General features: G+C 57.4%; 107 protein-coding genes and 2 tRNA genes (2 of these 109 only partly in view). 58 read left to right on the forward strand and 51 right to left on the reverse strand.

Annotation, left to right across the window (positions count from 1 at the left end; genetic code table 11):
* The 4 genes in view from lptB to ACO079_RS10590 are tightly spaced (at most 47 nt apart) and all read right to left on the reverse strand, a layout consistent with a single transcriptional unit that may run on beyond the window.
* Positions 1–374 carry the start of an LPS export ABC transporter ATP-binding protein gene (gene lptB / locus ACO079_RS10575; RefSeq protein ID WP_421792950.1) on the reverse strand. It extends 382 nt beyond the left edge of the window, so the window shows 374 of its 756 coding nt (coding positions 1–374); its start codon is at positions 372–374; its stop codon lies beyond the left edge, outside the window.
* A gap of 14 nt (positions 375–388) precedes the next feature.
* The gene (locus ACO079_RS10580; RefSeq protein ID WP_421789851.1) at positions 389–955 is read right to left on the reverse strand and encodes an LptA/OstA family protein; all 567 of its coding nucleotides are present in this window, start codon (positions 953–955) and stop codon (positions 389–391) included.
* Positions 952–1,635, reverse strand: a complete 684-nt coding sequence (gene lptC / locus ACO079_RS10585; protein ID WP_421789853.1) for an LPS export ABC transporter periplasmic protein LptC — start codon at positions 1,633–1,635, stop codon at positions 952–954. Before lptC ends, ACO079_RS10580 begins: the two co-directional genes overlap by 4 nt.
* 47 nt (positions 1,636–1,682) lie before the next feature.
* Positions 1,683–2,297, reverse strand: a complete 615-nt coding sequence (locus ACO079_RS10590; protein ID WP_421789855.1) for a ribonuclease D — start codon at positions 2,295–2,297, stop codon at positions 1,683–1,685.
* 157 nt (positions 2,298–2,454) lie between these two features.
* Between ACO079_RS10590 and ACO079_RS10595 the strand changes: the two genes are divergently transcribed.
* Positions 2,455–2,853, forward strand: coding sequence for a hypothetical protein (locus ACO079_RS10595; protein WP_421789857.1), 399 nt, complete (start codon positions 2,455–2,457; stop codon positions 2,851–2,853).
* Here the strand turns inward: ACO079_RS10595 and ACO079_RS10600 are convergent.
* The 3 genes from ACO079_RS10600 to ACO079_RS10610 form a co-directional block, all read right to left on the reverse strand.
* Positions 2,850–3,341, reverse strand: coding sequence for a hypothetical protein (locus tag ACO079_RS10600; RefSeq protein WP_421789859.1), 492 nt, complete (start codon positions 3,339–3,341; stop codon positions 2,850–2,852). The genes ACO079_RS10595 and ACO079_RS10600 overlap by 4 nt on opposite strands.
* A gap of 169 nt (positions 3,342–3,510) precedes the next feature.
* Entirely contained in the window at positions 3,511–7,509 is a 3,999-nt protein-coding gene (locus tag ACO079_RS10605; RefSeq protein ID WP_421789861.1) for an Ig-like domain-containing protein, read from the reverse strand.
* Between the two features lie 1,275 nt (positions 7,510–8,784).
* Complete coding sequence (locus ACO079_RS10610; RefSeq protein ID WP_421789862.1) at positions 8,785–9,183, reverse strand: hypothetical protein; 399 nt, start codon at positions 9,181–9,183, stop codon at positions 8,785–8,787.
* 480 nt (positions 9,184–9,663) lie between these two features.
* Here ACO079_RS10610 and ACO079_RS10615 point away from each other — a divergent pair, with 480 nt between their 5' ends.
* Positions 9,664–12,906, forward strand: a complete 3,243-nt coding sequence (locus ACO079_RS10615) for a hypothetical protein (RefSeq protein WP_421789864.1) — start codon at positions 9,664–9,666, stop codon at positions 12,904–12,906.
* 51 nt (positions 12,907–12,957) lie between these two features.
* Here ACO079_RS10615 and ACO079_RS10620 read toward each other — a convergent pair whose 3' ends face one another.
* Positions 12,958–14,121, reverse strand: coding sequence for a tyrosine-type recombinase/integrase (locus ACO079_RS10620; protein WP_421789865.1), 1,164 nt, complete (start codon positions 14,119–14,121; stop codon positions 12,958–12,960).
* A 538-nt stretch (positions 14,122–14,659) separates the two neighbouring features.
* Between ACO079_RS10620 and ACO079_RS10625 the strand changes: the two genes are divergently transcribed.
* Genes ACO079_RS10625 through ACO079_RS10635 form a run of 3 tightly spaced genes read left to right on the forward strand, consistent with a single transcriptional unit; the run spans position 14,660 to position 16,686 of the window.
* Positions 14,660–15,895, forward strand: coding sequence for a tyrosine-type recombinase/integrase (locus ACO079_RS10625; RefSeq protein WP_421789867.1), 1,236 nt, complete (start codon positions 14,660–14,662; stop codon positions 15,893–15,895).
* Positions 15,896–15,898: 3 nt separating this feature from the next.
* Positions 15,899–16,111 carry a helix-turn-helix transcriptional regulator gene (locus ACO079_RS10630; protein ID WP_421789868.1) on the forward strand — a complete coding sequence of 71 codons (213 nt, stop codon included), beginning with the start codon at positions 15,899–15,901 and terminating at the stop codon, positions 16,109–16,111.
* Positions 16,108–16,686 (forward strand): hypothetical protein, encoded by a 579-nt coding sequence (locus tag ACO079_RS10635; RefSeq protein WP_421789870.1) that lies wholly within the window; start codon positions 16,108–16,110, stop codon positions 16,684–16,686. Before ACO079_RS10630 ends, ACO079_RS10635 begins: the two co-directional genes overlap by 4 nt.
* 558 nt (positions 16,687–17,244) lie before the next feature.
* Here ACO079_RS10635 and ACO079_RS10640 read toward each other — a convergent pair.
* The 5 genes from ACO079_RS10640 to ACO079_RS10660 all read right to left on the reverse strand — a co-directional run bounded on the left by ACO079_RS10640 (position 17,245) and on the right by ACO079_RS10660 (position 26,490).
* On the reverse strand, positions 17,245–18,366 hold the full coding sequence (locus tag ACO079_RS10640; RefSeq protein ID WP_421789871.1) for a hypothetical protein: 1,122 nt from the start codon (positions 18,364–18,366) through the stop codon (positions 17,245–17,247).
* A 68-nt stretch (positions 18,367–18,434) separates the two neighbouring features.
* Positions 18,435–21,116, reverse strand: a complete 2,682-nt coding sequence (locus ACO079_RS10645) for a DEAD/DEAH box helicase (protein ID WP_421789873.1) — start codon at positions 21,114–21,116, stop codon at positions 18,435–18,437.
* Entirely contained in the window at positions 21,113–22,762 is a 1,650-nt protein-coding gene (locus ACO079_RS10650) for a site-specific DNA-methyltransferase (RefSeq protein WP_421789875.1), read from the reverse strand. The genes ACO079_RS10645 and ACO079_RS10650 overlap by 4 nt, the downstream gene beginning before the upstream one ends.
* Positions 22,759–24,399 carry a site-specific DNA-methyltransferase gene (locus tag ACO079_RS10655; protein WP_421789877.1) on the reverse strand — a complete coding sequence of 547 codons (1,641 nt, stop codon included), beginning with the start codon at positions 24,397–24,399 and terminating at the stop codon, positions 22,759–22,761. Before ACO079_RS10655 ends, ACO079_RS10650 begins: the two co-directional genes overlap by 4 nt.
* Before the next feature lie 39 nt (positions 24,400–24,438).
* Positions 24,439–26,490, reverse strand: a complete 2,052-nt coding sequence (locus ACO079_RS10660) for a hypothetical protein (RefSeq protein WP_421789879.1) — start codon at positions 26,488–26,490, stop codon at positions 24,439–24,441.
* A gap of 214 nt (positions 26,491–26,704) precedes the next feature.
* Here ACO079_RS10660 and ACO079_RS10665 point away from each other — a divergent pair, with 214 nt between their 5' ends.
* The 5 genes from ACO079_RS10665 (at position 26,705) to ACO079_RS10685 (ending at position 31,833) form a co-directional block, all read left to right on the forward strand.
* Positions 26,705–28,969, forward strand: a complete 2,265-nt coding sequence (locus ACO079_RS10665; RefSeq protein ID WP_421789881.1) for a GmrSD restriction endonuclease domain-containing protein — start codon at positions 26,705–26,707, stop codon at positions 28,967–28,969.
* The gene (locus tag ACO079_RS10670) at positions 28,969–29,655 is read left to right on the forward strand and encodes a DUF6946 family protein (protein ID WP_421789883.1); all 687 of its coding nucleotides are present in this window, start codon (positions 28,969–28,971) and stop codon (positions 29,653–29,655) included. Before ACO079_RS10665 ends, ACO079_RS10670 begins: the two co-directional genes overlap by 1 nt.
* Positions 29,656–30,465, forward strand: coding sequence for a hypothetical protein (locus ACO079_RS10675; protein WP_421789885.1), 810 nt, complete (start codon positions 29,656–29,658; stop codon positions 30,463–30,465). It begins immediately after the preceding gene.
* A gap of 68 nt (positions 30,466–30,533) precedes the next feature.
* Positions 30,534–31,082, forward strand: a complete 549-nt coding sequence (locus ACO079_RS10680; RefSeq protein WP_421789887.1) for a hypothetical protein — start codon at positions 30,534–30,536, stop codon at positions 31,080–31,082.
* A gap of 1 nt (position 31,083) precedes the next feature.
* Positions 31,084–31,833, forward strand: a complete 750-nt coding sequence (locus ACO079_RS10685) for a hypothetical protein (RefSeq protein ID WP_421789889.1) — start codon at positions 31,084–31,086, stop codon at positions 31,831–31,833.
* 16 nt (positions 31,834–31,849) lie between these two features.
* Here the strand turns inward: ACO079_RS10685 and ACO079_RS10690 are convergent, their stop codons facing one another.
* Together ACO079_RS10690 and ACO079_RS10695 are read right to left on the reverse strand one after the other, a co-directional pair.
* Entirely contained in the window at positions 31,850–32,896 is a 1,047-nt protein-coding gene (locus ACO079_RS10690; RefSeq protein WP_421789890.1) for a hypothetical protein, read from the reverse strand.
* Between the two features lie 51 nt (positions 32,897–32,947).
* A complete protein-coding gene (locus ACO079_RS10695) occupies positions 32,948–33,661 on the reverse strand; it encodes a hypothetical protein (protein ID WP_421789892.1) in 714 nt (237 codons plus the stop codon).
* A gap of 74 nt (positions 33,662–33,735) precedes the next feature.
* Between ACO079_RS10695 and ACO079_RS10700 the strand changes: the two genes are divergently transcribed.
* Positions 33,736–34,413 (forward strand): hypothetical protein, encoded by a 678-nt coding sequence (locus ACO079_RS10700; RefSeq protein WP_421789894.1) that lies wholly within the window; start codon positions 33,736–33,738, stop codon positions 34,411–34,413.
* A 6-nt stretch (positions 34,414–34,419) separates the two neighbouring features.
* Here ACO079_RS10700 and ACO079_RS10705 read toward each other — a convergent pair whose 3' ends face one another.
* From ACO079_RS10705 to ACO079_RS10730, 6 genes are all read right to left on the reverse strand, one after another.
* Positions 34,420–37,308: an SNF2-related protein gene (locus ACO079_RS10705; RefSeq protein WP_421789896.1), complete on the reverse strand. Its 2,889-nt coding sequence runs from the start codon at positions 37,306–37,308 to the stop codon at positions 34,420–34,422.
* Positions 37,305–37,733, reverse strand: a complete 429-nt coding sequence (locus ACO079_RS10710) for a hypothetical protein (RefSeq protein ID WP_421789898.1) — start codon at positions 37,731–37,733, stop codon at positions 37,305–37,307. Before ACO079_RS10710 ends, ACO079_RS10705 begins: the two co-directional genes overlap by 4 nt.
* 106 nt (positions 37,734–37,839) lie before the next feature.
* On the reverse strand, positions 37,840–38,676 hold the full coding sequence (locus tag ACO079_RS10715) for a DUF4747 family protein (RefSeq protein ID WP_421789900.1): 837 nt from the start codon (positions 38,674–38,676) through the stop codon (positions 37,840–37,842).
* Between the two features lie 146 nt (positions 38,677–38,822).
* Positions 38,823–38,909: transfer RNA gene (locus tag ACO079_RS10720), tRNA-Leu, on the reverse strand.
* A gap of 53 nt (positions 38,910–38,962) precedes the next feature.
* The gene (locus ACO079_RS10725; protein WP_421789902.1) at positions 38,963–39,262 is read right to left on the reverse strand and encodes a hypothetical protein; all 300 of its coding nucleotides are present in this window, start codon (positions 39,260–39,262) and stop codon (positions 38,963–38,965) included.
* A gap of 1 nt (position 39,263) precedes the next feature.
* Positions 39,264–40,493, reverse strand: a complete 1,230-nt coding sequence (locus ACO079_RS10730; RefSeq protein ID WP_421789904.1) for a hypothetical protein — start codon at positions 40,491–40,493, stop codon at positions 39,264–39,266.
* Between the two features lie 185 nt (positions 40,494–40,678).
* On the opposite strand from ACO079_RS10730, the gene ACO079_RS10735 reads away from it, so the two are divergent.
* Entirely contained in the window at positions 40,679–41,638 is a 960-nt protein-coding gene (locus ACO079_RS10735) for a complex I NDUFA9 subunit family protein (protein ID WP_421789906.1), read from the forward strand.
* Positions 41,639–41,653: 15 nt separating this feature from the next.
* Here ACO079_RS10735 and ACO079_RS10740 read toward each other — a convergent pair whose 3' ends face one another.
* From ACO079_RS10740 to ACO079_RS10755, 4 genes are all read right to left on the reverse strand, one after another.
* Complete coding sequence (locus tag ACO079_RS10740) at positions 41,654–42,454, reverse strand: undecaprenyl-diphosphate phosphatase (protein WP_421789908.1); 801 nt, start codon at positions 42,452–42,454, stop codon at positions 41,654–41,656.
* A gap of 284 nt (positions 42,455–42,738) precedes the next feature.
* A complete protein-coding gene (locus tag ACO079_RS10745) occupies positions 42,739–43,392 on the reverse strand; it encodes a LolA family protein (protein WP_421789909.1) in 654 nt (217 codons plus the stop codon).
* Positions 43,393–43,446: 54 nt separating this feature from the next.
* The gene (locus ACO079_RS10750; protein ID WP_421789911.1) at positions 43,447–44,298 is read right to left on the reverse strand and encodes an SMP-30/gluconolactonase/LRE family protein; all 852 of its coding nucleotides are present in this window, start codon (positions 44,296–44,298) and stop codon (positions 43,447–43,449) included.
* A 76-nt stretch (positions 44,299–44,374) separates the two neighbouring features.
* Positions 44,375–46,726, reverse strand: coding sequence for a DNA translocase FtsK 4TM domain-containing protein (locus tag ACO079_RS10755; RefSeq protein ID WP_421789913.1), 2,352 nt, complete (start codon positions 46,724–46,726; stop codon positions 44,375–44,377).
* Between the two features lie 68 nt (positions 46,727–46,794).
* Between ACO079_RS10755 and ACO079_RS10760 the strand changes: the two genes are divergently transcribed.
* A complete protein-coding gene (locus tag ACO079_RS10760) occupies positions 46,795–47,082 on the forward strand; it encodes a hypothetical protein (protein WP_421789915.1) in 288 nt (95 codons plus the stop codon).
* 63 nt (positions 47,083–47,145) lie between these two features.
* On the opposite strand, the gene ACO079_RS10765 is transcribed toward ACO079_RS10760, so the two are convergent.
* On the reverse strand, positions 47,146–47,553 hold the full coding sequence (locus ACO079_RS10765) for a hypothetical protein (RefSeq protein ID WP_421789917.1): 408 nt from the start codon (positions 47,551–47,553) through the stop codon (positions 47,146–47,148).
* A 140-nt stretch (positions 47,554–47,693) separates the two neighbouring features.
* On the opposite strand from ACO079_RS10765, the gene ACO079_RS10770 reads away from it, so the two are divergent.
* On the forward strand, positions 47,694–48,956 hold the full coding sequence (locus ACO079_RS10770) for a UbiH/UbiF/VisC/COQ6 family ubiquinone biosynthesis hydroxylase (RefSeq protein WP_421789918.1): 1,263 nt from the start codon (positions 47,694–47,696) through the stop codon (positions 48,954–48,956).
* Between the two features lie 15 nt (positions 48,957–48,971).
* Here the strand turns inward: ACO079_RS10770 and ACO079_RS10775 are convergent, their stop codons facing one another.
* Positions 48,972–49,244 (reverse strand): histidine kinase, encoded by a 273-nt coding sequence (locus ACO079_RS10775; RefSeq protein WP_421789920.1) that lies wholly within the window; start codon positions 49,242–49,244, stop codon positions 48,972–48,974.
* A gap of 116 nt (positions 49,245–49,360) precedes the next feature.
* Here ACO079_RS10775 and ACO079_RS10780 point away from each other — a divergent pair, with 116 nt between their 5' ends.
* The gene (locus tag ACO079_RS10780) at positions 49,361–49,642 is read left to right on the forward strand and encodes a 4a-hydroxytetrahydrobiopterin dehydratase (protein WP_421789922.1); all 282 of its coding nucleotides are present in this window, start codon (positions 49,361–49,363) and stop codon (positions 49,640–49,642) included.
* Between the two features lie 10 nt (positions 49,643–49,652).
* Here ACO079_RS10780 and ACO079_RS10785 read toward each other — a convergent pair whose 3' ends face one another.
* Positions 49,653–50,108 carry a hypothetical protein gene (locus ACO079_RS10785; RefSeq protein WP_421789923.1) on the reverse strand — a complete coding sequence of 152 codons (456 nt, stop codon included), beginning with the start codon at positions 50,106–50,108 and terminating at the stop codon, positions 49,653–49,655.
* 106 nt (positions 50,109–50,214) lie between these two features.
* On the opposite strand from ACO079_RS10785, the gene ACO079_RS10790 reads away from it, so the two are divergent.
* The gene (locus ACO079_RS10790) at positions 50,215–51,009 is read left to right on the forward strand and encodes a MipA/OmpV family protein (RefSeq protein WP_421789925.1); all 795 of its coding nucleotides are present in this window, start codon (positions 50,215–50,217) and stop codon (positions 51,007–51,009) included.
* Here the strand turns inward: ACO079_RS10790 and ACO079_RS10795 are convergent.
* Positions 51,006–51,584, reverse strand: a complete 579-nt coding sequence (locus ACO079_RS10795) for a TetR/AcrR family transcriptional regulator (RefSeq protein ID WP_421789927.1) — start codon at positions 51,582–51,584, stop codon at positions 51,006–51,008. The two genes, ACO079_RS10790 and ACO079_RS10795, sit on opposite strands and share 4 nt — an antisense overlap.
* Before the next feature lie 149 nt (positions 51,585–51,733).
* On the opposite strand from ACO079_RS10795, the gene ACO079_RS10800 reads away from it, so the two are divergent.
* Positions 51,734–52,609: a phytanoyl-CoA dioxygenase family protein gene (locus tag ACO079_RS10800; protein ID WP_421789929.1), complete on the forward strand. Its 876-nt coding sequence runs from the start codon at positions 51,734–51,736 to the stop codon at positions 52,607–52,609.
* Positions 52,610–52,673: 64 nt separating this feature from the next.
* On the opposite strand, the gene ACO079_RS10805 is transcribed toward ACO079_RS10800, so the two are convergent.
* From ACO079_RS10805 to ACO079_RS10820, 4 genes are all read right to left on the reverse strand, one after another.
* Positions 52,674–53,576, reverse strand: a complete 903-nt coding sequence (locus ACO079_RS10805) for a TIR domain-containing protein (RefSeq protein WP_421789930.1) — start codon at positions 53,574–53,576, stop codon at positions 52,674–52,676.
* On the reverse strand, positions 53,566–53,856 hold the full coding sequence (locus ACO079_RS10810) for a hypothetical protein (RefSeq protein WP_421789932.1): 291 nt from the start codon (positions 53,854–53,856) through the stop codon (positions 53,566–53,568). Before ACO079_RS10810 ends, ACO079_RS10805 begins: the two co-directional genes overlap by 11 nt.
* Positions 53,857–54,341: 485 nt before the next feature.
* Positions 54,342–54,417: transfer RNA gene (locus tag ACO079_RS10815), tRNA-Ala, on the reverse strand.
* 85 nt (positions 54,418–54,502) lie between these two features.
* Positions 54,503–54,964 (reverse strand): TIGR02300 family protein, encoded by a 462-nt coding sequence (locus tag ACO079_RS10820; protein WP_421789934.1) that lies wholly within the window; start codon positions 54,962–54,964, stop codon positions 54,503–54,505.
* A gap of 126 nt (positions 54,965–55,090) precedes the next feature.
* Between ACO079_RS10820 and aroA the strand changes: the two genes are divergently transcribed.
* The 11 genes from aroA (at position 55,091) to ACO079_RS10875 (ending at position 65,759) form a co-directional block, all read left to right on the forward strand.
* The gene (gene aroA, locus ACO079_RS10825) at positions 55,091–56,422 is read left to right on the forward strand and encodes a 3-phosphoshikimate 1-carboxyvinyltransferase (protein WP_421789936.1); all 1,332 of its coding nucleotides are present in this window, start codon (positions 55,091–55,093) and stop codon (positions 56,420–56,422) included.
* Positions 56,419–57,057: a (d)CMP kinase gene (cmk, locus tag ACO079_RS10830; RefSeq protein WP_421789937.1), complete on the forward strand. Its 639-nt coding sequence runs from the start codon at positions 56,419–56,421 to the stop codon at positions 57,055–57,057. The genes aroA and cmk overlap by 4 nt, the downstream gene beginning before the upstream one ends.
* A 187-nt stretch (positions 57,058–57,244) precedes the next feature.
* Positions 57,245–59,134 (forward strand): 30S ribosomal protein S1, encoded by a 1,890-nt coding sequence (rpsA, locus tag ACO079_RS10835; protein WP_421789939.1) that lies wholly within the window; start codon positions 57,245–57,247, stop codon positions 59,132–59,134.
* 130 nt (positions 59,135–59,264) lie between these two features.
* Positions 59,265–59,552, forward strand: a complete 288-nt coding sequence (locus ACO079_RS10840) for an integration host factor subunit beta (protein ID WP_421789941.1) — start codon at positions 59,265–59,267, stop codon at positions 59,550–59,552.
* 15 nt (positions 59,553–59,567) lie between these two features.
* Positions 59,568–60,197 (forward strand): phosphoribosylanthranilate isomerase, encoded by a 630-nt coding sequence (locus ACO079_RS10845; protein ID WP_421789943.1) that lies wholly within the window; start codon positions 59,568–59,570, stop codon positions 60,195–60,197.
* A 147-nt stretch (positions 60,198–60,344) separates the two neighbouring features.
* Complete coding sequence (trpB, locus tag ACO079_RS10850) at positions 60,345–61,559, forward strand: tryptophan synthase subunit beta (protein WP_421789945.1); 1,215 nt, start codon at positions 60,345–60,347, stop codon at positions 61,557–61,559.
* Positions 61,556–62,167, forward strand: a complete 612-nt coding sequence (locus tag ACO079_RS10855) for a hypothetical protein (protein ID WP_421789947.1) — start codon at positions 61,556–61,558, stop codon at positions 62,165–62,167. Before trpB ends, ACO079_RS10855 begins: the two co-directional genes overlap by 4 nt.
* The gene (gene trpA, locus ACO079_RS10860) at positions 62,164–62,949 is read left to right on the forward strand and encodes a tryptophan synthase subunit alpha (protein WP_421789949.1); all 786 of its coding nucleotides are present in this window, start codon (positions 62,164–62,166) and stop codon (positions 62,947–62,949) included. The genes ACO079_RS10855 and trpA overlap by 4 nt, the downstream gene beginning before the upstream one ends.
* An 11-nt stretch (positions 62,950–62,960) precedes the next feature.
* The gene (gene accD / locus ACO079_RS10865; protein WP_421789951.1) at positions 62,961–63,875 is read left to right on the forward strand and encodes an acetyl-CoA carboxylase, carboxyltransferase subunit beta; all 915 of its coding nucleotides are present in this window, start codon (positions 62,961–62,963) and stop codon (positions 63,873–63,875) included.
* Complete coding sequence (locus ACO079_RS10870) at positions 63,862–65,178, forward strand: bifunctional folylpolyglutamate synthase/dihydrofolate synthase (protein WP_421789953.1); 1,317 nt, start codon at positions 63,862–63,864, stop codon at positions 65,176–65,178. Before accD ends, ACO079_RS10870 begins: the two co-directional genes overlap by 14 nt.
* Before the next feature lie 11 nt (positions 65,179–65,189).
* Positions 65,190–65,759: an alpha-ketoglutarate-dependent dioxygenase AlkB gene (locus ACO079_RS10875; protein WP_421789955.1), complete on the forward strand. Its 570-nt coding sequence runs from the start codon at positions 65,190–65,192 to the stop codon at positions 65,757–65,759.
* Positions 65,760–65,812: 53 nt separating this feature from the next.
* Here ACO079_RS10875 and trxA read toward each other — a convergent pair whose 3' ends face one another.
* From trxA to tsaE, 7 genes are all read right to left on the reverse strand, one after another.
* Complete coding sequence (gene trxA / locus ACO079_RS10880; protein ID WP_421789956.1) at positions 65,813–66,148, reverse strand: thioredoxin; 336 nt, start codon at positions 66,146–66,148, stop codon at positions 65,813–65,815.
* An 81-nt stretch (positions 66,149–66,229) separates the two neighbouring features.
* Positions 66,230–67,189, reverse strand: coding sequence for a PD-(D/E)XK nuclease family protein (locus ACO079_RS10885; protein ID WP_421789958.1), 960 nt, complete (start codon positions 67,187–67,189; stop codon positions 66,230–66,232).
* Complete coding sequence (locus tag ACO079_RS10890) at positions 67,186–69,801, reverse strand: UvrD-helicase domain-containing protein (RefSeq protein ID WP_421789960.1); 2,616 nt, start codon at positions 69,799–69,801, stop codon at positions 67,186–67,188. Before ACO079_RS10890 ends, ACO079_RS10885 begins: the two co-directional genes overlap by 4 nt.
* Positions 69,798–72,812, reverse strand: a complete 3,015-nt coding sequence (gene addB, locus ACO079_RS10895) for a double-strand break repair protein AddB (protein ID WP_421789962.1) — start codon at positions 72,810–72,812, stop codon at positions 69,798–69,800. The genes ACO079_RS10890 and addB overlap by 4 nt, the downstream gene beginning before the upstream one ends.
* Positions 72,809–73,519, reverse strand: coding sequence for a nucleotidyltransferase family protein (locus ACO079_RS10900; protein ID WP_421789964.1), 711 nt, complete (start codon positions 73,517–73,519; stop codon positions 72,809–72,811). Before ACO079_RS10900 ends, addB begins: the two co-directional genes overlap by 4 nt.
* The gene (locus ACO079_RS10905) at positions 73,516–74,610 is read right to left on the reverse strand and encodes an aminoglycoside phosphotransferase family protein (protein ID WP_421789966.1); all 1,095 of its coding nucleotides are present in this window, start codon (positions 74,608–74,610) and stop codon (positions 73,516–73,518) included. Before ACO079_RS10905 ends, ACO079_RS10900 begins: the two co-directional genes overlap by 4 nt.
* A complete protein-coding gene (gene tsaE / locus ACO079_RS10910; protein ID WP_421789968.1) occupies positions 74,603–75,061 on the reverse strand; it encodes a tRNA (adenosine(37)-N6)-threonylcarbamoyltransferase complex ATPase subunit type 1 TsaE in 459 nt (152 codons plus the stop codon). The genes ACO079_RS10905 and tsaE overlap by 8 nt, the downstream gene beginning before the upstream one ends.
* A 106-nt stretch (positions 75,062–75,167) precedes the next feature.
* Here tsaE and ACO079_RS10915 point away from each other — a divergent pair, with 106 nt between their 5' ends.
* Positions 75,168–75,488, forward strand: coding sequence for a 2Fe-2S iron-sulfur cluster-binding protein (locus ACO079_RS10915; protein WP_421789970.1), 321 nt, complete (start codon positions 75,168–75,170; stop codon positions 75,486–75,488).
* Here the strand turns inward: ACO079_RS10915 and ACO079_RS10920 are convergent.
* Positions 75,485–78,001, reverse strand: coding sequence for an ATP-binding protein (locus ACO079_RS10920; protein WP_421789972.1), 2,517 nt, complete (start codon positions 77,999–78,001; stop codon positions 75,485–75,487). The genes ACO079_RS10915 and ACO079_RS10920 overlap by 4 nt on opposite strands.
* Positions 78,002–78,173: 172 nt before the next feature.
* Between ACO079_RS10920 and ACO079_RS10925 the strand changes: the two genes are divergently transcribed.
* The 3 genes from ACO079_RS10925 (at position 78,174) to ACO079_RS10935 (ending at position 81,403) form a co-directional block, all read left to right on the forward strand.
* Positions 78,174–79,670, forward strand: a complete 1,497-nt coding sequence (locus tag ACO079_RS10925; RefSeq protein WP_421789973.1) for a CoA-acylating methylmalonate-semialdehyde dehydrogenase — start codon at positions 78,174–78,176, stop codon at positions 79,668–79,670.
* 165 nt (positions 79,671–79,835) lie between these two features.
* Complete coding sequence (locus tag ACO079_RS10930) at positions 79,836–80,975, forward strand: iron-containing alcohol dehydrogenase (protein WP_421789975.1); 1,140 nt, start codon at positions 79,836–79,838, stop codon at positions 80,973–80,975.
* Entirely contained in the window at positions 80,972–81,403 is a 432-nt protein-coding gene (locus tag ACO079_RS10935; protein ID WP_421789977.1) for an acyl-CoA thioesterase, read from the forward strand. Before ACO079_RS10930 ends, ACO079_RS10935 begins: the two co-directional genes overlap by 4 nt.
* Before the next feature lie 5 nt (positions 81,404–81,408).
* Here ACO079_RS10935 and ACO079_RS10940 read toward each other — a convergent pair whose 3' ends face one another.
* A complete protein-coding gene (locus ACO079_RS10940; RefSeq protein ID WP_421789979.1) occupies positions 81,409–81,753 on the reverse strand; it encodes a hypothetical protein in 345 nt (114 codons plus the stop codon).
* Positions 81,754–81,828: 75 nt separating this feature from the next.
* On the opposite strand from ACO079_RS10940, the gene ACO079_RS10945 reads away from it, so the two are divergent.
* The 3 genes from ACO079_RS10945 to ACO079_RS10955 all read left to right on the forward strand — a co-directional run bounded on the left by ACO079_RS10945 (position 81,829) and on the right by ACO079_RS10955 (position 84,130).
* Positions 81,829–82,230 (forward strand): hypothetical protein, encoded by a 402-nt coding sequence (locus ACO079_RS10945; RefSeq protein ID WP_421789981.1) that lies wholly within the window; start codon positions 81,829–81,831, stop codon positions 82,228–82,230.
* Positions 82,227–83,357, forward strand: a complete 1,131-nt coding sequence (gene zapE, locus ACO079_RS10950) for a cell division protein ZapE (RefSeq protein WP_421789983.1) — start codon at positions 82,227–82,229, stop codon at positions 83,355–83,357. Before ACO079_RS10945 ends, zapE begins: the two co-directional genes overlap by 4 nt.
* Before the next feature lie 95 nt (positions 83,358–83,452).
* Positions 83,453–84,130 (forward strand): O-methyltransferase, encoded by a 678-nt coding sequence (locus ACO079_RS10955; protein ID WP_421789985.1) that lies wholly within the window; start codon positions 83,453–83,455, stop codon positions 84,128–84,130.
* A 415-nt stretch (positions 84,131–84,545) separates the two neighbouring features.
* Here the strand turns inward: ACO079_RS10955 and ACO079_RS10960 are convergent, their stop codons facing one another.
* Entirely contained in the window at positions 84,546–85,061 is a 516-nt protein-coding gene (locus ACO079_RS10960) for a DUF6265 family protein (protein ID WP_421789986.1), read from the reverse strand.
* A gap of 115 nt (positions 85,062–85,176) precedes the next feature.
* Here ACO079_RS10960 and mdh point away from each other — a divergent pair, with 115 nt between their 5' ends.
* Together mdh and ACO079_RS10970 are read left to right on the forward strand one after the other, a co-directional pair.
* Entirely contained in the window at positions 85,177–86,139 is a 963-nt protein-coding gene (mdh, locus tag ACO079_RS10965; protein WP_421789988.1) for a malate dehydrogenase, read from the forward strand.
* Between the two features lie 112 nt (positions 86,140–86,251).
* Complete coding sequence (locus tag ACO079_RS10970; protein ID WP_421789990.1) at positions 86,252–86,875, forward strand: peroxiredoxin family protein; 624 nt, start codon at positions 86,252–86,254, stop codon at positions 86,873–86,875.
* Here the strand turns inward: ACO079_RS10970 and ACO079_RS10975 are convergent.
* Positions 86,872–87,384 carry a TspO/MBR family protein gene (locus tag ACO079_RS10975; RefSeq protein ID WP_421789992.1) on the reverse strand — a complete coding sequence of 171 codons (513 nt, stop codon included), beginning with the start codon at positions 87,382–87,384 and terminating at the stop codon, positions 86,872–86,874. The two genes, ACO079_RS10970 and ACO079_RS10975, sit on opposite strands and share 4 nt — an antisense overlap.
* Before the next feature lie 141 nt (positions 87,385–87,525).
* Here ACO079_RS10975 and ACO079_RS10980 point away from each other — a divergent pair, with 141 nt between their 5' ends.
* Positions 87,526–88,077 (forward strand): GNAT family N-acetyltransferase, encoded by a 552-nt coding sequence (locus tag ACO079_RS10980; RefSeq protein ID WP_421789994.1) that lies wholly within the window; start codon positions 87,526–87,528, stop codon positions 88,075–88,077.
* 7 nt (positions 88,078–88,084) lie between these two features.
* On the opposite strand, the gene ACO079_RS10985 is transcribed toward ACO079_RS10980, so the two are convergent.
* Positions 88,085–88,819: a LytTR family DNA-binding domain-containing protein gene (locus tag ACO079_RS10985; protein WP_421789995.1), complete on the reverse strand. Its 735-nt coding sequence runs from the start codon at positions 88,817–88,819 to the stop codon at positions 88,085–88,087.
* A gap of 144 nt (positions 88,820–88,963) precedes the next feature.
* Here ACO079_RS10985 and ACO079_RS10990 point away from each other — a divergent pair, with 144 nt between their 5' ends.
* The 8 genes from ACO079_RS10990 (at position 88,964) to ACO079_RS11025 (ending at position 95,247) form a co-directional block, all read left to right on the forward strand.
* A complete protein-coding gene (locus ACO079_RS10990) occupies positions 88,964–89,503 on the forward strand; it encodes a DUF2306 domain-containing protein (protein WP_421789997.1) in 540 nt (179 codons plus the stop codon).
* A 57-nt stretch (positions 89,504–89,560) separates the two neighbouring features.
* Entirely contained in the window at positions 89,561–90,439 is an 879-nt protein-coding gene (locus ACO079_RS10995) for a DUF1036 domain-containing protein (RefSeq protein ID WP_421789998.1), read from the forward strand.
* Positions 90,440–90,517: 78 nt separating this feature from the next.
* Positions 90,518–91,699 carry an alkaline phosphatase D family protein gene (locus ACO079_RS11000; protein WP_421789999.1) on the forward strand — a complete coding sequence of 394 codons (1,182 nt, stop codon included), beginning with the start codon at positions 90,518–90,520 and terminating at the stop codon, positions 91,697–91,699.
* 185 nt (positions 91,700–91,884) lie between these two features.
* Positions 91,885–92,178 (forward strand): DUF2282 domain-containing protein, encoded by a 294-nt coding sequence (locus tag ACO079_RS11005; protein WP_421790001.1) that lies wholly within the window; start codon positions 91,885–91,887, stop codon positions 92,176–92,178.
* Between the two features lie 21 nt (positions 92,179–92,199).
* Positions 92,200–93,069 (forward strand): DUF692 domain-containing protein, encoded by an 870-nt coding sequence (locus tag ACO079_RS11010; RefSeq protein WP_421790003.1) that lies wholly within the window; start codon positions 92,200–92,202, stop codon positions 93,067–93,069.
* A complete protein-coding gene (locus ACO079_RS11015; protein WP_421790005.1) occupies positions 93,062–93,808 on the forward strand; it encodes a DNA-binding domain-containing protein in 747 nt (248 codons plus the stop codon). The genes ACO079_RS11010 and ACO079_RS11015 overlap by 8 nt, the downstream gene beginning before the upstream one ends.
* 15 nt (positions 93,809–93,823) lie before the next feature.
* On the forward strand, positions 93,824–94,399 hold the full coding sequence (locus ACO079_RS11020; protein WP_421790007.1) for a DoxX family membrane protein: 576 nt from the start codon (positions 93,824–93,826) through the stop codon (positions 94,397–94,399).
* A gap of 137 nt (positions 94,400–94,536) precedes the next feature.
* The gene (locus tag ACO079_RS11025) at positions 94,537–95,247 is read left to right on the forward strand and encodes a methyltransferase domain-containing protein (protein ID WP_421790009.1); all 711 of its coding nucleotides are present in this window, start codon (positions 94,537–94,539) and stop codon (positions 95,245–95,247) included.
* Here the strand turns inward: ACO079_RS11025 and ACO079_RS11030 are convergent.
* Positions 95,244–95,840 (reverse strand): YceI family protein, encoded by a 597-nt coding sequence (locus ACO079_RS11030; RefSeq protein ID WP_421790011.1) that lies wholly within the window; start codon positions 95,838–95,840, stop codon positions 95,244–95,246. The two genes, ACO079_RS11025 and ACO079_RS11030, sit on opposite strands and share 4 nt — an antisense overlap.
* A gap of 57 nt (positions 95,841–95,897) precedes the next feature.
* Here ACO079_RS11030 and ACO079_RS11035 point away from each other — a divergent pair, with 57 nt between their 5' ends.
* From ACO079_RS11035 to ACO079_RS11085, 11 genes are all read left to right on the forward strand, one after another.
* Entirely contained in the window at positions 95,898–97,145 is a 1,248-nt protein-coding gene (locus ACO079_RS11035) for an MFS transporter (protein ID WP_421790013.1), read from the forward strand.
* A gap of 107 nt (positions 97,146–97,252) precedes the next feature.
* Positions 97,253–98,446, forward strand: a complete 1,194-nt coding sequence (gene sucC / locus ACO079_RS11040; RefSeq protein WP_421790015.1) for an ADP-forming succinate--CoA ligase subunit beta — start codon at positions 97,253–97,255, stop codon at positions 98,444–98,446.
* A gap of 6 nt (positions 98,447–98,452) precedes the next feature.
* Positions 98,453–98,746: a hypothetical protein gene (locus tag ACO079_RS11045; protein WP_421790017.1), complete on the forward strand. Its 294-nt coding sequence runs from the start codon at positions 98,453–98,455 to the stop codon at positions 98,744–98,746.
* Positions 98,743–99,189 (forward strand): acyl-CoA thioesterase, encoded by a 447-nt coding sequence (locus ACO079_RS11050; RefSeq protein ID WP_421790019.1) that lies wholly within the window; start codon positions 98,743–98,745, stop codon positions 99,187–99,189. Before ACO079_RS11045 ends, ACO079_RS11050 begins: the two co-directional genes overlap by 4 nt.
* Positions 99,190–99,201: 12 nt before the next feature.
* On the forward strand, positions 99,202–100,107 hold the full coding sequence (sucD, locus tag ACO079_RS11055; RefSeq protein WP_421790021.1) for a succinate--CoA ligase subunit alpha: 906 nt from the start codon (positions 99,202–99,204) through the stop codon (positions 100,105–100,107).
* Positions 100,108–100,253: 146 nt separating this feature from the next.
* Positions 100,254–103,238 carry a 2-oxoglutarate dehydrogenase E1 component gene (locus ACO079_RS11060; protein WP_421790022.1) on the forward strand — a complete coding sequence of 995 codons (2,985 nt, stop codon included), beginning with the start codon at positions 100,254–100,256 and terminating at the stop codon, positions 103,236–103,238.
* Positions 103,239–103,262: 24 nt separating this feature from the next.
* Complete coding sequence (odhB, locus tag ACO079_RS11065) at positions 103,263–104,804, forward strand: 2-oxoglutarate dehydrogenase complex dihydrolipoyllysine-residue succinyltransferase (protein ID WP_421790024.1); 1,542 nt, start codon at positions 103,263–103,265, stop codon at positions 104,802–104,804.
* Positions 104,805–104,883: 79 nt separating this feature from the next.
* Positions 104,884–105,321 (forward strand): hypothetical protein, encoded by a 438-nt coding sequence (locus ACO079_RS11070; protein ID WP_421790026.1) that lies wholly within the window; start codon positions 104,884–104,886, stop codon positions 105,319–105,321.
* 9 nt (positions 105,322–105,330) lie between these two features.
* Positions 105,331–105,729, forward strand: a complete 399-nt coding sequence (locus tag ACO079_RS11075) for a hypothetical protein (RefSeq protein WP_421790028.1) — start codon at positions 105,331–105,333, stop codon at positions 105,727–105,729.
* 71 nt (positions 105,730–105,800) lie between these two features.
* The gene (gene lpdA / locus ACO079_RS11080) at positions 105,801–107,201 is read left to right on the forward strand and encodes a dihydrolipoyl dehydrogenase (RefSeq protein WP_421790030.1); all 1,401 of its coding nucleotides are present in this window, start codon (positions 105,801–105,803) and stop codon (positions 107,199–107,201) included.
* Between the two features lie 216 nt (positions 107,202–107,417).
* Positions 107,418–107,963: a GNAT family N-acetyltransferase gene (locus tag ACO079_RS11085; RefSeq protein WP_421790032.1), complete on the forward strand. Its 546-nt coding sequence runs from the start codon at positions 107,418–107,420 to the stop codon at positions 107,961–107,963.
* Here the strand turns inward: ACO079_RS11085 and ACO079_RS11090 are convergent.
* From ACO079_RS11090 to ACO079_RS11105, 4 genes are all read right to left on the reverse strand, one after another.
* On the reverse strand, positions 107,960–108,262 hold the full coding sequence (locus ACO079_RS11090; protein ID WP_421790034.1) for a winged helix-turn-helix domain-containing protein: 303 nt from the start codon (positions 108,260–108,262) through the stop codon (positions 107,960–107,962). The two genes, ACO079_RS11085 and ACO079_RS11090, sit on opposite strands and share 4 nt — an antisense overlap.
* Positions 108,255–108,875, reverse strand: a complete 621-nt coding sequence (locus tag ACO079_RS11095) for a hypothetical protein (protein WP_421790036.1) — start codon at positions 108,873–108,875, stop codon at positions 108,255–108,257. The genes ACO079_RS11090 and ACO079_RS11095 overlap by 8 nt, the downstream gene beginning before the upstream one ends.
* Before the next feature lie 284 nt (positions 108,876–109,159).
* On the reverse strand, positions 109,160–110,095 hold the full coding sequence (locus tag ACO079_RS11100; RefSeq protein ID WP_421790038.1) for a tyrosine recombinase XerC: 936 nt from the start codon (positions 110,093–110,095) through the stop codon (positions 109,160–109,162).
* Positions 110,077–110,754 carry a DUF484 family protein gene (locus tag ACO079_RS11105; RefSeq protein ID WP_421790040.1) on the reverse strand — a complete coding sequence of 226 codons (678 nt, stop codon included), beginning with the start codon at positions 110,752–110,754 and terminating at the stop codon, positions 110,077–110,079. Before ACO079_RS11105 ends, ACO079_RS11100 begins: the two co-directional genes overlap by 19 nt.
* A 122-nt stretch (positions 110,755–110,876) precedes the next feature.
* On the opposite strand from ACO079_RS11105, the gene ACO079_RS11110 reads away from it, so the two are divergent.
* Positions 110,877–113,060 carry a primosomal protein N' gene (locus tag ACO079_RS11110; protein WP_421790042.1) on the forward strand — a complete coding sequence of 728 codons (2,184 nt, stop codon included), beginning with the start codon at positions 110,877–110,879 and terminating at the stop codon, positions 113,058–113,060.
* Here ACO079_RS11110 and solA read toward each other — a convergent pair.
* A protein-coding gene (gene solA / locus ACO079_RS11115; RefSeq protein WP_421790043.1) for an N-methyl-L-tryptophan oxidase crosses the window boundary here: on the reverse strand, positions 113,045–113,902 show its 3' portion. The gene runs 243 nt beyond the window's last position; 858 of the gene's 1,101 nt are visible here — the last part of the coding sequence; its start codon lies beyond the right edge, outside the window; its stop codon occupies positions 113,045–113,047. The two genes, ACO079_RS11110 and solA, sit on opposite strands and share 16 nt — an antisense overlap.

Below are 113,902 nucleotides of genomic sequence, written 5' to 3' on the forward strand. Positions count from 1 at the left end.
CGCTTGGCCTTATCGCGTTCAACAATCTCGGCCACCGCCATGATGTTGTCTTTCACGGAAAGTCCGCGGAAAATGGACGCTTCCTGCGGCAAGTAACCAATACCCAGCCTGGCGCGCTGATACATGGGCAGCCGGGTGATATCCTCGCCATCCAGCAGGATCTGGCCGTAATCGGCCTCGACGAGCCCGGTGATCATATAAAAACAGGTGGTCTTGCCCGCGCCGTTCGGTCCCAGCAAGCCGGCCACCTCGCCCCGCTTCAAGCGTAACGAGACGCCTTTGACGACCGGACGTTTGCGGTAGGACTTGCCGATTTTGTCGACAACCAGCCCTTCTGCCGGTTGCGAAACCGGCCGGGCTTCGCCTGCGGTCATGTCTTCTGCAAGGCTCACCCTTCTGCATCCTCATCATCAGGATCATTATTCCGCTCGGGATTGAGAATGGCGCGAACACGGCCATCATTGCCGTTCGAGCTTGCCACCGCTTCGCCTGTGCAGGACGGCGCATTGATCTGGGAGTTATTCGTCGTCAGATCGACAACCAGACAGGCCCCTGTAATGACATTCTCACCGCGCCGGAGCACAACATTTCCGGTCATGACAATGGTTTCGTCGGTCAATTGATAGACCGCTCTTTCGCCGCGGGCGACCTCGTCCGGCGTCACATAGAAAACTTCGCCGGTGGCAATAACCCGTTCGACCTCGCCCCAGCTGGCGCCAGCCTCATTCCCACCGGCCCGGTTGGCAAAAAACACTTCCAGCCGGTCCGAGCGCAGATTGGCATCTCCCTGCGCGGCGTCCACATTCCCCGTGAAGACCGCGCGGCGTTCCTGGTCAAATGTTTCCAGCCGTTCAGCAGAAATATCCAATGGTCCGCCCTGACTGCCGATTTGCGCCAGCGCGGGCCCGCCTAGAAGGAGCGCGGCAAAAAAGGAAAGGATCAGTCGTAGTGTCATGGCTGGCCTCCCGAGCCGGCTTCATTGCGGATATGCGTGCGCACATTCCCTGTGAACACGACCCGGTCGCCGCCGTCCAGTATTTCATACCCATCGGCGCGGATTGTGCCCATCGGACCATCCCCTTCAACAGCGCTTTCGCCGAGGACCCGGTCCTCCGACAAGAAGACACGGGCATGCTCGGCCAGAAACTCGTATCCCGAGCGCGTGGTGAACTGAACATTGGCCATCAGGTCCAGCGTCCGGGCCTCGGAATCAAACAGCCCCGAGCGCGCCAGAACACCCTCGGCTTCCTGGTCCGCTGCGATGAGATCATAATCCAGCTGAGGCGATTCCAGCTCGGTAATGTGCGCTTCACCTCCGCGGCGGCGAACCGCGGCATCGGCCGTCACAATATAGGGCGCGCCGCTTTCATCCCGCCCGGTAAAGCGCGGATTGATCATCCGGGCATCCTCGCTGACCGTCACCGGTTCCAGCGTCTCCCCGCCAAAGGCGCGCATCAGGATTTGCACGACCAGCCCGGCTACGATCAGTCCGGCCAGTCCAACCAGGCCATAGCGCAAGGCCCGCACGAACGCTGTGCGTTTGCGGGCGGCGGCCAGCGTGGTGGCGCGCCGCGGTTCCCAGACCGCATGGGCAGTCGGTTGTAAGGGGGACAGATCGGCGGTTGTGCTGGTCATCAATCAGGTTCTGGCCGGCTGAAGTGGCAGGTTTACGGCAGGCGCACCTAGCTGTGTGCGAAAATATCGGTCTCGTCCCAGCCGAGCAAATCAAGCTCGGCGCGAACGGGAAGAAAATCAAAACAGGCGCGCGCAAGATCGAGCCGGCCTTCACGGATCAGTGTTTCCGTTTGCTTTGCGCGTAACGCATGCAGATGAAGGACATCCGACGCCGCATATGCCAGCTGGGCGTCACTTAGCTCCGGCGCCCCCCAGTCAGAGCTCTGCTGTTGTTTCGACAATTCAACGCCCAGCAGTTCGCGCGTAACGTCTTTCAGCCCGTGGCGATCGGTGTATGTCCGGGTGAGCTTTGAAGCGATCTTGGTGCAAAAGACAGGGGCCAAAGTGATGCCGAGATATTTTCTGATCATCGCCACATCAAACCGCGCAAAATGCAGAATTTTCTCAATGCCGGGATCTGCCAGAAGGCGTTTCAGATTTGGGCATTCATAGCTGCCGCGATTCATTTGCACGACATGGGCTTCGCCGTCTCCGGCGGAAAGCTGCACGACACACAACTGGTCGCGCACCAGCGAAAGCCCCTGGGTTTCGGTGTCCACCGCGACGGCTTCGCCAAAATCTATGCCGTCGGCCAAATCGCCCTTGTGAAAATGAACGCTCATTCTCGAGTCCTTGTGTCTTTTGCTCCGTCTAACCCGCTTGGCGCCTGGCAACAAGTTGCCGGCACGGTGCGGGTTCGAGCCAATATTTTATTCCAATCCAGAAGACGAATTAATGTTTATGTGGAAATTGCGGTCGAAATAACCTATAGTTTTAAAAATGGCGAAAGTGTATCATGCAAGCAAAACAAACGGACGAGTCGTTTTCGACAATCTTGAAAACGACATACTGATTGCACAATTCAGCGGCGAAATAGATCTCGATTTTGCTATCGAGTCTGCTGACTATATTATTGAATATATCGAATCCGGCGCCCGCCGCCTTTTGTATAACCTTGGCGAAGCCATTCCTGTGTTCTCGCCGGTCGTCTTGATGGATGAAGTGCGCCGGATTGGCCGCGCGGCGGGAAAGTCAGCCCGATTTGCCTATCTCGCGCCGGAAGACATGTTTGCCAGGCACTTCATGTTGATCGAAGCCGCCGCGTTCAATGACGGCATCGATGTAAAATTCTTCTCTGATATGAGCGAGGCAAGGAAGTGGCTGAAGGAAGCGGGCTAAACCGCCAGCGCCTCACCGGTTTCGTTTTCGCTGCGATAGGTCAGGCTGGTCTTGAAATTCCGCAACACATCATAGGCCTCCGTCCCGCTCAGTGAGAAAGGCTCGCCCTTAGTGTGGAATTTCCAATACGTGCAGACATGGTTGATGGAAGAAATATGCTGGCCGATCCGCTGGAAGATGGCCGGCGCCTTGATGAGAAAATCGCGGAAGCGCGTGGGGTCGCGGGTTTCAACAAAAGTCGCGAACGTCGCATCATACTCAATGAGGATCTGTTTCAGCATCCGGTAGCGATTGACCGCCTCCATTACGACCCAGATTTTCATCCGGCTGAGTTCGCTTTGCTCAATAGGCAGCGCGCCGATCGGGCTTAATTTTCTGAAATCATGTATGAAAGGATTCAACTGGCTGGTGCAGTCTGCCAGCGACCAGTGATAATAGAGCACGCCTTTGCAGCCGAACACGCCGGCTTCAAACTGCGCTTCATTCATCTGCAGGCGGGCTATTACAGGCGTAATGAGCGAGACGGAGGTGCAGACCTTGCGTCTTGTGGCCCTGTTCGCAAGCCATGCCCCCCCTTTTAGGGGTGGGGGCAGGTCAACGTACGGGACGATTGAGGATCGACGATTTACAGACGCTATGGGTTGATTGGCGTGGCCCTTACCCCCCGAATGGAACACGGATTTCAAAGCGCGCGCCAGTCGCCTCGAAATCATCTTCCCCGAAGCCGGAAAGATTAACCTCGAAGCTGGCCACAGCCCCACCATTGAACTGGCTGCGAACACCGAGCGCTGCGTCAGCGCGGAACTGGCCAGTGTCGAAGACGCGGCCATTCTGGTCCATCAGGCTCGCCGGATTATAGTCGAAATTGGCGTTCAGCTGACCATGAACTTCCCAATAACCTCCTTGTTCCAGTTCCGTGCGATAGGCCACCTCTGGACCGGCTGTGAAGCGGCCAATGGAGACGGATTGCTCGGGGATAACGATGCCCAGGCTATCGGTGTAAGTCTCCTGGGTTTCCTCGAAATGGCTGATCGAGGCGCTGGGGCGCACCCGCCAGGGGCCATCGACCCATTCACCAGAGATGTTGGCGCGTAGCAGGTAGCGGTTGGTCTCGAAGCTATCGGTGTAAAAACCCAGCGGGTTGATGTCGTTATCCGACTGCCCGAAGAGTGCCAGGACATCGACGATAACACCATTGTCCATCTGGTGAGCAAGATAGGGGCCCGCCATCCAGCCCGCGCCATCGATCTGTGCCGGGGCAATGCCGCCAGCGGCTGTTGCGATCGTCTCCTGAGTTTCATCCATCCAGTCTCGCTGGATCATGACGCCCAGCACTGTTTGGTCATCAAGCGCAAAGTCGAAGCCAAACTGCAGAATGCCAAACTCACTCTCTGCGCTATCGCCAGCCCGGTCATCTGACAGGCTGGAATAATCAGCTGCAAACCAGGCATCAAAACGCGAGGCTTGCTGGGCAGCGTCCCCTGGCATCTGGGCGCGGTTGGACTGAGCATGGTTGATCAGGCCAGACAGGCTGCCATTCATGGCCACACGAATTTCGCCTCGCGACGCATCGGCCGTAAAGTTGCCCGGACGCATCTCGTTGCGGGCCCGCAAACGGCTGGCGATGTCGGGTTGAGCACTCAGGATGCGGTCGCCGCGGCGAACAAGGTAGTTGTTGATGGCGCGCGAGGTGGCCAACCGTACAGCCGCATCATCGCGCGAGTTGACGAAGGTGCAGACAATCGTCTCATTGGCATCCAGATCAATATCGGCCCGGCCCGTCGTGGCGTTGATGACCGACCCTCCGTCAGTATCGCCGGCACAGGTCAGGCTATCGAGTTCCCAGCCAACCGGCAGGCTCTGTGTGATGTCATAAGTACCGAAGGTCTTGCGGAAGCTCGCCGAGGAGGCTGTTCCGCCTGACGTGGTCAGCGACAGCCCGCCAAGGTCCGCGTCTGCGGAGGCATAGGTAAAAGTGTTATCGCCTTGCAAGCCGCCGGGTGTGGTGGCCACGATCTGGATGGTTCCAAACCGCGGCGCGACCGTCACCTGAACCGGAATCGTGGCTATCGTCGCGGCAGGCGCCGTGCTGGATACGGTAATCGTGCCGTTGTGGACACCTGGCGAGAGCTGGTCTGCTGCGGCCGTCAGGCCAATGCTGAGATTCAGCGCCCCGCTGCCAGGAATGGTTCCGCTTGCAGGTGTAGCTGTGGCCCACGCCACATCAGAGGCCGCCGAATAACCGATCGCCTGGCTGCCCGGGTTTGTCAGGTTTACCGAAGCGTTCACGCTCGTCGGATCAATTACATTGCCAGCCAGGTTCAGATTGCTGTTTGTGCTCGGGAAGACGACATTCAGGCTTTCACTGGCCGCTGTTGAGGCGTTCCCCGCCCCGTCCTGAGCCGCATTCGCCGCAAGAGAGACAGTAAGCTGACCAACAGTGTCGGGCGTAATGGTTGCCGAATAAGACCGGGCATTTGCCATCACAAATCCGGATGCCGCGCCATTCGCGACAGAGATGTCGGACAGATCAAAACCGGTCACATCCTCTGAAAAGGCGAATGTTGCGGTGAATGGGCCCTCAGTGGTCGCACCGGGCAGGGTGAGGGTCGGCACGGGTGCGGTCTGATCATTCGTAATGGTAAACTGGGTGGCTGCTGTATTGGCGTTGCCGGCGGCATCCGCTGCAACCCCGGGGGCCACATCGACCGTCACCTGGCCATCGCCTGCAGGCGTAATCGTGGCCGTATAGACCGTTGCGCTGACAGCATTGAAGTTCGACGCCGCACCGTTCCCGATTGTGAACTCGCCCACTTCAAATCCTGTCACGTCTTCCGAAAAGGTTGCCGTGATCGTGAAGGTGCCAGACACCGGATCGGTCGAGCCGGAAGTCAAGGTGACGGTCGGGGCTGTTCCGTCGAACGCAATTGTAACAGGCGTTGCAGCCAGACTTGCGTTCGACGCCGCATCCTGCGCCGCGCCCGCCGGGATGTTGACCACAACATTGCCATCAGCCGTCGGTGTGATGGTCGCTGTGTACACGCTGGCACTCGTCATCTGCAGGTTAGACGCCGTGCCATTGGTGACTTGAAGATCGCTTCCATCAAACCCGGTGACGTCTTCCGAGAACGTCGCCGTGACGTCAAACGGACCATTGACGGGAGACGTGGCAGAGGTGCTCAGCGTCACACTCGGCGGTGTCGCATCGGAAACCTTGGTGATGGTGAACTGAGTGGCCGCTGTATTGTCATTGCCCGCCGCATCGGTCGCGACCGCTGCTGCGACATCAACCGTCACTTGGCCGTCCGCGGCAGGCGTGATGGTTGCAGTATAGGTGCTCCCGCTGGTCTGCTGGAAATTCGAAACCGCACCATTCCCGACGGCGATCTCGCCCTGGGTGAATCCGGCGACGTCCTCAGAGAAGGTAACAGTTATATCAAAGGCACCGCCCACAGTTCCGCTTGCCGTGGAACTGATGGTGGCGGTCGGTGCGGTTCCATCAAAGTTGACCGAAAGCTGTGTCGCAGCCGTGCTGGCATTATTGGCGCCATCTTGAGCCGCACTGGCGGCCACATCGACGGTGACCGCTCCATCGGCCGCGGGTGTAATTGTTGCGGTGTAGACGCTGGCACTGGTCGTCTGGAAATTCGACGCTGCCCCATTCCCCACATTCAGGTCACTGACATCAAACCCGGTCACATCCTCAGAGAAGGTCGCCGTCACGGTGAACGGCGCGTTGGTCGGTGAGGGTGTAGCGGTTGTGAGCGCGACTGTTGGGGGCGTCGTGTCGACGACATTATTGACTGTATAGGTCTGATTGGTGCCGGGCGTCGTGTTGACGAGCGCATTGCCGGCCGCATCCTGAATATTCTGACCGCCCGCGAACCCGAGCGAAACAACGGTGTTTACGAGGCCAGCCAAGTCGCCGCCCGAGACGGTGACATCATATGCCGCGCCTGACAGAGTGTTGACGTTGGAAACCGTGCCGGATGTCCCATTGGCTGTGAAATCGGCGGCATTCACATTCTGGACGGTTTCCGAGAACGTCACGCGCCAGGTCAGCGTGTCGGCATCGGTCGTCTCGACAGCCGGATTGTTGCGAAGGACGGTGGCCACCGTTGGCGGGGTGGTGTCTGGAGGCTGCCCACCGGGGCAGTCAGAATCGACGGAGTTCATATCGACATTGCCCGACGCCAAAATTCGCGCATCGCTCAAATTCACGACTTCGCCGGGCGCAAAAATTTTGCCAGTGACGGTGCTGTCTACAACGATAGCGGTGAAAGGCGCATCCACCGGGGTGCCAACCTGAAGCTGAAAAGCATTGAAGCTAGATGTGACCCCTAATGTGGCTGAGATGTTACCAGAATTATTCCAGACCACGGCGTTCGTGGAGTCCAGAATATAGGTTTCGATGCGATCATTGCCCGTGCCTGTATCGTCAACCGTGCCGTCAATTCTGAATCGCAGACCGACGATGGTAGGGTTTGCCGCTGTGCATAATCCATCACCCGGCGGGAAAGCTGAGACGCCTTGAACCGCTGCGTTGTCAGCCGCTATAGCCGGAGCTGCGCCCAACACCGACACCGCCATAAATCCAGCCGCGCTGGCAGCCATCAGGCCCCGCCGCAGCGCACCGCTCGAAAACACACGCATCATGTCAAGACCCCCAGTCCCACCTCGCTGTCACTCAATTAACAGCGGTAAACTTTTGTGAATGAAACCTTAAACGCGCCAGAAAGACATACAAGGGCAAATTGTGTGATGGCCCCGCCTAAAAGACTCAAATATCTTGGAAAATGGCCCCGCTGACGTGTTTGCGTGGGAAAACCCCGCGCCTTTGCAGTCAGGGGCTGCACGCACCCATTGCCCCAGCCTTGAGCACGTTTCATGTGAGCACGGCCCACAGCAGCAACGTCTCTGTTTGGCAACGGGGCCGCGCGCAACGGAAACAACATAAAAGCTGTATTCATCGACCAAATTTGATCCCCCGGATCAAATTTCCCGCCTTTGGCGGGCCCGGGTCATCGCTTGTCGATTTAAGGGGAGTCCCCTGCCGGGGCATTCATTTGCGCAAATCGATCCCCCGGATCGCCTAGGCAGATGGAAGCTGAAGGCGACATCCGCTATACGCTCCAGCCTTGAGCACGTTTCATGTGAGCACGGCCCACAGCAGTCGCGTTCTTGCTTGGCAAATGGGCCGCGCGCAACGGAAACAACATAAAAGCTGAATTCATCGACCAAATTTGATCCCCCGGATCAAATTTCCCGCCTTTGGCGGGCGTCGATGAATGGTGCCCAGGAGAAGTCAAAAGGCTCTCTACGGGCTTCTATTTCGCTCCTAGCGCCAACGGCAGCGCAGTCTCGGTATCAGTTTCAGTTCTACCGCTGTGTACCGTAGGGGTACCATGATTTATTCCGGTTGCACTAGCCGTGCTGGCGTCACTGTTACCGGTCGGAACTTTGTAAAATTTTGGAGTGAAGTGAGGTGCTTCTTGTTCCCACAGTGGGTAATATGTGAAAGGAGCATCGTATTGATGGCCAGGCGCGGGTGTTTTCATTCAATATAGTTCAGTATTCACCCACAAGCACTAAAAAGAGTGTGGTAAAAATGTCACGCTATTTCGATTTTATATATACCACAGCGTGTAATAGGGGGTGAAAGTGTCCGGTTTTTGCGAAATCCGGACACTTTTGAATTTTTATTCTCTTTCATTTACTGGCTTTTTTAATTACCTACTAATTAAATAAATATATTAATGAAACTAGAGTTGGGTAGCAAAAGTGTCCGGTTTTTGCGAAATCCGGACACTTTCATAGTGCTTTACACGCACTGGTTGGTATAACTGCGGGTTTTTGAACATCATTGAACCCATTTTTTCGACCGCTTCACCCTAAAAGGCGCTTCTTGGCCCTGTTTGATCGCAAACGAAATTAATCTTGAAATGCTGTCACAATCCCATCGGTCAGATAGATATACATTTCCAAATCGCGATAGACCCATTGTTCCCGTTGTGCCCTAGCAGTAACGGTTCGATTGATGTCATCCGGGTAGTCGAAAGCTGCCAGTAGGCAGGAACGAGTCATTCCGATGGCTGGTATCTCAGCCAATGCCAAAGTCGCATGCTGACCGCATGCAAGCTCAATCTCTGCTATTCTCAGTTCTCGTTGTTGCTCGCGCCAATCTCGCGGCTGAGCCTCTTCCTCATCCGGGTCGCCTTCCAAAGCTGCAAAGCCGCGAAGCACAAAATCGGAAGCTTGAACTGGTTCCGCATGTTGATCTGTTGTTGCACAGCCCGCTAACCCAAAAAGCAAAAATAGAAGAACTCGCATTGTTCACCTTCAAGCCGAGCCGCAACTATATAAGCCAAAGCCGCTCTCAGCCATATCTCCTTCGGAGCGATGACAAGAAGCACCTCACTTCACTCCAAAATTTTACAAAGTTCCGACCGGTAACAGTGACGCCAGCACGGCTAGTGCAACCGGAATAAATCATGGTACCCCTACGGTACACAGCGGTAGAACTGAAACTGATACCGAGACTGCGCTGCCGTTGGCGCTAGGAGCGAAATAGAAGCCCGTAGAGAGCCTTTTGACTTCTCCTGGGCACCAAACCTTGGAACCTAAGTAACGGTAACACCAAGGCCTTCTACGACGCTTTGAACCGCTCTCGGTACACACACGGTACACGAGGGCGACGGTGTCTCCGATACCGCGCTGTGGTTGTAGTCGTAGAATCAGCTATAGAGTGATCGCTTCAGCATTGGTAAGACTGAGGCATTAGCGTTGGAATTTCTGAACAGAATAGCGGCCATGATCGCTCCCGGCAGTCTTCGCCGCGAAGCATTGGGTCGTTCCAGAAAAATACTTCAATCAAATACGCTCTGGCGCCGATATCGGTACGGCCCCGACAGAGCGCTTGTACATTGGATCGACAACTACAGGGTCACTTTCCTTCTCTTAGTCGCACTTGCTTATGGATTAACCGCTGCAATCTCATTGGTTGTCTCTGAATTGTCTTGGGGGCCGTCGACTCCGGCAAATGTCACCGACTATTTTCGAGACCTGCAATCATTGAATTTGGCTATCCTCGGTGCCCAGGCAACGTTTATTGGCTTAGTGTTCCCGATTGTAATTGCGCTCGCAGACAGCTTGTCCCGTGGAAGGGTTGGTCTCTCCGGGCGGATAAGCATTTTTCTGCGCGAAACCGAAGCTTCCGGAACGGCATTCTCCTGTGTTCTGCTGCTTATTGTGATTTTGATCCAAGCGCTTCCGATCTCACTTTTCCCTGATCGAGTGAACGCAGCATTGACATCAATAAATCTGATCTGGGCGGCATTGAACTTAGCCCTTATCGTTAGGTTTCTTGCTCAGGCGATAAAGTATCTTCAACCGTCAAACCGCCGAATGATGATCAATCGCTATGTAGCTAATACTGCATGGCGCAACATTCTCACTACAATTGAGACAAGAAGATTATTCGTCGAATTGGAAAAAAGCCTGCCGGGCGGTTTAGACGACGATTTTTCGGTGTTCGATTTTAATCGAACAGAGGGTACGAGGCAGATTTTCACTGAAAACGTCCTAGATGCGAATGTCGTGGACGTTAAACCCAGAAGGCTAAAGTCAGTTCTTCACCAAATTCACAAACAAGCGGTCAAGAAACATCCAGCTGAGCGGTTCCGAAACGCTTTCTGGATCGCTCCGGGAGATATAGTCAGGCCCAAAACAAAACTGGCATCATCGTTTCCCGGTTTAGAAATATCGACGCGCCAACAGAAAATGGTGACTCAGAGCTTCGTGCTGGTCGATGAACTCGATAGGCCTAGCGACGAGATTGAAGCGCTCTTGCGAGAGTATATCAGCGATATTCTTGTACACATTAATGCGGATGACGAGGGGCTATTCGAAGAAACAGCGGATGAAGCAATTGATCTAATTACTTTTGCGCTCGCTATCGGTAGGTCCTCGGCGCTAGAAGGCGCCCCTCAATCGGGATTCTTCAGTGCGAGAAAGTACTCATTTATTTGGATCGAAACACTTCGCCGCTTGCTTGTCCGCATTACAGAAACCGCCGTCGAACGTCCGCGCGTATTTCACCACGCCTGCTATTTCGGATACCGACTCGTTGCGCGCATTCCAGCAGACATCAGGCGTGATACCTTCACTGACGCGCTTTGGATCTCCAGCTTCCTTGGAAGCCAGCTGGCGCGGACGATAAAAAAACGGGTCGAAGTCGCAAGCCGCGCGGAAACAATTGATGGCGAGACAGTAGGGCATCTGTGGGCAGATTTTTATGGCGCTTGGGAAAGCCAGATTCAGCTATGGGCTGACCATTGCCGATCAGCGAGGGTGAGCCACAACGAAGCATTTGCAGGGTTTGACGAACACTACGGTCAGACAGTTTCTCTCGGCCTCAAAGGCGCTCTGACGGGCCACATAGATTCTGCCAGATGGACAGCCGACGGTGTCATCAAGTGGATGGGTGCAGTCGAAGACTTTAATATCCGACATTCCCATATCCTGATCCGAACGCCCTCAACACTTACGATTAGTGAGTTCCTTGCCGATGTGGATGCAAGCATCGTGAGGCATTCATTCGATATCGACACTCCCGTGCCGGAGGAAGAATTGTACCAAAAGGCACTTGAGAACTATGCCAACGACGGCGCGCTAATGTTGATGCTCCATCTCATAAAGCGAGCACGATTAGGGCACACGACCGATGCGCTGGCGGCTTCGATACGGGACCTACTACGAAATGATTCCATCGACCCTGGCTCACGTGGTGGATCAACCAGAGGCGCAGCTTCAGTCTCAGACTGGTTCGAGAGCATTCTGCGGATCGGAATGACTTGGGAAGGAGAAGGAACCTCCTACCATGCGTTACTATCCAAGCTGGGCCGCTCGTTAAATCAGATAGACGAACCTCCTCGAGTCTCAATGCGTGGGTACTCAGGCTGGGGAGGTGACGGCTTGCCTTCACTAGTACAAGAGCAAGCGCTTCTACTCATCCTGTCTGCATGTTCGACGGGAAGCGCTTCGCTGATCGGCATGGATACATCTGATCAGCTTGCAACTCTTGATTCACAAGTATCCAGGGATCAGCTGGTCCGTACTCTTGAGACTTTGAGAAACGCAATTGATCAGCAAACAGACGCCATCAATGAAGTAGTTCAAACAGTATTAGGCACTACGAACGCTGACATTGTCGCCACTCAGAAGCGGAACTTGATCGACCACATTACCTCCATTGAGCAACGTCTAAACTCTGACAGCGATAGAGCGTATTTGGAGGCCGCGTTCGATCAAGAGAAGTTAGATCAAATCAGTATTTGGTCTGGTTCCAAACTGTCTCCGGAGAATGCCGATCGATTTCCATTCTCAGCTTTCGATGAATTCTTGATTGTCGATTCGGAGCTTGTTGACGATGAGATGCGGCATACCCCATTCACTCTAAATTTGAATGGGTTCGATTTTGGCGCGCTTTCTGTGCCAAATCTCTCACCAAACATGATTGGAAATGATGCGGATTGGTGGGCCCAGCCATTACCTGAACACCTTGCGCGTCCAATTGTGGGCCAAGTTTGTCGCGAGTTGGAATTTGAAAACGTATCGGTCGATAATCCATCGGATTTGTGGCGTGCGATTTCGGATTTCTCCCAAGAAAATGATCGCACAACAGCCGACTACTACTTACTCATCCCAAGCCAAGGTAACCCACGCTGGCTGACAGAACTTTCTTGGAGGGAGAACAATATACCTGAAGGAGTGGAAATTAATCATGTGGAGGCCCAACCTTCGGGCTACCTTTTCACGATCAATGATCTCCACGTATTTGCGGGTTTCTCCCCTGCTGGTGAAATGAGACTTCTGGAAAAAGCTTGCTTTGCCAACCTTGAGTTCGTCCGGTTTGGCGAGGGCTTGGTCAATGTGTCAGCCGAGCGAAGAGAAGGTGATCCTCGAAGCGCGGACTTAGCGCTGCTAACAAGACGAAGAGTAGGGGTGACGCAGAGGCCTAGCCTAAAACTTATTTTCCAAACTCAGGCAGATTGAGTCGTACCAATTGACTTTAATCAGACCGCCAGAAAAACAGCCTGAAATTGCTCAGAAATTTGATTCAGAAACGCGCCCTAACTCCGGGGTGGACATCTCGACTGCCTCTGCAAGCTCACTTAACTCGTAGAAGTTTGCTCCATATTTTTCCGTGATGCTCAATCGTTGATGTCCAATGATAAGGCGTACGATTTCAGGCCTGATCGATGCTCTTCTCATTGCCTCCACAAAAGTATGCCTAAAGGAATAAGCGGTAAGCGCTGGACTATGGGGCACGCCCGACGCCCGAATAGCCTTGTTCAATCTTGCTGAGAGCAACTCTGTTTGGGCGCATTTAGCGGGAAACAACCAATCACCAGAGCTGGCCTCCAGTGCCAATTTGGCCGCGTCCCGCGTGTCGCCCACTATCGGAATAATCCGCTCGCTGCTGTTGGTCTTGAGCCGTCTTCGAGGGTTCGGCCGGATACGGATCAGCGGAGTTTCTGAATTCAAATCCACGTCAGCCGCCTGAAGGCCGCCAATCTCCAATGGTCGACAGCCTGTACCCTTCAGCAATCTAAGAATCAGGCCTGTCGCGTTGTCCGGTCTGACACGAGCAACCCACTTGTCGATTAGAGCAAGGTGAGACGTATGGAATGGCAGCCGCCTTAGTGGAGCCTGTTGTTTCACCTTCTGGCGAGCGAACGGATTCCGATATGGAAGGTCAAGGGTATCCAGCGCAAAATTGAATACCGCCTTTGCAGACGTAAGCCGCCTCCGGATTGTCGCTGCGCTTTGACCGCGCTCAGTTTCAAGCCAAGCCATCCATTGACGAACCGACAGGCGATCAATCTCCGCCAAAGGCCGGTCGCCGATGCACTCCAGAAATTGTTGGAACGCCGTTTCTTCGGCCTTCCCTAGTTCGCCTTCAGGCTTGTGGCGAACGTAAAGCTCAAAAGCCTCTGTGAACGTCATCAGGCTATGAGCATTGGCTTGGGCTGTTCGTCTTAGCGTCAGCGTTGTTGGAATGCCTGAGACGAGCCTGTCCAGCGCCGCGTCAGTCTGTGCGACCAGTTCCAGTACTCTGTTGCTCGCTTCACGCTCTTGGCCCACGTTTAGGCCTAGAGACAGTTTCCACTCTCGCTGACCCGCTAGCGCGTGAAGTTCATCAGGAATGCGCCGACGAAAATAAAGCCGCCCAGCGCGCGAATGTAGGTAGGATATTTTGAGTGACACCGTCGCCCTCGTGTACCGTGTGTGTACCGAGAGCGGTTCAAAGCGTCGTAGAAGGCCTTGGTGTTACCGTTACTTAGGTTCCAAGGTTTGGTGCCCAGGAGAGGCCGCACCAGTCTTGTGTCAATCCGGTTCCAATCGGTTCAATTAGACCGCAGTGCATTGAAAAAGCCGTAAATTCGAAAGTCAGATCGTATCACACATGTTCATGCTTGCCCACGCATCTGCTGGTCGCAATGATGGTCGCGCGTTGGTAACGGCAGGTTCGCTGCGCTGAATCCGGCCGCCGAGTCCGCAGTAAATGTCAGAGAATACGGATGCAATAGCAGTCAGTGTTAACACCGCAACATTTGCGTCCGATAGATAAAGAGCACGCGTCAATACTTTCATTGGAAATATAACCTTCAAGTCAACAGTATTCCTTAAGTGTAGCAATGAATAATAAAGACAAATATACTTGCAATAAATAATTGAAAAAATTATACAAATGGGCTTGACGCGAAGTCTAGCCGTAACTAATTGAGCGTCAACGGAGGCGTTGATGCTTACAGAATCCAAGATACGATCTTTATCGGTTCCGACGGAAAAGGACTTTATAAAGTATTCGGACCGCGACGGCCTTGTCGTTGTTGTCTATCGTTCCGGACGAAAGACTTTTAAGTGGAACTATAGAAGAAATGGCAGGCAGTATTCGATAACGATTGGCCAATACCCTGCGATTTCTCTGGCTGAAGCCCGGCAAATCGTCGCGGGCTTGCGCATTGCCCTTCAGCGAGGTGTTGATCCACGAACGGTTTCCGCCGGGCATAAGGTTCAGAGTGCAGGAAAGACGCTGGCCGAATATATCGATGATGAAATCGAGCTGGCCAAGCAGGACGGAATGTCAGCCAACACGATCAAGAAGCGCCAGTGGTTGAAAGACGAATTTGATCAGGCCCTGCTGGCTGAACCGATCAAGAACATCGAACCGAAGCAATTTGTCGCCCAGATAAAGAAATTCATTGCCAAGGGACACCGGGACAAGGCCCGTCGCGCGGCGGGGCTTTTGAAACGGTCCTGCAGGATTGCTGTCCTTGAAGGCGAAGTTCCGACCAACGCCGCCGCAGAATTGGGATTAATTCTACCAAAGGCAGAGCACGTTCATCATCCGGCGATCATCGATCATGCGGCCCTTCCAGACCTACTGGCGTCGGTGGCGCGTCGGTCTGGTTCGGAATCCATAAGCATGGCGCTTACTGTTCAACCGCACGCTTTCCTTCGACCCTCGGAACTTCGTAAGGGGCGATGGGATGAAGTAGACTTCGCGAATGCTGAATGGGTAATTCCAGCTGCACGCATGAAAATGAAACGTGACCATGTAGTGCCGCTTTCCGTATCCGTTTATGCGCTACTTGAAACACATCGGGCCAAGACTGACAGCGAATGGATGTTTCCGGCTTGGAGTGATCCTGATCGCCCGATTTCCGAGAATGGAATGAACCAAGCGCTTTGGCGGCTCGGATACAAAGGCGTGATGACCGCACACGGATTCAGGTCAACTGCGTCCACCTTGCTGAACGAGATGAATTGGAACTGGGACTGGATAGAAATCCAGTTGTCGCACGAGCCAAACAATTCCGTTCGCGGAGCATACAATCGAGCCCGCTATCTTGACGGCCGCAGGTCAATGATGAACCGATGGTCAGCCTTCATTGATCAGCTGACCGATTATGGGTTGGGCAAATCAACTACTCTTCCGAATCCAATGGATTTCGGCCCCGTAGGGAACAGGGGGTAAGGGATGTCCATCAATGATAGCCTTCGCATGCCGATCACCTATCTGCTCTCCCCGCGGGAAGTGGAAAAAATGATGGATGTCAGCAGGTCGACCCTGCAACGGCTCCGCAAGGAGCCCGGCTTCCCTGAGCCCGTTTACATCACAGAACGAACGATCCGCTTCTACCCCGACGAGATCACGGCGTTCATCGAAGCACGTAAAGGGGTGCGATCATGAAGGGGCGAGAATTCCTGAAGCGAAGAGATGCGCGCCACGATCTGAAGCAATGGTCGGATCATCGCGCGCATGCGGAAAAGACATTCAATTCGAATGTTAAGTCCGATCATGCGTTTCTGGTTTCCATCGGATTTCACAAAGGCCTTGCATATGAAAAAGGCCAAGCGGTGCGAGAAACGCTCCATCCGCTTATACATAATTCATTGGACCACTGCTGGAACGCCGTGAACGAGACCGTTCTTGGCAAGCGATCCTTCCATAAATACGCAGGAAGCAAGGCGGGCCTAGGCAGGGGGTTGTTCTGCATTGAAACCCGCTCAAAGGACGGCCAGCGATATGTCGGTCCGCACATTCACGGCGTATTCTTTGCGAACGGAACCCGGCAAATCCAGCCGCAAAAAACCAAGACCGATGCCGAGCAAAAACTGACACGGATGTTCAGGAAAATCTGGTCAAACGTGAACGTGGATGTTTGTCATCTTCCGGCTGAATCTGACCGGAAAAAAGCGGTCAATTACGCGACGAAGGAACCCGGCGCGTATGCCACCACCAGTTTCCGGGAGGGGCTTTTCTAAGGCCATAGAAACCCTCCCGGATTGGCGCGCTGCACGGCCATGTAGTGTGTCCAATCGCACCGTCTGCAGCGGTGCAATCGACCCTATGGCTATAGGGTAAAGCCCTAACTTATTGCAAAAGTTAGGTTATTCCGGACGGCTGATAGCTTCCGGCGCAGGAAGCGTGCGTGCGGGTCTGTAAGGATAGCACGCGTCAGCCATTGGAATCCTCCGTTTCTCTTCACGCGCCGAGCCCGTGAAGTTTGTTTCCTATGGAAGAAAGGAAATAGATCATGTTTCCTCCCTTTACCCTTCATCCTGATCTGTTCGAAATAGACACAGATGTAGGCAATCATCTACATCAGTTTTTCAGTGAGAAATGCTGCAAGATTATCCCCTATGGGAAAGGTCAATTCTGTGCCCGATACCAAGGGTTCATGGTGACCCGATACCACATTGGACCGGAAGGCAATCATGTTATCGAGCTGATCCAGCCAGATCATGTTTCACCCGTGAAGGGCTTTGAATCAGTATCCAGTGAAACCTTCCATGCGAGGACAATTGAACATTTCATGCGTATCAAGCCGATGCTGGCTTCCCATCTGCAACATGCTGTTCGTCTGATCGGCTGATGGCGGTTGCGTCAGGCCCCCGCAAGCCAACATCAATCAGGTCATTGATCTTTGAATAAAGGTTCTCATCCGGTTCTGACCCACGGGTATATCCCAGCCGGTTAAGACGGCGGTCCAGTTCCGATGGCCAGTCATCGACGAACCTGCTTTCGTCGCGAATTCCAGCCTTCTTGAAAACGGCTACAATTTCATCCCGGTCACATTCCGGAACCGGATTGTTATCTTGCGCACTCATATGGTCGATTACTGGATTGCATCCGATGCGTGGTGAAATCGATACCACAACCTTTTCGCTGCCATTGAAAAGATAGAAGGCCTGTTCACCAGAAAGCGCTTCGCCAAGAAGGTTCCGAAGGCACAAACGCATTTCAATTCCGAAGGACCGCAGTTCATCGATAGAATGAATGGCTGCAATCCGGGGGTCATCAATCTGCGGCGGAATGGGAAACTGAACACACCTGTCCAGAAAGAATGATGACGCCTTGCTCCAGAAGTCCTTCTCGCTGCTTGCTGAAGACAACTTCGACAACAAAGCAGAAGCCTTCTCACCGTCGGCCGAAGCAATCCGGGCCAGAATGTTGGCATCATCTTCGTTGTGAACGTGTCGGATGATGGCTTCGACCCTGAAAGGCTGTGGCAAGGCATGCAGGATGGTCACCAACCGCGGTGAAATCACCGCCTGATGCTTCATCACCTTCAGGCTGTTCGGGCATTCAAGGATGTCTGAAAGAAGCCTGTATTGGCGCTTCGTCCACATTGGCAGCGATAGTGATTTCAGAACGCTGCGATTATTCGCGTCGAAGCGGGGATCAGCAAATTCGGCCCCGGCCTTCCAGCAATACGTCGTATCGAATGCCACGCGTGCGTTACGGTTGCTGGCTATCACGTTGGCGATCACCATGCCCGCTATGTGCATCCACGGCGAAGACCGTTCCAGAAAGCCGGTATGCGGGAAAGGCCAATGCACGGCAATTTCACAAGCGAGATCGCCAGCCAGCAATGCCAATGCATGGGAAACCCGAACAGGTTTCTTAGTTGAACTTGAATTTTGATGAATGATGTCGGTCAAGGTGTCCTCTTCGCCGACATCTTCCCATATACGGTAAATGTGTCAGAAATATGTTCAATATCAATAATTTAGCGAACTATTCCCTTCAGCCCAGCCAACGTTGAATTCTCTTTGATCTCGTCATCGGCGATCATCAGATAAGCCCATCGCTTTCCATCTACGTCGTCTGCGTGATCATTGGCGTATTCGACCCATTTCTGTGCGGCACGGGCCTTGGCCTGAACCAATTCGTCATCCAGTTCATTCCGGGCCTTCACTTCAACGATCAGTTTCTCCGTGTCGGTCTCAATGACAAAGTCGGGTTCATATCCCCGGCCGGACAGGTATTCGATCTGGAACTGTTTTGCGGCGGGTTTGATCCAGCTGATCACCGATGGTTCGTGGTCGGAATCGATTAAAACGGCAAAGCGCCGTTCAGCATCGGAATCAAACTTCTGGATCGGATAACCGCACTTCTTGAAGCCCCCGAACAGATACTTCTTGGTGTCTGACTTCGGCGTGATCGGTTTCCTGAAATCCTTCTTGCGGTCCTGCTGGGTGGCATTGAAGGCCTGTGCTTCCAATGACCGGAAACCTTTCGTCACACGGGCCCGATAATCGGTTGGCGTTTCCCAGTAATGTTCTTTCATTTGCTGGAAGATCAGGTCTGCAATGGCCTTGCCATGACCCAGCGCGACATTCTCGACATCATCTTCATCATCCAGATAGGACCGGAGATGGTCGATCATCTGCCCCGCCAGCTTGTAAAGCAGGTCAGCCTGCGTGTCGTAATCGACCTCGTCATGTTCGATCAGATACCGGACCAGATAATTCTCAAGCCGTTCCTCGGTCGGACCATCAATGTTGCGGGCAAGGGACCGCTGGGTTTCAGTCCTGATATTCCTGATCAGAATACTGTCACCGATGGGCTGCCATCTTTTGTCAGCCAGACCGGATAGATCGAAATCGTTGAAGCCGAAAGTCACATCCCGTGTGGGGATGACAACAATTTCCGGAATCTCGATGGTGTGTTTGATGATGGCTTCAAGAACAGCATCCGTGATCTTTCTCGCATCGGGCTCATCATCCATCTGGTCCACCAGATCGCGTGAACTGCGGATATGGCGTTCAACCTCGTGCTGGATTTCCATCTTCCGTTCAGGGTCGCAAAGGTCCTTGATCGACTGGACTTTGCTTTCCTGCCGTTGAATGGCCCTTATCGCCGCTCGTGCAGCCTGTTGTTCGGCATCTGTCGTGAACAGGGGTGTTTGCTTCGGTTCCTCGACACCTTCCGCTTCATCGATTCCCGGGGCCGTGCCGAAGATAATGCTTTCAGCCTTGCTGGGGGCTTCAACCACGCGTGCCTTCCGGTTGCCGACATCATCCCGGTTGATCTTTATCTGCTTCAGCTGAACGACGGACTGGTCCTCGCGGGCCTTTTGGATGACCTCGTCAAAACGGTCATGGGCAATCACCGTCAGCGTATCGACGGCTTCATCCCCGGTTCTTTCCCCATATGGCAAACGGAGGCCGCGGCCCAAGGTTTGTTCCGTCAGGATATCCGATGCAGACGCCCGTAAGGGCACGATGGTGTAGAGATTGGTCACGTCCCAGCCTTCTTTCAGCTTGTTGACGTGAATCACGATCTCGGTGCGATTGTCCGTTTCCAGCCCTACCAGACGTTCAACGGCTTCATCGCTTTCCTCACCCTTCGTGTTGGAATGCACTTCGGCCACGCGGTCCTTGTATCGGCCTGCAAAGAAGTCATCGCTTTCGATCTTCTGCCGCAGTTCTGATGCATGTGTGGTGTCCTGTGCCACAACAAGGATGAAGGGATGGACCAAGGGTCTTCCGGATTCCCGGTGATAGACATCCAGCTGGGCCTTCAGGTTCTCGTGAACGTGCACGGCATCTTCCAGCATCATCTGTTCGATCTGGTCGGCCGAGAAGTCTTCTTTCCGGAAATCTGCCCGTGTTGCGACGGCTGGTTCTTTCACATAGCCATCGGCCATCGCGTTCCCGAGGCCATAATCAAAGATCACATTCTGGAAGGGGGTTGATCTGGCACCTACTGTCTTCGGGGTTGCCGTCATTTCAATGCCGAGAACCGGTTTCAGTTCAGCAACGGCATTCATCCCAGCCTTCGCCCGGTAACGATGGGCTTCATCCATCATCAGGACCAGATCGGGCAGTTCAGCCAGATAATCGAAATATGACTGACCGATATATTCGTGCAGACGCTTAACCTTCCCCTTGTCCTTGTTGATCTTGTCGACATTGAAGATGTTGATGACGGCATCCCCCCCGAACAGGTCATGCATCTTCACGCCGCGGCCTTCCTGCCATGTATCACCGGTCACAATGATCGGCGGCTGTTGGGCGAATTGGGAAATGCCCTTGAACACGTATTTCGGGGATGACGGGTTCGAGAAGTCATCGATCAGCTTCTCATATATCGTCGTGTTGGGGGCCAGAATGAAGAAGTTCTTTGATCGCCCACTTAGGAACAGGAAGGCGCACATCGCGCCCATAAGCCGGGTCTTTCCAACGCCGGTTGCAAGGGCGAAACAAAGCGACGGGAAGTTCCGTTCAAAGTCATGCACGGTTTCATATTCGGCCTGAATGGCGGCAAGCGCGGCATCCAGATCAACATCCTTGGCCAATTCAATCCGGTTCACGACATCACACAGGATTTCAAGCGACCTTTCCTGTGGTTTGCGCAAGGACAAGCGCTGGCTGATCTGGCGGAGCAGTTTGTCGTCGGAAATCATTCGGGGGCTCCTTCAGCATCAGCGAACAACGGCAGGTCGGCATCGGGATCATCCGGTTCCGCCATGGGCAGGTTGGAGACATTCAGGCTGTAATCATCGCGGCCCCATTCGCACTTGCGAAGAATGGTCTGCGGGATTTTCACAATGGTCAGATTGTCGAACTTGTCGGCTTCGGCCTTGAACGCCTTGCAGCAGATCAACAGGGACCGGTCTGGACCGACATCATCAGATATCTTGGTCAGGGCAGCATGGGTCAGGGACTGGGTAGTAACGTAGATGAAGTCCGTTTCCGTTGAATGCCCGTGCTTCCAGTATTCTTCCGGATTATCGCTGGGCGCATAAGTGAAGCCCATATGCTTGCACATGGCTTCGGTCAGCATTTCTGGGTGATATTCCTTCGAAATTACCCAGTTTCCATACTTGTCCTGTTCCAGCAGGGATGGGGCCAGATTGAAGTAGCGGAAACCACCGCCGCCTTTCCATTGAACGGCTTCAGTGATGCCGCCGGGATCGTCCCCGTCGATCACCTTCTTCATCCGCGGAACGATATGGGTGTGACAATGATCATGTAGTTCAACCATGATCCATTTGCGGCCCATCTTATGGGCAACGGCACCCGTTGTTCCTGAACCGGCAAAGGAATCCAAAACCAGATCACCGGGGTTGGTCGCGATAGTAAGGGCGCGCTCTATTAGCTTCTCCGGCTTTGGCGTGGAGAAAGGGTTCTCCGGAAACAATCTAAGTTGCTCGCGCTTAGCGTCCTGATTGTGGCCGACTTCTTCCCATAGCCAGACAGAATCTGGCTTACGTCCCTTATCCTTCAAAAACCTTTTGAAGCGTGGAACCGAGTTCTGCCCATCCTTGCCCCACCAAATGAGTCCATCAGCAACATGCTGTTTGAATGCATCTTCGCCATAACCCCATACACGGGTTTTTTTGGGCCAAATCACCTCGCCCGTATGCGGATTTTTTATAGGATAGTAAAGATTTGGGCGCTCATCGGCGCTCTTGTTGCAGGTATAATTATCTGACATCCATGGGCCGCGCGGGTCATTATCAATGTTTTTATATGATTTATTCGATTTTTCATTTCTTGGAATTGGGTTTGCCCTGAACAGCTCTTTATTCTTCGAATACAAAAGAATGTGATCGTGATTTTGACTTATATAAAGAGCGTCGTTCGACGGCGCATACCGTTTTTGCCAAGTGATGTCGGAAAGGAAGTTTTGCCGACCAAATAATTCATCACATAAAACCTTCAGATAGTGTGCTTCGTTATCGTCGATGGTAATCCAAATTGAACCGTCATCTCGTAGCAGCCGCTTCATGACAGCAAGCCGCTCGTAAAGCAGGTCCAGCCAAATTGAGTGTTCCAAGCCGTCGTCGTAATGGGAGAAAGCGCTCCCGGTATTGTAAGGCGGGTCAATGAAGATGCATTTCACTTTGCCCGCGTATTCCTGTTCCAGCGCTTTCAGGGCGAGAAGATTGTCTCCATGGATCAGGACATTATCGAAAATGTCGGAATCGGATTGGCGTTCACTGGCGTGATATGACTTCTCCGGGTCCTCGATCAGGATGCGGGGTTCCAGCTTCGGCCGGTCATTCTTCCCGATCCATGTCAGTTCCAGTTTCGTCTTGATGGTCATCCCGCATTCTCCGGTTCCGAGAACAGGGGAAGGTCGGCATCGGGGTCATCCGGTTCCGCCATGGGCAGGTTGGAGACATTCAGGCTGTAATCATCGCGGCCCCATTCGCACTTGCGAAGAATGGTCTGCGGGATTTTCACAATGGTCAGATTGTCGAACTTGTCGGCTTCGGCCTTGAACGCCTTGCAGCAGATCAACAGGGACCGGTCTGGACCGACATCATCAGATATCTTGGTCAGGGCAGCATGGGTCAGGGACTGGGTAGTAACGTAGATGAAGTCCGTTTCCGTTGAATGCCCGTGCTTCCAGTATTCTTCCGGATTATCGCTGGGAGCATAGGTAAAGCCCATATGCTTGCACATGGCTTCGGCCAGCATTTCAGGCCGGTATTCCTTGGAGATCACCCAGTTTCCATACTTGTCCTGTTCCAGCAGAGATGGCGCCAGATTGAAGTAACGGAAGCCACCACCGCCTTTCCAGTTCACCGCATCCGTGATGCCGCCGGGATCATCACTGTCGATCACCTTCTTCATTCGTGGAACGATGTGGGTATGACAATGGTCATGCAGTTCAACCATGATCCATTTGCGGCCCATCTTGTGGGCAACAGCACCGGTTGTTCCTGAACCGGCAAACGAGTCCAGAACCAGATCGCCGGGGTCAGTGGAGACATTGAGAATTTTCTGTATGAGCCTTTCCGGCTTAGGTGTCCTAAAAAGTTCTGACGTAGGCGTTCCCGGAAATAACTTTTTTAGCTCGTATTTTGCCTGTCGGTTGTGTCCTGTGTCTTCGATGTCGTGCCAAAGCGAGGATGGTGACAAACCTTTCTGATCAGCTAGATAGGTCTTTCGCATGATGCGTTTTCCATCATCGACAAATACGATTTCTCCGCTTTCGATCATTTCCGTCATTCGTTCTTTTCCCCAACGCCATCCATTGGCCGGTGGTTCAACAATGTGCCCTTGTGGCGATGTGATCTCGTAACGAAGATTTGCTCGCGGATTGGGTGATGACAAATTGCCTTGAAACCAAGGCCCCCGCGGGTCGTTGTCGGGGTTCTTGTAGTGTGCGTTTGCGGCTTCAGTTCGAGCTAGTTCGCGGGAACGCCAACCTTCCGATGCCGAATAAACAAGTATAGTATTGTGGTCTATTGAAAATTGTTTTGCGTCATTATTTGACGAATCTGCCGACCTCCAACACACCGAAGCTACGAAGCAATTACGCCCAAATATTTCGTCCATCAATACTTTAAGGTAGTGCACTTCGTTGTCATCAAGATGGACCCAGATAACGCCTTCATCATTCAACAGGCTCTTCAGGAGCAAAAGGCGATCACGCATTAGCGAAAGCCAGATAGAGCTTTCCAGCCCATCATCGTAGTGTTCAAAGGCCTGACCGGTATTGAAAGGAGGATCGATGTATATGCATTTCACCTTGCCCGCGTATTCCTGTTCCAGCGCTTTCAGGGCGAGAAGATTGTCTCCATGGATCAGGACATTATCGAAAATGTCGGAATCGGATTGGCGTTCACTGGCGTGATATGACTTCTCCGGGTCCTCGATCAGGATGCGGGGTTCCAGCTTCGGCCGGTCATTCTTCCCGATCCATGTCAGTTCCAGCTTCGTCTTCTCCGCCATGCGTCTTGTCTCTTCCCGTGATCCGCCCTGATCACATGCCTATACCATGCGTTGCGGCCGCAGCTTCATCATGTCTTTCACGAAGGCAATGATCAGCGGGTCGATTTCAACAGTGTCAGTGGGAATGCGGGCGTCACCGGGCCGGTAGAAACGACCATCTTTATCGATCCTGAATGATAAAAGTTCATCAGGACTCTTCTCCATCATGCGGCAAAGCTCAAACGCAGCCTTTGCCGCGGCCAATTCCCGCTTATCTTGGAGTGAAAATGGGCCAACAATTTCATTACCAGCAGCCCTTGCCTTCTTCTCCGCGAGTGCTTTCAGTTCACGTGCGGCATCCCGTTCGAGAATCCGTTGGAATTCTTCTTCATCGAATTCATCGGTGTCTGGAATCTTTGCGGTTTCGGTATTGGAACGCCTAGATGCCTCCAGCTCCCGTTTGGCATCGACTTCCTGCAGCCGGTGAAATTCTGTTTCTTCAATGATCGTCGTCGTTTCTGCTGGCGCCCCTTGGTCGCCATCATTGGCTGAGAACAACATATCTTGGTCCAGCTGGTCTTCCCCACCATAACAAGCAGACCCTTCGAGGACCGTTTTTGCCAAACGAATGATTTCATCACCGACAGGAATTATTCCGGCGCGATCTGATATTTTTTCGAAATGAATAGGATCGATCACATCATAAGTAACCGAATACGTCCCACCATACAGTTTTTTGGGGTTCACTGCATTGTTGATGCAATAATTTAAAATCACATCTATCAATGGTTTTATGAATTCTGCGTCCTCACCGCTTCTTGGATTGCCATCCACCACGTTCGAGACTCGATCAATTATGTAAGAAGGTGTTGGGACTCGAGCATCCTGAAGAATGTCGCGATCTGGTAAGTATAGACGGTCTATCAACCGCTTTCGAAGAAAATAGCCGCGAAAAGACTGTGGATCAACATTAAGGCCCAAACAATAGTTTGCGAATCCAATCGCGGCTTCGATTGCAAGGTGGGGGCCCGTTACACAGGTGGTCCATAAAACTATATCTTCTGTCCAAGCGCCATACTTCCAGAAGAAATCATGTTCGGGTGCCCGCAACTCATTCAATATTTGAGTAATAGACCGATACATCTTTGAGTAATCAAAGTCGCCGTAAATCCGGATTACTTTGTCACGTGATGGTTCAACTGAATGCCCGGCAATATGGTCAATTTCGGTCGGCACTGTGAAAGCGGTAGCTTTCAGTTCTGTCGAGTTGGCTTCGTTTAGGTAGTGTTCCAAATCCACCATTGGCCAATAAACGGTCTCATTAGACGCCTTAAGACACGCGGCCCGGTAAATGTGACCATCAATACTTGTCGGATTTACCTCAACCGGTGGAATTAAGTGTCGCGGGACAAAATCACGGAATCTCCTCGACCGATGATTCCGAACCCGGAAGTAGACGGTAAACAGCTCTTCCAGTTCGCCTTCATAACCCATGGACGACAAGGCCAGCTCTTCCACTTCATCAACCGTTCGACGGGCCTTACGCATTCTTTCCAAGAATATCGGCGGCAATTGTTCCGCCATGTGCTTCAGCCGGGCTTTCTTGTTTTCCAGATTAGGCCAGTCAGCCCGGCGCAATTGATCACGCAGCTGGCGGCGAATGACCTTCAACTTACCATCTATCTGCCGGTTCAACCGGTCCAGCGCCTTCTCGTGTTGCCGGACAATCTGATCTGCATCGGCATGGGCTTGATCCAGAATTTGTTGGCAATAGCGGTCGCACCGGCCAAGAAAATCCCAGTAATACCCGTCAATCAGTTCATCGAGATCATCTTCCGGGGGCAGGTGTTCCACTTCCATCGGCGCGGATGTTGGCATCGCTGTCAGGAATGAAGACGGGAAGCTTTTCAGCGTGAACCCGTCATCCGTGATGCAAGCGAACAGGGTTTCGGACCATGACTGCACCGGTGTATCCAGCCGGACCCTGACGGCTTTCAGCCATCCGGATTGGCGAAGGAAAAACCTTCGGAACCTTCTTGGACCTTCGTATCCGTCGATGAACAGGTCCAAGGCGAATGGATATCCGTGTTCCAGCTTCCCCTCGGTCAACATGAAAGACAGCCCTAGTTGGTCCGGCAGCCCGCATGGTGCGGTCCGTATGTTGGGTCAAATGAGAAACTGTTGCATTCCCTGAACGTCATGCTGCAACGATTACACGATCAGGTGGAATTCGCCAGCTAAACCGAAATAGGCAATATTCCCGATTGCCCTTCCCTTACATGCGAATAGCGGTCTAACCTGACGGTGTATTGCGGGGAGATATTCAATGAGCACGGTATACCGGAAGGTCGATCCAACACTTCGGGGGCTGATCGACCAGATCGAATCTGGGGACATTGGCCTTCCTGACCTTCAGCGGCCCTTTGTCTGGCCGAATGTGAAAGTCCGGAACTTGTTCGACTCCATGTATCGAGGCTTCCCGGTTGGATACCTTCTTTTCTGGGAGCCTGCTGAAGTCACATCGTCAAAGGCTATTGGCGAAGATGCCAAGCAACGACCAGCCCGATTATTGATCGTCGACGGGCAACAAAGACTGACATCGCTTTATGCCGTCATGACCGGAACATCCGTTATCCGGAAGAACTATAAGGCGGAGAATATCGAGATCGCCTTTGACCCGCTGAACGAGAAGTTTGAAGTCGCCGATGCCGCAATCCGCCGTGATCCTCGTTACATCCCTAACATTTCCATTCTGTGGGCACCCGATGCGAACATCTTTGAACTGGCTGGCGATCATATCGAAAAGTTGAATTCCGTTCAGGAGCTATCTCCTGTTGAAAAGAAGAGAATTCAAGACTCGATCATGCGGTTGAGTCAGCTGGATAAGTATCCCTTTACCGCCTTGGAATTGTCAGCATCCGTTGACGAAGAAGCGGTTTCCGATGTTTTTGTTCGCATCAACTCAGAAGGTAAGAAGCTCAATCAGGCTGACTTCATTCTGACCCTGATGTCGGTCTTCTGGGATAAAGGCCGGGCTGAACTGGAGAAGTTCTGTGCAGCGGCCCGCCAGCCAAGCACGAGCGGACCATCACCGTATAATGCCTTTATCGAACCTGACCCGGATCAGCTTCTTCGTGTTTGTGTTGGTGTCGCCTTTCGTCGTGCACGTTTGAAGTCGGTCTATTCGCTTCTCCGTGGCAAGAACGTAGCGACAGATGAATTCGACAGGGATGCGTCTGAACAGCAATTCGACATTCTCAAGGAAGCGCAGGCCAAGGTCCTGAACCTGCAATACTGGCACGACTTTCTGAAAGCTGTGCGCGAAGCCGGGTTCAGAAGCGCGAAGATGATCACGTCAAAGAACAGCCTGATCTTCGCATACATTCTCTACCTGATCGGCAAGACCGAATTCCGTGTCGATGAACGCGAACTGCGCAAGTTGATTGCCGCGTGGTTCTTCATGAGTTCGTTGACCGCGCGGTATTCCAGTTCGCCGGAATCCCAGATGGAATCTGATCTGGCACGGCTTCGTCAGGTCGAGACAGCGGAACAGTTCGCAGCATTCGTGGAAAGCGTATTCCGTGTGACGCTTACCGGTGACTTCTTCACCACGAACTTGCCGTCCGATCTTGCCACTTCGTCTTCCCGCAGCCCGTCGCAATATGCCTATTTCGCTTCGCTGAACATCCTCGATGCGACGGCACTCTATTCAGACCAGAAAACGTCTGACCTTTTCGATGCGGGCGTGAAGGCACCGCGTGCGGCTTCCGAACTGCATCATCTGTTTCCGAAGGACTATCTCGACTCCATCGGCATTACCGATAACCGGGAAAAGAACCAGATCGCCAACTTTGCCATCGTCGAATGGCATGACAATTCCGGCATGGGAAACAAGGCACCATCTGACTATGCGCCAAAGTTTGAAGACAGCATCGAGTCGAAGAAGCTTCAGCAGATGTATTACTGGCATGCCCTGCCGGATGGCTGGTTCCGGATGGACTATCAAAGCTTCTTGCAGAAGCGCCGGGAGCTGATCGCCGAAGTTATACGAGACGCCTTCAACAAGCTTCGGGGCGGTGAATCGTTATCGGACGAAACACGGACAACCGAAGAACTGGCTGAACTGATCAGCGACGGGGAAACATCAACCACCGAATTCAAATCCACTCTGCGGGTGAACCTTCACACCAACGAGAATGATCAGCGGATGGAATTGGGGGTTTTGAAAACCATTGCCGGGTTCATCAATTCCCGGGGTGGGGGTTCTCTTGTGATCGGCGTTGCCGATGATGGCTCGCCAGTAGGAATTGATGCCGACAAGTTCCCGAATGAAGACAAGATGTATCTCCATTTGATCAACCTGATCCGAGACCGGATCGGGGCGGATTACATGCTCTACATCCACCCCCGGTTCGATGATTACGAAGACACGCGCGTCTTGTGCGTCGATTGCGATCCGGGCCGTTCGCCGGTCTATGTGAAAGATGGCAAGGAACATCGTTTCTACGTGCGAACCGGTGCTGCAACAGCCGAACTATCCGGCCGCGAAGCTCAGGAATTCATTCGTCAGCGTTTCTCCGGTGGTGCTTGATGCCTGCCGAAACGCAAAAGAGGATTCTTGTTCCCACACTCGATCCCGAAAGCTGGAAGCGATTGCTGGGAAAACCCGATCTTCACTGGAAACCGGGCCGTTCTGCGATGATGGTTGCGGAACAATGGGAGTCTCATGCCGGACTGCCTGACAGTGTCTCCGCCATTCTGGCGGCGAATGGATTCGATGACCCAGAGCTTCTTCTCGCCGTGCCCGAATGGAAAACCAGCCTTCCTGATGGTTATAAGCCGACACAGACCGACGTATTCGCCCTTGTCCGCTGTGAAAGCGGTGTCATCGCGCTTTGCGTTGAAGCGAAGGTCCGAGAACCCTTCGGAAAGCTCATAGGTCAATGGTTACAGGAAACTTCAGCAGCAGGGGGCAAAAGACTGGATGACCTGCTTCAGATCATCGGCGCAACAGAGTCTCTACCTCACCATTTGCGATATCAATTGGTTCACCGCACAGCAGCGGCGTGCATCGAAGCCGAACGGTTCAACGCCGCTGCTGCAGTCATGGTTGTTCAGTCATTCTCGAATCAAGATGCAGGCTTCAATGACTTTTCCGAGTTCTTCCGTTGGCTGGGCGTCAATGATGTTCGCCCCGATGAACTGTTTCAGGTTCCGGCCAAACACGGCATTCCGCTTTACGTGGGTTGGATTTCAGAGGGCGGAGGAAACGATTAGATGGTGAAAACAATCAAGGAAGGACGTCTGGGAAAATACACCCTGCGGATCGTTGAGACAGCCAAGGGCTTGCAGGGCATCGCTTTCATTGATGCCAAGACCCGCTCCGCCATTTTGTCCGGCGATGATGTCGATGAATTGTGGGAACGTCTGGTCGTCGAGACCGGCAAACAATCAGCTGAGTATTTCGGCTACAATGGCGCCATCAACCGGTTCCGGGAAATCTTCCCTCAAGGCTTTGCGGACCCCCGATATCAGTCAAAGGAGCGCGACTACAAGATCGCCGCAATGGAAAAACTGAAGTCTGTCGCACCCCTTGAAAAGGCATTGTCAGGCGATGTCGATCCGGAAGCCGTCCTGAAAGCCGTTCACACCAATCTGCTATTCAAATCGGAGTCCATAACCCTGCGGGACATTCTTCGCAGCAAACGGGGGCGAGATTTCATCTCTGCTGCAGCGGCAATGACCGCAGGTGATGTTGCTGCCGGATTATCAAAGATGACAGCGATAGCAATCGATATTGATCGCAAGTCATGGCCGCTGGTTACCTATCTGCCTTTCCTTTGGAAACCAGATGAACACATGTTCCTGAAGCCAACGGTCGCCACGGGATTTGCTGACAGGGTCGGAAACAGGTTTGCCCATGATTATTCGTCCGATATCGGGGCTGACGTGTATGAAGGCCTTATCGATCTGACGAATGAGACGAAGGCAGAAATATCAGCATTGAAACCTGCCGATAATGTCGATGTCCAAAGCTTCATCTGGGCGGTCGCCAAATACACAGATGCAGATATCGCCGAGGACTAGGCATGCCAAGACAGAACCGGGTTACGCCATATGGTGAAATTGTCGCGAACCCCGCGCGAGGCAGTCTTATGGGCAACCGTGGCTGCATTCATGATGATCAGGGGCAACTAACCGCAAAGCGTTGGGCGCATCAGGCGTGGGTGTCCTGTCAGCTTGAATTCAAGGGTTGGAAGCGCGAACTGATGACGCCGACCTACTACACCGAGCTTTTCTTCACCGATGAAGCTGTTGCCCTTGCCGCTGGGCACCGGCCGTGCGGCACCTGTCGGCACCGAGCTTATAAGGAATTCCAAATCGCATTTGCGAAAGCCTTTCCTGAATTCGGCGAAAGACCGAAACCCGACCAGATGAATAAAGTTCTCCATCGGGATCGCGTGAATTCGTTTTCAAAAGAACAGGTTACGCACAAGGCGGACATTAACGAACTGCCGTTCGGGACTTTCATCGAACCCGAGCCGGGAAAGCCAGTCCTGATCACGCAAGGCGGATATTTGCTGTGGTCATTCGAAGGTTATTCTGAATTCGAAGGCCGTATTGCCGAGAGCGTCACGGTTCTAACGCCCCGGGCCATTGTCAAAGCAATGCAGTGTGGTTATTCGCCCGCAATGGATTGCTGACATGGCATCAGGGTGGAAAGATTACCAAGACTACTGCGAAACGCTGTTCCGGCGGTGGTTGAATGGCGATCCACCCGGCGTTCCATCGCTATGGAAGACCTTTTCGCCAGACCATTGCCCGGAACCGTATCTGGAATTCGGATCGCAAACTGATCCCTTGATCGTTTTGACGACCAATCCCGGTGGTCCCATGGACATTCAAACCCGGGAAGCGATCAAGGTTGGGCTTCGCGACACTGCGGAAACCTATCATGCGGCGCAACAGTCATTGTCGCAGAAGTATGTTGAACTGTTGGCAGGACATCCGGCGGGCGCGCGAATTCAGAAAATGGTTTCGATTGCCAAGGATGCGGGCTTCTCCGGCGTCCGGCAGATTGAAATGATACCTTGGCACAGCGCAGCTTTAAACAAAGCGACTGCCCTGAAGCTGATGAAAGTTGATCCCACGCTTTCCGAATACGGAATCAAGCTGTCAGGTGTTCTGTCACTGTCCACAGCGGTGCTTGGTATAAGCGGCTGTGGCAGAGACCCGAGAGCGACGCCATGGGTCAAGGAAATGATGTCGGTGATAGGGGTGTCAGGAACGCTGGAGATCATTGCCATCAAAGAAAACGCCAATGGTCCGACGGTTTCGTGGGTGCATGGTCGAGACGAGGCAGTATCAAAGGGCGTTGTCTGCACCATGGGTAACAATGGCTTGCCTGACAAAGATGGCTGCAGGCGGTTGGTCGCGTTTGTGAATCAACTGTAGTTTGTCGCCAACTTGGCTATCGATCATCGGATAATGCCAATAAAGCTGAAATAGAATCCTCAACATCTCGGCTGCATTTTCTTATGTCGGCCATATGTTTATCTACTTCAATTATTTCGGGGCATTGCTCTTGAAGTTTTACAGTAATGCCTTTTCGAAAAAGCATGGCTGACAGTTTATTTATGATCTTCTCTGGAACTTCTACATTGTCATGGGTTTCGATTTCGGTCGCTATCAGTTGGCCGCTAAGATCGCGACTGACCGCAATAGCGATCTGACAGCCATCTACCAACCCAGTGTAGAAGGCCTCTTTTCCAACAGCGGCCGGATCATAACGCATTGAAAGACAGTTATTCATCTCCATGCCAGCGACATGAAAATCGGTCATGGTTCTGAGCTGTTTAAGGCCTAGAGACAATAAGTCTGGACCTTTAGGTAAGACGATCTTGTTATCTATTATGTGATCGCGTGCCTTATCCCAGAGGTCTTCCACATCTCGTGCTTTAATCAACTTTTCCATGAATCCGTATTTGTCGGAACAGTCGTTATACAATCGCCCCATGAGCCTTGTTAGCGATGGTTCAGGCGCTAACTCGACTATCTCTGTCAGGCGCAATCCTACGGGAAGCCCTGCAACACAAATCACCCGATCTTCGTCAATTCTTGGCCTGTGTCTGAGTAGCTTCGCAGACACTTCGCAGGAGCTGATTGTCAAAAGTGACTGATACCCTGCTTCCGACCACATCGGTAAAACCATCTTCTTGATGAATTGCGGTGAAAGCAGCGGGAAACGGTCTGACCAACTCCGGACCCGGCACCTCCATGATGTTGACGCTGCACCAATCTGAATTCGTGAGAAATCGCCCTGATCAATGGCATCAATGACCATGGTATGAAGGCAGGCGGCTGACATTGAAAGTGCTTCCCGATGGGGGAAGGGGTCAGCCATCGCGAGGCGAGTAGCCCAGTCGCCTGCAACAAGTTCAAGACTGCTTGAAACCCGCGGCGACACGGATTCAGAATCATCAAACCAATCATCTTCGGCGAAATTGTATTTGGCCATGAGTCGCGACAATCGGAATAATTGTGGCAGACTCGGGGCAGATAGATTGGCTTACTTGGCCAACGCAATCCGCGCGACTTCGACAAACTTTTGATACATGTCTTGATCTTCAATCGCCGGATACTGGGGGTGCCAGAAATCAACAACAGTTGTCCGGTCATTCACGATGAACGAGTGGAAGTTTCCCGGCATGATCGGCAAGTTCGTTATGCGTTCGTTGGCGAATACAAAGCCCTTGAGCCCGTCATAAACGCCCTCTCCACAGCAAACGATGATGTCTGGTTGGTATGCTCGTAGCTGTTCCAATAGCAGACCAGCATCGTATTTTGCGGCGTCCACGATAGTCTTATAATCGGATTTAGAGCGGCCCGCGATTTTCTTCACGTTGACTGCGGCTACCGATTTCAAATTCGATCTCCGCATCTCGGATGAAGAAGGTGGCAATTCGTCAAATGGAACAGGCTTGCCTTCAATCAGGCTTCTTAAGGCGATTGCCCACCTAGCCAGATTGTCCCACGTTGCTGGACGCCCTCCGTCTTCGCCAACAAACTGACGGATATCACTTTCCTCGTAGGTATAATCGATGGCCTCGCCATCACCTAAGGGGTCGTTGAACTCTTTTAGTGCAAAGACCACTTTCAGCGCTGAAGCATTATAGTCGGGTGGAGAAATGACGCCGTCTTTGACGATATGTCTTTCCCCATTTTGCCGGTTCCGTTCATTCCATCGACGAAACAATTCATCTTCGAAAAATGTGATATCCATTTTGTGTCTTCCAATCTGCAATGTTCAAATTGCAGAAGGCTCATAGTCTGCCAATTAGCAATTGGGTGGCGATCATGGACGCAGTTGAAGCACGATACATATTTCTGAGAGAAAAGCAGAAAGCTATTCGTGAAGGTTTTTCCGACGAACTTGGCCTGCGGGTTCACCGGGCACTTAGTTGGGTTGGCCGTGCTGAAGAAGCCGTAGATCAGGACGACCTTGATGGCGCATTCATTTTTTACTGGATTGCGTTCAATGCCGCCTATGCCGGTGAATTACCGGAAGATGCAGATGTTTCGTTGAGCGAAAGGGAGCTATTGCGGGATTACTTTTCAGCGCTTCTGTTGGCTGATTCAAATCGGCGAATATATGGGGCAATCTGGCAGAAGTTCAGCGGGCCGATCCGGGTGCTGCTGGATAATCCATATGTCTTCTCACCATTCTGGAAATCGCAGCGGTCGGCAGACAAGAACAGCTGGAAGCCGCGTTTCGACTTAGCGGCAAACAGAGCCCGCACGGCAATCGAAAAGGGGGATGCCCAGATCGTATTGGAGATTGTCTTCGACCGCCTTTACGTGCTTCGAAACCAGCTTGTGCACGGCGGTTCCACATGTCGCAGTTCGGTGAACCGGGATCAGGTTGGCGACGGGGTTCGGATACTTGGATGGCTGGTGCCGGTCTTCATTGATTTGATGATGGACAATGCCGGTGAAGATTGGGGGCGGCCCTATTATCCGGTTGTGACTGCATAGGATTGTTTATCCCACTGACCAGCGGATTACGAACAAATCCTGCATGATCGGCTTCCGATTCAATCCATCTGCTACGTCATCGAGCATTTCTTCGACCTGCTGACGGATTTTACGTCGCTGATCATATTGGCTGAGAACGAGATCATCCCTTTCGCCTTCCTTCTTCTTGATCTGTTTCCCCAAGGCCAGCTTCTCTTCCATGGGCAGGCCTGCCGCCCGGCGTTGTTTCTTCAGTTCCTTGATTTCTTCCTCGACATCCTTGATGCGGGCTTTGAATTCGGTTTCCAAATCCTGCGCATATTCATCGAGCCGCATTTCTTCTTCTTCCAGCCAGACGGCGTTTTCGGCATTCACCTGATCGGAAAACTTCTGGAACTGTTGATCGCGAACCGACTGTAAAAGCTGCATGGGTCGTGCCCCCTCTGCAGGCTTTGAACCCTTTGCTGGCACCCAGAACATGCGGTCAGCTGTGTCAGCCTGAACCTCTTCACCATCGTCGGTGATGCATGCGGTAATCATCTCTTCCCGCACCGCATTTGGCGTATCAATACGGGCCTTGGCCGCCAGCATCCACCCGGAACGCCCCTTCAAATTCTTCACGTCAACAATCTGACCCGCGAAGGGGTATTGATCAGGCAGGAATGTTATGTGGGCAGGCTGATTGGTAAGGTCATAGCCCTTCGCCCTGTCCACAACTTCGGACGCGAGATTGCCGTCGGATAAACGGAAGAACTGCCAGTCATTCTCGTCGGCGATTGGCCACTGGGTCGTATAGACCTTGTTGTTATATTCAAACCGTTGGCCCCCGGGATCAGGGAAAACGGCATCGGGTAATTCCGCTTTGGCGACGGTCAACAAGCGCCGTGTGAAGTCATTAAGTGATTGATTGATGTCCAGTTCGCTGTCCTTCAGGCGGGAAACAACGGCCTGATCAAGTTCTTCAAGGACCTTCGCCCGTGCGGCTTGCATCTCTGCATCGATCTGATCTTGGATTTTCTCTTTCAGCAGGTCGAATTCCAGCTGAATCTGCGCATCGTCCCGGGCATTCTGGACAATGTCCAGAACAGCTTTCTCGAAGTCGACCCCACTTTCTATCGAACCAAGGATTTCATCGCTGGACCCGAACACACCGTCAAACAGCCGGAACTTCTCATCCAACAATTCATGAATCCGTTTCTCGGCCGCGTTCGACAGGTTCAACATGTTGACCACAGTCACATCGATCTTTTGGCCATATCGATGACAACGGCCGATCCGCTGCTCGACCCGTTGCGGGTTCCATGGGAGATCGAAATTCACCACCATTGAACAGAATTGCAGGTTGATACCTTCAGCACCGCTTTCTGTTGCAATGAATATGGACTTCTCATCGCTTTTGAAGGCTTCAACCAGTGCCTGCTTCATGTCAGCGGTTTTCGATCCGGAAATCTTGTCTGTGCCTTTGTGCTGTTCCTTCCACGCAGCGTAAATCGCGCGGCTATCAGGGTCGCTGTTCGACCCGTTCAGAAGGACAATCTGGTCGTTGAAACCATTCTGTTCGAGAAGTTTCGCAAGATAGTGTTGAGTCCGAACGCTTTCGGTGAAGATCACGGCTTTGCGTTGACCACCCTTCTGCACAATTTCATCAAGGGCCGAAGGCAAACGTGATTTCAGAACGTCGCCTTTCGCGTTGCGGCCAATGCTTTCAGCAAGTTCAAGAAAGCCTTTCAGAAGATCGATTTCTGCCTGCAGTCGTTCCGGATCAACATATTCTGGTTGGTCATCATCATCTGGCTGCAACGACTCAAGCCCATCATCGAAGGAGTCGAATTCACCGCCATATTCTTCAATGATGTCATCAAAATCATCGAGATCATCAATGATCGACGTATTGACTTCCTGACGCTGCTCCAATCGTTGAATCAGGCGCCGCAAATAATGGGTAACGGCAAAGGTTGATGACCCGAGTATCTTTCTGACCTGCAAGACAACAAGTGCATTCGCCCGGTCTCCGTATGCGACCGTGTCGTTCCTTTTCAGGAATGTCGACACCTTGTTGTAGAGTTCCCGTTCATCATCATTCGGGTCGAAATTGAATGTGATGGCGTTACGGGCCGTATAATTGATGTGACCTGCTTCCTGAACCTGTCGTCGAAGCGTGCGGTGACAGATCGGTGCCAGTCTGGCTTTCAGCCGTTCAAGGTTCTCTGGCTTTGTCCCCACGCCCGTAAACTGAACCCGGAAGGAATTCGGGCCGCCAAAGTGGGTCTCATCAATGACGGAAACTAAGCCGAACAATTCCATCAGTGAATTCTGCAACGGCGTGGCGGTCAGCAATATCTTGAAAGGGTTCTTCAGGGCATCCCGCAGGGCGGTCGCTCGCTTTGAAGCGCCTTTCTTGTATACGTTCCGAAGCCGGTGGGCTTCATCGAACACGACCAGATTCCACGGAACCGGACGAATTTCTTCTTCTTTTCCAGCTGCGAATTCGTATGAGGCGATGATCACGCCCTGCGTATCATGGAAAGGACGTTTGATGCCCTTCTTGAGCAAATCCCGATAGACCTTTGCGTCGATGATCGTGCTGGGGATTGAGAACTTCTCCGCCAATTCCTGTTCCCACTGCTTTCGCAAAGACGCCGGGGCAATCAGAAGAATTCGTCTTTGTTGTTCAGCCCATCGTTGGGCGATCACCATTCCGGCTTCGATGGTCTTACCCAGACCGACTTCGTCCGCGATCACCACACCCTTCGCCAATGGTGACTTCAATGCGAACAGGGCAGCTTCAACCTGATGCGGGTTCATATCCACGCGTGCTGACGAAAGCGATTTCGCAAACGCATCCTTATCCAGACCCGCCAGCGTGATGTGGTGGGCCAAATAGTGGGCATGGTGTTTCGTGAAAAGGGCGTTCATTGGCGATTGATGCGGTCCTTGAAAGGAACATGGGCGCGCGGCCGCTGACGAGCCAGCGCATTTAGCACACGGCCCAGCATGAACAATCGCATCCCTAGGGATATCGCCATGGAAAGACTGTAGATCAATAAGAAAAACCCAATATACGATATGAAAATCATGTCGCTATATTTCACTACAATGAATACTATAATTGCGACCGACTGTATAAAAACGAAATGAAACATTGATGCCAGCTCCTTTACAAACAAGGAGTCATCTTTGCCCTCGCCAAATATCCGTTTGAATTGTTCCGTGCCCGCAACGGCCAACAAGATCGCCATACCGCCGAGCGTAAATCCGAGGAGGCTAGGCAGGATGGCAAGGCCTATGTCAGGCCATAGAAACGACCCGCTTTGATCCCGCTGGGCAGCGGCACGGCTCATTAGAAGGGTCAGGCCCAGCGAAATAATCGCATAAGGAGAAAACAAGAGCGACCGAAGTCCACCATATAGCCGCCAATATGATTTATATCCCTGAACAAAATTTCTGTCAGAGAATGATGTTACGAGCCAAGCTGAGAGCGCGCTCCACAAAGCTTTGATCTTCTTCCACAATAGTTGGGAAAGTTGCTGGCAACGCTTCAGTAGATCGTTGGTCTTTCTCTCCATCAGCCTTGCCTTTTGTTGTAACTTTTCCGTTCATGGCCGCTACTGCAGCAAGACCCTTTGTCTTGTCGTTGGGCTTAATACCGGTCTTTCTGTCTGCGGCCTTGTATACCAATTTCTGCCGCGAAACCCCTTGCCCATCCAGATCATCAAGCAAGTCTTGATATTCACCAACATCGTTATTTGGCCGAACTATCTGAAGTTCCAATTCCCATATAACCGGCAGAGCCAGAACGTGTTCGACTGCACCGCGACGTGGAACGACAGTGCAGTCGACCTGCGTTTCGCTCTCCAACAGCACTTTCGCAAACACCCGGTCCAGAATGCGTTTCGCCCTTGAAGGCGATAAAGAGTCGCCGCGCTCGTTTTTCACTTCGAAGAAGAAGGTATGGTCGCTTTCTCGGAAGGTATACACATGGGCGTGAAGGTTGAAGCCGACATCGCGCGGGATACTTACGTCCAACTCGTCATAAGAGACTTCAGTGTTGCTGGATTTCTTTATGCCGGGTTTGGTCCTATCAATTTCCGTCCAGATTAGAATTCGACCTTGAAAAAAACCTTCTCCACGGTCCTGTGGCTTGGTCAACTTGGCCTTTTGCTGGCCCCAGTAGTCTATCTCGACATCAGCCGATCTGGAAAAAACATCCCGATAGATGCCAGTCGGATGCGGATGGGCGGCGACGTTCAATGCGCCAAGGATAAGAGTATTTTCTCGCGCCATGTTTGGTTCCCGCTAGAAACAACCGTTCAGGTTGTTTTGGCGGTGTCAAAGAGCGAGATCAAGCTCAATTGATGGTCGCGATGATGGTTGGAGGGGGTTGCCAGTTCCCGATGGGCATTATTTTACAACGCTTTAGCGTTGGAAAATGGTGCCCAGGAGAAGACTCGAACTTCCACGCCCATACGGGCACTAGCACCTGAAGCTAGCGCGTCTACCAATTCCGCCACCTGGGCAGGTAACAGGGCGCGGGATTTACGAACCTCTCGCGCGTCTGTCAATTCGGCTATCAGCCTTTTGCTTTCGCAACCGCTTCGCTGATGGCTTGCGCGTCTTCCGCGCCGCGGCGGACATGCACCAGATCGCCGGGCTCTGCCCAGGCTGGCCGCAAGGAATCAGACGCGAGAATGACGTTGGAATAATCGCCCATCTGGTCCAGAGCGGCCCGATTGAAAAGGCGTTGCGATGCCACATCGTCTTCAAACAGGGCTTGCGGCGCTCTGTCCTTAAGCAGATTTTCCGGTGACTCGCCGATTGGCGGCTCCGGCATTGGCGTCTTGCTCAGCCGCCGGTAACGGTAGCGTTTCATTCTAGTCCCCCATTCCATTCCCCGGGCCACTTCCCGGTTCCGTCGTCAAGGCTTCGATCGGCGCCTTTCGCTTGACCCATTTAAAGCCTTCACGCTTGGTGATGACGGCCGTGTCGACAGGTCCTCCAACCCCCTCCGGTCCCAGCGACATGCGCATCTTAACAGAGGTCAGGTGAACAAGCGACTCAGCCAGCCAGGCCATCTCGTCCGGAGGCATCCCTTGCAAGGTTGATGCAAACGGGCCGAGATGCATGTCCTGAATGTAATCGCGCAGATAATCAAGGAACACCCGGATAAAATCGTCCGACATGGCTGCGTTTTCCAAATTCAGCCGCGCGCGGTCTTCCTCATTCTTTGCAAACTCATTGATCAGCCGGTCCCCATTGGCCCGGATCAGATCCCGGAAAACGGTGAGCGAGTAATCCAGAAACGACGGATCCACGCCATGCACCATGGAGATCATCACGTTGCGGACGGCAAAGGGTAAGACATCGGCCGGGTGGTCAACGGTGATTTGACTGTCTGACCGGGTCGAGACCGCCAGCCGCCCTGCAATGACCCCATCGCTTTCAAGATTGATCAGGGCCGGGAAGGTTTCGTCCCCGCCAAAGCCGGCCACCACAATGCCGGACCGGGCCACGGTTTCGACATCCGCAACCGCCAACCGGTGTAGAAGTCTGGGCAGTTGTTCACGGATATCCTTGGTCATCCGGTCGCCAATGCGCGAGTGCAGCAGGTCATCATACTTCGCCAGGAGTTCGGGAAAATTCTTCCGGAACTCATTTTCCTCAAGGTCCTCGAGGGCGGGATGAACGCGCCGCGCCTCGACATCGGCAATCAGCGGTTCCAGCGATCGATTGACCAGCGCGCTGGCCTCAATGGCCCGCAGGAATGAGGCGGTTTTGGTAAAGACCGCCAGCTCGCTGTCGCGCATCGAGAATCTGTGGAACTGACCCGCGAATTCGAAAAACCGGTGGCCCCAATCCTCGGCCGTCGCGTGAGCCTCATCGCCATGCCGCTCGCGGAATTCCTTGATGATGACTTCCCAGGGCACACGCATAAACTCGGCATTGCCATAAATCATCACGCCGACCGGATGAGACCGCGACAGCTGGAACAGCTTGTCGACACTGTCATAGGTCTTGATGTTCATGCCGGAGCCAAAGGTCGCCTTGGAGTCCGCAGCCAGGGCCACGGCCTGCTTGTTCAGCAAGGCGACTTCTGCGGTCATCGCGTATTATCCCCCTCAACACCCGGTTTTTATCGTGGTTAATTCAAAGCCTAACCATGTATTCCTGACAAGAGGAGTCGGTTCGCGCGCCAAGCGAAGTCGCGCCGCAGTGCCGCATGGACAGGCGGGTTGAATTCTGGTCTATGCGCAAGTGACAGTCGAACTCAGCCCGGAGGCTTTTTCCCATGCTGCGCAACGAAATGATCACCGTTTTTGGCGGCTCCGGTTTTATTGGCCGCTATGTTGTGCGCGCACTGGTCAAGCAAGGCTATCGCGTTCGCGTCGCCACCCGGCGCCCGCATCTGGCGCTGGACCTGAAAGTGACCGGCGTGGTGGGGCAAGTCGAGCTGATCCAGTCCAATGTCCGCAACAAGGACTCTGTGGCCCGGGCCGTCGAAGGGGCGCATGGCGTGGTCAATCTGGTCGGCATTCTGTTTGAAAGCGGCCGCCAGAAATTTGACAGCTTGCAGGCTGAAGGCGCGAGAAACATTGCTGAAGCCGCTGCCACCGCAGGCGTCGCGCGGTTTGTCCAACTTTCTGCAATCGGAGCCGATGCGGCCTCTAAGGCCGATTATGCCCGGACAAAGGCAGAAGGTGAGGCTGCGGTTCAGGCGCATATTCCAGGCGCCGTCATTCTTCGTCCCTCGATTGTGTTTGGCACCGAGGATGGTTTCTTCAACCGCTTTGCCGACATGGCGCGTTTTGCGCCGGGCCTGCCTTTGCCGGGCGGTGGCAAGGTGAAGATGCAGCCGGTCTTTGTAGGCGATGTGGCCGACAGCGTCGCCCATGCGATTGCCGATCCGTCGACCTCCGGCATTTATGAGCTGGGCGGGCCGCGCACCTATACCTATCGCGAGCTGATGGAATTCATCCTCAAGACGATTGACCGCAAGCGCTTGCTGATGCCGGTGCCGATGATGGGCATGTGGTTGATGGGGCTGGGTGGCGAAATATCCGGGGCTTTGCCTTTTGTAGAGCCCTTCCTGACGCGGGATCAGGTCACCATGCTCAAGATAGACAATGTGGTGTCCCCCGACATGCGCGGGCTGGAAGATCTGGGCGTTGTGCCGGAAACAGTTGAGTCCATCGTTCCGGGCTATCTGGAACGCTATCGCCGTTACGGGCAGTTTCATGAAACGGCCTAATTCGCTCGTTTCTCGCTATACCAAAAACCAGAAAATCACTGCGGCCAGCGCGATGCGATAGAGCACGAAGGGCAAAAACCCGACGCGCTCGACGAACCGCATCATCACAGCGATCGCCGCCCAGGCTGACAGGAATGACAGTCCGGCAACGATCAGCCCGTCTCCCAGCGAGGCGCCTGCCTCGCCGCCCTGGGCCAGGTCCAGCCCGGCCACCAGGCCAAAGACAATTATGACCGGAATGGCCATCAGCATGGAAAAACGGGCCGCTTCGCTGCGGGAAAGTCCCAGCGCACGGCCGGCGGTCATGGTAACACCAGAGCGGCTGGCCCCCGGGATCAGCGCGAAAACCTGAGACAGGCCGATCAGGAAAGCGCCGCCATAGCCCAGCTCGGCGGTTGTTTTTGCAGATCGGGCAAAGCGGTCGGCGGCCCAGAGCGGGAGGGCGAACACCAGGGTGGCAATTCCGATGATCAGCGGCGAACGGAAGAGGTCGGTATGGCCGGTCAGATAAAGCGCGCCGCCGGCAATCAGTATAGGCGGCGTGGCGGCGCCGACGAGCAGGGCCAGCCGCCCGCCCGGCGTCATCTTGCCCGACAGCCAGGCGAGTTTGCCCTTGGCGATGTCCCAGAGATCCCGCCAGAAATAGACCAGCACGGCGATCAGACTGCCGGCATGCGCCATCACATCAATCAGCGGGCTTTGATCCTCCAGGCCTGCCGCGATGGGCGCGAGGATTAAATGCGCGGAGGACGAGACCGGAAGGAATTCGGTCAGGCCCTGAACAAGCGCTAGCAGGATGAGTTGCGTCAATGGCATGAACACCCCTTTGCACCGGAATCTCTCACCAGAGCCTTAAATGCAAAAACGCCCGGCCACGAGGGGATGTGGCCGGGCGCTTGCTGTGCGCTGGATAAAAACTCGTGCGCATGTGCCGGGAGGGGGTTCCGGCACGATCGGGACGAAAGATCCGTCAGCGGGGGGACGACGCCAATCCAGCGCCCCGATCAGCCGTTACATTAAAGACACGGCGTGCAGAAAAACTCAAATGAAAAAACAGAAAGGTATTGAATGTGTGATAAATGCAACAAATTGTTTCAAGGCTATTGCCGCCGGGTCCGGCGATCTTCTTCGGGTTCATCCAGTATAAAAAGCCTGGGATTCAAGGACATTCCGGTTTCGACCTCTGACAAAATGACCCGCGTCGTATAGCCCAGCGAATCAGAGACGAACCATTCTTCCAGAGCATAGCTTTCCGGATGAAAGACGAAGAGGGCCTGACCATCCATTTCATCATTGGCATCTGCCAGACCCACATAAAGCCGGCCATCTTCCGTCCAGACGTCTGTTACCCGGGCATCTTCTGACAAATCCGCATCAGGTTTCAAAAGCCACCAGAGCGGGGTTGATCTCAACGGGACCCGGTCCACCGTGTTCAGCGCTGAATCTTCAATCGCGACGGTCGTGCCATCCGCGACCACGAGGAGCGGCGAGGGCGCGTCATAATCAAACCGCAACCGGCCGGGCCTGCGGATGTAAAGCGTGCCGCCTGAGGCGGATCCGTCCGGGGCTATCTGGTCAAACCGGGCCTGATAGGTCTCGATCCCGTTTAACCAGCCATTCACGCCGGCAATCGCGGCCTCGGTATCGAAAGCAGGGGCCTCGATCGCCGCCTCGGCCGGCGGGCTGGCCTCTTCTGGTGAAGGAGCGGCGTCCTGAGCAAACAGGGCCACAGAAAGAAACAAGGTCGTAATCATGAGGCGCATTCTGCCCGTGAAAATACGGCGGCGTCATGGCCAAACCGCAGCGTGTCAGTGGTGATAGCGGATCTGCCAGGCAGAGACCGCACCAGGTGACCAGTGCGGCACGATCAACATGTCGTCCACACGAATGAAATCATTCATATAAATGTCCTGATCGCGGGTATCAGCCAGGACATCAAAAGAGCCATCGCCACGCAAATGGTAGATTTGCCCGGGCCATTCACTGGCCAGATAGGCGCCTTGCCCGTCGGACACGAGCGCATCGGCGCTGCCCAATCCTGTCCCAAGAGGGGTGAGGCTCTGATCAGACAGGGAAAGGCTGGCGAAGACACCCTCCATGGTGACCGTCAGCATGCGGTCTTCCTCAATCCAAAGGCCGTTAATGGCCGACAGGGTGTCGTGTTCGGCCCAGACATGGACCATGCCGTCTTCCAGAACATAGATCCGCGCCGTTCGGCTGTCGGACACGTAAACCCGACCGTCCGGTCCGGCGACGGCATCGTTCAAAAAGCCCGCGCCAGGCGCTGGCCAGCGGTCCGTGATCTCGCCGGTAGTCCGGTCAATACAGACAATCTGGGCAATGTCGGTCACATAGAGGCGGTCGCCCACCAGCGCCATCCCCTTCGGCGCGTCCAGCCCGGTTGCCCATTCCAGGGTTTCGATCTCGCCATCCAGCGTGATCCGCGAAATAAAGCCGTTTCCATCGCGAAACCCGCCCTCACCATTGACGTTCGAAACGAACAGCAAGCCGGTAGCTGGATCGAGCAGCACACTCTCTGGCGAGGAAAAACCGTCCAACCGCCAGGCTTCCACCAGTTCTACACGGGCAATGTCGGAGGGCGCACCTGCCGAACAGGACAAGCAGAATGCAGCCGACAGCGGCACAAGGGCCGCAAGCATTGATGTGTTCACAGCTCTGTTCTGCCCGAGGACGGAGAAGAAAGAACCTCAATTGTGCGTGAAGGTGCCGAGAGCGTCAGGCCGCGTCATGTTCGGGCAGGAAAATCTCGCGCTTTCCGGCATGGTCGGCAGGACCGATCATGCCTTCCTCTTCCATGCGCTCGATCAGCGTCGCCGCACGGTTATAGCCAATCTGCAGGCGCCGCTGGATATAGCTGGTCGAGGCTTTGCGGTCGCGCGCGACCACGGCCACCGCTTGATCGAAAAGATCATCCCCGGACCCGCCGCCAGCGGCTTCAAAGGGCGAAGGCCCGTCATCACTCTCTTCGGTGACTTCTTCGAGATATTCCGGCGTGCCTTGTTTTTTGAGATAGGCCGCAACGTCTTCCACTTCGCGATCGGACACGAAGGGGCCATGCAGGCGGCGGATACGCCCGCCCCCGGCCATGTAAAGCAGATCGCCCATGCCCAGCAGTTGTTCGGCGCCCTGCTCTCCCAGAATGGTGCGCGAGTCGATCTTGGAGGTGACTTGATAGGAAATCCGCGTCGGGAAGTTCGCCTTGATCGTCCCGGTGATGACGTCCACAGACGGCCGCTGTGTGGCGGTGATCATATGAATGCCGGCAGCCCGCGCCATCTGCGCCAGGCGCTGCACCGCGCCTTCAATTTCCTTGCCGGCCACCATCATCAGATCGGCCATCTCGTCGATGACAACGACGATGTAGGGCATCTTCACGGCCTCAATCGTCTCGGTCTCATACATCGGCTCGCCGGTCTCGCGGTCATAGCCAACCTGCACCGTGCGCTCGAGCGGCTCTTCATTGGCAAGTGAGTCTTCGACCCGCTCATTAAAACCGGCCACATTGCGCACGCCGATCTTGGACATGCGCAAATACCGGCTTTCCATTTCGCGTACCGTCCATTTCAGGGCGGCCACGGCTTTCTTCGGGTCGGTCACGACAGGCGAGAGCAAATGCGGAATGCCGTCATAAACGGAAAGTTCCAGCATTTTCGGATCAATCATGATCAGGCGGCATTCTTCCGGTGGCAGCCGGTAAAGCAGGGACAGGATCATCGCATTGATGCCGACCGATTTACCCGAACCGGTGGTCCCGGCGATCAACAGGTGCGGCATGCGGGCCAGGTCGGCCACGAAGGGCTCTCCGCCAATGGTTTCGCCCAGCGCCAGAGGCAATTCGGCCTTCGTCGTTTCAAACGAGGTGGCATTAAATAGCCCGCGCAGGAAGACCGTCTCGCGGCCCGGATTGGGCAATTCAATGCCGATGGCATTCTTGCCCGGCACCACCGCGACGCGCGCAGCGGTCGCGCTCATAGAGCGGGCGATGTCATCGGCCAGATTGATCACGCGGGAAGATTTCACGCCCGGCGCGGGCTCGAATTCATAGAGCGTGACCACAGGACCAGGGCGGACCTTGCCGATCTCGCCGCGCACACCGAAGTCTTCCAGCACGCCCTGAAGCAGCTCGGCATTCTGTTGCAGCGCGTCCGCATCGACGGCATCGGTGCGCGCTTTCGGGCGGGTTAGCAGATCCAGGCGCGGCAGTTTGAAGCCCCCGCTTTCAGCAAACGGCAGCGCGCCCTGGGCTTCACGAGCCTCCCGGCCGGATTTTCTGGTTTTACGCGTTGGTGCGACTTTTACCGCGGGCGCAGCCGCGGTCGCGGCAGGTTTCCGGCGACGTGGCGCGGGCGCGTCCTCAACGGGGGCGTCCTCGACAATCTCATCACCATTGCGCCAGGGGATGCGTCCGGCCAGAGAGTCGATCCAGACCCGAACCGTCGCCCAGGCGAGGCTTCCGGCATCGGCGGCGGCCACAATGTCAGACGGGCGCAGGCCGAAGGTGAAGAACATGCCCAAAACGGCGATGATCAGGCCAATCCCGGCGGCGATTCCGGCAGAGGCGGGCACACCCAGGCTTTCCAGCGGCCCGGTGAGGGTGAACAGCATGCCATCGCCCAGCACGCCGCCCAGACCGGTCGCAAAGGGCCAGGTTTCGGGGATGGGCAGGGCGGATACCGCCATCGCAAAGCCAAGCAAGGCGAACCCAGCGGCCAGGCCGCGCAAGAGTTTGAAGCCCAAAGAGCGTTCCTGCGGCGCACGAACGGCTTTCATCACGCCCCAACCGGCGATGACCAGTGCAAAGCCGCCGGCCGCCCAGCCGAGGCTTTGAAGAAGAAAATCAGACAGGTTGGCGCCGAACGCGCCCAGCGTATGGGTGACGGTCGCAGAGGATGCCGTATTCCAGCTGGCATCCAGTGGATTATGGTCAATCAGGGCAAAGCCGATCAGGCCTCCGACGAGGACCAGAACGCCGCCATAACTCCACGCGCCAATGCGCGCGGCCCAGCCTGCGCTCTTGCGCCGGACATTGCCGGAAATATCCTCGGATGCTGCATCATAGCCTGCCATCCCCATATTCAAGCGGCAAAGCGTGAGTCGAGGGTAAACGGCGGTTAAGAAAAGGCGGTGGAGGTTGAATGGCCAGGTATTACGATATCGCCGCCACGGTGAAGGCGCTCGCGCCTGTCCTCAAGCGCGGCGGTTTCAGGCAGAAGACTCACAAGCCCCGCCTCTTTGGTAAGCCCGAATACAAGAGCCTTGGCGATGTCGTGGTGTTCGAGAAGGGCCAGAAGGCGATCCATATCTGTGTTGACCGCGGGGAGGTCTACCTGGTCCTGATCGACGCCGGGTCAGAGCCGGTGCGGCCCGACCTCGATTGCCCGCGGGACATGACCGATATCGGCGGCGTTCCCAGCCTGCCCTAATTCACACGGGCAACGATCGAATGCCTGAAAGCCAAACTAAAGGCATGGATGTGAAGAAGCGCATCAAGTGCGCAAATTCTTCAGTCGTTCAAACTCGTCGGGCAAAAGAATTTCTATACAATACAAAATATTGGGATTGGTCTTAGTCCAATCAATCCAGAGCTTCTCCATTTCCTGGAGTTTTTGAGTATCCGGCAACTGGCCTTCATGTCTTTTGTAGAGCTCCAGGATAAGCAGGTACAAGGCACTTCGGTTCTCAACTGATAAATCTGCGTTCTTTGTGAATTGGAATGCATAATCTAGGCGATCAGACCGCTTGTCGCTTAGATATTTCGAAATCTGAATAAGAGCGCCGTAATACCCATTCGTTTTGGCCTTCTCGGCAAGGAGCGCGCCAATTTCCTCTTGGGCCTCCTTGTCGAAAAGCAGCAAGATCGCCGCAACGTTATTCTCCCAGTTCTCGACACTCATAGCGGCTCTCAATTTGTGGACAGAAAGATGGCGAACTTACAGGCCAAATGTAACCACTGGCTGCCAATTATGCACGCACTCCAATCCATGCGACAGCGCCGCCTCTTTTCTCCAGCGAGCAAACGCCTAAAGTCCGCCCCATGAAACGCGACTTTGATAGCGATGTGATCGTTCTGGGCGGCGGACTGGCCGGGCAGACCCTGGCGCTGGCGCTCGACTCTGCCGGTGTTTCCGTGACCCTCGTCGATGCGGCCCCGCTGGATGACATGCTGGCGCCGGAATTTGATGGCCGCGCCTCGGCGCTGGCCTACACCTCCTTCCGCATGCTCGAAACGATGGGGGTGGCCGGAAAACTGGGCGAGCACGTCCAACGCATTGAACATATTCTGGTGTGTGATGGCCGACCCTATGGCGGGCCTCTGCCCGGCGGGCCGGGTCAGAACACGCTGCATTTCGATCGGCGCGAAATCCATCCCGAAGATGACGGCGAACCGCTGGGCTATATGGCCGAGAACCGCCATACGCGCCATGCGCTGACGCAATGCCTGCGGACAAGCGGGGTGAACGTCATCGCCCCGGCCAAGGCCGATCGCTGGGAACATATCCCCGGCGGGATCGAGCTTCATCTGGAAGATGGCCGCACGCTGTCTGGACGCCTTTTGTGCGCCAGTGATGGCAAGTTTTCCCGCTCCCGCCGTCAGGCCGGCACGCGCACGGCAGGCTGGGGCTATGACCAGACCGGCATTGTCGCCACGGTCGAGCATGAACAGCCGCATGAGGGCGTGGCCTATGAGTATTTCATGCCGGGCGGACCGTTCGCCATTCTGCCCCTGCCGGGCAATCGCTCCTCGCTGGTCTGGACCGAGCGCACAGATCTCGCCAACGCCATTTTGAAACTCGATGCTGACCGCTTTCAGGCCGAACTGGACAAACGCTTTGGCGATTTTCTCGGCGCGATAAAGGAAAGCGGCCCGCGCTGGGGGTATCCGCTGTCTGTGCGCCTTGCGGAACGGTTTTACGAAGACCGGATTGCCTATGTCGGCGATGCCGCACGCGGCATCCATCCGCTGGCCGGGCAGGGCTTTAATCTGGGCATTCGTGATGCCGCCGCGCTGGCCGAAGTGCTGGTCGAGGCCAAATCCTTGGGCTTGGAACTGGGCGCCGCCGTGACGCTGCAGCGCTATGCCAAATGGCGCAAGCTGGATTCCATGGGGCTGGTGGCCGCCACGGACATGTTCAACCGGCTGTTTTCAAACGATGTCGGCCCCTTACGCATGGTACGCGGACTGGGCCTGTCGCTTGTGGATCGCATTCCGCCCGCCCGTCAGTTCTTCATGCGCGAAGCCGGCGGCGAAACCGGGGATTTGCCGAAATTACTGCGCGGCGAAACGCTGGCCGCCTAGAGCGCGTCAGAAAAATTACGCCACGCCAATCCGCGGGGCGCCACCGTCTTCCACCTCGGACGGGCCAAAGGCGCGGTCCAGCACATTGGTGGAATCCTGCGCCAGCTCGATCGCCTGGGTGAGGTGTTCCAGCACCTTCATATTATTGGCGAGCACGCGCAGCGCTTCCGGGCGGTGATCCTCGGAAATCTTGGTGCAGCGCACGAGCACATCGGCCCGCAGCTCCAGCAAAATATCTTCCAGCTTGCGGCCATCCGGATTGCTGTCTGACTTTAGAAAACGGGTCATTTCCGTCTCCTTTCCATCCACTTGAAGGCCTAAATCAAGCACAGACGCGTTAATTTTCGGCTGACAGGGCCGCTTAAAGAACGCTAAACCGCATCCACAAAACGGGAGGTGAGATCATGGCCGAGAAGATTGGCGCGGCAAAAGCGGCAGAAGAGCTGAAGAAATGGTCGGTGGTCGAAGGCCGTGATGCCATCCACCGCGAATATCATTTTGCCGATTTCAACGAGGCGTTCGGCTTTATGACCCGGGTCGCCTTGCGCGCGGATCAGATGGATCACCACCCGGAATGGTTCAATGTTTACAACAAGGTGAAGGTTCTTCTCGCCACCCATGATGCGGACGGCGTCACCACGCTGGACCTGGAATTGGCCCGCTTCATGGATTCCATCGCGCACTAACTCGCGCAGATCAATTTTCGTGAATGATCACCATGCCGAGTAGAATGTCCGCGACATCCTCGCCTAGCACTTCATCGGTGGCTTCCTGCAAGAGATAGGAAATGCGGTCCGCATCCGGCACATCGCCAAAGCGATAATTCGCGCCCGTATACATGGCGAGCGCCGAGACATAGCGGTCGCGCAGGCGCGGCATCAGCCGTTCAGCGCGTGAGCGGTCGCGGCCATTGGGAATCTCCAGCCCGGCTTCGATATGCAAAATACCCCGCAGCCGGAAATCGGCATGCACCGAAGCGGTTAGCGGATCCAGGGGCACATAACCGTCCGACGAGGTCAGCGAGCGATGCCGGCGTCCACCGGATTCCTGCGGTGGAGGAGCTGCGCCATCCGGACCGCCGCCACCTCCTGCGAAAACGGGTGGCGCGAAGACCATCGACAGAACAGCCAGGCAGAGAAACAAGCGTGTCATGCTCAAGGGCTTACGCAAAAGCGGTAAAAGAAGCGTTCGTCCACAATCCATTTTTCATTAGGCAACGTAAGCCTATCAAAAGACCCTTTTGGTTCCGGAGACTTCGATGTTGCGTTCACCTGTCCTGCTTGCTGCCTGCTCTGCTGTGCTGTTGTCGGCTCCCGCCATTAGCCAGGACGGCCCGCCCGATAATTTCATCGCAGGCGGTGTCGCGGCCATTCCGGAAACCGCTGGCGGTGACAGCTATCGCCTGATCCCCTTTGCAGCGGGCCGTGTATCGGTCGGTGATGTCGTCCTGCAGGTGGAAGGGCCGGGCGTGTCCGCCAGCCTCTATAATCAGGGCGGTGTCGAGGCCGGGGCCTATGTGCGCTATTTCGGCGGACGCGATGACGACAATGGCGATGTGATCGTTGATCTCTTGCCGGAAGCCGACAATGCCATTGTGACGGGCGGATTTGTCCGGGTACAGGTCGCCCGGGGCGTGCTCAATCAATTCGACCGTGTCTTTATCGGTGGCCGCTTGGGCATGGATGTCACGGGCGAATATAGCGGCGTCTATTGGGCGGGCTCGCTGGCCTATGCCACCCCGCTCTCGCGTTCGACCCTGCTGATTGCCAATTTCTCGGTGTCGGGTTCGCCTGATGAGTATGCGGATGCCTTGTTCTCGGTAACACCTGCCGGCTCTCTGGCCAGTGGTTTGCCGGTCTACAATGCGGACAGTGGTATTCAGGACATTGGCGTCACCTTGCTGCTTGATCAGCGCGTAACGGATAACTGGTCACTGACCGGTATTCTCGGCGCGAACCGCCTGCAGGGCGATTATGCCGACAGCCCGATCGTCACCCAGCGCGGTGATGAAATGCAGTATTTCGTTGGCCTCGGCCTGGGACGGCGCTTCTAGCTCTCTTTGAGCTCCACGGCCGCAGCGATAAACGCCCACATCTTGTTCGCTAGCCAGTCCGGATCCGGACGTGGATCCTGACGCATGGCCTGCGCAAAAACGGCATTGACCGCCCCCATAATGGCAGCCCCGGCGATATGCGGGTCAACGCTCTTGGGAATGAAGCCCCGGCGAATGCCATCTTCGATATTGTAAGCCGAGCGCTCGATCAGCTCGCGCTGACCCCGAAGTTCAGCTGCCGCGACCTCCAGTGACCGGCTCATCGGGCCGTAGATGACTGGCGCGAGCGGCTCTTCGTACAAAAACGCGATGATCGCGGAAAGACGCGCGCGTTCGCGCTCCGGCCAGGGAATATCGCCATCATAGCGTTGATTGGTGATCGCGTTGAAACGCTCGAAAAATCCATCCACTACGGCGCTCAAGAGCCCCGCCTTGGACTTGAAATAATGATAGGCGAGGCCTTCTGACACGCCCGCCCGACGCGCCACCTCGCTCATTTCGAAATCACCTTCACCGGCAATCAGGCACTGAGTTGCGGCAGCGAGAATCGGTCCGGAGGCAGGCTTTCGAGGCATGCCCTCATAGACGGGCTGGACAGGCGCGTTGTCAATTTTTAAATTGAGCTCAACTCAAATACGGTGTAAATAGCCCTGGGGGCAGCGGTATGCTGGATAGAATAAGGGAAGAAGCGGCCAGAAATACAGCGAATACGCAAGATAAGGGAATGAACGCGATGATGTCACAGGCGAAGCCGGACTTGAGTGAGTGGCTAGGCGGAAAGTCCTTCGCTGAAATGAAGCAGGAATTCGATGAGACGGGTTATCTCATCTTTCCGGGCATTCTCGGCGAAGACAAAGTTACCGCCGTCCACGAGGCTTTGGCGCCCTATATTGATGGCGGCCATACGGGGCGGAATGATTTTGAAGGCCTGAAAACAAACCGCGTCTATGCCCTGCTGGCAAAATCGCCGGTTTTCGCGAATCTGATTTCACACCCGCTCTCGCTGGCCTTTGCCGAGGCTGATCTGGGTGAATCAATGCTGTTATCAGCCTGCCTGGCGATCAATCTGCATCCGGAAGAAAGCGTTCAGCCCTGGCATACGGATGATTCCCATATTCATCTGCCATATCCGCATATCGGTATGGGCATCAGCACTTTCTGGTCGATTGATGAAACGACCGAAGAAAATGGCGCGACCGAGATCCTGCCCGGCAGCCATCTCTGGGGCGAAGACCGGATTCCCAAAGCCGTTTCAGCCGAAGATTTCGCGAATACCAAAGTTCGCAGCGCCGAAGACGATCCGGGTTATCGCGCAGATGCGTTAAAAGCGACCATGCCCGCGGGCTCCTTGATGATTGCAAAGGGCGGACTCTGGCATCGCGGCGGAGCCAACCGGTCTGGCCAGCCACGCCTGATAATCACGCCGCAATATTGTGCCGGCTGGGCGCGCCCGCTGGAAAGCATGTTGGCGGCTGTCCCGCCAGCTGTCGCTGCGCGCTATCCGCGCCGTATCCAGGAATTGCTGGGATATTCCATCCATGCGCCCTTCATGGGCTATGTCGATGGCATGCACCCGGCGCGGGCGTTAGAAAGGGCATGACCCTACGCGACAGCTTAGAGTAAAAAGATGGTCAAGCTTTTTGCGTTGTTTGAAACGGGAACGCCTAACGGATTACCTTATCCCAATCGATACGGTAACCAGCGGCCTTCAACTCTCTAGCCAAGTTGACCTTCCAGGCGCCAGCGTCATCATAGTCGATATATGCCACACCGAGATAGTCAGACGGTATTTCGACGTCATTGCGACGTAATGCGCAAACCCGCTCTCGCCCCAAACGTCCTATAAAATATCCGAGCTCCAAAACGACGTTTTGACGTGCTCGAGGTTTGTCGGTCTCTTCGCTTACTGCCCTACCAACATCGTCAGGAGTCAATAGGACAACGGCAAAACCGACATTCGCCTCATCGACCAATTTTTCTTGTATCGTCCGACCTTTGTTAGGTTGTTCGTGCAGGATAATGGGTTTCAAGCCGGCTTCCGAAAGAAGTCTTGCTACCGACTCCCGTGCGCCTTCGTCATGTCCGTGTACTATGAATACTGATTCAGAATCTAAGGGCGGATCAACTTTTCGAGGCAAACTCATCTCGTTTGAAAGAACGTAGTCTCTGAAGTCGCGGCTAAATGGAATTATCGCAGCGGAAACAACTTTTCTGATGTTTGCGGCGATCTTACCCGACGCATAATAGTACTTATGAGCAAAATCCAAAAACCAGCGTGGATTTTCCGCACCACGTTCAATTAAGTGCAGCGTAAGGCCCATCGTTTCTTGCGCATCTGTCGGCCAGTCCAGTCGAGAGCTGCCGACCATGCCGCCTTCCCGGCGATCATTGCCGACGAATTCATCAAAATCAGCACCTGCCTTTAGGTCATCGGCGAAGGGCTTTAACGGCTCGGCATTTAGCAGGGCATTCAGGCGTTGAAGCGGTCGCTCATAGGTATTGAAATCGGCGCTCTGCAGGTCGAGCACAGCGTTATTCACCGCATCGAGCGCAGTTTTATTCGTCATCGCTGCTTTCTGCCTCTAACCGAGCTTTAGCGGCTCTCTCCAAAATTGCCGTTCGGCCTTGCTCTTTAAGTGCGGAAACAACATTTTCAGTCAACTTGTCTTGGTGTCCACCGCTCACCCGAGCATCGATCTCTGCCTCCATTTCTTTGATCGCCAATTCAATGCTCTGGGGATCAAAAGGGTCGAAGCTTACTTTTGCCAGGTCTCCATCGAGCGCAGCCACCGTTTTTTCTAGGTTTTTCATTTTTTTAGCGAAACTATCCAAACCTTTGATACGCATTTCGTTTCCATTATTTTGACGATAAAAAGAGACGACTCACTGCCAGTAAGGCCCATAAGCTGGGCGTCTTCAACTGGTATTCTTTGGGCTTTGAGCATGAGCCGCGTCGTCGAAATCTTGGCCAGGCCCGCATGCGACCCGACGCGCAAGACTAAATGGCTCCAACGAAAAAAGCCGCACTGAACAGCGCGGCGTTTACGTCTTATTGTCCGCCTTCGCTGAAGCTACGGCGCGACAGCCTTGGCTCGATTGAGGGCTGACTGCTCTACTGACGAAGATGGGGCATAAAAGGCCACGACCGTGGCCCGGGCTTTCGCCCGTCCCGCCGGAGCTGTGAGCGCAGCGAACTAGCGCGAGGCCAAAAAAACCATTCAAGCAGACGGAAGCTGGCTGCCCGCCTTCGCCTTTCAGGCTTCGGCGCGACAACCTTCGCTCGTTTTAAAGGCTTGCTTGCCGAGCCGAAGCTCGCGCGAGCGAGCGAAGGCTGGTGGAGCTAGGCGGAATCGAACCGCCGACCTCTTGAATGCCATTCAAGCGCTCTCCCAACTGAGCTATAGCCCCGAAATGTGTGTCCCGCCCTTGGGCCGGCGGGAGAGGCGCGGAACCTAGTCAAAGCCCGCACCGCTTTCAAGCGGTTTGAACGCTCCTAGGTGTCGTCCTCGTCATCCTCGCCGGAAATGCCGAAATCATCATCGTCTTCATCATCATCCAGGAGGACGTCATCATCGCTATCATCGTCGATATCGAGCTCGTCATCATCATCATTGAAGCCTTCCGGAAGGTCTTCATCTGACTCATCGTCATCGTCGCTATCATCATCATCGTCCAATGCGGGCACTTCCGCATCGTCGAGCTCGGCGACATCATCCCCGTCTTCGTCGTCTTCTTCGCCGTCATCGGCCTCGGCATTTTCGGCCTTGGCTTTCTCGTCCTCATCCTTGAGTTTCGATTTGGAGGCTTTTGGCGGAGCCACCTCCTCAGCTTCAAAGAAAGACAGCGGATAGGATTCGCCGGTGTACGGCGAAACGATCGGGTCTTTACCCAGATCGTAGAATTTCTTGCCGGTTTCCGGGCAGATACGTTTTGTGCCGAGATCGGTTTTGGCCATGACGATCCCCTTGGATGGTTGTTTGGGCCGATAAGCAGTGGTTTTGGCGCGCGTCGTTGCCACGATCAATGCGTCCTGTCAAAAGCCTATGTCTGCTAACCGGCATTTTGTGAATATCTGATCCCGATGAACGCTGAAAAATCTGCCCATAAACCAGCCGCCGCCATGCCGGGCCGCCGCCTGGCCGGAGCACTGACGGCACCGGGTGATAAATCCGTGTCGCATCGCGCCCTGATGCTGGGGGCTCTTGCTGATGGCGAAACCAAGATCACAGGCTTGTTGGAATCCGCAGATGTGCTGGCCACGCTTACCGCCATGCAGGCGCTGGGGGCCGAGATCACCAAAACCGGTGCGGGCAGCTATACGGTTAAAGGCAGTGCCCGCCGCCTGACCACACCGTCTACGCCGCTCGATTTTGGCAATGCCGGTACCGGCGTTCGCCTGACCATGGGATTGGTCGCGGGTGCTGGTCTCGAGGCGACGTTCATTGGCGACGAAAGCCTGTCAGCCCGGCCCATGAAGCGCATTCTCGATCCGCTGGGCCAGATGGGTCTTGAGGCGTCATCGACGGAAGGCCGATTACCGGTATCGTTCAAAGCCTCTGCATTATCCGGGATGGAGTATGCGCCGCCGATTGCGTCCGCGCAGGTTAAATCAGCGATATTGCTGGCCGGGCTCGGCGCACAGGGCGAGACGATTGTTCGGGAGTCCCGCGCGACGCGCGACCATACCGAAACCATGCTCAAAGCTTTCGGGGCCGACCTGAGCGTTGAAGAAGACGGTTCAGGAGGCATCATCCGCCTCACCGGGCCTCAATCCCTGACAGCTTGCGATGTGACGGTGCCAGGTGATCCCTCGTCGATCGCATTTGCACTGATTGCCGCGCTGGTCGTTCCCGGCTCAGAGGTAACGATTACAGGCGTGATGATGAATCCGCTGCGGACCGGGCTAATCCGCGTTCTGAAACGGATGGGCGCGGACATCCACCTGACCTCAAAACGCGCGTCCGGCGGCGAAGAGATTGCTGATGTCGAAGTTCGCGCTTCGAGACTTTCTGCAATTGACCTTGAACCCGACATTGCGCCCGACATGATCGATGAATACCCGATTCTGGCCGTGGCCTGCGCGTTTGCGAATGGTACGTCCCGGCTGCGGGGTCTGGCCGAGCTGCGGGCCAAGGAAAGCGACCGGCTGGCGGCTACTCATGCCTTGCTTGCCGGGAATGGCGTTGAAACCCGCATTGAAGGCGATGATCTTATCATTGAAGGCGGCCAACCGTCTGGCGGCCGTCTTGTCGAGACGCATCATGATCATCGCATCGCGATGTCGGGTCTGGTTCTGGGGCTGGCCGCCCGGAATACGGTTCGGGTCGACGATATCTCAATGATCGCGACAAGCTATCCCGGCTTCATTGCCGACATGACAGCGCTGGGCGCTGTGATAGAGACGCACACATGATCATTGCGGTAGACGGCACACTGGCCTCCGGGAAGGGCACGATAGCGCGCGGCCTTGCGGCGCACTTTGGCTTGCCGCATCTGGATACCGGCGCGCTCTACCGGGCAGTGGCTGTGGCGGTTCTCTCTGCTGGCGACGACCCCGCCGACGAAGCGTTGGCAGAACACGCCGCTAAAACGCTGGATCCCGCAAACATAGATCAACACGCCATCCGCACGGCCGCCGCCGGAGCTGCAGCGTCGGTTGTTGCCGCCCAGCCGCGCGTGCGCCAGGCCCTGTTCGAGCTTCAGCGCCGTTTTGCGGAACAGGAAGGCGGGGCCATTCTTGATGGCCGGGACATTGGAACCGTCGTGTGCCCGGATGCCGATGTAAAACTTTTCATCGATGCCGACCCCCAAGTCAGGGCGGAACGGCGCTGGCGCGAACTGGTCGCCAGCGGGGATGAAATTCAGCTGGAAGAAATCGAGCGCCAGCTGGCCGAACGCGACAAGCGGGATGCTTCGCGCGAAACCGCCCCGCTGATGCGCGCAGACGACGCCATCTTGCTCGATACGACTCATTTGAGTATAGACGCGACGCTCGCTGAGGCCGTCCGCATCGTAAAGAACAAGACGGGCGCCACGCCGGGCAGCTAGCCGGACATTCAAATTGTCAGGCCCGCTGGAGAGGGACATCCCTCTCTTTGGCGCCTTTCAATTGGAATTTCCATTGTTCAACCCGCCGCTTTATGCGGCATAGCGCGTATGAAATTGGCCCCAAGGCAAGACCGCCGGAGACAACCGGCTGGCCCGAATACATTTCATACCGGAGTTTCTCCAACCCATGTCTGAAGTACAAACCCAATCCCCGTCCCGCGATGATTTTGCGGCCATGCTGGAAGCCAGCTTCGCCGGTCAGGATCTCGCCGAAGGTACGGTGGTCAAAGGCCGCGTGACCGCGGTCGAAAACGATTTCGTCACCGTTGATGTCGGTCTCAAGACCGAAGGCCGGATCCCGCTTCGCGAGTTCACCGGTCCGGGCTCGACGGCCCCGTCCATTGGCGATGATGTAGAAGTTTATCTGGAGCGCATTGAAAACGCGCTCGGCGATGCCGTGATCTCGCGCGATAAAGCCCGCCGCGAGGAAAGCTGGGACCGCCTCGAGAAAGCCTTCGAGAAAAAAGAACCGACCAATGGCGCCATTGTTGGCCGCGTCAAAGGCGGTTTCACGGTGGATCTGGGCGGCGCATCCGCCTTCCTGCCGGGCTCTCAGGTGGATATCCGTCCGGTTCGCGATGTCGGCCCGCTGATGAATATCGAACAGCCTTTCGCCATCCTGAAAATGGACCGCCCGCGCGGCAATATCGTAGTGTCGCGCCGCGCCGTTCTGGAAGAATCGCGCGCCGAGCAGCGCGCCGAGCTCGTCGGTCAGCTGGCCGAGGGTGAAGCCCGCGAAGGCGTGGTCAAGAATATCACCGATTATGGTGCCTTCGTGGATCTGGGCGGCATTGACGGCCTCCTGCACGTCACGGACATGTCCTGGAGCCGTGTTGGCCATCCGTCGGAAGTTGTGGAAGTCGGCCAGACGGTCAACGTCCAGATCATCCGCATCAATCCGGAAACCCAGCGTATTTCGCTTGGCATGAAGCAGCTGATGTCCGACCCGTGGGAAGGCATTGCCGCGAAATACCCGGTCAACGCCACCTTCAAAGGCCGCGTCACGAATATCGCCGAATACGGTGCCTTCGTGGAACTGGAGCCGGGCGTGGAAGGCCTGGTTCACGTGTCCGAAATGTCCTGGACCAAGAAAAACGCTCATCCGGGCAAGATCGTCTCCACCTCTGAAGAAGTGGACGTCATGGTTCTGGACGTGGACGCCGACAAACGCCGCATCTCTCTGGGCATCAAGCAAACCCAGGGCAATCCGTGGGATCTGCTGGCCGAAAAGCACCCGATCGGCTCGACGATTGAAGGTGAAGTCAAAAACATCACCGAATTTGGCCTGTTCGTCGGCATCGATGATGACATTGACGGCATGGTCCACCTGTCTGACATCGACTGGAACAAGTCCGGTGAAGCCGCTGTGGCTGACTTCAACAAGGGCGATGTGGTCAAGGCGAAGGTCCTCGACATCGATGTTGAAAAAGAGCGGGTCTCGCTCGGCATCAAACAGCTCGATGGCGACCCGATGGACTCCAGCGGCGTTGGCCGTGGCCAGACGATCACCGTCACCGTCAGCGAAATCACCTCGGGTGGCATCGAAGTGACCTTCGGCGATGACGGCGCGATGAAGTCCTTCATCCGCAAATCCGACCTGTCCCGAGATCGCGACGAGCAGCGTCCGGAACGCTTTGCGGTGGGCGACAAGATCGACGCCAAAGTCACCAATATCGACAAGGGTTCGCGCCGCGTGTCGCTGTCGATCAAGGCGCTGCAGATTGCCGAAGAGAAAGAGGCCGTGGAACAGTATGGTTCCTCTGACTCCGGTGCATCGCTCGGTGACATTCTGGGTGCCGCTCTGAAAGAGCAAGGCGATACCCCGGCTGAAACCAAAAAGCCGGCGGCCAAAAAAGCCGAAGCAAAAGCAGAGGAAGCCTCTGACGACGCTCCGGACTTCGACAAGATGACGAAAGCTCAGCTGGTCGAATACGCTGAAGCCAATGACATCGAAATCGTGAAGTCGGCCAAGGTGGCTGAGGTTCGCGAAGCCGTAAAAGCAGGCGCCGCGAAGTAAATTCGCTGCGATTCTGCAGAAATCGGGGCCGGACCTGCAAAGGTTCGGCCCTTTTTCTATTTAACCGCATTGACTCTATGGCCTTCGCTGGCGCACGTTACGCCCCGGCTGCGCGCGAGGGGATATGCCCATGATCAAGTCGGAACTCATTGCCAAACTGGCAGAGGAAAATCCGAACCTGTTCCAGCGGGATGTTGAACGCGTCGTTAACGCCGTCTTTGATGAGATTGGTGATGCCCTGGCCGGCGGTGACCGGGTGGAACTGCGCGGCTTTGGCGCATTCTCCGTGCGTCATCGCAAGGCGCGCGATGGCCGCAATCCGCGCACGGGCGAGTCGGTTTCGGTGAAAGACAAATTCGTGCCCTTCTTTAAGACGGGTAAGGAATTGCGCGAGCGGGTCGACGCCTCGGCCAAATAGTCTAACTGCCCTGACATGACGGATATCAAATTCTGCGGCCTGCGGACGCCTCAAGATGTGTCTGAAGCGGTTCGTCTCGGCGCGCGCTGGGTGGGCCTGGTGCATTTTCCGCCAAGCCCCCGCCATATTAAGCCGTCAAAGGTGGACCACCTGATTGCGTTGAAGGGCGAAGCAGAGAGTGTCGCTGTTCTGGTCGATCCCGATGACGCGTTGATCGACGCCGCAAATGCCGCCGGGCATGACTGGCTACAGCTGCACGGCCAGGAAACACCGGATCGCGTCGCCGAAGTGAAAGCACGGACTGGATTGCGGGTGATCAAAGCGCTGCCGGTTGCCGAAGCCGCGGATATGGACGCTGCCAAGGCATTTGACGGCATCGCGGATATGATCTTGTTTGATGCCAAACCGCCCCAAGGCGCAGACCGTCCCGGCGGCTGGGGTGAGGGCTATGATTATGGCCTGCTGAAATCGCTGAGAATTTCCACGCCCTGGCTCTTGTCTGGCGGGCTGCACGCGCACAATGTCCGCGCCGCTGTGAAAGCCTCGGGCGCAATGGCGGTGGATGTTTCCTCCGGCATTGAACGCGCGCCGGGTGTAAAGTCAGCGACAAAAATGGCGGCCTTCGCCGCAGCGTTGAGAGATTAGAGTGACGAGATACGAACGCGCAGATGTCTCCCCCTGTTTGCGGGGGGAGTGTCCCGAAGGGACGAGGGGGGCGAATACTGCGCTAGCCCCCTCCGTCAGCTTCGCTGCCACCTCCCCCGTGAACGGGGGAGGACAAGGATCGCTGCTATGACCGCAAAACCAAACGCCTTTTCCCAATACCCCGATGCCAATGGCCGTTTTGGCGAATTTGGCGGGCGCTATGTGGCTGAAACCCTGATGCCGAACATTCTGGCACTGGAAAAAGCCTATGAGGAAGCCAAGGCCGATCCGGCTTTTGCCGCCGAGTTCGAGGATTTTTCGAAACACTATGTCGGCCGGCCCAGCCCGCTTTATTTCGCCGAGCGCCTGACCGAAGCATTCGGTGGCGCGCAAATCTGGCTCAAGCGCGACGAGCTGAACCATACCGGCGCGCACAAGATCAATAATTGCCTGGGTCAGGTCCTGCTGGCGCGTCGCATGGGCAAGACGCGCATCATTGCCGAAACCGGCGCGGGTCAGCATGGCGTGGCAACAGCCACCGTCGCGGCGCGCTTTGGTTTGCCCTGTGAAGTCTTCATGGGCGCAACCGATGTGGAGCGTCAGGCGCCGAACGTCTTCCGCATGAAACTGCTGGGCGCAAAGGTTCACGCCGTTTCGTCCGGACGCGGCACGTTGAAAGACGCGATGAATGAAGCCCTGCGTGACTGGGTCACCTATCCCGATGAGACCTTCTACGTCATCGGTACGGTGGCCGGTCCGCACCCCTATCCGGCCATGGTCCGCGATTTCCAGTCTGTCATCGGCCGTGAAGCGCGGGAACAGATGCTGGAGCGGATCGGAAGACTGCCCGATGCTGCCATCGCCTGCATCGGGGGCGGATCCAATGCGATGGGCTTATTCCACCCCTTCCTGGAAGACGAAGGTGTGCGCCTGATTGGCGTGGAAGCCGCCGGCAAGGGCCTGGATACGCCCGATCATGCCGCCAGCCTGAATGGCGGCGAGCCGGGCATTCTGCATGGCAACAAGACCTATCTGTTACAGGACGTGGACGGCCAGATCATTGAAGGCCATTCCATTTCCGCCGGGTTGGATTATCCCGGCATCGGCCCGGAGCACGCCTTCCTGCATGATGTAAAACGCGCCGAATATGTCTCGGCCACCGACGAGGAAGCGCTGGAAATGTTCCAGCTCTGCTCGAAACTGGAAGGCATCATCCCGGCTCTGGAACCCGCTCATGCGCTCGCCCGCGTCCGCGATCTCGCCAAAGAGCTGGATCCCGACGGTGTGATTCTGATGAATATGTGCGGCCGCGGCGATAAGGATGTGCCGCAAGTCGCACGGATGCTGGGGGTGGAGGTATGAACCGTTTGAAATTTCTCATTTTCTTGTTGTTGGTAGCTATGCTCTCAGCTTGCGCAACAACAACCTCACTTCCGATCGCGGCATATAGCCCCGAAAGTACAGGTGCCCCTCGTGCTGCCAGCTTTAACGTCATCGTAACCGCAACACCAATGACGGAACGGCGCAGGCCCAGTGTGTACAACGAGATTCAACCAGTTCAGATTGATCTGCAACCGTCATTTTTTGCTGTCATCGAGCAAGATCTGACTGCCATTCTGGCGGAACACCTGAATGGGTCCGAGGATGGAGTACTTATTAGAGCAACGGTGCGAGACGGCACTGTTTATCAGCTCCGCAACCCGGCTGAGAACTTACCATTCGTTGGATTGGCAACGGTCAACCGCAACCGGTTGATTGTGGCTAATGTAGAAATTTTATTCGAAGTAGAACGCAATGGCATTGTCGAGAATACATTTCCTTTCGAACATACGGTCGAGGTTCGTGGGAGCATGGCAACTCTCGATCTCATGGCTGAAAGCGTTGCAACAGCCATTGAGGCGTTGCGGGACGAAGGGTGGCCACGTATCGAATCCGAGTTCCTAGAACGATATATCGAAGCCGCCCAATGAACCGCCTCACTACGACATTTGCCGCGTTGAAAACCGAAAACCGGGCCGGGTTTGTCGCCTATATTATGGCGGGCGATGGCGAGACGGCCGATTTGCTCGACCAGATGCCCGCGGCTGGCGCCGATGTGATCGAGCTGGGCATGCCCTTTACCGATCCGATGGCCGATGGCCCGGCGATTCAGGCGGCCGCTTTGCGGTCGCTGGAAAACGGCATGACGCTGAACGGCACGCTGGCGCTGGCCAAACAGTTTCGCGCCAAACACCCGGATACGCCTTTGGTGCTGATGGGTTATGCCAATCCGATCCATCATATGGGCTTTAAAGCTTTTGCCCTGGCCGCGTCTGACGCCGGTGTGGACGGGTTGATCTGTGTGGATTTGCCGCCGGAGGAAGACACCGAATTGCGCGAAGCTCTGGCGGCGGAGAACATCTCCATCATCCGGCTGGCCACGCCCACCACGAATGAGGATCGCTTGAAGGCCGTGACCGAAAGCTCGTCCGGCTTTGTCTATTATGTCTCCACCACGGGTGTGACCGGGATGGGACGCGGGGCCGCCACCGATGTGGCAGAAGCCGTCAAGCGCGTACAGTCGGCTTCTGGCCTGCCTGTGGCGGTGGGGTTTGGCGTGAAAACGCCTGAACAGGCGGCGGAAATTGCCTCTGGTGGTGCCGATGCCGTGGTCGTTGGCAGTGCGATTGTGAGCGCAAACCATGACGGCGGCACGGAAAATGCGCTAGAAACCGTCCGGACATTATCAGCAGCCGTACGCGCTGCGCCGTAAACAGGATTGCCATGAGCTGGCTGGAACGCATCACGCCCCCGGGTGTCTCAAGAATGTTCGCCAAGCGCGACACGCCGGAAAACCTCTGGGTGAAATGCCCGATCTCCGGCGAGATGGTCTTTCACAAAGATCTGGAAGCGGGGCAGTTTGTGACGCCTGCGGGCCACCACATGCGCATCGGCCCGGATCATCGTTTCAAGTTCACCTTTGATGGCGATTGGAAAACACTGGACACACCGGAAGTTCCGAAGGACCCGCTGAAATTCAAGGACGACAAGGCCTATACGTCACGTCTGTCAGCCGCCCGCAAGAAGACCGGGCGCGAAGATGCCATGGCGATTGGCCAGGGCTCCATTGGCGGCGTGCCCACGACGGTGCTGGTGCAGGATTTTGCTTTCATGGGCGGCTCGCTGGGCATGGCGGCAGGCGAAGCCTTCATCACCGCCGCAGAAGCCGCGCTGAAAGATCGCACGCCTCTGATTGCGTTTACCGCAGCCGGCGGTGCGCGCATGCAGGAAGGGTGTCTCTCCCTGATGCAGATGCCGCGTACCACTCTGGCCATTCAGGATCTGAATGAGGCGGGCCTGCCCTATATCGTCGTCCTCACCGACCCGACCACGGGCGGTGTGACCGCGTCTTATGCCATGCTGGGTGATGTTCATATCGCCGAACCCGGCGCGATGATCGGCTTTGCTGGCCGCCGGGTGATCGAGCAAACGATCCGCGAAAAACTGCCGGAAGATTTCCAGACCGCCGAATATGTCCTCGAAAAAGGCATGATCGACCGCGTCGTCCATCGCCGCGAATTGCGCGACGTGCTGGGCCGCATGCTGCGTACGCTGATGAAGCGGGGCGGCTCCAATACACCGGTCATTCGTCAGGACACACCGCCGGTGGACGTCGCTGGAGACAATGCCAGCGCCTGACGCGTTGCAGCCGGTCCTCGACCGGCTCGCTGCGCTGCACCCAAAGAAGATCGACCTCTCGCTGGGCCGGATGACGGCCTTGCTGGACAAGCTCGGCAATCCGCAGGACCGCTTGCCGCCGGTCATCCATGTTGCCGGAACGAACGGTAAAGGCTCGGCCTGCGCCTATCTGCGCGCCATCGCCGAAGCGTCTGGCGAGCGGGCGCATCTCTACACCTCGCCACACCTGGTGCGCTTTAATGAACGCATCGTGCTCGCGGGAGAAGCGGTGGACGACGCCCGCCTGAAGGATGCCTTCGACCGCTGCGAAGCGGCGAATGGCAATGAACCCATCACCTTCTTCGAGATTACAACGGCTGCCGCTTTCCTCTTGTTTGCAGAATCACCCGCCGATCGCCTGATCCTGGAAGTGGGCCTTGGCGGGCGGCTGGATGCCACCAATGTCCTGCCCAAACCGCAGGTCACAGCGATTACGCCGGTCAGCCTGGACCATGCCGAATTTCTCGGCTCGGACATTGCCGGAATAGCTGGCGAAAAAGCCGGCATCCTCAAGAAAGGCGTACCGGCCATCATTGGCCCGCAGCGCCCGGAGGCGGAAGGCCGGATTGCCGCGATTGGGAATGCGATTGGAGCGCCCTTACAACACTGGGGTCGCGATTATCGCGCCTGGAGTGAGCAGGGGCGGCTGGTCTTTGAAGAAGAAAACCTGCTCTGGGATCTACCGCGACCGGCTTTGGTTGGCGAACATCAGATCATCAATGCGGGCATCGCCGTCGCAGTGGCGCGTGCTGCGGGATATGAGGAAGACGTCGTCCGTAAGGGGTTGAAATCCGTCACCTGGCCAGCGCGCTTACAGCGCCTCTCTGAGGGCCCGGTCGTAGAAGCGGCAGGAGACGCCGAAATCTGGCTCGATGGCGGGCATAATGAAGCCGCCGGGCAGGCTCTGGCCCGTGCCATGGCCGATCTGGAAGCCCGCGCGCCGCGCCCGCTCATGCTGATCTGCGCCATGTCACCGAACAAGGATGGCACAGCCTTCCTCTCCCATTTCGCCGGGCTTGCGCGCCGGGTGCAGACGATTGGGTTTGATGGAGGTCGCGGCGGTTCCCTGAAGCCGGAAGACCTTGCTGCAGCCGCCCGCAAGGCGGGCCTCGTCGCCGAAGCCAATGCCGATCTTTTCTCCGCTATTGCCGATGCCATCCGCGATGAACCAGTGCCGCGCATCCTCATTTGTGGGTCGCTCTATCTGGCGGGAGAGGTTTTGGGCCTCACCCAGGGCGTGACACCGCATTCAACCAGTGGTTAGTTTTGCGCCTCATGGCGCAGGAAACCCTTCCACCCGGCGCATCGCTATCCTCGGAGATCATCTCAACCCGCAAGGCTGAGGGGCTCAACGACTGGATCGATGCCCAACCCTGGCGAACCGATCTGAAACGCCGGACCCAACATTATGGCTGGCGGTATGATTATCGCGCGAGAAGCGTGAACGCGGCAGACTATCTTGGTCCCCTCCCTGATATCTTTGAGCCGCTTCTCTCTTTGCCAGCGCTCGAAGCGGCCTTCGGCCGGACGCCGGACCAGATCATCAGCAATGAATATCTGCCGGGTCAGGGCATCTCGGCGCATGTGGATTGCGAACCCTGTTTCGGACGCGTCATTGCCTCGCTCAGCCTTGGCAGTGCAGCAGAAATGGTATTCCGGCATCGGGTGACTGGAGAGCGCCGCGCCGCTATTCTCGAACCCCGCAGCCTGCTCATTCTGACCGGCTCAGCGCGCTATGATTGGACGCATGAAATTCCGGCCCGCAAGATCGATGTGATCGATGGCGAGCGCATCCCGCGCTCCCGCAGGATTTCGCTGACCTTCCGCACGGTGAACCGGGAATAGAAAAAGGGCCCGCCGATCTGGCGAGCCCCTTCAATTTCAGAATTTGGATCGGCTTAGGCCGCTGCGGAGACCAGCGACTCTTTGATCCATTCTTCGATCTTACCCTTGGCCATGGCGCCAATCTTCGTGGAAGTCACTTCACCGCCACGGAAAATCATCAGCGTCGGGATGCCCCGCACGCCATATTTGCCGGGCGTCATCGTATTTTCGTCGATATTGACCTTGGCAATCGTGATCTCGTCAGACATTTCAGAAGCGAGGTCTTCCAGCGCCGGGCCGATCTGCTTACACGGGCCGCACCATTCCGCCCAGAAGTCCACCAGGACCGGCTTGTCGGAATTTAGAACATCGGCTTCGAACGAGTCGTCACTGACCGCTATGGTCGACATCGCAACTCTCCTTGTCTTTTGCGAATCCCGGGAAATCGGAATTCTCATCGAGGCGTCACCTAGGAAGCCGGACGCGGAACGTCAAGCATTGACACCTGAGACGAGCGCCCGCGCCATCGATTCGTCACTCAATTCCATCAGGCGCAGACCATCCGTCCATAACAACAGGCAGCGGACATTCTTATCCGGGTGAATAGCCTTCAGAAGCGCCTGATAGGCGGCCATCTGGGCCAGATAAAGGCGTGGCACGTCTTTCGCGTCGGTGGGCGGCGGGCGATTGGTTTTATAATCCACGATCAGAACATCGTGATCGGTGACCACCAGCCGGTCGACCTGACCATTGAGCACCATATCTTCCGGCAATCCCGGCGCGGAGCCTGTCAGGGAGACTTCCGCCAGGCTGCCCGGCCCGAAAACGGCACTGAAATCGGGATGGCTGAGCACCGCCAGCGTTTCCTCGGCGATCTGGTCAATCGTTTCCGGCGTCAGATCGGCTTGCGCCTCCAGATAGGCGCGCGCCGCTTCCGCGCGCCGGTCCTCTGCCAGGTCGGGCAGCGTTTCCAGCAGTTTGTGGATCAGCGACCCACGCCGGAATCGCTTTCCATCATCCAGAACCAGCGGAGATAAAACCGGTGGCTCAGCGTCTTCCGCAAAATGTGAGGGCGCAACCGTGCGGGCCGTCCGCACCTCGTCTTCAGCTTCCGTCAGAGCCCACTCTGGAGGGGTGATAGAGCGCTCAACGTCTTCAGACCGCCCCAGCCTCTCCGGCCTCTGACCGAAAAACCGCCCCGTCAACGTCTCGCCTTCTGCACTCGAGACAGGCGTGTCCATCTCGGACCAGGCTTCGCCATTCCATAGCGCTGCAAGCCGCCCATACCAGCTGCGCTCGGCCACGCTGCCCTCTCCCCGCCCGCGATTCCAGCCGCAGACCAGCAAGCGGTCGCTGGCGCGTGTCAGCGCCACATATAAGAGGCGCGCATGCTCGCCTTCTGCGCGCGCTTTGTCGGCCTCCAACAAGTTTTCAAAGAGTTCTGGCGTCACCGCGCCACCCGGGGCCCAGACAATGCCGTGCTCCGCGGTGAAATAAAGCCGCCGGTCACCGCGCACCATCGGCGCATGGGTGGTATCAGGCAGGATAACAATCGGCGCTTCAGCCCTTTCGAGCCGTGCACTGTCATGACGCGAACCTCGCCCCGGCCTTCATCCATTTCCCGCTTGATCTCGCCCGAGCCGGCCTTCATTGCCGCCACAAAGCCATGCAGTGACGCGTGATTTTGTTGTTCAAACACAATCGCGCGGGCCAGAAACTCCTCGACCGGATCGCGCGCCTCCTCGCCCAGCCGGGCAAACAGGCGCTTCTGCCGGGTTTCTCCCGTGGCCGAGCGCTCATTCAGGAAATCTGCGAAAAAGCCAAAGACACCGGCGGTCTCGATCCGGTTGCGCGCGCGTTCAATAGCGGTTTTGGCCTCTTGCAGCGCCTCGCGCTGGCTGTCCTGCAGGCGCGACCACAAAGGTATGCGCTGTTTGCGCTCTCCGCGATTGTACGCCAGCGTGAAAAGCTCGTCTTCATCAATCGGTCGCGGGCCATCGACGGGATCAAAGAAAGGCGTCTTTAACAGCTCTGCCAGCTTCAAATCATCGAGCGGGTTTAGCGCGACTTCGGCCAGGTTGATCAGGTCCTGCACGGCCAGTTCATCCATCAAGACCATGCGGTCTGCCCCGGCCACGGGCACAGCACGCAGCTTGAGCTGCCGGATCAGCTCACGGAAAAACCCGCTGCGCCGGGCCACCAGCACCAGAATATCCTTGGGCCGGGCCGGTCGTCGCCCTCCGGTTTCTTCATCATGCACGCCATCGCCGTCATCGAGGATGCGGCGTATTTCGTCCGCGACCAGCCCGGCCAGCCGATGCGGGGCGCTGGCAGCGCTTTCCCGATCAACCGGCGCGGTCGGATCCGGATCTGTCTTATCGGGTATGCGCGGCAGGGAAGGCCATAGCTCGACCAGGCCGGGACGGCCGGTCCAGGCGGCATGATGGGTTTGATAGCGCTCGAAGGCTTCCGGTGCGGGGGCAAAGACGCCGGTTTCAGCCTCTTCTGGCAGGAATTTGACTTCCGGGGCTTGGGCCAGTGATTTGATCTCACCCAGCTGACGTTCTGGCTCAAAGGCCGCATCCACCGCCTCAAGAATTACCGGAGACGACCGGAAGGACACCGACAAGGCGGGTTGTTCAAACAATTGCCCGCTGGCCGCCGAGTCAGCCGCCACCTGTTCACCCCAGGCGAGGAATTGTTTCGGTTCTGCGCCCTGGAAGGAATAGATGGATTGCTTCTCGTCGCCGACGGTAAAAACTGTGCGCGTACGCTCGCGTTCAATGCCGCTGCCGGCGAAATACTCCTCAACCAGAGCCCCGATGACCTGCCATTGCTCCGGCGCGTTATCCTGCGCCTCATCAACCAATACATGATCGATCCCGGCATCCAGCTTGTAGCGGACCCAGTCTCGCGCACCGGAATCCCGCAAGAGCTGAACCGCGCGGGCGATCAAATCGGCATAATCCAGCCGGTGCCTTGATCGCAGCCCGGCCTCATAGCGCCGCAGGTATTCCGCGCTGATCAGCGTGGCGGCGTGAGAGGCCTCCACAAGATCGACACAAGCGAGCGTTTCGCGCAGCGCCAATACGCGTTCAGCCTCCGAAGCGAGTAAATCCGGTATCGCGGGAAAGGCGTCCCGGATAGCCTTCGTTACGAGGCTGGACCGGATTTTGCCCTTTTGAGTGAAATACGCCTGTCCCATTAACTCGAAAGCGGCTTGCCGGTCTGCCGATTCCAGCGCTTCCAGTAGAAAACCGGCGTTCTTCTGATCGGTGACCGACCCGGTTTGCATGGTCTCGGCCGCAGATTTCAGCGCCTCTATCGGTGTTCCGGTCCAACCGGCTTGCACAACGCTTTCCAGCGTGGCATCCGCGCTTAGGCCTAGCGTTTCCCGCAAACCGCGATCCAGCTCGCCGGCATCCTGCCGGTCCAGCATTTCGCTGAATTCAAGCCGTTTGACGGCTGCCATGCGCAAGATCAGATCCAGCGCATCCACGCTTCGCGCCGCCAGAAGTCGCAGCGCGGTATTCAGCTTTGCATCTTCCTGTGCGGCCAAGAGCAGTCCGCGTCGTGCGTCGCTGGAAATCTCACGCTGATCGGCATCATCCGCGACCTCGAAGCCCGGCGGCAGGCCGGCTTCCAACGGGAAGCGCTGCAAGAGCGACTGGCAAAAGGCGTGGATGGTTTGAACCGCCAGCCCGCCGGGCGTTTCCAGCGCGCGGGCAAACAGCTTGCGCGCTTGTGCCAGCTCATCCGCGCTGAAAGCCCCGCTCTCCTGATTGTAGAGCTCATTGAGCCGGGTGGTCAGATCGTCATCATCGGCGATCGACCAGCTCCCTAGCGTCGCAAACAGGCGCGATTTCATCTCGCCAGCGGCTGCCTTGGTATAGGTCAGGCAGAGAATTTTATCGGGCGCCGAACCGGAGAGCAGTAGACGTGCCACCCGATTGACCAGAACACGCGTCTTGCCGGACCCGGCATTGGCCTCCACATGGATGTGATGATCCGGCCGCGCGGCGAGGCCCTGCTGGGCGCTGGCCTGGTCGATGATGGCGCTCATCGTGCGCCTCCATCATTTTCATCCGCAGACGCCCATTCTGCTCGGCGGCTTAGCCGGTCATACGCGCCCCATTCATTCTCATACTGCGCAAAGATCTGCGCGCGATAGGGCGTTTGCCGATCGCGATAGCGTTTGATCAGGGCCGTCAGAATGCCTTCATACTGATCCGCCAGTTCTGCGGTCGAGACCGGGTCTTTCTTCGTGTCATTGATCTGGATCAGCTGTCCGGCCTCACGTCCGCCGGAGAGTTTCACATAAGTCAGATTGCCCGGCTCGGCGATTCCAGCCGCCTTAAATGCACCCGCGCGCAGCATGGCGGCTTCCAGCGGTGTTTGTGGTTCGAATCCGGCTTTTGTGGCAGCCGGTGTTGGAGAGCCCCCGGTCTTGTAATCGAGAATGTCCACAAGGCCATCGGGGCGTTGGTCCAGCCGGTCAGCCGTTCCCGTCAGGGTAAAGTCCATATCCGGCACCCGCCAGGTGCCAGAGCTTTCATGATCGATCGGTGTAAATCCGGAAGCGCGGCGCTGGGCCTCCCAGTCAAGGAACCAGATCGCCAGGCGTTCAAACCGGATCATCTCGGCCACAAGATCGGCCTCATCCATGCCAGCGCGTGCTGCTTCTTCGCGATAAAGGGCGCTCAGCTGTTCAAGTGAGTCCTTGGGCAAGGGCTGGTCATTGAGGGGCTCCAGAAAGCGTTCAATCGCTTTGTGAATGGCCGAACCACGCACAGCCGGCTGTGCGTCCCGGTCGAGATCATCAAGCGCCTCCAGGCCGAGAATGCGGCTGGCATAGATGGAATAGGGATCGCGGATCCAGTTGCGAATCTCGGTCACACGCAGGATATCCGGCCGGGCCTCCACTGGCGGGTACGGCAAGGGTTCCTCGATTGGGCGCGGATCGGGTGTATGATCCAGCCGGCTCGCCAAAGCGAGATAGTCAGTGTCGGCCTTCAGCGCCTTTTTGGCCCCTTCCTTTCCCAACGCCCCCTGAGCCAGCGTTTGTAGCCGCCACAGCCAGCGCGAGGCCACAGCCGGTGCGCCCTCCTGCCGTTCAGACCGGGTCAGGATCGCTTCCGGCGCGCTGGCCAGCTGGGCAAAATCATGGGCAGCCAGGCCCAGACGTTTTTCTCGCGGCGGCAGCCCCGCTTCTGTACGCATTCCGCGCGACATCCAGGGATCAATCCCCAGCCCGGCAGGCCAGATGCCTTCATTCAGTCCGGCCAGGATCACCCGATCGGCGGTCAGAAGCCGCGCTTCGATCGGTCCTAGCAGCCGCAGTCTTGGGTGCACCTTTCCGCGAGGGCGGACCGGCTGGGACTTCGCCAACGTCTCAAAGAGACCGGCATAATCCTTAAGGCGCATATCCGGCAGCATGTCCGATTCTGTGATCAGCTCACGGATAAGATCCGCTGCCGCGCTGCCCTCTTCCTTTGCCCACAGCACGTCTGCGCCCGGTTTCTGATCGGTTGCTGCGAGCGCCTCAGCGGCGAGCGCATGGGCGCGCGCCCATTCTGAAACCGGGCGGGCGTCGCCGGAAAGGGATTCAAGCTGATCGGCCAATTGATCAGCAATGGTTTGGTCGGATTTATGCTTCAACCGGTGGGTCACATCGCGGAAAGACCGTCCGGGCCGGGCGCCGCGAAGCGCTAAATCAATCTCGTCCAAATGCCGCTTGATCGATCCCCGGTTTTGCCCGAGCGCAAACAAGGGTGAAGACCAGAGCGCCACCAGAGGCGTAGCGGCGCCGGGGTCAGACGCAGCTTCCAGAATCAGGGAGAGAAAGCTGCCAGCGGGCGTTTGAGACAAGGGCCGGCCTGCGGAATCGTCCAGCCGCACCCCATATCCGCGCATCGCAGAAAGCACCCGGTCGGCGAGGCCGCGGTCAGGGGTGACCACCATGGCGGTCTTATTCGGCGTTTCCAGCGTCTCCCGCAGGGCGAGCGCTATGACGCGGGCTTCCATATCGGGGCCGGGCGCTTCGATTACAGAGAGACCGTCAAATCCCTGGGCAAGAAAGCCTTCACCCCACCCGCTTTCAATCTCATCAATTCGCGACAGCCAATCACTGGTTTCTTCTGCCGGCCGCAAGGCTTCCGCCAGAATCCGCTGCCGGGCCTGCCCGCGCGTATTGGCAGCCGCGCCGGGCCAGTCGCAAACATCCTCCCGTGCCAGGCCAATCCGCGCCAGAAAGGCCTGCATCGCCTGTTGCGGATGCTGGTCATCATCTTTCAGAGCCGCCCAAGCCTTGTCATCCATATTCCGGTCTAGGCCGGGCAGTACGACCGCGCCTTGCGGCAGGTGCGCGACTGCGGCCATCAAATCGGCCGCGGCGGGAATGGAGCCTGTGGAGCCTGCCACGATGATCGGGGCGTCCGGCGGCATCTCCCGCCACCGATCCGCCAGCGCGGCCAGAAGCGCCGAGCGCCTTTGTGCGGGATCGCTCAGTTTCAACTCCGCCAGACGTTTTGGCCAATAGGACAAAACGATGGAGACGAAATCCGCGGACTCTTTTAAATGATCCGGCAAGAGCGCGCGAATGCGCTCGCCCAGAGCGGAGACGTCGCCGGTTTCTTCCGTCCAGAGATCATCAATCAACGCCGCCAACGGCCCGGCCAGAGCAATCGCGCCGGGCGGGCTCATATCTCCGCCCTGTGAGGCATCTTTTTCCAGGATCAGCCGGGCCAGCTCAAAGCTGCGGCGGACAGGCGAGATTGCGGGCGGCGCGATCCGGGCCAGCTCTCCGGGCTCAAAGGGCGGGTCATCGGCATCCACATCACCAATCGGACGGATCAGCGGCAAGAGCGTCGCCTGATGCCCGTCTTCCAACCCGGTGAAGGCGGCAGCCAGGGCCCGCCCGGCGCGCCGGGTAGGTGTGAGCACAGTCACGCGCGCCAGCGATTCCGGTGTTTCGCCAAATTCGGCCTTCAGCGTTTCAGCCAGCAATTTCAGGAAGTCGGTCTGAGGCGGTGTCGTGAACACACGCGGATTGGCGGGAGCAAAAAGCGCGCTCATCCCAGCCGGGCCTCGGCCTCATCCCGCGCTGTCGGATCGCCGACATGCATCCAGAAAGCGTCCATCGCCAGCCCATAGACCCGCCCTTTTGCCAGCAGATCATCCCAGATCTGATTGGTCGAAAACGGCTCTGCCTTGTAATCCGCCAAAACCGCCGGATTAAGGATCTGGGTACCGGCATAAGCGAAGGGGGCCGTTTTGGCGTCACCCCTGCGGCGGATTTGACCGGTGTCCTCAAGGAAAAAGTCGCCCGCCCCGTCAAAACCTAATGCCGCATTCATGGGGGCGAGCAGGAGCAGAGCGTCCATCCTTTCGCCCTTCCACGCGGCTTTCAGGCGGTCGAGCTCTGGCGTGCCGCCTTCCTGCCAGATGGCATCAATGTTGGAGATAATAACGGGCGCCTCACCCAGCAGAGGTTGCGCTTTCACCAGGCCACCTCCGGTTTCCAGCAAGGCATCCGTTTCATCGGAGATATGAATTTCCGGCGCTCCAGACCGCGCTGACAGGTGCGCGCGCATCAAGTCCGCGAAATGATGGATGTTGACCACCGCACGTGAAAGACCCGCTGCCGCAAACCGGTCCAGCGCATGATCCAGCAGGGCTTTGCCGCCCACTTCGACCAAGGCTTTGGGCCGGTCGAGCGTCAATGGCCGCATCCGCGTGCCCAGGCCGGCGGCCATCGCCATGCCGGTAGTGATCCGGGTCATTTACGCGCCACCTCATCCAGCTCAGGAGCGAGATCATGAATCAGCGCCCTCACCTCTGAAAGGGCGGGATGCGAGATATCTGTGAGGAAATGCCGGGCGACGCGGGGCAGGAGGTCGAGATATTTCGGCTTTCCATCCCGAACCGCCAGCCGCACAAAGATCCCGAGAATCTTCGCATTCCGTTGCGCGCCCAGTACGGCATAGGCGGCGTCAAACGCGTCAGCGTCTGAAATATGGGCGACCTTCAGGAAGCGGGTTTTCATGGCTTGCGCCAGGTCCGCAGGAACATCCCGCCGAGCGTCTTCCAGCAGCGAGACGAGATCATAGGCCGGGTGCACAAAAAGCGCGTCCTGATAGTCAATCAGACCGGTGCGGGCCGGGCCTTGCCGATCCGGCAACCAGATCAGGTTTTCAGCGTGGTAATCCCGAAGCGCGAGGCCGGGCGCTTGCGTGTCCAGCGCGGCGAATGCGGAGCTCCAGACCCTGCGCCAGTCGCTGCGCAGGCCGTCGGAAACCGCACGCCCCAAATGCTTGCCGATAAACCAGTCAAGCAGGAGTTCCGTTTCCGCCAGCAGGGCCGGGCCGTCATAGTCCGTGATGTGCCACTCACCGCCATGCGCAGAGAGCTGGGCCGGGAAGCTGGACCGGTAAATCGCCGCCAGCGCATCGATGGCGTGTTGATAGAGGTTTTTTTCGTCCGCTCCTGCCGGGATTGCCCTTGCAAACAGATCATCGCCAAGATCTTCCAGTAGCAGGAAGCCGCCCGGCAAATCTGCCGCCAGAATGCGAGGCGCAGAAAACCCGCGCATGGTCAGCTCTTCGGTCAGACCGGCGAACGCCGCGAGGTTCGGGCCGGCCAGACGCGCCAGCGCATTATAGCCGAGCGCCGCCCGCTCGTCCGGCGTGGCATCCGGCGGACAGGCCGGAGCTTCGGCACCTGCCGGGGCGTCCATCAGCACCGCCGTTTGATCGCCATGAACCAACCGCCGATAGCTGCGCGTCGAGGCATCGCCCGGGAAACGCTGTTGCTCGGCGCTGGCCCAGCCGGCGTTTGTTAGAAACGCCTCGATCTGGCTTTCGCGCTCAGACATGATCCAGCCGGTCTCCCCAATCGCCGCTGAGAATAATCTCTGCGATTCGAGCCGCGCCGTCCTGCTTCAGGTGAAGATCGAGCCGCCGCTCTGGCAACCATCGTCCAAGCCTGCCCGGCCATTCAATCAGGCAGATCGCTTGCTCGAACGCATCGTCCAGACCGAGCTCGTCCAGCTCGGCGTCATCCTCGATGCGGTAGAGGTCTGCATGGGCCAGCCAGTCACCATTCTCGGTGTCATAGGACTGGATCAGCGTATAGGTCGGGCTGGGGGCATCGGTCACACCGGTTAAGGCCTCGATCACACCGCGCGCCAGCGTGGTTTTCCCCATGCCCAAATCGCCGTGCAGCAACACCACATCAGCGGGCTTCAACGCGCGCGCCAGCCGGGCACCCAGCTCATGTGTGGCGGCGGCATCAGGCAGCTTGAATGTGAGGGACGAAGCACTCATGCCCCCGGATTAGTGAAGCCAGCGGCACGCGGCAAGCACCCTCGTCTTGACTTTCACCGGTTCAAACGCCAATTCGCCCCCGTTCCCCCTTTTGGAGACAGTTCGCATGGCCAAGATCACCTATATCGAACATGACGGCACCCAGCACGAGATTGACGTCGCCGACGGTCTGACCGTCATGGAAGGCGCGATCCGAAACATGGTGCCGGGCATTGATGCCGATTGCGGTGGCGCGTGTGCCTGTGCAACCTGCCATGTCTATGTCGACGACGCCTGGCTGGGTAAAACCGGGGAGAAGACGGGCGTGGAAGAGTCCATGCTGGATTTTGCCACCGATGTTCAGGAAGGCTCTCGCCTGTCCTGCCAGATCAAGGTCTCTGCCGAGCTCGACGGTCTTGTCGTGCGCATGCCGGAATATCAGGGTTAGCCGTCAGCGGCGGCTTTCTCACCGTCCGGGCGCAACAGGCCGGTGAGATCCAGTTCCGGCGCGCCTTCGAGTTTCGCGATGATCGGCAAGTGGCACACAACCGTGGTGCCTTCCTCTGGCGTCGACGCAAGATCGACCCAGCCGCCATGCATCTCAATGATTTCTTTCACGAGTGCCAGGCCCAGACCAGCCCCCCCGCGTGAGCCGCGCTCGAAACGCTCAAACACGGTGGCCTGACGATCCGGATCAATACCTTCGCCGGTGTCGGCGACGGTCAGCGAGGCCTGATCCTCATCGTGTTTCACGGTGAGCGTAATCCGGCCATTCTTGGGCGTGTGCTTCAACGCGTTGGACAAGAGATTGACGGTGATCTGCCGGAGGCGCTTCGGGTCACCATTGATCAGCGCTTCGCCCGATGGCGCGTTCACCGCCAGACGCACTCCGGCATGTTCAGCTTTTGAAGCGAGCAATTCGACCGCATCCTGGACGACTTCTTTCAGATCGACATCCGTCGGATCGAGCTCCAGCTGTCCTGCATCAATGGCGGCGACATCAAGAATGTCGGTGACCATCTTTTCCAACTCGTCGGCAGCGGTCCGCACATAGCCGAGATAGTTTTGTTGCTGGTCATTCAGCTCTCCAGCAATGCCCTGCAGGATCATGTCGGAATAGCCGGTAATCGTCGTCAGAGGCGTGCGCAGCTGATAGCTGACATGCTCGACGAACTCGCCCTTGATCCGCTCGGATTCTTCCAGCGCTTCGGCGCGTTCGCGCAGCGCGCCCTCGATGCGCCGGCTATCGGTCACGTCCTGCCAGGCAATCAGCGTTGCGCCATCCGGCAGTGGACGCGACAGCCAGACCAGCGACTTGCCGTCTTCGCGCTGCATCTCGCCGGTCACATGGCGGCGCGCTTCCGGGCTCGGGTCGGTGACCCGCGCTTTCATGTCGCTCCAGACCTCCGGCGCATCGAACAGGGCAGCGCACTTTTCGGCCACCAGTTCCAGCTCCGGATTGCCGTCCAGCTCGGCGCTTTCCAGATTCCAAAGGGTCTCGAACTCGGAATTATGAAGGCGCAGCCGCCCGTCCGAACCAAACACGGCTACCGCCTCGTGCAGCTTGTCCAGCGTGGCGCGTTGCACATTGATCAGCGTGTTATAGCGGGCGCGAAGCGAGAGCTCGTCCGTCTTGTCTTCAAACACCAGCAGCAAGCCACCCAGCGGGTTGCGCTGCCGCGCGACGCGCAAGGTACGGCCATCCGGCAAATTCCACAGCTCGTCGGCGATCTCGGCATCCGGCGCATCGTCATAGCGCGCCAGCTCGTTTTTCTTCCAGGCGGCGTAATCAGCCTGTTCCGGGATTTTCCGGCCTTCGCGCATCCGGTCCAGCATTTCGCCGTGGCCGGGGCGCTGGTCGAGTAATTGCCGGTCTAGCCCGAACAATTCGTCAAAGGCCGTGTTGCGGAAGACAAGGTTTTGCCCGCGATCGAACACGGCAACGGCTTCAGCCAGCTGGTTCAACGTATCGTCAAACGCCCGGCGGAAGCGTATCAGCGCGGTCTTGGCTTCTTCCCCATCGGTGACATCCAGCGCAAAGCCGGCCGCGCCGCCGGAAATCGGGAAGCTGACCAGATCCAGCGCCCGGCGCGAACCGTCAACAACGACGGGTTTCAGAACTGACACCGCCTCGCCGGATTTCGCGGCCTCGGCAGCCAACTCTTTGATCACCGGTTCCAGTGCCACCTGTTTTTCCAGCACGGCTGCCGGGCCATCGGCCTCGACCGCTTTGGCATAGGCCGCATTCGCCCAGACGATCCGGCCGGACGCATTCATCCGCCAGGCGGGGTAGGGTGCGCGTTCCAGCGTATCGAGAATGGCGATCGGGTCGGCTTCCAGCTGGCGGCGGACTTCTTCCACCCGGCCCCGGGCTTCGGATTCTTCGAGACCCCGAATGGTGGCATCCGACAGCCAGACGACAATCTGGGTCCCGGCGGCGCGGGCATCGGCTTCCAGAAAGCGGCCTTCCGGGCCGATAATGGTCAGGGAAAACGGACGGCCATCACCAATCAGCTCGGCAAAGCGGCGGCGCAGCGTGGTGTCATCACCCGCAGCCGAGCGGGCTTCATAGTCAGCCACACCTTCCAGCAGCAGACCTGCCGGATCCGGGCCTTCGCTCGCCTCGGCGAATTTGAGCAAGCTGGCCAGCGCGCTGGGCGAGCCAAATATGCGCGGCTTGCCCCAACCCTCTAGCTTGCCATCCTCCAGCTCCGGGGCTTCATCCCACACCAGAACCAGGCCGGGAAAGGCGCCAAATACGCCATCGCCACGCGCGATCTTATCTTCCAATTCACGCGTGCGTTTGCGCCACAGGGCTTGTGCCGCCCGCGCGCCTGCGGTCAGCCGATAGGCCCAGAACCCCGCGCCAAGCGCGAAGATCACAGCCGCCAGCGTGACGGAGATCGAAACGATTTGCGTTATGTCCGGTCCGGCGGCTTGCATGCCGGGCAGATCCCCCATGATCTGTCGTGGGCGGATTGCGCCACCCCACAAAACGAATCACCACTCTACCCGCTTCGCGATTCCGTGGGGAGGGGGGAGTTTCCTGACACGTCATTTGACCTCTTCCCCCTCCCGCGCGATATGAGCGGCCAAGAGATCAACGCCTCTTGGATGGCGAGGGAGTTATGTGATGCGCGAGATCAATCATTTTATTGATGGCAAGAGCTTTACCGGCGGGACGGGCAAGTTCGGCGATGTGTTCAACCCGAATACGGGTGAGGTTCAGGCGCGCGTCCAGTTTGCCGATGAGGCCGAAGTCGCCCGCGCCATCGAAGGCGCCAAGAAGGGCCAGCGGGATTGGGCCGCCATGAACCCGCAGCGCCGCGCCCGTATTCTGATGAAATACAAGACGCTGGTTGAAGACGAGATGGAGTCGCTGGCCGAGCTTCTCTCCTCAGAGCATGGCAAGGTCATTGCCGATGCCAAGGGCGACATTATTCGCGGTCTGGAAGTCATCGAATTTGCCTGCGGCGTGCCGCACCTGTTGAAGGGCGAATACACCGAAAGCGCTGGCACCGGCATTGACGTTTATTCCATGCGCCAGCCGCTGGGCGTGGTGGCGGGCATTTCCCCGTTCAACTTCCCGGCCATGATCCCGATGTGGTTCATGGGCATGGCGCTGTCGACTGGCAATGCGCTGGTCCTGAAACCGTCCGAAAAAGATCCGTCCGTGCCGGTCCGTCTGGCGGAATTGTGGATGGAAGCGGGCCTGCCGGAAGGCGTTCTGCAAGTCGTGCATGGCGACAAGCAGGCCGTCGATGCCTTGTTGACCCATGAGGACATCAAGGCCGTTTCCTTTGTCGGCTCGTCTGACATTGCCCATTACATCGCGCGCACCTGCACCGAGCAGGGCAAGCGTTTCCAGGCCATGGGCGGAGCCAAGAACCACGGCATCATCATGCCGGATGCCGACATGGATCAGGTGGTCAATGACTTCCTGGGTGCCGCTTATGGCTCAGCTGGCGAGCGTTGCATGGCGCTTCCGGTCGCCGTTCCGGTGGGCCGCGACACTGCCGAGGAATTTGTCGGGCGCATGAAGGAAGAAGCGCAGAAACTGCGTGTGGGTGTCTCCACCGATCCGGAGGCCCATTACGGCCCGGTCGTCTCTGCCGCACACAAAGCCAATGTCGAGCGCTATATCGGCCTGGGCGCGGAAGAAGGCGCCGACATGCTGCTGGATGGCCGCGGCTTTTCCCTGCAAGGGCATGAAAACGGCTTCTTCATCGGTCCGACCCTGTTTGATAATGTCAAACCCGGCATGAAGTCCTATGACGAGGAAATCTTCGGACCGGTCCTGCAGGTCGTGCGCGCGGATAATCTGGAAGATGCGGCCGCCCTGCCCTCCAATCACCAATACGGAAATGGCGTGGCGATCTTTACCCGCAATGGTCTGGCGGCGCGCGAATTTGCCTCCAAGGTCCAGGTGGGCATGGTCGGCATCAATGTGCCCATCCCGGTGCCGGTGGCCTATCACTCCTTCGGCGGCTGGAAGCGCTCGGCCTTCACCGATACCAATCAGTACGGCACTGAAGGCGTGCGCTTCTTCACCAAGATCAAAACCGTCACACAGCGCTGGCCCACCGGCGATATCGGCGATCAGGCCTTTGTGATCCCGACAATGCAATAGGGGCCCAACCCCTCACCCTTGAAAGCCGTCCATTAACATGACCGACTTTCTCTCCCCCTCCCCTTTCAAAGGGGAGAGGGAAGAATGCGCGTTCACGAAGCGATAAGCATTCGGGTGAGGGGTTGAGGCTTGCCAGCCGGTGCCCTCTGATTACTCTTCCCCGCCATGCACAACTTTTCCTTCCGCACGGTTCCGCACATTATCTTTGAGCCCGGTGCCTCCAAGCGCCTTTCCAGCCTTGCCGCCCCGGTTCTGAAGGGCGCAAAACGCCTCTTCTTTGTCACTGACAAGGGCGTGCGCGGAGCCGGGCTGATCGATGACGCGCTCGCCGCGCTGGAAGCCGACGGCTTTGAGGTGTTTGTTTTCGACGAGGTCGTCGCGGACCCGCCCGAAGCGGTCGTGCTTGATGCCGCGGAGAAAGCGCGCGCCTTCGGCGCTGAAGCCATCATTGCCTTTGGCGGCGGGTCTCCCATGGATACCGCCAAGGTCGTCGGTCTGCTGGCGGGGGGCGATCAACCTTTGTCTGAAATGTATGGCGTCGAACAGGTGCGCGTGACCGGCCTGCCGTCCATCATGATCCCGACCACGGCGGGCACCGGTTCGGAAGTTACCAATGTGGCTGTACTGACCACCGGGGCAACGTCCAAGCGCGGTATTGCCGCCGGGCCGCTTTATGCGGATATGGCGATCCTGGATCCGGAGCTGACGCTGGGCCTGCCGCGCCATGCTACGGCGGCAACCGGAATTGATGCCATGGTGCATGCCATCGAAGCCTTCACCAACAAGCGCTCGAAAAACCCGATCTCCGATTCGCTGGCGCTGGCGGCCTTGAAAAAATTGCAAGGCGCTATCCTGACCGCCTGCGAGGATCCCGGAAATCTCGAAGCGCGCGGCGATATGTTGCTGGGCGCCATGCTGGCTGGCCAGGCGTTTTCCAATTCTCCCGTAGGTGCGGTTCATGCCATGGCCTATCCGCTGGGCGGGATTTTCCATGTCCCGCATGGGCTCTCCAATTCGGTCGTGCTGCCACCGGTTCTGAAATTCAATGCGGCTGCTGCTGAACATCTCTATTCCGAGATGGCCGCACATATGGGGCTGGAGGCAAGCTCGTCCGGCCTGATCACTGAGATGGAGCGCATCGCTGATGCGACCGGCATCGAAACGCGCCTCTCCCAGCTGGGCATCTCGCATAATGATATTCCGCGCATGGCCGAGGATGTCGCCGCGAACGACCGGCTCCTGCCGAACAATCCGCGCGAGCTGACCTATGACGACATCGTCAAACTCTACGAGGAAATTGTATGAGTGACGGCCTTGCCAATCGCGCCGATTATCCGGTCTTTTTCGAGATCGCGACCCGCTGGCAGGACAATGATGTCTACGGCCATCTGAACAATGTCGTTTACTACGAGCTGCTGGATACGGTGGTGAACCGGCATCTGATCGAAGCGGGCGTGCTCGACCCGGAAACCAGTGATCAGATCGGCCTCGTGGTGGAATCCGGCTGCAAGTATTTCGCCTCGCTGGCTTATCCGGAAAATGTCGATGTCGGCCTGCGTGTCGCCCATATCGGCAACTCATCAGTTCGTTACGAGGTCGGTGCCTTTGCAAAGGGAGCTGATACCGCTGCCGCCGAAGCATTTTTTGTTCATGTCTATGTGGACGCTGAAACGCGCCGCCCCAAACCCCTGCCGGACGCGTTCCGTGCGGTGTTGGTGTCGATACGGCGCTAGGTCGGTTACCGGCAGATCATTACTGATATGCTGAGCAACACAAATGCTGCCGCCATTGCGGCGATCATCACGGCAATCCCGTAAGAGTTGTCGCGTTCGCCCACTGCTATCAACCACGCGCGCGCGGTTTCAGGCGAGTTGTTATTAAAAACCTGCGTCCATCTGGCTTGCCGGTTGGCGTCGTTAGAGTTGGCGATTTCGCGTATTCGCTTCGCGCCTTGCAGGACATAGAAATCCTTTGGAATCATCAACATCCATAGGCCGCCAAGAGCGGCGCCCATTATGGTGAATGTTCCTAACACACCCGTTACCGAAAATAGCCCAGCGTTTTCCGGGCAAATTTCCAGCATTCGTCGGTCCAACCCCAGGAGGGTTACTCCGAAGAGTAGGAAGTAGAGGCCCATTGCCAGGCAAATCGCGAGTCCATGAAAAACTCGCCGTGGTGGATCAAAAAATGGATTGGGGGCAGGCAATCGAGCGATCCACTGAACGACACGCCTGCTGATGCCTTCGTTCATCAAAAATGCGGCGGCGTGCAAACCAAAGCCAACATCTGCGGCCTCAAGCGCACGCATTGCATCAGCCTGACGTTCGCGCCTTCTCAACTCAGCAGCATTCAGTCGTCGGTCTGCTCTCAATGCTCTGTGTTTTATGTACCGGCTGCGCCGCATTCTTTTCGCCCTGCTCAACTTACCGCAAGTCTTGTCATTCGGATGCTCCACTGCCAAGACGCCTTCATGCGTGAGATCAAACGCCCGGTCTTTCTAATAATCGCCGCCCTCATCGCCTTTGGCCTGTTGGGCGCGGCTGCGATTTTAAGCTTATGACACCGATCGAGGCGCTGAACCGGCGGATTGAAGCGGGTCAGCTCAACCGCGACCCTGCGCAGGTTTCTGCGGCCGAAGCGCTGACCGATCTGCACGAAAAACTCGCCGGTTGGCGCATCAAGGATGGCTGGGTCCGGCACAAGACCAAACCGCCCAAGGGCTTGTATCTCTGGGGCGGGGTCGGCCGCGGCAAATCCATGCTGATGGATCTGTTTTTCGAAAACGCCCCGGTGAAGGCCAGGCGGCGCGTGCATTTTCATGAATTCATGCAGGAAACCCACGCCCGCATCGGCGAATGGCGCAAGCGGACCCATAACAAGAAGGGTCAGGCCGACCCGATTCCGCCGACGGCGAAAGCGATTGCCAGCCAGGCACGCTTGCTATGTTTTGACGAGTTTCAGGTCACCGATATTGCCGATGCCATGTTGCTGGGTCGACTGTTCGAACACCTGTTCAAAATCGGCGTCGTGGTCTTCGCCACGTCCAACCGGGTGCCGGATGATCTTTACAAGAATGGCATCAACCGGCAGCTCTTCGAGCCCTTCATCGACATGTTGAAAGACCAGCTGGAGGTCATGGAAATCGGCGCGGGTGAAGATCACCGGCTGCGTCAGCTGACGGCCGCGCCGGTTTATTACACCCCGTTGGGCGAAACGGCTGGCGTCGCGCTGGACGCGGCGTGGCAACGTCTGACGCAAGGCGCAACCCCGCAATCCTGCTGGGTCACGGTGCAAGGCCGGCAGGTGCAGGTGCCGCGCGAAGCGTCCGGCGTGGCGCGATTTACCTTCGAGGAATTATGCGCCCGTCCGCTGGGCCCGGCCGATTATCTGGCGCTGGCCTCGCGCTTTCATACACTGTTGATTGAGGGCGTGCCGCAATTGTCCGTCGATAAGCGTAATGAAGCCAAACGCTTTGTGACCTTGATTGATGCGCTTTACGAGGCGAAGACCAAACTTGTAATGAGCGCTGCCGCCGAACCGGACCAGCTTTACCCGGCTGGCGATGGCGCATTTGAATTTGAACGCACGGCCTCGCGCCTGATGGAAATGCGGACGGAAGATTATCTCGCTGCCGCCCATGAAGACGCGATGGCCACTGAAGATACCCCCTCACCCTCCCAACGCTGAAATGCTATCGCAATTCAGCGCCGGGTCCCTCCCTCTCCCTCGAGGGAGAGGGAAGAGGGCGTCAGCCCTCAGGGTGAGGGGGAAGAGGAGAAAAGATGTCCCGTTCCATCGGCCTTGATGCCACGCTGACTGATTACATCCGCAACGCCAATCCGGACGAGTCCCCGGCCCTGAAGCGCTGCCGCACGGAGACGGATGCGCGCGAAGATGCGGTCATGCAGGTCAGCCCGGAACAGGGCGCTTTCATGAAAATGATCGCCCGCATGCTGAACGCCAAAACGGCCGTCGAGGTGGGGGTGTTTACCGGTTATTCCGCGCTGGCGACGGCAGAAACCCTGAAAGAGCTGCATGGCCCGCAAGCGCGTCTGATGGCCTGTGATGTCTCGCATGATTTTATCGGCATTGCCGAGAATTACTGGAAGGAAGGCGGCGTTGCCGATGTGATCCATCCTGTTATCGGCGATGCGCGCCAGAGCCTGATCGGCCTCATCAATGATGGCTATTCGGAACGCGTCGACATGATGTTCATTGATGCCGATAAGACCGGTTATCCGGATTACTACACCTCCGGCCTGACACTGCTTCGCCCCGGCGGGGTGATGTTGTTTGACAATGTGTTGTGGAATGGCTCGGTCACGGACGATGACAAGGTCGCCGCCGATGCCGACACGGCCGCCTTGCGTGATATCGCCTCAACCATCAATGCCGATGCCCGTGTTCACAACGCTTTCACGGCGATCGGCGATGGCCTGCTGATCGCGATGAAGCGCTAGATGCAGAGCCGCCTGTTCAACTTGCCCATGATTGCCGTGGCGTCCGGGCTCGTCGCGGCGTGTAACGATGGTTCGAGCGCGGCCACCCTGTCTCAATACGCGTGCAACGACCGCGACAATCATACGATTGAGATAATCGAAAGCCAGACTTCGAGCATTGAACTGAGAGCAACGGGAAGCATATCGAGCTTCCGGTGCACGGTTCCTGGCGAAGACACCGGTCTCCTTGGCGCAAACCGGTGTGAAGTCACACCAGAAACCGCGCAAGTTTTCACACTTAGAATGTCACCCGGTTCATCAGGTGAGTGGATTCAGACGCTTCACTTTAATCGCGGAACGGGGCTTCTGAGGCGAGCGGATTCCCCTGATATGACATGTGCCCTGATTGGCCAGCACGAGCTGGGATAAAACGGCCTCAATTCTCAACCCGCGTCCAGCGGAAGGTGATGGCGTTTTCGCCGTCCATATCGCTGATGATCGCGGCCAATTCATTTCCATCGCGCGCATAGACGATCCGTTGTGGAAAATCATGGTCCGGATTGACGAACACCGCCTGCCCGGTGAAGGGCTCGCGTGTCTCCATATTGAATCCGGCCTCTCCGCCCCAATAACGGAAACACACCGCTTCACCGCCTCCCGGCTGGGCGCAGTATTGCATTCCCTCATCCGTGTTCACGATGCGCATATACTCAAATGCGCGTGCCTGCCCGTCCCGGATTGAACGGTTCACACCCAGATAGAGGCCGCCCTCGCCATTGGTCCAGATTTCTTCCGACACCCGGCCCTCGCTTTCACGGCGCCAATGGCCTTCAATCCAGGCCAGTGATCCCTGTTCCTCCATCCAGGCCCGGCGTTCCGCGACGTCTGGATCGTCTGCCGCTGCGGCTCCTGTCAAAACAAGCCCGGCGGCTAATCCGATTATCCATCTCATCGTCTGGCCTCCTTCGCCAGAAGTCTAACGCAATTGCGCAGGTCTGTCGCTTGCCCTGTTTCCTGCCCGGCGTTACACAAACCGCAAATTTTCCGCACTTGCGAAGGAGCGCCCCATGGCCCGCAAAAAAATTGCCCTCATTGGTTCTGGAATGATCGGGGGCACGCTGGCCCACCTCGCTGCCAAGAAAGAAATAGGCGATATCGTCCTGTTCGACATTGCCGAAGGCATGCCGCAGGGCAAGGCGTTGGATCTCTCCCAATGTGGTCCGATTGAAGGCTTTGACGCGAAAATCACCGGCTCGAATGATTATGCCGATATCGCAGGCGCCGATGTCGTGATCGTCACCGCGGGTGTGCCGCGCAAGCCGGGCATGAGCCGCGATGATCTTCTGGGCATCAATCTGAAAGTTATGAAAGCAGTGGGTGAGGGCATCAAGAACAACTGCCCGGACGCCTTCGTCATCTGCATCACCAACCCGCTGGACGCCATGGTCTGGGCGCTGCGCGAGTTTTCCGGCCTGCCGCACAACAAGGTGGTCGGCATGGCCGGCGTGCTGGATAGCGCCCGCTTCGCCACCTTCTTGGCCTGGGAATTCGATGTTTCGGTCAAGGACGTCAACGCCTTCGTGCTGGGCGGTCATGGCGACACCATGGTGCCGGTCCTGTCCTATTCCACCATCAACGGCATCCCGGTGGCCGATATGGCCAAGATCAAAGGTGTGCCGGAAAGCCGTCTGGATGAAATCGTCGATCGCACTCGTAAGGGCGGGGGCGAGATTGTCGGCCTTCTGGGCAATGGCTCGGCCTATTATGCCCCGGCGACCAGCGCGATCTCCATGGCCGAAGCCTATCTGGGCGACCAGAAACGCATCCTGCCGTGCGCCTCTTATGTTGAGGGCAAGTATGGCCTCGACGGGCTTTATGTCGGCGTACCAACCGTCATCGGGGCAGGCGGCACGGAAGAGGTTGTCGAGATCGAGCTTTCTGCAGAAGAGAAAACCAATCTTCAGGTCAGCGTCGATGCGGTCAAAGAGCTGCTGGAAGCGTGCAAGGGTCTCGATTCCAGCCTCGCCTAGTCTTGCGAGGGGATAACGCCGGATAACATCACCGTCAGAATCGCGCGAGACCCCTTGAAGCCTCGCGCGGCTTGCGCCATCTCCCCGGCCAGCCAGTTGGAAGGGGCTTTACATGTTACGTCTGATTACGCCTGTCATTGCGCTGGGCCTGATGGCCTGTGCCGGCGACGCAGAAGAGACCGATACCGTTAATGCCGAAGCGGTTGAAGCGGCTACCGAAGCCGCCGCGCAGTTCGGTCTGGAGGTCGGTTCTGCCGCTCCGGACATTTCCCTGACGAACGCCGCGGGCGAAACGGTCACCCTGGCAGACCTCGCCGGGGAAAGAGGCACGGTGATCTATTTCAACCGCTCGGTGGATTGGTGCCCGTTTTGTCAGGTTCAGACGATGGAGATCGACACGTTTGCGCGCTATTTCGACGAGCGCGGCTATGGCGTTGCGGTGATCACCTATGATGAGGTGGACGAGCTGGCGGCCTTCGCCGAGCGCCGGCGCGTCTCCCTGCCGCTGCTCTCTGATCCGCAATCAGCGCTGGTTGATGCCTTTGATATTCGGGATCCGAACTATACCGATCCGGAACACTACGCGTATGGCGTGCCGTATCCGATCACCTTCGTGATCAATACCGATGGCATCATCACGGCCAAATACTGGCACGAGCCCGGCTATGGAGAGATGCGCGGCTATGCGGAACGCATTTCAGTGGCAGATGTCCTGATGTCTCTGTCCGAGGGCTAGAGCCCGGCGAGCTGCAGGCCGGTGTTTAACCGCATCAACTCGAATGAAACGACGAGCATGAATGTGGTCCACCCAAAAACGGGCCACATCATGACCCCCGCTGCCTTGTTGGCCCGGCCGACCACCAACATTGTCAAAACGGTCAGGATGAAGCTGACAAGGATGGCGTAGAACCCGACGGAAACATCACGCAAGATAACAAATCCGGTCAGCCATCCCGCCGAGGCCAGGAATAGGAGCGTAATACCGATCATGGCGATCCAGCGGGAAAGGCCTGTTCCGAACCGGTCGACGGTCCAAAGCGCCAGCGCCATGATCATGGTCTTGGCAATCCACAGCCAGGTTAGAATCATGAGTGGCGGCAGGAAAAAGGGCGTTTCCAACTCGTCATATACCCATTCCACCACGCCTGTGGCGAAGGCCAGGCCTGACACGAGGCCCGTCATACCGGCCGCCATCATCCAATAGACGATGAGGCGTATTATTGTGGGACGGTTTTGCGTTTCCATTATTCGGACAGGCCGCTCCAAACTTCATCAACCGGCTTTAAGCGCAATTTTCACGCCAATCATCGCCGCTATACGGTTTATTGCTTGCGAGATGCAGCGACCGGGCGTATGCCCGGCGCCCGATTGCGACGGGAGGGCGTAATGGCGGTGGATATCTCAAGCTTTGGACCAAGACTGGAAACCGAGCGTCTGATTCTTCGGGTGCCGGTCGAGGCCGACATTGAACATCTCATCCCGGTAATGGCGGATGAGCAAACGGCTGAGTTTATTGGTGGCGTCCAGACATCGCCTCATGTCTGGCGCGGGCTGGCCGGCATTATCGGGCATTGGGCGATCCGCGGCTACGGGTTTTTCTCGGTCGAAGACAAAACCACGGGCGAATGGTTGGGCCGCGTCGGTCCATGGTACCCCTATGGCTGGCCGCAGGAAGAAATCGGCTGGACCGTCAAGCGAGAGGCTTGGGGCAAGGGGATTGCCTCAGAGGCTGCGGAGCGTTGCCTGGCTTTTGTGTTCGAGGATCTGGCCTGGGACTCGGTGATTCACCTGATTGATGAAAACAATCGGGGCTCGCAAGGCGTGGCGCGGAAAATCGGATCCCGGAATCTTGGCAAGCCGGTTGAAGTCGCGGGTTTCGGAGTCATGGCGGATCAATGGGGTCAGACCAAAGCCGACTGGCTGGCGCGCCAGAGGTGACAGGCCTCTAGATCCAGCCCTTTTCCCGCCAGCGCGGATAAAAGCTGCGGCTGACCGGCGCTTTGATGCCATTGCTGAGGGTCAGCTCGGCCCGCCCGCCGGATTTCTCGGCGTCTGCGATCGCCGCTCGCGCCACCCACCAGGAGCGGTGGGTTTGCATACCATCCAGCCCCTCGAGCGCCGCCATGGCATCGCTTAAACGCATCAGAATCAGATCATCTCCACGGCTGGTGTGAACCCGCAAATAGTGATCTTCGGATTCGAGGGCGAGAATTTCCGCCGTGCGCAGGCGGACAGGCAGCTTGTCGGTCAGCGCGCGGCCCGCAACAGGCTCGGTTGCCTCTGAATCCGGCCGGTCGAGCATATAGGTCAGCGCTGTTACGGCGCCGGATATCAGCAGCACAAAAAAGAAAATGACGGGCCAGGCGCCGGGAGGCGGCATCGGGCCAAGGGCTGCCTGGATTCCGATAACCGCGGCCGTTACGGGAATGGAGATGATGACGGCGATGAGCGAATAGGAGGTCCAGACCGGCAAATTCGGGAAAAAGCGATTAAACACTGCGGCGGTCAGATTTCCGGTCATGCCGCCCAGAATCAAAAGTCCGGTCCAGTACAACCAGACCCAGGGCCAGCCCAGGCCCGACGTATTATACGGTCCAAGAAAGGCCAGAAACGTACCGACCCCCAAAAGGAAAAGCGGGCCACCGGCCCGGTCGAACAGCTGATTTACCCAGCCTGGCACGAAAATCCCTCCACCGCTCACGTATCGCGAACGGCAGCCTAGCGCCATTCGCGAGCCAAAACAGCCTCTTTGCGAAGTACCGCTACACCACCCGGCGCGGCCCTGTCATGACCGGCTCATCGCAGCCATGCAGGAGTTTTAGCCATGAATATTGTCCGCCACTTTGCTTACGGAATCGGAATTTTTGTTCTGGTCGTCGGGTTTGCCCTTATCCAGGGGGGCGCACTGGAAGGTGAATATCTCTCAGCCATGGGCAACGCGTTCGGGTCCATGGCGTCGGGTTTCCGTCCGGATTTCGGCGCTTTTGCGCGCGCGCCCCTGTTGATCCAGGTGCATGCGGGCGCGGCCCTGTCCGCCGTGGCGATTGGTTTGGTCCAGTTGTTCGCCCCGAAAGGCACCGTTCCACACCGCACGCTGGGCTATAGCTGGGCAATCCTGATGCTGGTTACGGCGTTTACCGCGGTCTTCATCCGCGAAGCCAATAATGGGAATTTCAGCTTCATCCATATTTTCGTGCCGCTCACCCTGATGGGGCTGTTCGGTGTGATTTCCAATGCCCGGAAGATGGAAACCGCCAAACATCGCAATGCTGTCTTCTCGCTTTTCATTGGTGCTCTGATCGTGCCGGGACTGTTTGCATTCATGCCCGGCCGGTTGATGTGGCAAATGTTTTTCGGTGGGTAATCCTGACGCGTGGCAAAAGGGCTGGGCAGTTCTCCCCGGCCCCGTTACACTCGCCCCATGCGTGTTTTTCTTCTGCTTGCACTTGTTTTTATTGCGGCCCCCCGGGTGGCGGCACAAGCGCCTGGCCCGGTGCTCCTCCAGGCCTGCAATGACGCCCCCTTCGGGATCGGCGTGGCTGCGGCCTTTCGCGATACGCCAGCTGACCGCTACATGATACGCGGTTGGTTCCAGATCCCAGCCGGAGAATGCCTGGAAGGCGGTCTTGGAGATGTTGTAGGCGAAGACGTCTGGATCGGCGCGGTGTCTGGCGAATGGCGCTGGCCGGCCACAGACGAACCTGAACAGGCCTTTTGCACGCCGGCGCAATCTTTTTTTGAACAGGCCCGGCTGGGCGATTGTTCTGACAACGAACGGCTGACAGGCTTCGAGCGCGTTGCGCTGGAGCCTTTTCAAGCCGGATGGGACCGCGCCAGGGTGCGCTTTTCCTGCGAGGATTTCGAAGGCGAGGAGGCCGCCCTGTGCCAGCAGACGCAGGAAGGGCCGGACGGGCTGGCCGTCCCGGTTCGCAGTCTTGAGGTTTGCAATGCCTGGCCGGTGGCCGCAGAAATCGCAATCGGCGCTGGCGTGGAGTTTGGCGGGTTTGAAAGCACGGGTTGGGAAACCATCCCGCCGCGCCTGTGCCAGATCGTCTATCGCGGCTTCCCCATGAATGGCGAAGTCTGGTTTGTGAGCCGGCGGGCAGGACAGGACACGGAAGCCTTCACCCGCGAAGCCCGGCTTTGCGTCTCGCGCGGGGCTTTTACAGCCCAAGACAGCCGGCAGGCGCTCGTCAATGCTGAACAATGCCCAGCTGAGGCCCCTGTAGCAGCGGCGGCGCAACGCGTCCGGTTCAACCGGGGTGTGTCGCGATATCAGGCCTATGTGCCGCGCGACTAGACCGCGCTAAACGCCGCGCCCGTCTTCCCAGTTTCACAATCCTTGTGTACGCCTGATCCCAACACAGGGGAGGGCGGCATGCGCGCGATTATAGGTTTGGCATTTCTGGCAACGGCGTGTGCAACGCCGCAATACATGGTTCCAGGACCGGAGGCGGAACAGCCGGACCCGTCGGCTGCCTGGGCGCCGGAAACCGTGCAGGAAGCGCTTCGGCCTTATTATGCCAATCTGGATTATGAAAGCCCGGTCGCCGGGCCGATCCTGCCGCTGGATTCCGGCCAGCCGCTCACCCGCATCGCTTTCGGGTCCTGCCATGACCCGGCAGAGCCGGGCATGGAGATCATGAGCCGCGTCGCTGCAGATGAGCCGGATGTGTTCATTTATACCGGCGATAACGTCTATGGTGATGCCTGGTCCTGGGATGCCACGCTGTGGGAGTTGCGCGAGCAATATCAAATCCTCGCGGACGATCCGCATTTCACCGCCTTGCGCGAATCCACCCCCTTGCTGGCGACCTGGGATGATCATGATTTCGGCATGAATGATCTGGGCCGGTTGTTTCCATATAAGGAGTACGCGGAATCGCTCTTCCTCGATTTCTGGGGGGCGCCAGCGAACGACATCCGCCGGACACGAGAAGGCATTTATGATGCCGCGATTTATGGCCCGGAGGGCCAGCGAACGCAGATCATCATGCTCGATACCCGCTATTTCCGCACCGAGTTGACCCAGACTCCCAATCGGGGATGGGAAGGTATGGAGCGTTACATCCCGTCGGAAGATCCGGACCAGAACATGCTGGGCGAAGCCCAATGGGCGTGGTTTGAAGCGCAATTGCAGGAACCCGCGGATCTAAGGATCATTATCAGCTCCATTCAGGTGCATGCCGATGGTCATGGCTGGGAAGCGTGGCGGACTTTGCCGATTGAACGCCAGCGATTTTACGATGTGATCGGCGAATCCGGTGCCGAACACGTGATCATCGTGTCAGGCGATCGTCATTCCTCGGGTCTTTATGTTCGCGAAGACGTGATCGGCTATCCGCTTTTTGAGATTACTTCCTCCTCTTTGAACCGCTCTTTCCGTGATGAAAACAATGAAGCGGGCCCCTATCGCATCGGCGAAATGTACGCGCCCGTGAATTACGGCGTCATGGATGTGAACTGGGTGGCGCGTTCCGTGAGCTTGCAGATACGGGACCTCGAAGGGCGTATCGTAAGGGAGGTCGTGGTCTCAATGGACGATCTCGTTAACCCGTAGCGCTGGTGTGACGTCGGCGGAAGCTCACGGTGTTCACGAAAATTCTAATGGCGTGGTAACGTCGTCGTTAGCGCTGTCCATCAGTCGTGAATAGATATCCGGCCGGCGTTCAGACAGGTTTCATCTCGCCGGTCGGGACCTTCCCGGTCGGGTCAAAAACGAAACCCTACTGGAGGTCTTAAACCATGAATACGCAAACCAAATTCGCCACGCTTGCCGCATCTGCTCTGGCTCTGTCGCTGAGCGCGGCTGCTTCCGCCGACGACGACAATATGGCGTCCAGTGACGCACAAGAGCGCTGTTATGGCATCTCGCTGGCTGGCGAGAATGACTGCGCCGCTGGCCCGGGCACATCCTGTGAAGGCACGTCCACCGTCGATTATCAGGGCAATGCCTGGACCTATGTCCCGGAAGGCACCTGCGAAACCGTTGAAACGCCTTATGGCAACGGTTCGCTTGAGCCGATCGAGCGTCCGTAAGCGGACCCGCGGGAGACCGGTATGACCTCCGCCCACCCCGCCCTGTCTCCGGCACCCGAAATGGGTGCCGGGCTTGGCCTCAAACCGCAGCACTATCGCAGCGTGTTGGAGAGCAAGGCGCAGGGCCTGTGGGCGGAAGTCCATCCGGAAAACTACATGACCGAAGGCGGGCCGCGCCATGCCTGGCTTGAGGCGATTCGCCGCGATCATCCGCTCTCGCTGCACGGGGTGGCGCTATCGCTGGGCGGTGCAGACCGCCCCGATGCGGATCATCTCAAGCGTCTTCGCGCGCTGGCAGACCGTTATCAGCCTGCCATGATGAGTGAACACCTGGCCTGGTGCGCCCATGACGGCACCTATTTTGGTGACCTGCTTCCCACGCCCTATACGCGTGACCAGCTGGAGCGCTTTTGCGCCCATATTGATGAGACTCAAGAAGCGCTGGGCCGGAAGATTCTCGTTGAAAATCCATCTATTTATCTGCCACTGAAAAGCGAAATGACAGAACAGGACTTCTTAGGCGCGGCGGTGGAGCGGACTGGCTGCGGCCTCCTCCTGGACGTCAATAATGTCTTCGTCACCAGCTGGAATCTCGGTCAGGACCCGTATGAATATATCGACCTTGTGCCCGGTGACGCAGTGGGTGAGATTCACCTGGCCGGTCATGAGCAGGACGAAAATCTCGGCGATCAGCTTTTGATCGACACGCATGGCGCGCCTGTGCGCAATGAAGTCTGGGAGCTTTACGAATACACGATCAAAAAGATCGGCGCGAAGCCGACCCTGATTGAACGCGACAGCAATCTGCCGACCTTTGACGAGGTCATGGCCGAGCGCGATCAGGCTCAAGCCATCCTCGACGCCTCCGGCAAGGAGGTGGCTCATGTCTGAGTTTCATGACCAGTTCGCGCGCGCCCTGAAAACCGGGGATAGCGCAGCCTTGGCCGCCTTTACTGAAGGGTCCCCGGAGACCAAATTCAAGGTCTATCGCAATAACGTGGTCAAGGGCGCGGCCGACACGCTGGGTGATGCCTATCCGGTGATCAAACGCCTGGTGGGTGAAGAGTTTTTTCACGGCATGGCGCGCGCCTACTGGGCGAAACACCCGCCCGCCAGCCGCACGCTGACGCTGTTCGGTGAGCATTTCTCCGATTTCATCGATCAATTCGAGCCCGCCGCCCAGCTGATTTATCTCCCCGATGTCGCGCGTATGGAGCGTGCCTGGCTGGAAGCGCATCACGCGCCCGACGCCAAGCCACTGGCGCTGGCCGATGTCAAAAGCCTGCCACCGCAGAAACTGGCTGCGATTGCACCCGGCCTGCATCCATCGGTTCACCTGATCGCCTCGGAGCTTCCAGCCTTTTCGATCTGGAAAACCAATCGGGAAGACCTGCAGGTCAAGAAAGTCTCGCTGGAATCGGGCGCAGAAACCGCGCTCTTTCACCGCCCGCAGATGGAAGTGCGCTATCGCCGCCTTTCACCTGCGGAGATTCTGTTTCTGACCCGGATCAAAGCCGGGCAAACCTTCGAAACCGCCTCCAGCGCGGTCTCGGATCATTTCCCCGGAGCCGATCCGGTTCCGGTCTTCATAGCCCTCCTCAAAGAGGGCGTTTTCAACGGTCTGGAGTAAAAGGGGCTACTCACGATGAGCACTCAACCATTCGACGGCAATGCGCCCGTCTTCGGCGCGCTTGGGCGTCTGTATCAACAAGTCTATGGCACAGCACAAAGCCTGATCAGCCATAATCTCTTATCGCTGTTTGCACGGCTGGCGATTGCCGGCGTGTTCTGGCGATCCTTCCTCAACAAGGTCGAAACCAATGGCCTGTTTGATTATGTGGAAGTCATCAACGATTTCGAGATCGAGCGGTCCTTGCTGAAAATTCCGGCCTTTCCGATCGAGATTCGCGAGCGCGTTTTCACAAATTTCTCTGAAGGCGGCTCGAACCATATCCCCTTCTTGCCGGGTGATCTCGCCGCTGTGATGGCGACGATGGGAGAAGGCATTCTGCCGATTCTGCTGGTGCTGGGGCTTCTGACCCGCTTTGCGGCCACCGGCCTGATCGTGATGGCGCTGGTCATCCAGATTTTCGTCTTCCCGACCAATGCGCACTTCTGGGGCTCGATCGCTCTCTGGTTTGTCCCGCTCTTCTATCTGGTGGGCCGGGGGTCTGGTGCGCTGTCACTGGACTACGTCCTGTCGCGTCAATTCGCCCGCTGATCCCCGCCGCGAATTGGACGCTGTCGCGCCGCTGCTGGCCCTGTCCCCCAACTGGCTGGCAGCGGCGCTCTTTATTTGGCGTTTGGCCACAAACCGTTTAGGACGCGTCACCGCCCGGTTTGATGAATAGGCCCGCCATGAAAGTCTTTTTCAAAACCCTGCAAGCGCGTTTGCGCGATCCACGCCAGTTTTCGGTTGAGTCTCCGGACCGGCTGTGCCCGATCTGCGGTTATGAAGGCCGGTTTTTGTCGCTGGGAACGCCGCCGCGCTGGGATGGCCGCTGCCCCAATTGCGGTTCGCGGGAACGTCACCGGCTCCTGCATCTCTGCCTCGAAAGCGAAGGCATTGATCTCAAGGATGGCCGCTCCATTCTGCATTTTGCGCCGGAAGGCTATTTCAAGAAGATGATGGGCGATGCACCCGATTATCACACGGCGGACGTCGTGCCGGGCAAGGCGCGCCATGCTATGGACATGTCCGACATGACGTTCGAGGACAATAGCGTGGATGTGGTCATCGCCAATCACGTGCTCGAACATGTCGAGGACGACAAAAAGGCCATGCGCGAAAGCTTCCGCGTGCTCAAGCCCGGCGGTCTGGCAATCTATACCGTGCCGCAGAATTGGGCCCGGGCGGACACCTACGAAAACCCGGACGTCGTCACGGCAGCGGACAAATATGCCCATTATGATGATGCGTCACATGTCCGCTATTATGGCCGCGATTTCGTGGACCGGGTCCGCGAAGCCGGTTTTGACGTAACCGAATGGCGGCTCGAGCCTCAGGACGAACCCAAATACGGCCTGTTCAAACAGGACGTCATCTATCTGTGTAAAAAACCGGCCTAGCCGCGTTCAAAGACCAGATAGGCTGAAACCGGGAAGACCGGTGAAATACTAGACAGGCCGACAATGTCGCGCAGGGCTTCAATGCCCGCTTCCATCCCGTATTCGCGCGCATCAATCAGCACCGGCTCGCTGGTCATCACCAGAAGGCTGTCTTCGCCATTGCGCACCACGCGGACATTGGCCCAATTGGTGCGGACCTCGCCATTCATAGTGATGGACAGGGTGAGTTCCGTTTGCAGATTGTCGCCTATTTCCAGCGCGCCATAGTCGGCGGGGTCCAGCTGAGCCGTCAGCTCAATCACCGGATAATCCGCGACATTGAAGAACATGTCGCGCAAGCGCTCATTGCGGATATCGACATAGCTTTCCACGCTGGCCGCTTCGACTGCGACGCGGGCTGCGCCCTCGCTGGAAACCGCGCCGGACAGCGCCTCAAACCGGCTGACCTCGGCAACGTCCACATTTTTATAGCTGACGAAGGTAATGTCGGAGGCGTCGCCATTCAGCTGCCAATTGCTGCCGGTCACCGGCGTGCTTTGTGAACAGGCAGCGAGGAAAACGGCACAAAAGATTGCAATCCGTGTCTTGATCATGTCGCGCTTCTCCTATTGCTTGGCGTCAGCCTTGAGCCGCAAATTAGGACGCCGCCCGTGAAATTCTACAGAAATGTCGCCTCGGTCATGCTGGCCATTGGGATCTGGCAAGTTGCCAATGGACTTTTGAACGTGGCTCTGCCGCTCACCATGGCAAACGCGCAATGGTCCGGGATCGCCATTGGTGCCATCGCCTCGGCCTATGCGATGGGGTTCATGGCCGGCGCATTTTACGCCCCGCAGCTGATCTCCCGCATTGGTCATATTCGCGCCTTTGCCGCCGCCGGCGGGCTGGCCGCCGCGGCGACACTGTTCTTGGGGGCTGATACTAATGCTTATCTCTGGTTTGCCCTGCGCCTGATTTTCGGGGCCAGTGCGGCGGTCTTGTTTGCGGTCGCCGAAAGCTGGATCGCGGATGCGACCCCCGCCCGCGCGCGCGGCGGGGTGATCTCCGCTTATCAGATTTGCGGACGCGCCGGCATTGTGATCGGGCCTTTCCTGATCGGGGCAGGACAGGAAGGCATTGGCGCGGCCTTGCTGGTGGCCGGAGCGTTTCTGGCATTGGCCATCTCGCCCGTTGCGGCCACAGGAAAGGCTCAACCCATCATCCCGGACCGCCTGCCAGGTTCTCCACTGGATGTGATGAAAGTCGCACCCGCTGCGGCTATTGCCGTGTTTACCGCCGGGGCGGTAAATGCGGGCGTGCTGACCTTCATACCGATCTGGGCCGGAGATTTGGGCACGCCGACCGAAGATGCCAACACCACAGCGGCAGCCGCTCTGGTGATGGGCGTGATCTTTGCCGGGTCCATGGCCAGTCAATGGCCGGCGGGCAAGATCTCGGACCATTATGATCGCCGCTATGTGATGGCAGGTCTGGCTGTCGCCTGGGCGGTGATCTCACTTATCCTGACGGCTTTTGTCGATCCTGGCTTTGTCTCGGGCCTGATCCTGATCGGGCTTTGGGGCGCGACTTCGCTGGCGCACTATGGCATCGCTGTGGCACACGCTGCTGACCGCGCAGACGCCGGTCAGTTACCGGCCATGGCGGCGGGACTTCTGCTGGTCTGGGCAGTGGGCTCCATTATTGGCCCGCTGATCACCGGTGCGCTTTATGCCAGCGCCATCGAGATGCGCGGAGTCTTCCTGTTTTCAGCTGTGATGGGCGTGGCCATGGCGGGGGCGATGTTCCTGCGCCGCCGCAGCCGGGAACGCGCACCGGACGCCGAGCGCGAGGACTATGTGAACCTGCAGGCGACCTCCTCGGCACTGGCCGAGACGGGCGAGGACGAAACCACACTTTAAAGCCTGCAGATATACGGCCTTCCTTGCATTGCGTGGCATCAAGCCAGTGTTATAAGCGCGGTATACCTTCCGCCTGACCGCCGATTCTCACGCGAGGCTCTATCCAGATGAATATCCACGAATACCAGGCCAAATCCCTGCTCAAATCCTTTGGTGCACCGGTCGCAGATGGCGGGGTCGCCATGACCCCGGCAGAAGCCGAAGCAGCGGCAAAAAACCTGCCCGGCCCGCTCTGGGTGGTGAAATCGCAAATCCATGCGGGCGGACGCGGCAAAGGCAAGTTCAAGGAAGACAGCGCCGGCGAACAAGGCGGCGTGCGCCTGGCCAAATCCGTCGATGAGGTTCGCGAGTTCGCCAAGCAGATGCTGGGCTCCACCCTGGTCACCAAACAGACCGGTCCAGCAGGCAAACAGGTCAACCGGATCTATGTCGAAGATGGCGCAGATATCGACCGCGAGCTTTATCTCTCCCTGCTGGTCGATCGTGCCACCAGCCGTGTCGCGTTCGTCTGCTCCACCGAGGGCGGCATGGACATCGAAGCCGTGGCCGAAGAAACGCCGGAAAAAATCCACACCGTGCATGTCGATCCGGCGGCCGGTTATGCGCCTTATGTCGGCCGGAAGATCGCCGCCGCGCTGGAGCTGGAAGGCGCGCAGGTCAAGCAGTGCGTCAAGCTGATGGGTCAGCTCTATAAAGCCTTTGTCGAAAAGGACATGGCGCTGCTTGAAATTAACCCGTTGATCGTCACCGGCGAGGGTAATCTGCATGTGCTCGATGCCAAGGTCGGGTTTGATAACAACGCGCTCTATCGCCATCCGGATATTCAGGACCTGCGCGACCTGACCGAAGAAGACGAAAAAGAGATCGAGGCCTCCAAATACGACCTCGCCTATATCGCGCTGGAAGGTGATATCGGCTGCATGGTCAATGGCGCGGGGCTGGCCATGTCGACCATGGACATCATCAAGCTTTATGGCGCAGAACCGGCCAACTTCCTTGATGTGGGCGGCGGCGCCTCGGAAGAAAAAGTGACCGCCGCGTTCAAGATCATCACGGCGGACCCGAATGTTAAAGGCATTCTGGTCAACATCTTCGGCGGCATCATGAAGTGTGACGTCATCGCGCGCGGCGTGATCGCCGCCGTGAAGGAAGTCGGCCTGCAAGTGCCGCTGGTCGTGCGCCTGGAAGGCACGAATGTCGAAGAAGGCAAGCGCATCATCAATGAGAGCGATCTGGATGTGATCGCCGCCGATGATCTCGATGATGCGGCCCAGAAAATCGTCAAGGCGGTGAAGGGCTAGAAGCGTTTGGGCAACCTCCTCCAGATCCTGGCGATTATTGTCCTGCCCATCGCTGTGGGCGGCGTGGCGGCCTGGTATGTCCGCCGTTGGCTGGCAGGTCTGCGATGGAATGTCTATGCGGCGGTTTTGATGCTGGGATTGTTAACCCCCATCCTGATCGGATTGCTGGTCGCGCAAGCGATGATCAGCAATGTCGAGAATGCCATGGCGCTGGCCGCCCCTATGATGGCGGGCGTGGCCGCGGGTACAGGCTGGCTGGGGGGCGCGCTGATGTTCCGCTTTTCCGGGAATAATGCATGACGCAGCGCTCGGACTTCACCTTCTTCCATGAACACCGCGTGCGCTGGGCCGAAGTGGACCCGCAGGCCATTGTGTTCAATGCGAACTATTTCGTTTTCGTCGATCACGCCGTGACCGAATATTTCCGCGCCAATGATCTGATGTGGGAACGCACGCTGGAGCGCGGCTATGACTTCTTCACGGTCAACGCCAATTGTAATTTCCGCAGCCCGGCCAGGCTGGATGAACTGATCCAGATCGGCTTCCGCTGCAAACGCTTCGGCACCTCATCGGTGGATTATGCCTTTGGCATTTTCAGGGGTGAGGAATTGCTCGCTGATGGCACAATGACCTATGTCTGCGCCGACGTGGAAACGCGCCGTCCGAAACCGCTGCCGGAGGATTACACCTCCTGCATTCTCGCCTTTGAAAAACACCCGATTGAAACCAAACAAGCTGCCTGAGGTCTTATAACAATGGCCGTACTCGTCGATAAGAATACCAAGGTGATCTGCCAGGGCCTGACCGGCCGCAACGGTACCTTCCACACCGAACAGGCCATGGAATATGGCACGCAAATGGTCGGCGGTGTCACGCCGGGCAAGGGTGGCCAGACCTGGACAGGCGAGGAAAATTCCAGTCTCTCCCTGCCGATCTTCGATACAGTTGGCGAGGCGCGTGAGGCCACCGGCGCGAACGCTTCGGTCATCTATGTACCACCGCCCTTTGCCGGCGACGCCATTCTGGAAGCCATTGATGCCGGGATCGAGCTGATCGTCACGATCACGGAGGGCGTTCCGGTTTCTGACATGGTGAAGGTGAAGCGCGCCCTGACGGGTTCCAATTCCCGCCTTGTCGGGCCCAACTGCCCGGGCGTTATCACGCCGGGCGAGTGCAAGATCGGTATCATGCCGGGACATATCCATCAGCGCGGCACGGTCGGCGTGGTCTCTCGCTCCGGTACGCTGACCTATGAGGCGGTCAAGCAGACCTCTGATGTCGGCCTGGGCCAATCGACCTGTATCGGCATTGGCGGCGATCCGGTGAATGGCACCAACTTCATTGATTGCCTGGACATGTTCCTGGGCGATGACGAAACCCAATCCATCGTCATGATCGGTGAAATTGGCGGCTCGGCTGAAGAAGAAGCCGCAGACTTCCTGAAATCGGAAGCCAAAAAAGGCCGCTCCAAGCCGGTCGTGGGCTTTATCGCGGGCCGGACCGCACCTCCGGGACGTACGATGGGCCATGCGGGCGCGGTGGTTTCGGGCGGCAAGGGCGGCGCAGACGACAAGATGGAAGCCATGCGTTCGGCGGGAATCACGGTATCTGATAGCCCGGCCCGTCTGGGCACCACCATGGTCGAGGTGTTGAAAGGCTAGAAGCCGTACACACCTATTGAACCGAACCGGCGCAGCAAGGATCACAATATGCGCCGGAACTCCGGATAAAGGCTTTACAAGGGGGGAGCCCGCCGGAACAGTGAATTCACCGGCCGGAGACTCAACCGGCCCAACAGGGACCTGACATGTCCGAGACCAAGCGCACTGACGCAAACCAGACTTTCCTCGACACCTCCTTCCTCTATGGCGGCAACGCCCAATATGTTGAACAGATGGCCGCTGCCTGGGCGGAAGACCCGACCTCGGTTCCCGCTGAATGGCGCGCCTTCTTTGAAGACAATGGCGTTGATCCGGCCGCATCTGGCCGGGCCGCTCGCGGGGCCAGCTGGAAACGCAAGGGCTGGCCGCAAGACGCCAATGGCGATCTGACCTCGGCTTTGGGCGCGATTGATGCCGCTGCCGAACCGGCCCTGATTCAAAAAGTCGCCGAACGCTTGCCGGACGCCGATCCGGCCGAGGTGCGCCGTGCGACGCAGGACTCCATTCGCGCCATCATGATGATCCGCGCCTATCGGATGCGGGGGCATCTGGCGGCCAATCTGGACCCGCTATCGCTTTCCAACTTTGGCGCGCAGCCGGAATTACAGCCGGACTCCTATGGTTTCGAGCGCGCAGATATGGACCGCGAGATTTTCATCGACGGATATCTGGGGCTGGAAACCGCCACGCCGCGCATGATGCTGGATATTTTGCGCCGGACCTATTGTTCCACGCTGGGCGTGGAATTCATGCACATCTCCAATCCGGCGGAAAAAGCCTGGCTACAGGAGCGGTTTGAAGGCCCGGATAAGGGCATTCATTTCACCACCGAGGGCAAGAAGGCGATTTTCTCGCGCCTGATCGAAACCGAAGCCTTCGAACGCTTCCTGCACAAGCGCTATCCCGGCACCAAACGGTTCGGTATTGATGGCGGGGAATCCATGGTTCCCGCGCTGGAACAGATCATCAAGCGCGGCAGCCAGATGAGTGTGTCCGATGTTATTCTCGGCATGCCTCACCGGGGCCGTTTGAATGTGCTGGCCGCGGTGATGGGCAAGCCTTATCACCAGATTTTCCATGAATTTCAGGGCGGCTCGACGCAAGGTGGCGGCGAATTTGGCTCCGGCGATGTGAAATACCATCTCGGCGCGTCGTCTGATCGCCAGTTCGACGGCGAAAAAGTGCATCTCTCGCTGACCGCCAACCCGTCTCACCTCGAAGCGGTCGATCCGGTCGTGCTGGGCAAGGCGCGCGCCAAGCAGGCCAAATTCCGCCGCGAACAGGGTGATGAGGTCAATACGGCCGAACAAGTCCTGCCCCTGCTTTTGCATGGCGACGCCGCCTTTGCAGGCCAGGGCATTGTCGCAGAATGTTTCGGTCTATCGGGCCTGAAAGGTCATCGTACGGGCGGGGCGATCCATTTCATCGTCAATAACCAGATCGGCTTTACGACGAATCCGCGCGACTCCCGTTCCTCGCCCTACCCCTCAGATGTGGCGCTGATGGTTCAGGCTCCGATTTTCCATGTGAATGGCGATGATCCTGAAGCGGTCGTATTTGCTGCTAAAATGGCAACCGAATACCGCCAGCTCTTTGGCAAAGACGCCATCATCGACATGTTCTGCTATCGCCGGTACGGGCACAATGAAGGAGATGATCCGTCCTTTACCCAGCCCATCATGTACAAGGCGATCCGCTCGCATCCGACCACGCGCGAGCTCTATCAGCAACGGCTGGTAGCCGAAGGCGTGCTGAGCGATGACGACGCTGAGGCGATGGCACGCGAATTTGATGACTTCCTGGAAGCCGAGTTCGAAAAAGGCCGCGATTTCAAATCCAAGGATGCGGACTGGCTGGACGGCGTCTGGTCTGGTTTAGGGCTGCCGGAAGATGATGATCGCCGGGGGGAAACCTCCGTGCCGGTTGAAAAGCTCAAGGAGGTTGGCGAAAAGCTGACCGGATATCCCGATGATATCGCGATCCACAAGACGCTGAAGCGCGTGCTGAATGGCCGCCGCTCGGCGATAGAGGCAGGCGAGGGCATTGACTGGGCAACCGCAGAAAGCCTCGCTTTCGGCACGCTATTGGATGAAGGATTTCCGGTGCGCCTGTCCGGTCAGGATTCCGGCCGCGGCACGTTCAGCCAGCGCCATTCCCACATCATCGATCAGGAATCCGAAGAACGCCATACGTTATTGAACCAGCTGGGCACAGATCCGGTCCGCTATGAAGTCATCGACTCCATGTTGTCCGAAGAGGCGGTGCTTGGGTTTGAGTATGGCTACTCGCTGTCCGCTCCGAACACGCTGGTCATGTGGGAAGCCCAGTTCGGTGATTTCGTGAACGGCGCGCAGGTGATTATCGATCAATTTCTGGCCGCCGGTGAACGCAAATGGCTGCGTATGTCCGGCCTGGTTATGCTTCTTCCGCATGGCTATGAGGGACAGGGCCCGGAACACTCCTCGGCCCGGCTGGAGCGCTTCCTGCAGCTATGTGCCCAGGACAATATGCAGGTGGCAAACTGTTCGACGCCGGCAAATTATTTCCACATCCTCCGCCGTCAGATTCACCGCAGCTTCCGTAAGCCATTGATCTTGATGACGCCAAAATCCCTTTTGCGTCACAAGCGCTGTATCTCGACCCTCAAGGCGATGGGCGAGGGCTCGTCCTTCCACCGTGTGCTCTGGGATGATGCTGATCCGGCTCATCGCCCGGAGGGCGCGTCGGAGGTGACGCCAACCCGGCTGGTTGAAGATGACAAGATCCGCCGTGTGGTGATGTGCTCTGGCAAGGTCTATTACGACCTTCTGGAAGCGCGCGAGGAGAAGGGCATTGAGGATGTCTATCTCCTCCGAGTGGAGCAATTCTATCCCATCCCGGCGCGCTCCATGTTGCAGGAATTCCAGCGTTTCCAGAACGCCGAATTGATGTGGTGCCAGGAAGAGCCTCAGAATATGGGCGCCTGGACCTTCATTCAGCCCTCGCTGGACTGGGTGCTGGCGCAAACCGGTGCTGCACAATCCCGCCCGCTTTATGCCGGGCGCTCTGCTGCAGCTTCCACAGCGGCCGGCACAGCCGCCGCCCACAAAGCCGAACAGGACGCGCTGATCAATGATGCGCTGGCCGACTAGAGACAGGACAAGGACGAGACCGATATGACCGACATCAAAGTGCCCGAGCTGGGCGAATCCGTATCCGAAGCCACGGTCGGCAGCTGGAATTTTGCTGAAGGCGATGCGGTGAAGAAGGACGACATCCTGGTCGAACTGGAAACCGACAAGGTCTCCATCGAGGTGCGCGCGGAAGAAGACGGCACGCTGTCGAAAATCATCGCCTCGGAAGGCGAGACGGTCGAAATCGGGGCTCAGCTCGCGGTAATCGGTGAAGGCGGCGGCGGGTCATCTGCCGACGAGGACGACACTGCCGAAATGGACGCGGCAGGCGATGAGCCGGAAGACAACAACGAAGAGGCCGGCGAAGACGATGGCGGTGAAGAGGATGGCGGCGATCTGATCGAGGCCGTTGTTCCCGAGATGGGCGAAAGCGTCTCGGAAGGCACGGTCGGGGCTTGGCTGGTCGATCAGGGCGCGGCCGTGAAGAAAGATCAGGCGCTGGTCGAGATCGAAACCGACAAGGTGGCGGTCGAGGTGCCGTGCCCGGCCGATGGCGTGTTGGCAGAACGCCTTGTTGAAGAAGGCGATGTGGTCACGCCCGGCGCGCCGATTGCCAAAATCAGTGCGGGCGGTACGTCGTCCAGCGGCAGCCAACCCACGGAGGCCAAGCCGGAATCCGACGCGAAAAACAATCCTGCGTCTGACGTCAAAGCCATGCCGTCTGCGGCACGCATTGCGGAAGAAAACAATCTGGACCTCTCGAAAGTGGAAGGCACCGGCAAAGATGGCCGCGTCACCAAGGGAGACGCCCTGAAAGCCGTTGAAAGCGGCACGGCGGCCCCCAAATCCGAACCGGTGAAGGCGCCCGCGCCGCGCAGCGATGATCCGCGCGAAGAGCGGGTGAAAATGACCCGCCTGCGCCAGACCATCGCGCGGCGTTTGAAGGATGCGCAGAACACCGCCGCCATGCTGACCACGTTTAACGAGGCGGACATGACGGCGATCATGCAGGCCCGCAAAACCCATCAGGAAGCGTTTGTGGCCAAGCATGGCGTGAAGCTCGGCTTTATGAGCTTCTTCGTGAAGGCCTGCGTCAATGCGCTGAAGGAAATTCCAAACGTCAATGCCGAGATTGATGGCGAGGAGATCGTCTACAAGAATTACTATGACATGGGCGTGGCCGTTTCGACGGAGCGCGGCCTTGTGGTTCCCGTTGTGCGCGATGCCGATCAGATGTCGCTGGCTGATATCGAAAAGAAAATCATCGAGCTGGGCACCAAGGCCCGCGATGGCAAGCTTTCTATTGAGGAAATGCAGGGCGCGACCTTCACGCTCTCCAATGGCGGCATTTTCGGTTCCCTCCTGTCGACGCCGATCCTGAATGCGCCGCAATCGGGCATTCTGGGCATGCACAAAATCCAGGAGCGCCCGGTCGCTGAAAACGGCGAGGTCGTCATCCGGCCGATGATGTATCTGGCGCTGTCCTATGACCACCGCATCGTCGATGGCAAAGAGGCTGTGACCTTCCTTGTGCGCGTCAAGGAAGCGCTGGAAGACCCGCAACGGCTTCTGTTTGATATTTGATAGACCGGTGGGGTGATAAAACACCCCTCCCCAAATCGGACACTTACCGCTAATCTCCCCCTAACAGGGGAGGACATTCATGCAATTATCACAAACCAAGACACCTTTCTGGTACTGGATTCTGGCGGTGATCGGCGTGCTCTGGTTCGCCGGGGGGGCGTTCGATTACACCGCCACCAAGCTGCAGCTTGATTTCTATATGAGCAGCTTCACCGAAGAACAACTCGCTTACTTCTATGGTTTCCCGACCTGGTTCGTGGCCCTGTGGGCCATCTCGGTCTGGAGCGCCTTTGTCGGGGCTATTCTGTTATTGCTCCGGATGAAGCTGGCCTCGCTATTATTCCTGATCAGCCTGGTGACCTATGTCATCTCTGCGATCTACAGCATTGGTTTCACCAATGGCATGGAGGTTATGGGTGGGGCCGGCGCGCTGATTTTCTCAGCCGCCATTGTGATCAGCTTGCTGGTCTTTTTCTGGCTTGCGCGCTGGGCCAGCCTGCGCGGAATTCTGAAATAGGGCAGGGCTATGTTGAAAGTCATTTTGGGGCTGGTGGCCGGGGCTGTCGCCTCCTTCGTCACCATTATGCTGGTCCAGATGATCGGGCATATGATCTATCCGGTACCGGAGGGGCTGGATCCGATGGATCCCGAGCAAGTCGCCGCGATGATGGATAGCCTGCCCGTTGGCGCGCTGTTGGCAGTGATTGTCGCCTGGGGTCTGGGGACATTCGTTGGTGGGACGGTTGCCATGCTGATCTCCAAAGCCAACTGGACGGCCTGGGCAGTTGCCGGCCTGGTTCTGGCCATGACTGCACTCAACCTGGTCTTGATCCCGCATCCGATCTGGATGATCGCGGCGGGGCCATTGGCCATCGCAATCGCCGCCTTCTTAGCTGTCAAAGTGTTTGGCGCAAAAGCGGCCTGAGCCGGTTGAAACCTGCAAGGGGCGGTTTTAGGTAGAGACAACACATCCCTGCCAGATGAAAGGCCGCCCCCATGTCCAAATCCTATGATGTCGTCATTATCGGTGGCGGTCCTGGCGGCTATAATTGCGCCATTCGCGCCGGTCAGCTGGGCCTGAAAACCGCCTGCATTGAGATGCGCGACACGCTGGGTGGCACCTGCCTGAATGTGGGTTGTATCCCATCCAAAGCGCTCCTTCACGCCTCCGAGCTTTACGAGGCCGCGGACAAGCATTTCGAAGGCTATGGCATCAAGACCACCGGGCTAGAAATTGACCTGCCCAAAATGATGGAAGGCAAGACGGACGCGGTTAAAGGCCTGACCGATGGCGTGGCCTTCCTTTTAAAGAAGAACAAGGTCGATCACATTCGGGGCAAGGGCAAAATCGCCGGTCCCGGCAAGGTCGAGGTGGACGGGCCGGACGGCGCTGAAACGCTGAATGCCAAACACATCGTTATCGCGACAGGGTCTGAAGTGACGCCCTTGCCCGGAGTCGAGATTGATGAAGACCGGATTGTCTCGTCCACCGGCGCGCTGGATCTGAATGACGTGCCAAAGAAACTCGTCCTCATCGGTGCGGGCGTAATCGGGCTGGAGCTGGGTTCTGTCTGGCGGCGTCTGGGTGCGGAAGTCACCGTCATCGAATATCTGGATCGTATTCTGCCGGGGATGGATTCCGAGATCGCCAAACAAGCGCAACGCATCTTCAAAAAGCAGGGCCTGAAATTCGAGCTCTCCCGCAAAGTTACCGGCATCGACAAAACCAAGACCGGCGTCACGGTTCAGACCGAAGCCGCTGAGGGCGGCAAGGAAAAGGCGTTCGAGGCCGATTATGCCCTCGTCTGCATTGGCAGGCGCCCCTACACGGAAGGACTGGGACTGGAGAGCGTCGGCATTGAAACCGACCAGCGCGGCTTCATCCCCAATGATCATTTCCAGACCTCCGCAGAGGGCGTCTGGGTGGTTGGCGATTGCACGCATGGCCCCATGCTGGCGCACAAGGCCGAGGATGAAGGCACCGCCTGTGCCGAGCGCATCGCCGGAAAGGCAGGCCACGTCAACTATGGCGCTATTCCGGGTGTCGTTTACACCAATCCCGAGATTGCCAGCGTCGGCGCAACCGAGGACGAGCTGAAAGAACAAGGCCGGGCTTACAAGACCGGGAAGTTTTCCTTCATGGCCAATTCCCGCGCCCGCGCAAACCATGAAACCGACGGTATGGTGAAACTGCTCGCCGATGCCGAAACTGACGAATTGCTGGGCGCACACATGATCGGCAAGGGCGTCGGAGAAATGATCGCCGAACTATGCCTGGCGCTGGAATTCCGCGCGGCGTCTGAAGACATCGCCCGCACCTCTCACCCGCACCCGACCATGACGGAAGCCGTCCGTCAGGCGGCAATGGGTGTGGAAGGCTGGACAATGCAGGCTTGAACCCGGTTGGTGCAAGCCTGATCGAGGTGCATTGAACCGGTGCGGAAAACGGAAAATTTCCCTTTTTTGACAAAAAGTTCAACGCGCAACTCATACTTTCGTGCTATAAGAATCGGATCAGGCATTCGTTTGCGGGGCGAATTTGTCTGTGATCGGACAATGAGGGGCTTGAACGGGCCGGCCTTTGCCGCGGGCCCCTTGTGAACGGATAGAGGCATGCTGGAAATCAAGGCAGACAGGCTCAAACTGATCGCATTGGATGCCCGGCTTTCCGGGCTCCAGTCGCGCGCGCCTGCTGCTTTTTTCGAAGCGCTGAATGTCCAGTCCGAGGCCAGTTGGCCGCCGGAATTGATGGACCAGTCCGCGATGGATCTGACCGAAGAGGAGCTGAAGCGCCACCCGGATCAACTGGGCTGGCATTTCTGGGCTTTTGTCTGGCCGGGCTTCGCGGGGGGTATGGACCGTCTGGTCGGCGGCGGAGGGTTCAAAGGCCCGCCCAATGATCATGGTCAGGTCGAAATCGGTTATTCGATGCTTGTCTCCTTCCGCGAACAGGGTCTGGCGACCGAAGCCGTCGAAGCGCTCGTTGGCTGGGCATTTGAGTCCGGGCAGGTCAGTGAAGTCGTGGCGGAAACCCTGCCACACCTGATCGCATCGCAGCGTGTTCTGGAAAAGACAGGTTTTGTTGAGACGGGCGCCCGCGAAGACGAGGGGCTGAAAATCGTCCGCTTTGCGATGCGCCGGGAAAAAGCGGCGGCCTAGCTGCCAGTCAGCTGCCGTAAATTATCGAGATAGGCAATCCAGGCTTTTCGGCCCTTTGGCGTTAAAGAAAGCGTGGTTCGTGGCCGCCGTCCGACAAATGTCTTCTCCACCTTGATATAGCCTGCTTCTTCCAGCTTGCGCATGTGGACTGACAGATTGCCGTCCGAGGCGTCTGTCTTCTCCTTCAGCTCTGTGAAGGCCGCCGCAGAGACCGACGACAGATACGCCATGATGCCGAGCCGCAACTTGCCATGAATGACGTCATCGAGCGCGTTGGCGTCGAAATCGGTCTCACTCATTGGCGGCACCCGGTTCCTTACTCACCATGCGCAAGCCCGGAATTATGGCCGAAAACAGGATGATCGCGGCAATCAACAGATAAAGCTCGGGGCGTCCGTAAAAGGCCGGAGACAGCGCCGCGCCAGCCATCGACATCCAGGCCGGGCCATAGAGCCATTTTTCGCCGGACAGGGCCGCTGTGACCGAGAACGCCATAGCATAGCCAAACATCGCAATGGTAAGGATGGAATCAAACATCACCGGGTTAGCATCGAGTGCGGTGACAGATATCAGAATTCCGGCCACATAAAGCGCGGTGCCAATCCCGACAAAGCGCCAGATGGTCCCGGACACCCGGTTGCCAATGGAGCCCAGCCCCGGCTTGCTGGCCAGCCCGCGTGAGATGATCGTCTGCATCAAAACCCCGACGATGCCGAACACCATCCAGACGGCGCCAACGAATTGCGGTTCAATCCCCGTCAGTCCGGAGGAAATTGCCCAATGGGCAACACAGGCCAGCATGGCCAGCCCACCCCAGCTGATCAGAAAGCGTCCGCCAATCAGGGGGGCGTTTTGTCCGGACTCGGCCACACTGCGCAAATAGTCCAGATCGGATTGGGAGGAGTCGTTCATTGCTATCTCCAAATAACTTTGAAAAATAAAGTATCATAATTTTAGGGAAGTGCAAGAGCGATGTTGGGGTGGCGTAACGGGATTGAATAGGGATCATCAAGGTGGGCAGGGGCAGTGCTGGGGCGGGATCTGACTTGTCGAGGCGTGCTGACCGGAATGCGTTGGACACAAGGCTCGTAGAGGCTTGGGGCGCGGTATTCAGCGCCAGGAACAAACCGGATCGGTCAGGGCGGTCTGCGGCGAGGCCGGCTTTGAGACCGATAAAACAGTACAGGCAGGCCGCTTCAGCGCCGACGGGCGCGTGGATGGGCGGCGGCATGGACCTCGGTCAGATGATCGCCTTCCACGGCGGCATAGACTTGCGTCGTTGACAGGCTGGCATGACCCAGCAATTCTTGGATGGTCCGCAGATCCCCGCCGCCGGCCAAGAGGTGCGTGGCAAAACTGTGCCGCAAAGCATGCGGTGTCGCTGTCGACGGTAAACCCAGTCGGCTCCGCAGGTCTTGCGTGAGGTGTTGCACGGCGCGCGCGCCCAACGGTCCGCCCCTCACGGCGCGGAACAAAGCGGCGTCATTGTCCAGATCAAACGGGCAGAGCGCGGCATATCGCGAGACGGCTTCTCGCACGGCGGGCAGGACCGGCACCAGCCGCGTCTTGTTGCCCTTACCTGTCACACGCAGCACATCGCCTAGCGGCAGATCGGTCCCGGTCAGCGCTAAGGCCTCACTGATCCGCAAGCCGCAGCCATATAAAAGCAGCAGCACGGCTTCATCGCGCGCCGCGATCCAGTCCGGTTTTTCGCGCGCGCCTGTCTCCGCCACCATCTGCCGCGCCGCTTCCGCACTGACTGGCTTGGGCAGGCTGCGCGGCACTTTCGGCGATTCCACCAGGCCAAGCGCCGGGCAGGTCAGGCCGCGTCTTTGTTCCAGATACTTATAAAAGCTGCGCACCGAAGACAGGAACCGCGCCAGAGATCGCGCAGACACGCCATCGCGCCGCCGGTCGGCCAACCAGGCGCGGAAATCCGTCGCCTTCAGCCCGGCGAGCATATCCAGCGTCAGGCGTTCGCCTCGATGACCGCCCTGAAAGTCCAGAAAACCGGAGACATCCCGGCAATAGCTTTCAATGGTCTTTTCGCTGTAGCGCTTTTCCCCGGCCAGATGCTCCAGCCAGTCATTGAGCGCCTGCTCGGCGGAGCTACCTAGCTTTCCTTCAGCCATGGGGTGATCAAGCGCTCCACGGCGCGGGCCACAAAATTGAGAATTTCCGTGCCCTGGCCGGAATGAAACTGATCCGCTTCCTGCGAAGCCAGCGCCAGCATGGCCGTGCGGCCACTCGCCTCAATACGGCAAAGGGCATGACTGCCCATCTCTTCGCCATATAGCGTACGGCCCGTGCGCGGTGCACACGCGCCGGTGAAATCATTCTCATCGCCGAGCAATTCGTCGACCAGGCCATGTCCGCAGGGATGGATGGCTTCCGAGACGATCATCGGCGTGGCACCCTCCAGATAGAGCCGGGCTGTTTGAACGCCGAGCGCAGAGGGCGCTTCCCAGGCGAGCGAATAATCCAGCTCATCCAGATCCGCACAGCTCATCAGTGACAGGACATAGCTTTGCGCCCGCGCCAGCAGCGCCAGATTCTCCCGCGCATGATAGGCGAGCGTGCGATGTTGTTCTTTTAAGTCGCGAACCTCGCCCAAGAGGCGGTCGCGCACCACACGGCCAAGATCAGCCACGCCGTCCGGTGCGCCGGCTAAATGCGAGAGCAATTCCGCATCGCGGCGGACCCAGTCCGGGTTTTCTATGAGCATCTGGCGCACCATGGCGCGATCCATTGCGCCGGGCTCCGCGCCCGGCTTTTCAAGAATATCTGTCACTGTCCCACCATCCGTTTTCGGATTTATGTTGAGGTCAGGGATAACAGAAACGGGTTGGTGTTCGGTAAACGCCGCCAAAACCCGTTGCAGGCGGGTCGGGCCTCGCGCCTATACTGGCGGAGATGACTCGCCCGCCCGCCCTCAAGGTGAAAGCCTCGATCCTGTTTGCGATGCCGCTGCCGGAGCCGTTTGATTATGCGGTGCCGGAGGGGATGGAGCTGCGCCTCGGCGATCATGTTCGCGCACCACTGGGCCCGCGATCTGCGCGCGGTGTGGTCTGGGCGCTGTCAGCCGATGATGGCTCGCGCAATCTCAAATCGGTCGAGAGCGTTTATAACGCCCCGCCTTTATCCGAGGCCATGCGGGAATTTATCGACTGGTCGGCGAAATATCTGGTCCAGCTGCCGGGCATCATGCTGAGAAATGTGTTGCGCAGCGAAGACACATTGTTGCCTTCGCCGACCGAAATCCTGTTCGAGCCCTCAGGCGAAGCGCCCGCCCGCATGACGGAGTCCCGCCAGAAGGTTCTGGATGTCATCGCAGACCATGGCCCGGACTGCGCCGCAGAGCTGGCCCGGCTGGCAGGCGTTACACCGGGTGTCGTCTCCGGGCTGGTGAAAGCAGGCGGGCTGAACCGGATTGAGCGTCCGGCCGATCCGCCCTTCGATCCGCCTGATCCGAAGCGGCAAGGCGTGGAACTGGTGCCGCAACAGGCGGCGGCGGCCGACCAGCTGAAACGCATGATCACCGCCGGCGGATTTCAGGCGGCTTTGCTGGATGGCGTCACCGGCTCTGGCAAGACCGAGGTTTATTTCGAAGCCATCGCCCATGCGCTAAAGGAAGACCCGGATGCACAAGTCCTCGTCATGCTGCCGGAAATCGCGCTGACACGGGCGGTGACGACCCGCTTTGTTCAGCGCTTCGCGGCAGAACCGGCCGTCTGGCATTCCGATCAGGGCCATAAGGAACGTCGCCGCATCTGGCGGGAGGTGAATGAGAACCGCGCGCGCATTGTTATTGGGGCCCGCTCAGCGCTCTTTCTGCCGTTCCAGAATTTGCACCTCATCGTCGTCGATGAGGAACATGACGCAACCTATAAACAAGGCGATGGTCTGCATTATCAGGCGCGCGATTTGGCGGTGGTGCGCGCCCGTGCCTCCAAAGCAGCGATTGTTTTGGCCTCGGCGACGCCCTCGATTGAAAGCCTCGCGAATGCGCGTGCCGGGCGTTATGCCTATATCCAGCTGCCGGACCGGATCGGCAAAGCCGTCCTGCCGGACGTCGCGACGATTGATCTGCGCGAGCACAAGCCGCAACGCGGGCTCTGGCTGTCTGATCCGCTGGTCGAGGCGATGGCCGAAACGCTGGAGCGCGGCGAGCAATCCCTGCTTTATCTTAACCGGCGCGGCTATGCGCCATTGGTCATTTGCAATGCCTGTGGCCACAAGATGAAATCACCCGAGGCAGAAACCTACCTCACCGAGCATCGCTATACCGGACGCTTGATCTGCCATCTCACCGGCTTTTCCATGCCGCGTCCGGGCAAATGCCCGGAATGCGGGGCGGAAGATTCGCTGACCAGTGTGGGGCCGGGCGTGGAACGTGTGGCCGAAGAGGCCAAGGCGCGCTTTCCCAATGCGAAGGTCGAAATCCTGTCCTCGGACACCGCCCATTCCGCCGAAGCGTTGCTCTCATTGATTGATCGGATGGAGCGCGGCGAGATCGACATTCTCGTGGGCACTCAAATCGCCGCGAAGGGCCATAACTTCCCCAACCTCACCCTGATTGGCGTCGTTGACGCGGATCTCGGCCTGGCAGGGGGCGATCCGCGCGCCGGCGAGCGGACCTATCAAACCTTGGTGCAAGTGGCTGGGCGCGCGGGCCGCGCTGAACGGCCGGGCCGGGCTCTGTTACAGACCCATGACCCGGATCATGACGCCATCGCCGCGCTGGTGGCGGGCGACCGGGATCGGTTCATGGAAACCGAGACCATGGCCCGCGAAGTTCTGGGCTTGCCGCCTTTCGGACGGCTCGCGGCGATCATCCTTTCATCCAAGGATGCGCATCAGATTGACGTAATTGCGAAACAATGGGCCGCCGCAGCGCCGGATGCGGATGGCGTGACCATCTGGGGACCAGCTGAGCCGCGCTATGGCATGGTGCGGGGCTGGCACCGGCGGCGGCTCCTGATCCGCGCGGACCGGGACGTGGACGTCTCGGCCTATGTCGCTGCCTGGCGCAAGCGGATGAAACCGGTGTCGTCCGTGCGGGTGACGATTGATATTGAGCCCTACAGCTTTGTCTGACGCGCCATTGTGAACTCTGACAGATCTAGATGCGGTGTTTCGTTAAGCGCCAGCGCTACCGCGGCCTCGCCAATCGCCGGCGCAAATTTGTAGCCATGCCCGGAACAGGCTGCGATCAGGACTTCTCCCGTTTCGGATCGGTCGAGGATGAAGCGGCCATCCCTTGTGTTGGTGAAGCGGCAAACGCCGAAATCATCCGGGGGCGAACACTCCGGCAATATGGCTTGCAGCTGATTGGCGATTAGAGCGCGATCTATTGCATCGACCGGCACGGTCTCTCGATACGCTTGGCCTGTTTCCTTGCGATGGTGATAAAGCGCCAGCTTCCAGCGCCCGGGCGTGGCGCCGGGCAGGGCGTAAACGCGATCGCCGCCGGTAAAAGCACGCTGGAAGGGCGGTGTGTCAGCTGGTCCGTCAAACCAGCCAATCACCTGGCGTTCAACGGTAAGCGCCTGATCCAGCCCGGCATGAAACAGCCCGCCCCACGGCCCGGCGGCATTGATCAGGCGTTCAACATCGTATGTCCCATTGACGGTGTGCAGGCGATAGCCATCGTCCAGAATTTCGACCCGGTCCACCGCGCAGTCCCAATTCAGGGAGGCGCCCTTGGCTTCTGCCAATCGCCCAAAGGCGGTATTGGCCGCATCGCTCAACAAATAACCGCTGCCCGGCGCGAAAAGCGCCATCATATCGTCAGAAACCGCCAGAGCCGGATAGCGGGATCTCAGCGCACCGGCATCCAGCACATCAAAGTCCTGTCCGGATGCTTCGGCGCAAGCGAGGGCATCAGTCACAAAAGCGCTACCAGCAACGCCGATATCCAGCCCGCCTGTTTCGATGAA

The sequence above is a fragment of the Hyphobacterium sp. genome, from assembly GCF_965228115.1.
Taxonomy (GTDB): domain Bacteria; phylum Pseudomonadota; class Alphaproteobacteria; order Caulobacterales; family Maricaulaceae; genus Hyphobacterium.

Excerpts from the sequence above, each read along its gene's own strand:
- ACO079_RS10890 (WP_421789960.1), bottom strand. The coding sequence starts at position 69,801 with ATGAGCGCCATCATCGACCAGGCCAGCGCCCAGCAGGGCCTCGCCGCG.
- aroA (WP_421789936.1), top strand. The coding sequence starts at position 55,091 with ATGAACGCTGAAAAATCTGCCCATAAACCAGCCGCCGCCATGCCGGGC.
- ACO079_RS11110 (WP_421790042.1), top strand. The coding sequence starts at position 110,877 with ATGACTCGCCCGCCCGCCCTCAAGGTGAAAGCCTCGATCCTGTTTGCG.
- zapE (WP_421789983.1), top strand. The coding sequence starts at position 82,227 with ATGACACCGATCGAGGCGCTGAACCGGCGGATTGAAGCGGGTCAGCTC.
- ACO079_RS10650 (WP_421789875.1), bottom strand. The coding sequence starts at position 22,762 with ATGACCATCAAGACGAAACTGGAACTGACATGGATCGGGAAGAATGAC.
- ACO079_RS11010 (WP_421790003.1), top strand. The coding sequence starts at position 92,200 with ATGACCTCCGCCCACCCCGCCCTGTCTCCGGCACCCGAAATGGGTGCC.
- ACO079_RS10795 (WP_421789927.1), bottom strand. The coding sequence starts at position 51,584 with ATGCCTCGAAAGCCTGCCTCCGGACCGATTCTCGCTGCCGCAACTCAG.
- ACO079_RS10700 (WP_421789894.1), top strand. The coding sequence starts at position 33,736 with ATGGACGCAGTTGAAGCACGATACATATTTCTGAGAGAAAAGCAGAAA.
- ACO079_RS11075 (WP_421790028.1), top strand. The coding sequence starts at position 105,331 with ATGTTGAAAGTCATTTTGGGGCTGGTGGCCGGGGCTGTCGCCTCCTTC.
- ACO079_RS10820 (WP_421789934.1), bottom strand. The coding sequence starts at position 54,964 with ATGGCCAAAACCGATCTCGGCACAAAACGTATCTGCCCGGAAACCGGC.
- ACO079_RS10845 (WP_421789943.1), top strand. The coding sequence starts at position 59,568 with ATGACGGATATCAAATTCTGCGGCCTGCGGACGCCTCAAGATGTGTCT.
- ACO079_RS10955 (WP_421789985.1), top strand. The coding sequence starts at position 83,453 with ATGTCCCGTTCCATCGGCCTTGATGCCACGCTGACTGATTACATCCGC.
- ACO079_RS11060 (WP_421790022.1), top strand. The coding sequence starts at position 100,254 with ATGTCCGAGACCAAGCGCACTGACGCAAACCAGACTTTCCTCGACACC.
- ACO079_RS10690 (WP_421789890.1), bottom strand. The coding sequence starts at position 32,896 with ATGGCCAAATACAATTTCGCCGAAGATGATTGGTTTGATGATTCTGAA.
- ACO079_RS10840 (WP_421789941.1), top strand. The coding sequence starts at position 59,265 with ATGATCAAGTCGGAACTCATTGCCAAACTGGCAGAGGAAAATCCGAAC.
- ACO079_RS10785 (WP_421789923.1), bottom strand. The coding sequence starts at position 50,108 with ATGACACGCTTGTTTCTCTGCCTGGCTGTTCTGTCGATGGTCTTCGCG.
- ACO079_RS10990 (WP_421789997.1), top strand. The coding sequence starts at position 88,964 with ATGAATATTGTCCGCCACTTTGCTTACGGAATCGGAATTTTTGTTCTG.
- ACO079_RS11100 (WP_421790038.1), bottom strand. The coding sequence starts at position 110,095 with ATGGCTGAAGGAAAGCTAGGTAGCTCCGCCGAGCAGGCGCTCAATGAC.
- ACO079_RS10960 (WP_421789986.1), bottom strand. The coding sequence starts at position 85,061 with ATGAGATGGATAATCGGATTAGCCGCCGGGCTTGTTTTGACAGGAGCC.
- ACO079_RS10750 (WP_421789911.1), bottom strand. The coding sequence starts at position 44,298 with ATGCTTGCGGCCCTTGTGCCGCTGTCGGCTGCATTCTGCTTGTCCTGT.
- ACO079_RS10780 (WP_421789922.1), top strand. The coding sequence starts at position 49,361 with ATGGCCGAGAAGATTGGCGCGGCAAAAGCGGCAGAAGAGCTGAAGAAA.
- lpdA (WP_421790030.1), top strand. The coding sequence starts at position 105,801 with ATGTCCAAATCCTATGATGTCGTCATTATCGGTGGCGGTCCTGGCGGC.
- ACO079_RS10685 (WP_421789889.1), top strand. The coding sequence starts at position 31,084 with ATGGCATCAGGGTGGAAAGATTACCAAGACTACTGCGAAACGCTGTTC.
- ACO079_RS11015 (WP_421790005.1), top strand. The coding sequence starts at position 93,062 with ATGTCTGAGTTTCATGACCAGTTCGCGCGCGCCCTGAAAACCGGGGAT.
- ACO079_RS11000 (WP_421789999.1), top strand. The coding sequence starts at position 90,518 with ATGCGCGCGATTATAGGTTTGGCATTTCTGGCAACGGCGTGTGCAACG.
- ACO079_RS10705 (WP_421789896.1), bottom strand. The coding sequence starts at position 37,308 with ATGAACGCCCTTTTCACGAAACACCATGCCCACTATTTGGCCCACCAC.
- ACO079_RS10595 (WP_421789857.1), top strand. The coding sequence starts at position 2,455 with ATGGCGAAAGTGTATCATGCAAGCAAAACAAACGGACGAGTCGTTTTC.
- ACO079_RS10760 (WP_421789915.1), top strand. The coding sequence starts at position 46,795 with ATGGCCAGGTATTACGATATCGCCGCCACGGTGAAGGCGCTCGCGCCT.
- ACO079_RS10975 (WP_421789992.1), bottom strand. The coding sequence starts at position 87,384 with ATGGAAACGCAAAACCGTCCCACAATAATACGCCTCATCGTCTATTGG.
- sucC (WP_421790015.1), top strand. The coding sequence starts at position 97,253 with ATGAATATCCACGAATACCAGGCCAAATCCCTGCTCAAATCCTTTGGT.
- ACO079_RS10725 (WP_421789902.1), bottom strand. The coding sequence starts at position 39,262 with ATGAAACGCTACCGTTACCGGCGGCTGAGCAAGACGCCAATGCCGGAG.
- ACO079_RS10740 (WP_421789908.1), bottom strand. The coding sequence starts at position 42,454 with ATGCCATTGACGCAACTCATCCTGCTAGCGCTTGTTCAGGGCCTGACC.
- ACO079_RS10995 (WP_421789998.1), top strand. The coding sequence starts at position 89,561 with ATGCGTGTTTTTCTTCTGCTTGCACTTGTTTTTATTGCGGCCCCCCGG.
- ACO079_RS10935 (WP_421789977.1), top strand. The coding sequence starts at position 80,972 with ATGAGTGACGGCCTTGCCAATCGCGCCGATTATCCGGTCTTTTTCGAG.
- ACO079_RS11090 (WP_421790034.1), bottom strand. The coding sequence starts at position 108,262 with ATGAGTGAGACCGATTTCGACGCCAACGCGCTCGATGACGTCATTCAT.
- ACO079_RS10925 (WP_421789973.1), top strand. The coding sequence starts at position 78,174 with ATGCGCGAGATCAATCATTTTATTGATGGCAAGAGCTTTACCGGCGGG.
- cmk (WP_421789937.1), top strand. The coding sequence starts at position 56,419 with ATGATCATTGCGGTAGACGGCACACTGGCCTCCGGGAAGGGCACGATA.
- ACO079_RS10770 (WP_421789918.1), top strand. The coding sequence starts at position 47,694 with ATGAAACGCGACTTTGATAGCGATGTGATCGTTCTGGGCGGCGGACTG.
- ACO079_RS10735 (WP_421789906.1), top strand. The coding sequence starts at position 40,679 with ATGCTGCGCAACGAAATGATCACCGTTTTTGGCGGCTCCGGTTTTATT.
- ACO079_RS10635 (WP_421789870.1), top strand. The coding sequence starts at position 16,108 with ATGAAGGGGCGAGAATTCCTGAAGCGAAGAGATGCGCGCCACGATCTG.
- ACO079_RS11070 (WP_421790026.1), top strand. The coding sequence starts at position 104,884 with ATGCAATTATCACAAACCAAGACACCTTTCTGGTACTGGATTCTGGCG.
- ACO079_RS10855 (WP_421789947.1), top strand. The coding sequence starts at position 61,556 with ATGAACCGTTTGAAATTTCTCATTTTCTTGTTGTTGGTAGCTATGCTC.
- ACO079_RS10970 (WP_421789990.1), top strand. The coding sequence starts at position 86,252 with ATGTTACGTCTGATTACGCCTGTCATTGCGCTGGGCCTGATGGCCTGT.
- ACO079_RS10625 (WP_421789867.1), top strand. The coding sequence starts at position 14,660 with ATGCTTACAGAATCCAAGATACGATCTTTATCGGTTCCGACGGAAAAG.
- trpA (WP_421789949.1), top strand. The coding sequence starts at position 62,164 with ATGAACCGCCTCACTACGACATTTGCCGCGTTGAAAACCGAAAACCGG.
- ACO079_RS10940 (WP_421789979.1), bottom strand. The coding sequence starts at position 81,753 with ATGCTGGAAATTTGCCCGGAAAACGCTGGGCTATTTTCGGTAACGGGT.
- ACO079_RS10930 (WP_421789975.1), top strand. The coding sequence starts at position 79,836 with ATGCACAACTTTTCCTTCCGCACGGTTCCGCACATTATCTTTGAGCCC.
- ACO079_RS10945 (WP_421789981.1), top strand. The coding sequence starts at position 81,829 with ATGAAAAACTCGCCGTGGTGGATCAAAAAATGGATTGGGGGCAGGCAA.
- ACO079_RS10600 (WP_421789859.1), bottom strand. The coding sequence starts at position 3,341 with ATGAATGAAGCGCAGTTTGAAGCCGGCGTGTTCGGCTGCAAAGGCGTG.
- rpsA (WP_421789939.1), top strand. The coding sequence starts at position 57,245 with ATGTCTGAAGTACAAACCCAATCCCCGTCCCGCGATGATTTTGCGGCC.
- ACO079_RS10655 (WP_421789877.1), bottom strand. The coding sequence starts at position 24,399 with ATGGCGGAGAAGACGAAGCTGGAACTGACATGGATCGGGAAGAATGAC.
- ACO079_RS10805 (WP_421789930.1), bottom strand. The coding sequence starts at position 53,576 with ATGACGAATAAAACTGCGCTCGATGCGGTGAATAACGCTGTGCTCGAC.
- ACO079_RS10695 (WP_421789892.1), bottom strand. The coding sequence starts at position 33,661 with ATGGATATCACATTTTTCGAAGATGAATTGTTTCGTCGATGGAATGAA.
- ACO079_RS10775 (WP_421789920.1), bottom strand. The coding sequence starts at position 49,244 with ATGACCCGTTTTCTAAAGTCAGACAGCAATCCGGATGGCCGCAAGCTG.
- ACO079_RS10765 (WP_421789917.1), bottom strand. The coding sequence starts at position 47,553 with ATGAGTGTCGAGAACTGGGAGAATAACGTTGCGGCGATCTTGCTGCTT.
- ACO079_RS10915 (WP_421789970.1), top strand. The coding sequence starts at position 75,168 with ATGGCCAAGATCACCTATATCGAACATGACGGCACCCAGCACGAGATT.
- ACO079_RS10630 (WP_421789868.1), top strand. The coding sequence starts at position 15,899 with ATGTCCATCAATGATAGCCTTCGCATGCCGATCACCTATCTGCTCTCC.
- ACO079_RS10755 (WP_421789913.1), bottom strand. The coding sequence starts at position 46,726 with ATGGCAGGCTATGATGCAGCATCCGAGGATATTTCCGGCAATGTCCGG.
- ACO079_RS10730 (WP_421789904.1), bottom strand. The coding sequence starts at position 40,493 with ATGACCGCAGAAGTCGCCTTGCTGAACAAGCAGGCCGTGGCCCTGGCT.
- ACO079_RS10715 (WP_421789900.1), bottom strand. The coding sequence starts at position 38,676 with ATGGCGCGAGAAAATACTCTTATCCTTGGCGCATTGAACGTCGCCGCC.
- ACO079_RS11050 (WP_421790019.1), top strand. The coding sequence starts at position 98,743 with ATGACGCAGCGCTCGGACTTCACCTTCTTCCATGAACACCGCGTGCGC.
- ACO079_RS10665 (WP_421789881.1), top strand. The coding sequence starts at position 26,705 with ATGAGCACGGTATACCGGAAGGTCGATCCAACACTTCGGGGGCTGATC.
- ACO079_RS10870 (WP_421789953.1), top strand. The coding sequence starts at position 63,862 with ATGCCAGCGCCTGACGCGTTGCAGCCGGTCCTCGACCGGCTCGCTGCG.
- ACO079_RS10875 (WP_421789955.1), top strand. The coding sequence starts at position 65,190 with ATGGCGCAGGAAACCCTTCCACCCGGCGCATCGCTATCCTCGGAGATC.
- ACO079_RS10670 (WP_421789883.1), top strand. The coding sequence starts at position 28,969 with ATGCCTGCCGAAACGCAAAAGAGGATTCTTGTTCCCACACTCGATCCC.
- ACO079_RS10675 (WP_421789885.1), top strand. The coding sequence starts at position 29,656 with ATGGTGAAAACAATCAAGGAAGGACGTCTGGGAAAATACACCCTGCGG.
- ACO079_RS11095 (WP_421790036.1), bottom strand. The coding sequence starts at position 108,875 with ATGAACGACTCCTCCCAATCCGATCTGGACTATTTGCGCAGTGTGGCC.
- ACO079_RS10645 (WP_421789873.1), bottom strand. The coding sequence starts at position 21,116 with ATGATTTCCGACGACAAACTGCTCCGCCAGATCAGCCAGCGCTTGTCC.
- accD (WP_421789951.1), top strand. The coding sequence starts at position 62,961 with ATGAGCTGGCTGGAACGCATCACGCCCCCGGGTGTCTCAAGAATGTTC.
- ACO079_RS10710 (WP_421789898.1), bottom strand. The coding sequence starts at position 37,733 with ATGAGCCGTGCCGCTGCCCAGCGGGATCAAAGCGGGTCGTTTCTATGG.
- ACO079_RS11005 (WP_421790001.1), top strand. The coding sequence starts at position 91,885 with ATGAATACGCAAACCAAATTCGCCACGCTTGCCGCATCTGCTCTGGCT.
- trpB (WP_421789945.1), top strand. The coding sequence starts at position 60,345 with ATGACCGCAAAACCAAACGCCTTTTCCCAATACCCCGATGCCAATGGC.
- ACO079_RS10580 (WP_421789851.1), bottom strand. The coding sequence starts at position 955 with ATGACACTACGACTGATCCTTTCCTTTTTTGCCGCGCTCCTTCTAGGC.
- ACO079_RS11025 (WP_421790009.1), top strand. The coding sequence starts at position 94,537 with ATGAAAGTCTTTTTCAAAACCCTGCAAGCGCGTTTGCGCGATCCACGC.
- ACO079_RS11030 (WP_421790011.1), bottom strand. The coding sequence starts at position 95,840 with ATGATCAAGACACGGATTGCAATCTTTTGTGCCGTTTTCCTCGCTGCC.
- ACO079_RS10920 (WP_421789972.1), bottom strand. The coding sequence starts at position 78,001 with ATGGGGGATCTGCCCGGCATGCAAGCCGCCGGACCGGACATAACGCAA.
- trxA (WP_421789956.1), bottom strand. The coding sequence starts at position 66,148 with ATGTCGACCATAGCGGTCAGTGACGACTCGTTCGAAGCCGATGTTCTA.
- ACO079_RS10610 (WP_421789862.1), bottom strand. The coding sequence starts at position 9,183 with ATGCGAGTTCTTCTATTTTTGCTTTTTGGGTTAGCGGGCTGTGCAACA.
- addB (WP_421789962.1), bottom strand. The coding sequence starts at position 72,812 with ATGAGCGCGCTTTTTGCTCCCGCCAATCCGCGTGTGTTCACGACACCG.
- lptC (WP_421789853.1), bottom strand. The coding sequence starts at position 1,635 with ATGACCAGCACAACCGCCGATCTGTCCCCCTTACAACCGACTGCCCAT.
- ACO079_RS10800 (WP_421789929.1), top strand. The coding sequence starts at position 51,734 with ATGAACGCGATGATGTCACAGGCGAAGCCGGACTTGAGTGAGTGGCTA.
- tsaE (WP_421789968.1), bottom strand. The coding sequence starts at position 75,061 with ATGAGTGCTTCGTCCCTCACATTCAAGCTGCCTGATGCCGCCGCCACA.
- sucD (WP_421790021.1), top strand. The coding sequence starts at position 99,202 with ATGGCCGTACTCGTCGATAAGAATACCAAGGTGATCTGCCAGGGCCTG.
- ACO079_RS10680 (WP_421789887.1), top strand. The coding sequence starts at position 30,534 with ATGGGCAACCGTGGCTGCATTCATGATGATCAGGGGCAACTAACCGCA.
- ACO079_RS10790 (WP_421789925.1), top strand. The coding sequence starts at position 50,215 with ATGTTGCGTTCACCTGTCCTGCTTGCTGCCTGCTCTGCTGTGCTGTTG.
- ACO079_RS10615 (WP_421789864.1), top strand. The coding sequence starts at position 9,664 with ATGATCGCTCCCGGCAGTCTTCGCCGCGAAGCATTGGGTCGTTCCAGA.
- ACO079_RS10980 (WP_421789994.1), top strand. The coding sequence starts at position 87,526 with ATGGCGGTGGATATCTCAAGCTTTGGACCAAGACTGGAAACCGAGCGT.
- ACO079_RS11085 (WP_421790032.1), top strand. The coding sequence starts at position 107,418 with ATGCTGGAAATCAAGGCAGACAGGCTCAAACTGATCGCATTGGATGCC.
- ACO079_RS11020 (WP_421790007.1), top strand. The coding sequence starts at position 93,824 with ATGAGCACTCAACCATTCGACGGCAATGCGCCCGTCTTCGGCGCGCTT.
- odhB (WP_421790024.1), top strand. The coding sequence starts at position 103,263 with ATGACCGACATCAAAGTGCCCGAGCTGGGCGAATCCGTATCCGAAGCC.
- ACO079_RS10745 (WP_421789909.1), bottom strand. The coding sequence starts at position 43,392 with ATGATTACGACCTTGTTTCTTTCTGTGGCCCTGTTTGCTCAGGACGCC.
- ACO079_RS10605 (WP_421789861.1), bottom strand. The coding sequence starts at position 7,509 with ATGATGCGTGTGTTTTCGAGCGGTGCGCTGCGGCGGGGCCTGATGGCT.
- mdh (WP_421789988.1), top strand. The coding sequence starts at position 85,177 with ATGGCCCGCAAAAAAATTGCCCTCATTGGTTCTGGAATGATCGGGGGC.
- ACO079_RS10900 (WP_421789964.1), bottom strand. The coding sequence starts at position 73,519 with ATGACCCGGATCACTACCGGCATGGCGATGGCCGCCGGCCTGGGCACG.
- ACO079_RS10660 (WP_421789879.1), bottom strand. The coding sequence starts at position 26,490 with ATGTTGACCGAGGGGAAGCTGGAACACGGATATCCATTCGCCTTGGAC.
- ACO079_RS10590 (WP_421789855.1), bottom strand. The coding sequence starts at position 2,297 with ATGAGCGTTCATTTTCACAAGGGCGATTTGGCCGACGGCATAGATTTT.
- ACO079_RS10905 (WP_421789966.1), bottom strand. The coding sequence starts at position 74,610 with ATGTCTGAGCGCGAAAGCCAGATCGAGGCGTTTCTAACAAACGCCGGC.
- ACO079_RS10810 (WP_421789932.1), bottom strand. The coding sequence starts at position 53,856 with ATGCGTATCAAAGGTTTGGATAGTTTCGCTAAAAAAATGAAAAACCTA.